The following is an 88,321-nucleotide window of genomic DNA, read 5'->3' on the forward strand; positions in this document are numbered from 1 at the left end:
TCACGCATACCGCCAATATGTTAAATCCGAAGCAAAAAATCAGTGCCTGATTCCCAGCGAGTATCTTACCCCTGGGTGCCAGGCACCAAATCCGTTTTCTATACCATTTTACTTAGTGTAACGGTTTGCGTAGCATGAGGCCACAAACGCATTTGGTTTTATTTTTGGCTCCACGCCGATTGCTTCCATTCGTGTGACCATTTCCTTCACAAAGTCACGTGTTTTATTCCTCTTCCCTGCCCCAATATCAATATGCCCCTCCATCGTAAATGAAGCACCATCGTATATATGTGGTAGGACAATATCAATAAGTTCATTTTTCTTTTCCTCGGTAAATAATGAAACAACTTCCTCTGATAAGGATAACTCATAGGAAATCCGCTCATGCAAATGTTCCATTCTTCTCGGAACAACCACTTTTCGAATACACGCCCACACACCTTTTCCTTCATTAAGTATCACAACACCTGTTATATAGGTGGTTTGTCTTGGATGGACTTGAGAATCTGTACCAATAATAAGCCTATATTTCCCAGTAGGCTCTGATCGCATGAACCCTAAAATATGTTCAAAGACCCGCTCGAATGACATTCGTTTTTCCTTTAGGTTTTTAAATAAGAAGTGATTGTTTGAATTGTTTTTCATAAATTCATATCACAACTTTCCAGTCTATTGTCGACCTGCTTTTATACATTTTATGAGCGGAAACTGAATTATGTGTTCTAAATGGTGAATTGGTACAAAATGTGGTTGTCCTCGATTAGAAAACACGCCATTTTTCCTAGTACTTTTTTACCTACTTTTAGCTCTGATTGAATTGTATAATATTACCATAAACTTAAATTGGAGCGTGTATGTTCAAAAAATGATAAAACAATCCATTGACCCATTTGATGCCATTCTTTCAGAAGCCATAACGAATCCAATGAAACGATTTCATTTTTACAAAGCTTTCATGGATTTAGAAGTAGTTGTGATTGGTACTGTTTCTTCAGATGAAGAATCTTCAGAACCTGTTCTCCATTTGACACATATCGAAATGAATAATGAGCTTGTACTACCTGTATACTCCTGCATTGAGAAGTTCAATAAATTGTATAAAGGAAAATATAAATATATAAAAATAACAACACGTCATCTCTTACAGTTAGTTGAACCTGATACACCGTGGGTACTAAATCCCGGATATGATATCAGTAAAAAAATCATCCAAGAAGAACTTGAGACCTTACGTGACGGAAGAATTCTTCATTATTTTTTCGAAGAGCTAGACCTCGAAGAAAAACAGGACTTTCTTACCGACCAGATGACAGAAATCCCAATACAAGTCCTTGAGGTTATTTCCAGTAAACTTAAAAACTTCCCTGCTATAAAAGAAGCTTATTTTACACATATCTATAATCCCTCTCTTTCAAGCAATCCAATCCCTCTGGTTGGACTTACCGTAGATCAAGAAGAGGAAAATTCGGAGGATCTTTTAGTACAGGTATTTCAAGTAGTTAATGAAAATTCTCTGCAGCGAATTGAAATTCTTATCCTTGTTGAAAATCTTCCACTAACAAATTCAATCATTAACGGAAATGGCCCCTTCTATATTCGAACAACGATAGATGATCTGAACTCGATGTTCCGATAAAATTCACGAAAGGAGGTAACGAAATGGCTCAAATAGATATAAAAGTGAATAGTGTTCGCTCTTCAAACAGTCGGTTAAAAGGAATCACTTCCGATTTGACAGATACACAGAGTCGAATCTCTAGTCTACGCCATACAATTGACAGTCAAATTACTAGTAGACAGGGGATTGGAGTAAATCTAAACAGTATGGCTTCTTCTATCCATGATATAGAAAAACGTCTCAACCAACTTCATAGTTTCGTAGATACTAGCTTAAGTTCGTATGAACAAGCGGATAAACAAGTAAACGCCAATTCACAAAAGTTAACCGAGCCTCCTAAGAAATCATTTTGGGAATCGGTTGGAGACTTCTTTGGAGTTGTGGGCAACTCTATAAAGGGATTTGGAACTGGACTATGGGATGTCGTGGTATCCACTGTCGAAGGAATTTGGAACATTATCACTCATCCGGTTGAAACGTTTAAAGGGCTCGTGAATGTCATCCAACACCCAATCGAAACGGCAAAAGGAATATGGGATGCCATCAAAACATCTTGGAACGAAGATGTGATCAATGGTGATGCTGAAAGTAGAGGAAATTGGTTCGGTCGTGCTTTTGGAGAGATTGCCCTCGCTGTTGTAGGTACAAAAGGTGTGGATAAAGCGGTAAAACTGGCGAAGGGTACAAAAGTTGTTGATGAAGTTGGTGGAGTTAGGGTTGTTGATGATGTAGGATCTAATAAAAAAGATACATTAGATAGTAATAAGGGTATAACTGAAAATAACGGTAAAAATGTAAGTAGAATAGAATACTTACGTAATAAATATGGACAGTTTACGCCAGATGAATTAAATTATAGAATTAACTTACGTGGTGAATCAATGAACGAATTGCAAAAGCTAAAAGATTCAGGTATAAGCAAAAAGAAGATGGGTCCTGCTTTTGCAGGTGTATATGATAAAACAACTGGTAAATATTATTTTTCAGTAAATGATTTTGATGGTGTATTGCCTGATTTTCATCCTATTATACAGTCTAGATATGATTCGATGCCAATTGAGGTTCGAGATTCATATGAGTTTACAAAAGGCGCAGGTTCACATGCAGAAGTAATCGCTTTAAATGATGCATTAAAAGCAAATCCAAATGCTAGTTTGGATAATTTTATTGTCAATGTTATCCGTACAGGTCAAAGTAGAGTAAAACCAGCTGGATTAATGTTTCCAAGATGTCCTCATTGCGCTTATCTAACAGATGGATTCGAATTTATAACGGAGGTTCCAAAAAATGAAAAATGAGATTTTAACGAAAGAACAGGTAATACAAATCGGTGTAGAGTTTGAAGAAAATTTAGGTTTTGGTGGACCGTATGATTTAGGAATTGTTGAGTATGATGAAGATGGCGAAGAAAAGCTATTTACAGGCTTAGCTTATGACTTATATGAAAATGGAAATTTAGAAAGTTATTTTTTTGTAGAAAATGGCGTAAAACAAGGTGCATCTGTTTCTTTTTACCCAAATGGGAATATAAAAAGAATAGGTAACATGGATAAAGGTGCTGCAGAAGGATTCCAGGTTGAGTATTTTGAGAATAAAATCAAAAAATATGAATCACAATGCATTGCTGGACGTGAGATGACTTTTATTAAGTATGATGAAAACGGGAATATAAAAGAACAAAAAATAGAACCAAGCGAATCCGATTTAGCATATGCTAAAAAATTCAAGTAGGAAAATAAATGGACAATAGACTCAAAGAAGAATTAAATACATTACAAAATAACCTTAGGACAAAAATCAATTTAAAAAATACATTTCAGGTAGATGAAATACATACAGTTGCTGGAGTAGATATTGCTTATTGGTCTGAGAATAATGTTGATTACGGAGTATGCTGTATTGTTATAGTAGATTATTCAACTAAAGAGATTATTGAACAAGTTGAATATAAGGGTAAAGTTGAATTCCCTTATCTCCCAGGCTATCTAGCTTTTCGTGAATTGCCGCTTATTCTAAAGGCTGTCAAGATGCTGAAAAATATTCCTGATATATACATGTTTGATGGAAACGGCTACTTGCATAAACGTCACATGGGAATTGCTACACAGGCATCTTTTGATTTAGGAAAGCCTACGATTGGTGTTGCTAAAACGTATTTTAAAATCGAAAATACTGATTTTGCTATGCCAGAAAATATAGCAGGATCCTATACGGATATTATTATTGATGGTGAAGTCTACGGACGTACTTTGAGAACAAGGGTAGATGTTAAACCGATTTTCGTCTCATGTGGAAACTGGATAGACTTAGATACCGCTACTAAAATAACCATGCATTTTATAGAAAAACATAGTCGATTACCTATTACCACCAGATATGCAGATTTAGCAACACATGAAGCAAGAAAAAGATATCAAAACTAGATAGTGATTTTTTTGAGGAACATCCCAACTCGAACATAAAGTATAGTCCATTCTAATAATACAATGGATTCCCAAACGTGGAATGCGGTATAACGAGGAGACAAAAATGGGCAAATATGCGCTTTATCAGAATAAAGTTTACCCTGTTAATTTTCAGGGGCAAGTCCTTTGTTTAACATCAAAATTTAAAGAAAATGGGTTTAATGAATTAATTGATATAGTAGGAAACCGACATGATGATATTTTTATTAAAGAAGTTTCCCTTGAAGATGTTTTACTAGTTTATGAGTTAAAGATGAACGCAATTTATAAAGGTAAGGAATTCGAAACATATGGGGTTGATTCCTCTACTTTAGAAAAAAATTACATTCTATTATTTAGCATGGATTACGAAGATGTTAATGACTTTGGCTTTAGAAAACACGAGCAATTTGTTTACCAAAAGGAAGTTGCACTTGGCGACATCGATGCCCTAGTTGAAATGAAAAAGCCAATCTTAAAGTGGGAAAACCAACCTGAATCACGGAGAACTATTCCAAACAACAAGATTAGAGACTATTTAAGTCAACTATAAAAATTGGTTTCTTCTAGCATGTAGGTTTACCTTAATTCGTGTCTTCCCGCATAAGTTTTCGGGTATGAAGGACTTTTCCTCTTCCTGTTTGGTTCGTTTGGTCCTTCATCCAACGCAATTCCGAAACACTACCAATGGAACCACGAGAACCGTCCCTCTGGTCCCCTGGTCCCTAGTCCCCCTGGTCACACTTCTATCTCCACTCCTATCGTTCCACTGGTTCCCCTGAACCACGAGAACCGTCCCCCTGGTCCGCGATGACTTCTTTTAGGTCGTCTTGGACGCTTTGTGGAGCGAGGGGGACTTTGGAGCGGTAGGCGGAGCGTACGATGACGTGGGCTGCGACAGGGGCTGTGAGGAATACGAAGAAGATTCCTAGAAATAAGCGAATGCTAAACGTTCCTTCCATTATGAAAAACAGAAAAGTTCCTACTAAGATAAAGAGAACCCCCATCGTCGAGCTTTTCGATGCTGCATGGGCACGTGAATACAAATCGGGTAAACGAATCAAGCCAACCGCACTAAAAAAACTAAAGACGGTTCCAACCAAAATCGATAATGCCGCAATAAGTTCAATAATCTCAATCGGATTGTTTACGTCGTTCAATGACAACACCTCTTTCAATAAATCTCGCAAAGGCAATTGTACCGATGAAGGATAGAATTCCTATCAATAAAATCACTTCAAAAAAACCGGTATTCTTTAAAAATACGGAGAAAATAGCCACACCCGAAATAATGTTTATACCTAATACGTCCAGTGCTTGTATCCGATCCGAGGACGACGGTCCCTTCACTAACCGATAAATCGTCACAAAAAAAGCAAATGTAAGAAACCCCATTGATATAAGCAAGATTGTTTTAATCATTAGCGTGTCACCCTCTTTATTGCCTCTTCAAATTTTGCTGTTGAACGTATCACAGCATCACTTGATTCAGGGATATCCATGGCATGGATATAAAACTTTTTCTCATCGTGTGAAACTTCAACGACGACCGAACCCGGTGTTAAAGTCAATAACATTGCGAGTAAGGTTATTTCCAAGTCCCCTTCCAAATCTGTTTCTAAGGTAAAAATGCCTGGTGTAATATTAATCTTTGGCCTCATAACCTGCTTCACCACCAAGACGCTTGAAGAAAATAACTCACGAATAAAGACGAGAAATAATTTTACAATTGCAAGTAAAGTTACCACATAAAATTGATGAGGAAAATACCTACGCAAGATAAAAAGCACGATTAAACCAAACAAATAGCCACTAAAAAAAGTAAGGATCGTCCAACTATCTTGGAGAAACATCCAAATAAAACCGATAAACAAGTTAATTAACACTTGGATGGGCATGATACCACCCCTTTCCTGTATATAAATGCCGCGTGTTTATACGAGACTCACCCGCTGCTTTGGAGAATCTATTCCACAAAGGCACTTCCTAAAACTGCTTCAATATAAATACTAGGATTCATGATGACTTCAACCGCTAAATCAACATAATCACTAATCCCTTGTGCCCCTACTCCAAGCGCAATCGTCAAACTTGTAAGAATGCCCATAGGCAATAACAAGCCTTTTAATGATTTTGTTTCACTTTCTTCCGGGACATCCGTATATCCCCAGAATCCATTCATAAAAATTTTCATAACCGAATACAGAACCATTAAACTTGTTAACAAGCCGACTCCACCAAGCCAGAAATAGCCTGAAGCAAATGTTCCTTCTGTGATAAATATTTTCCCTAAAAATCCGCTAAGGGGTGGTATTCCTCCAAGCGACAATGCTGCAATGAAAAACATCCATCCAAACTTTGGCTGTAGTCGCATCAATCCACTAAATTCTTTTAAATTGCTCGTTCCTGTAAAATAGACGATAGTTCCACCTAATAGAAAAATGAGTGCTTTCACAATCATATCGTGGATTAAATAATAGATAGAACCGGTGATTCCTTCTGCAGTTAACGAAGCAACCCCAGCTAAAATAAACCCAACACCCACGACCACATTGTAGGTAATGATTCTTTTAATATCCCAATAGGCTACTGCGCCAAATGCTCCAAGCAACATCGTAACAGCCGCCAAAATTCCGATTAATAGATGTGTGACTTCTGGCTCGTGATAAAAAACAAGCGTGAATACTCTCATAATCGAATAAATACCGACCTTCGTTAATAGCGCTGCAAAAATGGCCGCAATTGCTGTTGGTGGCGCACTGTACGAACCAGGTAGCCAAAAGAATAAGAACAGACCTGCTTTTAAACTAAATACTATTAAAAATAATATCGCTACTGTTGTCATCACACCATCCTGTCCAACCTCAGCAATTCGAACAGAAAGATGTGCAAGATTTAATGTACCAGTCATCGCATATAAATAGGCAACTGCTACTAAAAATAGAAATGATGAAATCAAGTTTACTAATATATATTTGATTGATTCACGAAGTTGGACTTTCGTTCCACCTAACGAAATTAAAACATATGAAGAAACGAGCATCACCTCAAAACAAACGAACAAGTTAAAAATATCCCCTGTTAGGAAGGAACCATTAACACCCGTAATTAAAAATAAAAAGAGCGGATAAAAATAAAATGACTCTCGTTCCTCACCAATTGAATGAAAAGCGTATATTAGACAGCACATCGCTACAATACTCGTTACCATGACCAAAATTACAGCTAACATGTCTGCTACCATACTTACACCAAATGGTGCTTCCCAACCACCTAACTGAAGAACCAGAATTCCATCTATTTTAATTCGGTGCATGAGCACCAAAGAAATGACAAAAACACTAGTTACTGCAACTAGACTTAAAGCCCTTTGCAGTTTCCTACTTTTTCGAAAAATAACCATAATCATCCCTATAATGATAGGAATGATGACCGGAAAAATAACTAAATTACCCATCGTTTTTACCTCTCAAGCTTCTAGTATCATCCGTGCCTAAGACCTTATACGCACGGTAACTTAGCACTAAAAATAATGCTGTTGTGGCAAAATTGATTACAATTGCTGTTAAAAGAAGTGCCTGTGGCAATGAATCAACATAGGATAAACCTTTGATTCCTAGTAAAGGAGGTCCTCCCTTTTCAAGGCCTCCCATCGTGATAATTAATAGGTTTACACTATGGCCGATGATCGACGTTCCTAAAATAATTCGTAATAGAGTTTTCGTTAAGATAAGATAAATCCCGATTGCAAATAAGATTCCTACTAAAATAGACATTAAAGTTTCCATTACCTGTCATCACCTATACTCATTATTATCGTGAGCGATGTTCCAATGACAGCCAAGGCGACACCAACATCAAATAAAACTGCTGATGCAATCTCTGTTTCTCCGAATACAGGAAGTTCAATATAACCAAATGTTTGTGTTAAAAATGGAGCATCAAAAAGCATGCTTCCCACTCCTGTACCAACTGCAATTAAAACACCAATCGCTGTTACCACCTTAAAATCAAGGGGCAAATTTTTTCGAACTGTTTCAATATCAAAGGTAAGGAACAGAAGAACTAAACCAGCCGAGAAAGTTAAGCCTCCAATAAAACCACCACCTGGATGATGGTGACCCGAAATAAACAAGTTAATGGCAAACGTGAAAATGATAAGAACAGCAACTTTTGTAATACTTCGTATAATGACATCATTTGGTTCCTTCATCTGATCCCTCCTTTGCTAAACGTAATTTAATTAACGAATAAACTCCAAGACCTGCAATACTTAAAACTAGAATTTCAAGCATCGTATCGATTCCACGGAAATCCACTAGAATTGCATTGACGATATTTTTTGCCCCCGCAAGTTCATAGGCATTTTCATAAAAGCTTGAAATAGAATCGAAAAGCCGATTTCCATTCACTGATAAAGCTACCAAGGTTACAACCGCCCCTGCCCCAATGGAAATAATCGCATTTGTTACCTTAAACGGAATCCGACTTATTTCCTTACGCAATTGTGGCAAATGGTAAAAACACAGAAGAAAAAGCGCTGTTGTTACTGTTTCTACAACTAATTGTGTCAACGCTAAATCAGGTGCACGAAATAGTACAAAGAAAAACGCCACTATAAAACCGAGTGCCCCCACCGCAACAATTGAAGTAATTCTAGATTTTGAAAATAGCACTGCAACTGCTGATACGACTGCAACAATCATAATTGCAATTTCGAAAGGTGTAGCCGGTGTGTCATTCGAGGAATCAAAAGAAATTCCATCAAATAGCCAAATGGATCCACCGACAACTACAATCATGAATCCAATGATATAAACCAGATAATCGCGGATAAAACCTGTCATGTAAAAATTTGTGATGGATTCAGAAATCTGTTCCATTTTATCTAAAATAAGATTGTATATATGATTGATTGTCAGTGATTGTGGATAAAAATGATACACTCGATACCACTTTCTTAAATTGAGATAAAGAATCGTTCCGAGAGCAACTACCCCGACTGTCATCCATAGTTCTGGGCTTAAAAAGCCATGCCATGCTTTTATTTTCAAATCCACAACATCTGCTTCTGACAACACAGGAAGTATGGAGGTCAACGCCGGCTTTAATAAATACTTTGAAAGCAAGTTCGGGAAAAAGAAACCAATTATCACAAGTGAACCTAAAATAATTGGCGAAATCAGCATGCCAAGTGGTGCCTCATGAATGACTCGATCATTGTCGAGCTTATATTTCCCTCTAAACGTTTTAAATACAAGAATCATACAATAGATAAATGTAAATACACTTGCAATCCATGCAACAATTGGAATTAGTATGCCAATTGTCCCCATGTGGAAAAAATCCATTTTTGCTGCATTATTAACCGCCGCAAAAAACATTTCCTTACTTAAAAATCCATTAAATGGAGGCAACCCAGCCATGGAAAAGCTACCTATTACTGTCAGCGTAAAAGAAATCGGCATAAGATGAATCAATCCACCAAGTCTTCGAATATCACGAGTACCTGTTTCATGGTCAATAATTCCAACTACCATAAAGAGACTTCCTTTAAAAGTTGAATGGTTAACTAAATGAAAAATAGCAGCAAAGATGGCAGTTCCATATATGGCTGTTTCATCCCCCAGGCCGAAATACATTGCAGCAGACCCAAGACCTAAAAGGCTCATAATTAACCCTAATTGACTGATGGTTGAGTACGCCAATAATGCTTTTAGATCCGTCTGCCGAACGGCATTAACTGATCCATAAAGCAATGTAAGTAAGCCGACTCCTGTAACGAGCCAAAACCATACCGATGAACCACCAAAGATCGGAGTTAATCGTCCTACTAGATAAATACCTGCCTTAACCATTGTCGCTGAGTGCAAGTATGCACTAATTGGTGTTGGTGCCTCCATCGCATCAGGTAACCAAATGCTAAATGGAAACTGAGCTGATTTGGTAAAAGCACCCAGTAAAATCAGTACCATTGCGGGTATGAATAAAGGACTTGAAGTAATTGCATCTACATTTAGTAGCATTTCACGAATACTATACGTTCCTGAGCTACTTGAAATAATAATGAGGCCTGCAAGCATAGCTAATCCGCCAAAAATAGTAATCAACATAGATTTTTGTGCACCATAACGTGATTTTTCACGTTCAAACCAATACGCAATTAACAGAAAAGAGGATACACTCGTCATTTCCCAAAACACGTAAAGAACGAAAACATTATCAGAGAACACTAAACCTAACATCGCTCCCATAAAAATAAGTAAATATACGTAAAAGTTATGAAGTTCTTCACGTTCCTTCGACAAGTAAAAAATCGAATATAATATGACCAATGCACCAATACCAGTAATTAACAAACCAAATGTCAAACCTAAACCATCAATATATGTTGAAAAATTAATATCATAGGAAGGTATCCAAGGAATGCTAATGAGGATGGAATCTCCATTTGCAATAGTTGGAATAAATGTTATAAGATAGGTAAATATCAGAAGTGGCACGAAAAAAACGAACCAGCCTGTATGAAGTCGTGGAGTGAATTTTTTATATAATATAGGAACAAACACGGCAAAAATAAATGGTAACATGATTAAAAAATGGAACCAATACAATGGAATCCCCTCCTTAAATCCGGATGTTTTTTACAATTTAGTTTTATAGATTGACTCATTTTGTAGCATGCGATATAGTCATACATAGTTTATAAATAAATAACTTTGCAAACATTATTGACAGCTATAGGTGGTGTGAAAAATGCCAGCCCCTTCTAATAAAGGGATTGTCTTTTAGTGGTTTTTCATTTTAAACGGAAACGGAAAAATAGGTAGACTTATGATTCACATCATTCTTTGAGGTGAGTAAAACATGAAAATGATAAAAGAAAGAATGGATGAGAGTATCCTCGTCTGTGTATATTATGGTCCAAATGGAGAGCGTCTTATCCAACGCGGTTGTAAGATTGCAAAAATGCTAGATTGTCCACTGTATATTTTGACCGTCGATCCAAAGCCTTTCGATGACCTCGACCCTGAAAAAGTTAACTATATAGCGAGATGGAAAGAATTAGCTGAACAACATAGTGCGGATGCATTTATTATAAAGGACAATGAAAAAAGACCAATTTCAAAAGTGATTGCCGATGTTGCTAGAGAGAAAAATGTAACTCAAATTATTCTTGGCCAAACTGCACAAAGCCGCTGGGAACAAATCGCAAAAGGTTCAATAATTAATTCATTATTAAAAGAAATTCCGTTCGTTGACCTTCATATTATCTCAGTTGCCCGATACCTTAAAAACACTGAAGGTCAATTTGAAAAAGGAGTCCGTGCATACCTTGTTAAGGAAGATGAACATTACCGTCTCATCTTTAAACATACAAAAGACGTTCTCTTTGAAGGAATCTTCTTTAAGGAATTTGGAACTGATTTTAATAATGGAATTTTTAAATTCATGAAAGACCAGAAGACATTACAGGTTCAAGTGAAAGAGGACATCGTGACCGATTTTACTAATGTAGATATGAACACAAATCTAGATGATGAAGACTTTTTATAATCCCTCTGCCTTTTAGGCAGAGTTTTTTTTAGCCCATACGATGTGGGTCACAAAGACGTAGCCACAGGACGCGTCGGTCTTAGTCTTTGATTCGCTAAATATTTTATAAGTTTACATCCACTTTCACTAATCGCTTTTCTTCTTTATTAATTCCTATATATTTCAATGTTTCAGATGGTGAATGGTGGTTATAAATATCCATTAAAATAGAAATCGCAATTCCTTTTAGATAGGCATGGTAACCAAATGTTTTTCGGAGCGTGTGCATTCCAATTTTCCCAGGAATACCAACCTCTTTAGCAGCATTGTGTATGATACGGTAAGCCTGCTGTCTGGAAATTGGCTGATTATCCTTTTTTGATTTGAATAAAAAATCACTGGCTTCATATTCTTGGGTACTTAGATACTCGCTTAGTTCCATCTTTATCATATTGTTTAAATAATAAGCTTTTCCCTCCCCGCTTGTTATGTCCTTCACATAAAGGAATTCTTTCATTCCAGAATCATCCAATACGTCTTCCACACGCAAGGAAAGTAAATCACTCACCTTAATTCCTGTATTAATGCCGAACACAAAAAGTAATAAATCTCTTTGAGACTGCTTTTTTAATATCGCTTTTATTGCATTTATTTTTTTACGTCCTTAATTGGATCGACAAACTCCATCGATATCCTCCCGCTAATGTTACATAACATAAAATTAACACACATTAAGTTACATGACAAGAAACTTGCTTACAAATTCATTGGAAAAAGTGTTCCCTATTTTTTTGAAATATTAATAAATTCATTGTTATATACACTATTTCAGCTTCAAAAAAAAGGATTATTTTGTTGGAAGCAGGGCAAATTATAAAAAATCTTCCTTAGTAATTATCACTATTTTCACAGTTGAAAGGAGTTTTATGAACAATGGGTAAGTTTGGATGGATTATTATTTTGGTCCTCCTTGTGATTGCCATTGGAGCTGGTGTGATTATTTCACAAAACATCGGCGAAGAAGAACAGGCTGAGCAAGGTGTTGAAAATCAAGAAGGAGCAACCGAAAAACAGAAATTTGACAAAGATAAGCATTTTTCAGTACAGCATAAGGATTATCCAGGAAAAATCGCTCCAAAATTTTCTGGGGATGATCTTGCAAAAGCTCCAACAGGAGATTGGATTACAAACGGTGGAAATATCTTTAACGGAAGATACTCGCCACTTGATAAAATCACTAAATCTAATGTAAAAGGTTTAAAGGCTGAATGGGTGACAAGTCTCGGCTCTGGATATGAGTTTAAATATTCAGGTGAGGCTACTCCAATCGTCTATGATGGGGTTATGTTTACCATTACTGGAGCAGATGACGTTCAAGCCATCGATGCTAAAACTGGTGAATTAATTTGGGAATATCGCCCCGAATTAGCCGCAAATTTAGATACCGTCTGCTGTGGTTGGACAAGTAGAGGTGTTGGTTTAGGAGATGGAAGGGTTTATGTTGGCCTGTTAGATGCTAGGTTAATTGCCTTGGATCAAAAAACAGGTGAAATCATTTGGGAAACGAAAGTAGAGGATTGGGAAAAAGGTTATAACATTACAAGTGCCCCTCTTTATTATAACGGAATGGTATATACTGGGGTCGCTGGTGGTGAGTATGGGATTCGTGGTTTTGTTGCTGCCTTTGATGCAGAAAAAGGGGAACAAGTTTGGAAAACCCATACCGTCCCGGGTCCTGATGAAAAGGGACATGATACTTGGCCTAAGGATACCGACGCTTGGAAAAGAGGCGGAGCAGCTGTATGGCAAACACCTGCTATTGACCCTGAACTAGGAATTCTCTATCTATCTACAGGTAATCCGTCTGCAGACCTAGATGGAAGTGCTCGTGAAGGTGACAACTTATTTTCCGATTCCGTCTTGGCATTGGATGCTAAAACTGGTGAATACAAATGGCACTTCCAGGAAGTACACCATGATATTTGGGACATGGATGCGCCAAACCCGGTCGTTCTATTTGATGTAGAAATGGATGGAAAGAAGAGAAAAGGCATTGCACAGGCTGGAAAAACAGGGTGGCTCTACATATTGGACCGAACAAATGGTGAGCCATTGATTGGTATTGAAGAAAAACCAGTTCCACAGGATGAAAGACAAAAGACAGCCAAAACGCAGCCTTTCCCAGTAGGAGATGCATTCATACCGCAAAAAGTCACTGAGGAAGATGTGAAAAAGGACTTCGCTGATGATTGGAAAGGTAAAATTGGGAATATCTTCACACCATTCTGGGATGAATTTGTCACATTAAAACCTGGTCCTCAAGGTGGAGCAAACTGGCCACCATCAGCATATAATCCAAATACTGAGCTATTTTACTTAATGGCAAATGATACGTACTTTTCATACTCACATCATGAAGGTGATGAAGCAAATAACTACAAAGAAGGCGAAGTATGGCTTGGAAGTGTATGGCAGCCAGTACCGAACTCTCCTGGTCGTGGTGTTGTAACAGCTATGGATATAAAAACAAATAAAATTGTATGGCAGAAACATTGGGATCAAATTGCCTATAGTGGACTTTTAACAACAAAAGGCGACCTTTTGTTTGCAGGGCATAACGATGGCCGTATTATTGCCTTTGATGCAACAAACGGAAATGAGTTATGGGAGTTTAAGATGGATGCGGGAGCAAATGCGCCACCTATCACATATGAAATTGACGGTAAACAATATATATCTATTTTTGCTGCCGGTAACTCACTTGCAGGAACTACTCATGGAGACAAAATTTATACCTTCTCTCTCGAAGGAGCTTATGCATCCGTGGAAGATATACCTGAAGATAAAATCAACAAATCACCAACAGCAAACGACCCCGCAGCTACAGACAAGAAACAAGATGCAGAAGAATCAGATAAGTCAACTGCACATCAGGGTGCAGACGTATACAAGAACAACTGTTTAGCTTGTCATGGTGACAACGGTGAAGGTGGACATAATGGTCCTAATCTTCAAACTAGTTCTTTCTTGAAAGACAGAGATAAATTAATTACCCAAATCAAAAATGGTAGTGCCGGAATGCCTCCATTTAAGGATACTTTAAATGATGATCAAATAAATGCATTAGTTGAATATCTAGAAAGTATTGCAAAATAAAAGCACATAAAAAAGGTAATCGCTCAAAAAGGGCGATTACCTTTTTGCTTTTTTGAACCTATGAAGGTACTTCTTTCGTTTCTTACGTTCCGCTTGGGTCTTCATTACACCGATTAAGACTCTTCCCTCCTTTCTTCCGTTCCGTTTGGGTCTTCATTCCTACTGATTCTCCCAGAACACTTGATATTTTTTGTTTTAGTATTTGTCCGCCTTTATGATCTACAAAAACAGCAAAGGTATACAAATATAACTTTCTATATGTGACTTTCAGTGAATTAAGTTATCACCAGAGGGTTACTTGCCTATACTCGACTATTTATCCAAGTCTTTAAACAGATTTATAGGTATGCTTACATCTTGTTAAGGATACATCTTGTGGTCTTCAATCATGTGAAATCTCTTTTCCACTAAAATACTATCTTACTTTAACGCTTTCGACAAAAAAATTATCAAAAAACATAAAATATTGTAGAAAAATAATCGAAAGATGTTATAATGTTCAATATCATCTAAAATTTTCAGAAAATAGGGGGCAATATCATGAAAGGTAGAAAACTTTCATGGATGGTACTCTTCTTAGTGTTTGCTTTAGTTCTAGCAGCATGTGGAGGTACTGAATCCAGTAAAGAAAGCGACTCATCATCTGATGGCGCTAAAGACGAAGGAAAAACATACACACTTAAAGCAGGGCATTCTCAAACAGAGGAACACCCTTATCATCTTGCATTACTTGATTTAGCTAAAAATGTGAAAGAACGTACGAATGGAAAAGTTACAATTGAAATCTTCCCATTAAACCAATTAGGAGCAGAGAGAGAATTAACTGAAGCTCTTACACTTGGAACTGCTGATATGTCAATTTCTTCCACAGCACCAATTGCAAACTTCTATCCTCAAATTGGCATTGTTGATTTACCATTCTTATTTGAATCAAGAGAACATGCATACAGTGTGCTTGATGGAAAAGTTGGACAAGATCTGTTAGCTGGTATGGAAGATGTTGGACTCGTTGGTCTTGCTTGGGCTGAAAATGGTTTCCGTCACATCACAAACAGCAAGCATCCTATAACAAAACCAGAGGACTTAAAAGGTTTAAAAATCCGTACTCAAGAAAACCAAATTCACCTTGATGCATTCAATGCACTTGGCGCTCAACCAACTCCAATGGCTTGGAACGAAGCATTAACTGCCCTTCAACAAGGTGTTGTTGATGCTCAAGAAAATCCTTTAATTATTGCTGATACGTATAAGCTTTATGATTCTAACCAAAAATACATGACATTAACAGGACATATATACTCACCTGCAGTTGTAATGTTTAGTAAATCTGTTTGGGATACACTTCCAGCTGAATACCAAGAGATTCTTAAAGAAGAAGCAAAAATTGCTGGTGACAAAGTGCGCGAGCTTAGCACAAAAGCTGATACTGATTCTTTACAGGTTGTAAAAGACGCTGGTATGGAAGTTATCGAAGATGTAGATGTACAGCCATTCCGTGATGCAATTCAATCTGTATATGAAAAATACGAAAAAGACTTTGGTAAGGAAAATATTGAAGCAATCTTAAACGGTAATTAATCTAAATAAAAAACTTGGTGAGTGCTTCCGCACAATCCAAGTTTTTAACTTTATTCAGTCGGGGTTCAAACCCCGACTGAATAAAGTTAAAAGCCTCCGGCGGATGCCACAGATTTTCAAAGGAAGCTTTTCGAGCAGGCTCGAAAAAATCTGGGCGCAAATACGCCAAGGCGTATTTGATTTGATAATAAGGGGAAATACAGGTGAAAAAGATAGTAGATGTAATAAATGGATTTTTTAAATGGATATTGATTGTCCTATTTTTTGTATTGGTCGTCGTTGTCTTTTTACAGGTCCTCTTTCGTTTCGTTCTGGAACAACCATTAGCATGGACTGAGGAGTTAGGACGATACTTACTCGTGTGGACTACCTTCCTAGGGGCCGGTTATGGCATGAGTGTAAAAGCACACCCTGGGGTTGAAATTCTTTATGACGCTTTTGGTCCTACCTTAAAAAAGATACTAAATGTAGTCATTGCAATTCTCGTTATATTTTTCTTTTGGCAGGTTATTGTTCACAGCTTCGACTTTATCGAACGTAGTATGATTCAAAAGTCTCCTGTTCTACAAATACCAATGGGATATATCTATACAGTCATTCCGATATCAAGCGTACTTTTTATCATCAATCTGCTTTATGTCGTAATTTCTGATTGGAATAAGGAGGCGAAGAACTAATGGCTTGGTTACTTTTTGGAATACTAATTGTTCTTTTCTTCATTAATGTACCAATCGCGGTTGCTCTTGGACTCTCTTCTATGATTGTGCTTATGATCCAAGATAATGTTCCGTTAATGGTTATTGTCCAAAAAATGTTTACATCAACAGATTCGTTTACATTGATGGCAGTTCCCTTCTTCATCTTAGCAGGTAAATTAATGGAAGTTGGGGGAATCTCCAAAAGACTAGTAGATTTCGCAATGACCATTGTTGGAAGAATGCATGGGGGCTTGGCAATTGTTTCTGTTGTTACATGCATGTTCTTTGCAGCCATTTCAGGATCTGGTGCAGCTACTACAGCAGCAGTTGGAGCCATCATGATTCCTGCTATGGTTCAAAAAGGGTATGATAAAAGCTTCTCTACTGCAATTCAAGCCGCCGGTGGAACAATCGGCGTTATGATTCCACCAAGTGTACCCATGATTTTATTTGGTGTTATTGCTGGAGCATCGATTAGTGATTTATTCATCGCTGGTATTCTACCTGGTATTTTAGTTGGCGTTTCACTAATTGTTGTTGCTTATTTTATTTCACGTAAACGCGGTTATGGGAAAGAAGAAAAAAGCTCCATTCGTGATGTTTTCACATCCTTTAACCGAGCTATTCTTGCGATTTTAATGCCTGTTATTATTCTTGGTGGAATCTATGGCGGGGTCTTTACGCCAACAGAGGCTTCTGTTGTTGCTGCTGTTTATGGTTTAGTTGTTGGTCTCTTTATCTATAAAGAAATTAAGTGGAAGGATTTACCTGAGGTTTTCATTTCTTCCGCTGTTACATCTGCAGTTATTATGTTTATTATTGCTTGTGCATCCATTTTTGGTTTTATTTTAACAAGGGAGCAAATTCCACTTCAAATCACAAATGCACTACTTGAATTTTCTTCAAATCCGATAATTGTATTAATCATTATAAACATAATTCTATTAATAATAGGTACATTCTTAGAAACATCGGCAGCGATTATCATTATGGCACCTATTTTACTTCCTGTTACAAATGCTGTGGGTATTGACCCTGTTCATTTTGGAGTTATCATGGTCGTCAACCTTGCAATCGGCTTTATCACACCACCAGTTGGGATTAACCTATTCGTTGCATCTAATATCGCAAACCTTAGATTAGAGAAAGTTGTTCGGGCCATTATTCCGTTCCTGATTATGTTAATCGTCGACATTATCATTATTAGTTTTGTACCAGAGATTAGCCTCTTCTTCTTAGATAAATAAATATGAAAAGTGCTTGTTCCGACAGACATGCGTCGATTAGAAACAAGCACTTTTTTTATGCTCTTCTTTTAAAAAGCTCGGCTGATAAGCCTTATAAGCTTATATATTTGAGATGAACTGGAAATATGTGACAATCGCTAGATTTCCTCCAGTTTTAGTGATGTTCCGCTGCCATTGCATCTTTTTTAGTTTTATGAACGGTACCAAACGGATGATTTGGCGGTGCATAGATGGAGTAAAGTTTTAGAGGAATATTTCCGGTATTTGTTACGTTATGCCATGTTCCTGCCGGAATAAAAATGGCAGAATCGTCATTCACTTGACGCACAAAGTTTAGATTGTCTTTTTTGTTCCCCATTTGAACAATTCCATGACCTTGTTCAATACGTAAGAATTGGTCTACATTCGGATGAATCTCTAACCCGATATCTTCTCCAACGTGTAAACTCATTAAGGTTACTTGCAAGTGATTTCCTGTCCATATCGCAGTACGATAGGTATTATTTTGTTTCGCTGCTTCGTTAATATTGACAACATATGGCCTTTTCCCATGATCCCTGAATTCAGTTTGTTTCCTAAACATCGGTGTTTGATAATAACCCCAATGGTTCCCATAATGCATAGGAAAATCCATATAATATGGATGCTGATAGTGATGGTGATGAAAGTGATACGGATTCACATAAGGTACATAATACATATTTTCATGATCCCTCCACAGATTGATAAATTATCCTATGCACAACCGGTTAGGAATGTAACCCATTTTTAGGAAGGCGATTTTCCGGATAAGCATCCAGCATAACCCTCCTACAATTGCATAATTTTGGCTATTAAGAAACATACTTCAAGTAAACAGAAGTACAAGGAGGCGAAAACTCCATGTTTAAACATGATAATCCATTGAATGCATCCGAAATTGGTACCCTTTGGCTTACCTACCAAGAAAAAACTCTTATTCTTCGAGTATTAGAGTACTTTCTTGAAAAATCAAACGATCAGGAAGCAAAAAATATTATGGGAATGCTGTGGCAGGAATTAGATTACTATGTAAAATTGATAGAAAAAATTTTCGACAGTGAAGGAATTGTAGTCCCAAATGGATTTAAAGAAGAAGATGTTAATCTAGATGCCCCTAGCCTTTTTGACAATGGATTTGATATTATGTTCCTACGAATTTTAAAAGAAGTAAGTATGGGGATGTACACTATCAATATGAATATGGCCTACAGAATTGACGTCATGACCATTTATGAAGGATTGACCGTTGTAACTCATAAGGTCTACAAATTAGCAACTCTATATTTACTTAAGAAAGGGATACTCACCCTTCCACCAAAGGCGACTTTGCCAAAATCTACAGAGTACGTAAAAAGCAAAAACTATTTGAAAGGATTTAACCTTTTCAGCGACAAGAGAGCTTTAAATCATATTGAATTAGGTTTTCTTCATCATGGTATCGAAACAAATAATGTTGGAATGCAATTGATGACAGGATTTGCGCAATGTGCACAGAACAAAGAAGTTAAACAATATTTCATTAAAGGAAAAGAACTTTCGAAAAAGCAAATTAAAATATTTGAGGAAATTCTTTTAGATAGTGATGTTCAGTTTTCTGCAACGTCTGGAAGTACGGTGACAACTTCAACAATTGCACCATTTTCTAATAAATTGATGATGTATTGTACATATCTATTAAATGGATTTAGTATGGTGGGAGGCAGCTTCGGCACCTTTTTTATGTTACGAAATGACATTACCGTGAAAACAGCATCACTGATGAAGGATGTCTACTTTTTTGGTGAAGATGGTGTTAAACTGATGATCAAAAATCAATGGTTTGAAGAACCTCCACAAATGGAGGACCGACCAAAAATTATAAATAAATAAGGTCAGAAGGACAGGTTCATCGTTCCAAATGGGTCAATGAACCTGTCCCCATGACCCACTCGGTTTACTTTTTCGTAAAAAGTGTAATGAGGAAAAAGGTGATAAAGCTAATAAGAAGGGTAACGCCGCCACCTATATAGAAGAGAAGCGTGACGCCTTCTGGTAATGGAAAAGGTTTCACCATGTTTAACCACATTCCGATTGTTAATCCGGTTGAGCCTATAATTGCGGTCCATACGTGAATCTGTGTCAAAACAGATTGTTCAATTTTGAAAACTTTGTAGAAAACGGCCCACGCAAACAGACTCAACCACCCCACTACTAAAATGTGCGCATGTACAGGACGAAACGCATACGAACCTGCACCAGCCATGTGTGCCCCAAGTACTGCACCGATTAGGCCAAATATACTTGCAAATCTTACTAATACCAAACTATTATTCATAAAACATTCTCCTCCTGATTGTGATTTATAGTACATGGTCTGTGACACTACTATTACGGTCCACGCTCTTTCCTTTTTAACCGGGCATGTTCCCAACAACACCAATGTACACCATGAATATGAACGGAGGATGAATAAGAAATTACAATCTATCGAATCGGCAATTCTACAATAAATTTTGTTCCTTTCTTGTCATTACTTGTAACGGTAATCTTACCGCCATGCAAATCAATAATCGTTTTGACAATTGATAAACCGAGCCCCGTACCTTCAACCAAGCGTGTACGTGACTGATCTGCCCTGTAAAAACGGTCAAAAATCCGATCTATTTCCGAGCTTTTCAGCCCAATCCCAGAATCCTCAAATGTCACAAAAACCGATTCCCCTTTTTTTTCAGCAGAAATTTCAATCGTACCATTAGGCTTGTTATATTTAATCGCATTTGATAGTAGATTATCCCATACCGTATTTACTAGAGACGGGTCAGCTATTATCTCGATATCTGGTAAATGATAACCAAGCATGATTCCTTTTTCCCCAATTAACCACTGATAATGTCGAATTAAATCTTTAATCTGCTGCCCTACATCAAAAGGCTGTTTCTTCACAATATCCTCATTTCGATCTAGTGAAGCCAGCAATAACAGTTGTTTCGTTAAGCTGGAGAGTCTTTCAATCTCACCATTTATAATTGAAACATACTGATTTTTTTCTTCAGTAGTAATGGATTTGTTCTCTAATAAGTTTGTGTAGCCTTTTATATTAGAAAGCGGTGACTGAATATCATGAGAAATATTTGAAATAAATTCCTTCCTAATATCCTCCGTCTGTTCTAGCCTCCTCGCCATCTGTAAAAAGCTCTTCGAAAGTTCGCCCAATTCATCATGTCGGTTTATATCCAATGCCACATTAAAATCACTATTCTCTAGGGATTTCGTCGCTTTTGTTAAATCTGAGATTGGTTTTACTAAATACCTCGTATTAATCAAAACCATGACAATACTAATTAAAATAGTTAAAGCTACAATCCAGCCGAACAACACATGCATCTCATTAAAAAGAAACTTAATATCCGGCCTCAATAAAAGGGCAAAGCCGTTCCCATTGTAGTTCAACGGAACCCCAATTGTATTTTTTAATTCATTTGCAAAAAAACCGGTGACAAAAGTTTCCTGCGGAAATTTGAGAATGCCGTGGTAAACTTCCCCATCTAGCACCTTTTTTTCGGTTGAAACAGGGAGAGTTTGGTCTCGAAAAGGTTCACCAAAGAACGTTTTGTTTCCTGCTTCATCAACCAAACAAAATTGATAACCAGTAGCAGCTAGGCTTTCCAAAAATTCGTTAAGTTCCATCTCAGGGTGTGTTTCCACAAAATGAACAATGTCCAAAGCAACCTGAGTGTTTTTTTGATCATTAATCGGCTTTAGTTTTTGTTGATAATAGCTGTTGGAAAGAATGAAAGCCAAGATAAAACTGATTAACATCATTCCAATTGTGATGACAACAAATTTTATATAAAGTGTTTTCATTCCTACTGTACCTCTAGCATGTAGCCAACGCCACGCACTGTTTTAATTTGAAAGTCATTCGTAAGTTTCGAAAACCGTTCCCGTAGTCTTTTGATATGCACATCGACAGTTCGCTCGTCCCCTTGAAAATCCATGCCCCAAATTTGTTCAATTAAGTGTTCTCTCGAAAACACTTGCTTAGGGTTGGAAATGAGATAATACAGAAGTTCAAATTCTTTTAATGGGATAAGGAAGGTCCTACTGCCTATCTGGACATCATAGCTTTTTTTGTTAATGATTACGTCGCCGAGTTGGAGAATCTCCTCATCTTCTTTGTTCTCGTATCTCCGTAATAAAGCTTTGATTCGAAAACTTAATTCCTTTGGTTCAAACGGCTTAACGAGATAATCATCTGTCCCTGATTCAAATCCTTGCTCCTTATCTTCAATCTGGCTTTTGGCGGTTAAAAGAATGATTGGGATATCGAAAAGTGCTCGAATCTCCTTCGTCAACGTATAACCGTCCATGTACGGCATCATTACATCCACAACTGCCAAATCACATGTTTCCTTTTTTAAAAGATCCAAAGCCGCCATTCCGTCCTTTGCCTCGAGAACATGGTAGCCTTGGTCCGATAAATGAATGCGAACAAGCTGTAAAATATTTGGATCATCATCCACAAGTAAAATCGTCGTCATAAAATTAACTCCTATAATTTTTGTTACATGGGGACAGGTTCAACGTCCCAGCTGGAAAGTGAACCTGTCCTGTCCTATGTTCCCGCACAAATTAAACAGCACTTTGAAGGATCTGTCCATCACTCATTTTGATAATCCGATCTGCAAATGTGAGCATTTCCTCATCATGTGTTACCAGTAAGGTCGTAATATTCATGGATTTTGTTATATTTCTAATGAGCATCATAACATCTGTCGACCTTTTAGAATCTAGACTTGCTGTCGGCTCATCCGCAAAAAGAACTTTTGGTTTATGGATGATAGCACGTGCGATTGCCACTCGCTGCTTTTCCCCACCCGATAATGAAGAAGGATAGGCTTTCCTACGATGCTCCATTTCCACTAATTTTAGTATGTCATCAACTTCTTCTTTTTGCTCATGTTTTGGTAAATTCGATTGTGATACTTCAAGCATGAGCATTAGTTGTTCTTCAACTGTTAAAAATGGTACAAGATGAGCAAATTGAAACACAAAGCCAAATTTCGTTGCTCGTATTTTTCGAATCTGTTCGGATTTCATATTCGAAATATTTTCACCTTCAAACACTACCTTTCCCTCTGATGCAGGTTGAAGACCCGCTGCTATTGTTAGGAGTGTGCTTTTACCTGAACCCGATGCACCAACTAATGCTGTAACCTCGCCTTCTAAAAGCGTCAAGTTTACTCCTTTTAGTATCTCCTCTTTTACTTCTCCATAGGTGAAGGCTTTTCGAACTGCATCAATTGTAAAAATGCTCATCTTACATCTCTCCTTGTTGAATTGCTTGTAATGGTTCGATTTTCTTAATTTGAATCCCAGAAAGAGTAGCTCCAATGAAACCGATGAGAAAAAAAACCGCCGACAATTGGACTGTTGTTTCAGTCGTTAAATGAAACGGCATACTAGTAGGTGCCAAAAGATTAAATGTTTGACTACATGCAATAGACATACCTAAAGCGATAACCGTGATGAAAGCCATCTGGGTCCACATCATGTTAAACAAGGAACTCGTTTTTACACCAATTGCTTTAAGAATACCGTAAAGACCCAATTTTTGAATGTTCATCATGTAGAAAAAGATTGCAAACAGCATGCCACTAATGATAACTAAAAACCAAATAATCATATTTAGGGACATTTGCTCTGCTTTATAGCTTGAAATTGTATTTAAGAATTCCTCCTTTGTAAAAGCATGTAGGTCACTGACCTTTTGCGGCGAGTCCTCTCCAGGTATGAAAAGTAACTGCATGTTATTTATTTGATAAATTTCTTTATAGTCTTCTGTGTTGATATAGGCAACTGGTGCATGGCTGTATTTACTATGTTCAGCAAACCCTATTACAGTGAATTCGCCATTGTGTTGATTATTTGTTAATGTATCACCGATATTTATTCCCGCATTCTGCATGGATTGATCAAGGATGACCTCTCCTTTATTAACTTTTTCAAAGTGGGATGAATCCGTTGATGTAACAAATGCAACGCTCTTTTGCTTGTCATGCATATCGTTTAGAAATCCCATCTGAATTGAAAATGCAACAGCATCTTTATACTTCTGTAAAATATCACTTTGGGTGTCTGGTTCAATTTTTGAAAGATTATACGTTTGGTCCGCATCTTCAGCCATGTAGAATCGACCATCTGGCAAGTTTTTAATTAAGGCAGCATTATCCTGCGACAACCCGTTTGCTAAGCCAGATATGATCAATGTTAAGAAACTAACAAGAAATACGATAGACCCTAGAATGAAAAACCTCATCTTGTTTTTCTTCATTTCCTTTAATGCCATCTTCATCTTTATTCCTCCATTCATGGGACACAGGGAACAGGTTCATCGTTCTAGGTGGGACAATGAACCTGTCCCTGTGTCCCTCATCGACATCCTTATTTTATAATCGGTATGTGAACAGAGGATGAACAGGGGGTTACAGTTTTTGGGGATGGGTTCATCTTTTGGTTATTGGTCATACCCTTTTTATTTCCGGATCTATTATTTAGTAGTAAAACATATCCACAGTGATTAATTTTTATATTTTCCTAGCCTATAAAAAAAGACACTCAAAAAGAGTGTCCCAGAGTGTAGACAAAGTCAGTGCTGACTTTGTCTACACGAATTATTAAGGATATCTAACTATTAATTCTATTCCCAGACTGTCTTGCGAACACTTGTCAGACAAGGCGCGCAGCTGAGCAAAGACGCGAATAGAAGTTGCCGAATGAGCGCAACAAGGGAGGCAAGCAACGCAGTATGCGAGCATTTGTCAACAGTCTGAGACACTCAAAAAGAGTGTCCATTACATAAAAACTGTTTATTTGAATAACGGGTTCTGTTTCCTGTCACAAAACTAAAAATGTATATTAAAATGACCATCAATTTGTAATAGAATTTGATGGTCTCCTTTTGTTGGTATTAAAGGAGTTAATACATTATTCGGGTTAAATCTGTTATATAAAATGCACACTAAAATGTTAGGTTACAGAGTTTTCTGTTATCTGCAAATCATACTACATTTTTCGTTGTTTTTTATTATCAATAATACTTTTGTGGGATGGTGTTTATGAATCAGTTGAATAGCTTATATTCACCGTAATTGCATCACAATGAGGCTCTCTGGGATTTTTGAGTTCTTGTCCTTAATTGAATGACCAGGGAAGGAAAATAAGAGGAGAATTTACCATTATATACAGAATGGAGCTAGTTTTGGGGTAAATAAGGGTAGATTTTCCGACTAAGCAAAGCAAAATCCCTCATTTTCGAATTTTTCGAGTAAGTAGGCGGAATCCCTCCGTCTATTAAGGCTTTTTTCAATGCTATTTGCTAATTAAGCGGAATTTTTCCGTCTAATTATCAGCCCGGGATAAAGAAAAGACGTATGCCAATTCATACGTCTTTTCTTGTTTCTTTTATTTAAAAACACCCGAAAAACAGAAACCTTTTACATTTGCAGGACTAATTCATTTACAAATCAATTAACATTTTCGACTACATTTTCCGTAAATGTGACAGGTATCCGAACCCGTTATTATTTGAAACCATTTTTTTAAAATATTGCTCGATTTCTTGGGCGGAGAGCGGTTTACTATATAGATAGCCCTGTCCATGGTTACAACCATCATTGACTAAGATATTCAACTGCTCTTTGTTTTCGACTCCCTCAGCAATGATTTCCAGGTTAAATGCTTCACCAAAAGTAATAATTGCTTTGACAATAGCACGACTTCCGCGGTCCGTTGTTATATCTTTAATAAAGGAGGCATCTATCTTAAGTATGTCTGCTGGAAGTCTCTTCAAATAACTTAATGAGCTATAACCTGTTCCAAAGTCATCAATTGATATAAAAATCCCTAACTCTCGTATTTTCTGTAGAACCGGTGCAATATTATCAATGTCTGCAAAGACGCTCTCTGTTATTTCGAGCTCCAACCATTTCGAATCCAATTGCGTATCTAGTAAGATTTGCTTAATTTTTTCTACTAAATTAGGCTGATTGAGTTGCTGGACTGAAAGATTGACAGCGACCCTAATTGGAGGAAAACCCTTCCTTTGCCATTCTTTATTTTGCTCGCAAGCACGGCGGAGAATCCATTCACCAAGTGGGATAATAAGTCCCGTTTCCTCCGCAACAGGAATAAACTTAGCTGGAGAAATCAAACCCAATTCTGGATGCCTCCACCTAATCAATGCTTCTATCCCTACTATCCTTCCCGAAAATAGATCAATTTTAGGCTGATAATGGATTGAGAATTCTTCTAATTGAATGGAATCTCGTAATGCATTTTCAAAATGAACTCTCTCCAATGACCTTCTCTCCATGTCTTCGTCAAAGAATAGATAGCCATTCCCGCCTCTTTCCTTTAACGAATTTAACGCAATTGCTGCACGTTTTAGAAGGTTGTCTGAATCCAAACCATGAGATGGAGACAAAGCAATCCCCATACTGCATGAAATCCTAAATGTACGTTCTCCTAAGATTACCGTTTTTTGAAGGCTCTCAATTATTTGATTGACGGTTCTTTCAATCTCAGATTTATCGGAAGCATTTTTCAATAAGATTGTAAATTCATCTCCACCAAATCGAGAAAGAACATCAGATTCATGAAGGCACTGATTAATTCGGTGGGGTATCTCCATTAAGATAAGATCACCAATCTCATGTCCGCACGATTCATTAATATTTTTTAATCTATCTATATCTAGAAAGATTACACCCATTTGTGAATCGCGTCTTTCAACATCTTGTAATTCTTTTGTTACATAATCCATAAATAATCTCCGATTTGGTAAATCCGTTAACGTGTCATAATAAGCTAACCGGTAGATCATTTTTTCAGATTTTACCCGCTCCTCCTCGATTTTCTTCTTAAGCGTTATATCATTCCGAATCGAAACATATTGGTAAGGTACCCCTTTTTCATTCAAAAATGGAACGATGGTTGTATCTACCCAATAGTAACTACCGTATTTTGCTCGATTTTTCACTTCTCCACGCCATACTTTTCCAGTTCCAATGGTCGCCCACATGTTTTTGAAAAAGTTTTGTTTATGATAACCTGAATTTATAATTTGATGATTTTTTCCGATTAGTTCATTCCGTGTAAACTTGGATTGTTTACAAAATTGATCGTTCACATAGGTGATTTTTCCTCTATTATCCGTTATGGCCACAATGGATGACTGGTCAAAGGCATACTTTACGTCAGAAAGTTTTTTCATGACTTCCTTCAATTTTTTATGATCTTCTGGGGCTAATTTCTTTAAGATAGTGTTATTTTCTAGATTCAGTTCCATGATAGTATTCACCCCTAATGAATGATTGTTCATCTAAATCTTGAACTTATTGACAATCCCCTGTAATTCTTCAGCCATGTTTGCTAACGAGCTTGCGGATGATGAAATTTCATCCATAGATGCCATTTGTTCCTCAGTTGAAGCTGAAACTTCTTGTGTCCCTGCTTTTGATTCTTCAGCGACTTCGGAAATTAAACGCATCGAGTGGACCATTTGTTCTGAACCTGCAGCCATTTGTTGAACGGCTGCTGACACCTCTTGGATTTGGCTCGTTACCTCTTTTATCGATTCCTCAATTTGATCAAAGTTTGTTCCAGCAGTATGAATGATTCCAATTCCTGAAATAACTTCCTCGGTAGCTGCCTCCATTGCTGCAACAGCTTTATTTGTTTCATTTTGAATATCAAGAATGAGTTCAGATATTTGGCTTGATGACCCTGCAGACTGCTCCGCTAATTTTCGAACCTCATCTGCTACTACTGCAAATCCACGTCCGTGTTCGCCTGCTCTTGCCGCTTCAATTGCAGCATTCAGGGCTAACAAATTGGTTTGACTTGCAATACTAGTTATCACCTCTATTATTTTTCCAATCTCTTCTGAACGATTTCCTAACCCTTTAATTAGCTCTGACAATTCACTAAATGTATGATTAATAGAATTCATTTGGCTTTCTGCAGTTCGAATGGATTCTCCGCCTTCAGAAGCTTTTTCAGCTGTATCCGTAACTGAAGCTGAAACCCTCTGTGCATTTCCGGCAATTTGTCCAACTCCAATAGACATTTCCTGTACTGTTTGGGAAGTTTCCTCTATACTTTGAACTTGTCTATCAACACCCGCTGCAACTTCGTGCATCGTTACCGCAATTTGTTTTGTTGCATCTGTGGTTTGTTCGGAGCTAGCGGTAAGCTGTTCAGCTGAAGCGGCGACATTATTAGTTGTATAACTAACCTGATTGATTAGCTCACGAAGATTGTTTGTCATTCTATTAAACGCAGTCGCCAAATCCCCGATTTCATCTTTATTTTTAATCTCAATTTGACGAACGGTTAGATCCCCTTCAGCCACTTCTTGAGCATTGTTAATTAACAGTGTAAGTGGTTTTGTCTTTCTTCTAATGATAAAAATAGTAATCAAACAAGCTATTAGCATCGGCAATAGCCCAAGAATAAAACTATCCTTTACCGCATCTACTGTTCTTTCCGTTACAATTTTAGCGTCGAAATCAATTGCGTTAATTGCGATGATTTCTTTGTTTGGATCATGGTCTTTAAAAATTGGCGCATAGCCGGTAATTCTTTTCATTCCTCCAAACTTATATATTTCAGAGTAATGTGGATGCTTTGTTTCCTGAATGGTTTTTAAAACATTTTTATCAATATAAAATTGATCCCCGGCTTTAAATCCTTGCTTTTGCATATTACTGTCTAGTGCCAAGATTTCCCCTTCAAGTGACAGTATGTATTGACCTTCAAAAATTGATTTATGATTTGTTGTCCAATCTAGAAGTTCATTTAACTCGGCAGGGTTTTTATCCCCATCAATAATCGCTTCAATGTCGATTGGATTTATTAAACCAGTCGTGATATTTGCACAACCTACAGCTTCAATGCCCGCTGCCTCATAGGTCTTTTCATAACTAACCCAATAATTTGAGACCGAGGTTATAAACATTGACACAAAGATTACCACGATGATGATAATTCCTAGCTGCGTAGTTAAAGTTCTCTTCACTATTCGTTCCCCCAAAAGTATTCAATGTATTTTTATACATTATATATCGGATACTACTTTGGTACTAGATGTAATGTGATAAAAGTCACAAAAGTGTTCGTTTTGGGACAGAGGGACAGGTACGTCGTCCCGTATTTTATAACTAGCAACCTTTAATTGTTTGGGCACCACATATAAAAACTCTCAAAATAGGAAAATCCCGTTATACTAATTTCATCAAGTACCATGAGGTGAAGCCATGTGGTATCTATCAAAACAAGCCAAGGTAAATTTTGCGAAATGTAATATTCTCCCGATTCACGAATCAGATGAGGAATGGGAATACGTAGTAAAAGAGGTTGGTACAAGGGAACCTTCCCCATGTACCACCACTATAATTCGTCTAACCCAACAACGTCTCCTGTTGTTGCATTTACTCCATACTGACAATCTATTTTCCCGCATAGTACATACTGATTTTGCTCAAAATCATATACGTAATAAGGTGAGAGCTCCAATTTCCCTTTCAGTCTTTCATACGCATCTTCCCTATCGATTACCTCGTCACCAGTTACTTCAAATTGATCAAACATTTCCAGCATCATCTGGTTGTCCATATAATTTACAGCCTGAAGACTATTTGGATCTATCATGACGTCCAATTTCCGCTGAAATACACGTTTATCTTGCTTATTCGCTCTCAAAATGGCATGAATATAACCCTGTTCACGATGAAGGGATTTCAACATCCAGATTCCAGAATCGTTTGGATACTCCTTTCGTAAAAAATCCCTAACCTCATTCACACATTTTTCTTGTTCTACCACAGTAATTGGCTGTGAATCCGGAGAAGGCTCTCCCGAAAATGCTTGTTCTGCCGTAATTTCCTGATGCCAATTTATCTCTTTTCTATCAAATGTTGCAGCAAGTGGCTCATCCCAGAACAAAGCTTGATCTATATTTATATATCCTTGTACATCCACAATGACTTCAAAAGGTATTAACTTTGAAAAGTCATTGCGAACATAAATCTCTTCCACAGTATAAGCCGGAACTAATTGTTGTTGGTCAAATAATGGAAATTCAACTAATTTCAATTGTTCCTTCGCGATGTCCTTAATCTTTGTGAATGTCAATGTATATGGTTCTATTTTGATTCTATTTTTTGAGGGAAAAATTCCATGGACTGAAAAAAAGTAAGCTTTCCATCTTGTTTAAAACGCACTTCAATCATTCCCGTTGGAGAGACGGGAACACCATCGATGCATTCAATAAAGTGCATTTCACCCTCTTCCTCCTTACGAAGTTGGAATTGCTGCTCATACATTAATCCCGTTTCCTGTTCAATCCATTTTATAATGTCATTTTTATCTTCAAAAATGACTCCATCTTTTGCAAACGTCTGACCCATTACAAAAATGACACTTTGTAACTTCATGCTATGAATATCTATTTCAATCACTGCTGTTCCAACTGGATTTTCATCATCAACTAATCCCGTTACATGATTTGGAATCCATTCCATTGATAATGTGTAAACAGTCTCATTAAAAATATTAACAGTACGATTGAAACTATATCTTTCAAGATAATAATCTTCTAAACCAAACTTTCCCCTTGTAAAATCAATTAATTCCTTCGTTTTTTCATCCATCCTACTCACTCCGCTTCTCTCTGCTTCCTGGTATCATCCATTAAAACTTTGAAATGATAAAATAAATGGTCATTACAAATATCGCCAAACCAAATAGGATTCCAGCAACTGCACCTATAAGGTTTGATTTCCAAGTATAGCCCTTCATATCTGATTCGGATGTTGAGCGGTCTACCTTTCTAAAATGAAGAAGCATACTAATATTTGTCAAAACAAAAATCATCAGGGTAATTATTAGCATAATTTTAGGCTCAAATTCAAAATAATTATCATCATAATCAAGACTTATATAAAATTGGAGAAACATGACAATACTCAATACAACACTCCAACCATTGCCTGCTCTTCGGGTCTTTGACCATTCATTTCCCATCTTTTGTTTTTCATAGATTGCTACTTTTTCAAGAAATGGGATAAATGAGTTTGTAGAGTCTCTCTTTATAAAACCATAAATGGCTTGAATAAGAATCATGACCGCAATTGCGATAAAAAAATAGGTAGTTCTAATCGGAAATATCGTAATTAGGGTGTAAAAGATGATGAAAACTGTCAGCATCGTCCCATTTGTTAAAAGAATCTGGTTAACCCGCATATTACGTATCTCATTTGGACCCATTTGCATTCCCTCTTCCCTGAACCTATGAGCACATAGTTTCATCCAAAATAAAAACCTCTCTAAACTCTACGAATCACACACTATGAAGTTTCAATAAATTCCCAATAAAATTACCGTATATAAAAACTGCACAACGTTTTGTGCAGTAAATGTTGAACGTATGCTTTAGTATATTTTTGAATAAATCACAAAGGAGATAAATACGGTGCAGATTAGCAGGGCTGTTAGGATATTGATAAGCTGGGCTGCGGAAACTACGAAGAATTCAAATTGTAGTCCTACATTGAAAACGACTAGATAAAGAATCATCGCAAAGAATGAAGCAAACATTCCCTTTTCACGTATGAGTTTCATACGTTCATCCTTTTGCTTGAACTGTGGATACAGATAAGCCAAACAAAAACTCATTACCGCCATCGCTAGTGTCATAAAAGCCATAGGAGCTGGTGCTGATTTTGCCATGATTCCAACAAACATTACATATCCCGTCATCACAGAAAACAAAATACCAAAAATAACAAATGGAACTCTTGAATTACCCAAGTTTTAGCCTCCTTATTTATAGTCTTCTTCCTCCAAAAAGAAAATGTTCTCCACGTTTGTCTCAAAAACTTCAGCGATTATTAATGCCAAAGGAAGAGAAGGGTTGTATTTGCCCTTTTCAATTGAAATAATCGTTTGTCTGGAAACTCCCAATTTTTCAGCTAGGCGATCTTGAGAGTAACCGTGATTCTTTCTAAACTCCGAAACTTTATTTATCAACCCATTCACCACCTCTTACTTTTTATCATATTGTAAAGCTTCCTTTACGTCAAGTTCCCTTTACATTTTTGCCAAAAAAATAGAGCTAGCTTTATTTGAAATAAAACTAACTCCCTCTTATCTCATCCCCACTATTTCGAAAGCACTCGTTGTACTTCTTTGTTCAAAACATCAATATTCACTGGCTTTCCTTGTGCGTCGTTCACATTATACTTTTCCTTCAATTCAAGAATTCTTGCCACGCTTTCGTCAATTCTCTTCTCGGAAATTTCTCCATTTTCGACTGCCTTTTTGATGGCATTACGGACATGAACCACTTTGTCATAATCATGTGCAACCATAATAATATCGCTACCCGCTTTTATAGATTGAACCGCGGCTTCACCAATATCATAATCATTGGTAATGGCCTTCATGAAAAAATCATCAGTAATTACCACACCATTAAAACTTAATTCATTCCGTAAAATGTCTGTGATAATTGTTTTCGACATGGATGATGGATAGGTCTTATCTAGGGCAGGAACTAAAATATGGCCGACCATCACCATATCTGCGCCTTCTTTGATTGCTTGTTGAAATGGAATCAATTCTAAACTCTCAAGTTCAGCTCGTGATTTAGTAACCTTAGGTAATTCTAAATGTGAATCGACCTGCGTATCCCCATGCCCTGGAAAATGCTTAACCGAGGAAATAATCGACTCTGCCTGCAATCCTTTCATTGTTTGAATTCCAAGACTACCAACAATCTCAGGGCTGTTGCTAAAAGAACGGTCCCCAATTACTGGGTTATCCGGGTTACTATTCACATCGAGTATCGGGGCAAAATTTACATTAAAACCAAATGCCTGTAGCTCTTTACCCAACACAGTGCCAATTTCATATGATAAAGTTGGATCATTGATTTTTCCTATTTCCAAATTGGTTGGAAAATTAATTAAACCTCCTGGCAACTTTGCAATTCGGCCACCTTCCTGGTCGACTCCAAAAAACAAAGGAATATTTCCTTCATTTATTTTTTTGATTTGATTCAAATAAGACACGGTCTGTGTTGGACTTACTAGATTATCACCATTAAAAATGATTCCACCAACATGGTATTTCGTAATTAATTGGTTCATCTTCGTATTCATTTTTGTTCCGGCAATTCCTGCAAAAATCATTTGACCAATTTTTTCATCTAAACGTAAGCTATCATTTTCCTCTGCGGATTTTTGAACTTCCGTCACGACTGAAATATGATGAACAGTTGGATTAGGCTCTTGCTCAGTTGGCTGTGGTAAAATCCACTTCAACTGGAAAGTAGAATTCACCTGATAGAGTAAGATAATTTGGTTAACATTTTCATCCTTATAATACTTGACCTCATCCGGTTCGCCGATTTCCTTTTTTATATCTTCTAAATGAATGACCGCTAAATCTGAATGGTATGAGCGAATATCGAAAGCAAGCTGATTCTTGATTCCAATTGTAGCTTCATGGTCAGGATACACCCCAAAATCCCCAATTGACGTTTTGTCAATTGATGATGGATCTCCCCATTGATCCTGAATTTCCATAAATGTTGTTTGTCCTGCTTTAAAAGGAACATGAGGGATTTTTCCTGTTTTTGCAAGAGAAAAAACATCCTTAACCTGCTTTAGTGAAACCTCTTCTGCCTTCGCTGATTCCTCCAGATCAATATCTGGTTTATTATTTTGTGATGGCTGAATTGACTCATGACTCGGTGCAGTTTGTTGACTTTGATGTTCTTGGTCTTTTGCAAAAAGCATATATAGAAGTCCACTCACTAAAGCAACGGAGAGTACACCAATTAACCCTGCTAGTAACCGTTTTTTATCCATAGGCTCCTCCCTGCTTTTTTTCTTGTATAAAATTAGTCTCTATTTTTCTCCAAAACGTTACAATGAAACAGAAGAACAGGTCCATTGTCCTACCCTTTTGCTTTTAGCCATAAATATTTTTTATCTGACTATTATTCATTAATTGCCCCAAAATGTCAGTAACAGCCATATTTAATTTATTAGCCGTAAATCAAAAAACGCCACAAGCCTAAGGGCTGCGACGTTTTTGATATTGACTGACTTTCGGGACAGATAACCTGTCCCCGTGTCCCGACAAAGCATCGGTATAGGGAACGTAGTTCTACCTAAAACTTCTTCAAGTAAACCTTCTCCATTAAATGATCCTGTCCCTTCTTTAATACAATTTTCGCCCGGTGGCGTGTTGGTAGAATGTTTTCTCGTAAATTTTTCGCATTAATTTCTTCCCAGATGTCGGTTGCTTTTTGGATTGCTTCTTCCTCCGACAAGGATGTATAACGATGAAAATATGAAATTGGATTCTGAAAAGCTGTCTGCTGTAACATTAAAAACCGTTCAATGTACCATTTTTTAATATTTCTTACATCAGCATCAATATAGATAGAGAAGTCAAAAAAATCACTTACGAAAACAGAATGGGATTTACTAACCTGCAAGACATTAATTCCTTCTACAATTAAGATATCCGGTTGTTCAATCACTTCTTTATCAGGCAACACATCATATGTTAAATGTGAGTATAATGGTGCTTCGACTTTTGGTTTGCCAGATTTCACCTTCATCAAAAAATTAATTAATTTTTGAGTATCATAGCTTTCGGGAAAACCTTTTCGCCCCATAAGTCCCTTGCTCTCTAAAATTGCATTTGGATATAAAAATCCGTCAGTCGTAACTAATCCCACTTTTTTATGATTATCCCATCGTGACAATAGAGTTTGAAGCACTCTCGCTGCCGTACTCTTACCTACTGCAACACTTCCGGCAATACCGATAATGTATGGAACTTTTTTAGCTTTATAATCTAAAAAAGAATTTGTTACTCCTTCTAGCTGTTGCGATGCTTCCACTTTTAAATTGATTAAACGAGTCAATGGTAGATAGATTTCTTCTACTTCTTGTAGTGAAATTTCTTCGTTTATACCTTTAATGCTTTCTAGTTCTTCTGCAGATAGCAATAAAGGAGTTTTATTGCGTAGAGTTGCCCATTTTTCCCTATTAAATTCTATATAGTTTGTTAACGGATTCATAAACATTACCTCAAATTTAGATTCACGATTATTTTATCAGATTGCTGCTTCCTTGAATACTTTTAAAAAGAATGAGTAGTCTTCGGTACTTGCAAAATTCTCTTCACTCTATTATTTACTATTTGAATGATTTTACCTAAAAGTAAAGCCGTTGCAATCGTCCCGAGTCCCACCGGTCCTCGCAACAAAAAACCAAGGACAGCCCCCGTGGTTTCAATACCCATTCTTACAACTTGAAAACTCCAGCCAAACCGATTGCATATTGCCACCATCATGCCGTCAATAGGAGTCTTAGGTAAATTCGCCTCCATATAAATACCAATTCCCATCCCTGTTATGACAAGTCCAACAATGAAACAAACCAACTGCAGTTCCCACGATGATGAAAAATTAGCATTCTTAAAAACAATATAAATCCAAAAATCCAGAAAAGCGCTTCGTATGAGGATTGGAATGACAGATTCAATGCGTAATCTTGTTTTTTCAATTGTCCAGGTGATGACTGTGAACGTAACCTGAGTCAAAATGGACCACGTACCAATCGTTAACCCTAAATGTTCATTAAGCCCGACAGCCACAGTATCCCATGGCCCTGCCCCAATAAATGATAGAATAATAAAAGCGATTCCAATGGCAGTAAAAGCTAATCCTCCTAAATACATTCCTATACGTTTCCCCATGATGCACCCCTATATTTAAAAACATTTCAAAATAATTATTTAATTATAACACTTCATTCGAAATTCGTACTATTTTTTTATTTCTTACAGTAGTGGTTTAAAATTTTTACTTTGTCTACCCGTTATACAATCGTTTCAAAATTCTAAAACAAATGATAAAATAGGACTGGGTCTTACTTCCCGCATTTTTACTGGTAAGTTATCACATAAAGGCAACGGTTACAAAAACAAGTTATAATTAAAGTAACCAACAAATAGAAAGGCGACCTCACCATGCTCAAGCAATTGAAAAAATGGAACACGATGCGGAATCAAATCTTATTTATTTTCTTACTGGTTATGATAATTGTTCTTTTAATTGTAGGACTTTTAACATTAAGGCAGGTTTCGACTCTATTAAAAGATAATGCTGAAAAGCAAATTCAACAGGTCGCAATTGAGGCAAACGGAAGAATTGAATCACTTTATGAACAAATCAATATGTCCTCAAAGCTGGTCATTACGGATGAAGGAGTTCAAGAGTCTCTTACGAAAATTTATGATGGAAAAGAAATCTCTTTTCAAGAACGCCAACAATTAATGGGACATGTTAACCGAATAATGGGTAACACCGATGGTATCTTTTCATTTCAGATTTTTTCTAAGGAGCAGCAACGTGTCATTCCACTTGATGACGACGTATTAAACAATCGAATTGATAAAAAGTGGATTGATATAGCAAATCAGGCAAAAGGTGGATTTGTCTGGATTGGAGATGATCCACAGGATAAAAACATTTTTCTTGCTATCCGAAGGGTTAGTTTACTCGAGCGAAAATATGTAAATGGAGGCTACCTTTTAATAAGCATAAACCGTGATCATTTCCAATTTGCAAAGTCTAACGACCAATATTCTATCCTTTTGGACGAAAACCGAAACCCGATTATTCAGAATTACAATGGAGACCTTACGGAAATCATTGCACATTCAGAAGGAACAATCCACCTTGATGAAGGTGATTTTATTGTTTCAAAGGAAACTTCCAATCTTACAGGTTGGACCGTTCTTATTTTAACCCCAGTAAGTGAACTTACTAAGGGAATCGCGGGTATTAGGACAAGCATCATTTTATCTGGTGTAGCTGGCGGAATCATCTTTATGATTTTTTCATTATTCTTGTCAACTGTTATTACAAGGCCGATTGTCCACTTAACAAAAACCATGCAGCGTGCTGGCCAAGGTGCTCTTACCCTGAACCCTGATGTTTCGTCAGTCAATGAAATCAACGAATTAAATAGTACGTACAATCAATTGGTGAAAGAAACAAATCATTTAATTAGAATGGTGTATCAAAAAGAGATTTTACGAAGTCAAAGTGAATTAAAAGCCCTTCAAGCACAAATCAATCCTCATTTTCTGTTCAATACCTTAGACGCACTACATTGGTCACTTGAAGAAAAAAATGAAGATGAGTTGTCTGAAGTTGTCATTGCGATGTCCGACTTATTTCGTTACACAATCACAAAAGAAACAGATGATGATTGGGTCTTTTTAAAAGATGAAATCAAACACATCGGTGACTATATGGAAATTATGAAAATGCGCTTTGGTGATCGATTACAATGGAATGTCTCCCTTCCAGAAAAATATGAAAAGGTTCGAATTCCAAAACTCATTATTCAACCCATTGTTGAAAATGCAATCTTGCACGGCGCTGGAAACAAGGTCGGCGATAGTCTTGTAACAGTTACAGTTGAGTCTGTTCACACAGATATGATTAAGATTTCTGTACAGGATAATGGCCCTGGTATCAATCAAGAGCGCATTGACCAGATTTCTGAATCAATGAAAAACGGTGGTGTCGCTTCAACAAGAGGGAAAGGCATTGCCATTTCTAATGTAAATAAACGCTTAAAACTCTATTACAACGAGAATTTGCATACCGAACTTTTAATTGAAAGTGAACCAGACAAAGGTACACGAATTTCGTTTGAAATACCGATTAATGGGGGAAATTAATATGTTTATCAAAAATATCGTGATTGTTGATGATGAACCAAGAACAAGGCAAGGCTTGCAAAGAACGTTGGAAAGCTGGAATAATGGAGAATTTACAATCCTCACTGCCGAAAGCGGTGAGGAAGTTCTGCAAATTGCGCAAAAGCAAAAGATTCATATTTTACTATCAGATATTCGCATGCCAGAGATGACTGGATTACAACTTTTAAAAACAATAAAGGAAAAAGGGACGTCCCCTGTCGTCATCGTCATATCAGCCTACTCAGAGTTTGAATATGCCCAAGAAGCACTTCGCCTTGGTGTTGTAAACTACCTTTTAAAGCCAATAAGTAAAAGTAAGTTAATTGAGGCGGTCGAGGAAGCGGTACAGGTGTTGGAAAAACAATTCAGAGTAGGAATGATTGAAAAAGTAGTCGACGAAAAAATTGTGGATGCGACAACAAAAATGGATTCAACCACAGATACCATTCGCGAGGCAATGACTTATATCGATCACCATTTAAGAGATGAAATCACTCAAAAAGATGTTGCTGCCCATGTTCATCTAAACCCAAGTTATTTTAGCGTATTATTCAAAGAAAAAGTTAATTTGAATTTTAGTGAGTATGTCACGAGACGTAGAATCCAACGTGCAAAAGAACTTCTTCTATCGACAAAACTGACTATCAACGAAATCGCCGATGAAGTTGGCTATAAAACTGCTAAATATTTCATCAAGATTTTTAAAGAATATGAGGATATGACGCCAACCACATACCGAAAAAACAACGATGAAAGGGCTTTCTAAAAATAGTAGTATTTTTCCCAATCATTGTTCCCTTTTTTAATAGTTCCGAAGAGTGTAGACTTTAAGAGTAAGGCAAAGAGGAAAACAAATTAAGGGGGTTTTGACCAATGAAAAAGAAAGCGTTTACCGCCGTGATGTCTATGGCATTAGTTGGTGGATTAATTTTAGGAGGTTGTTCATCTTCAGATGACACAGCTAAAGATTCCGGTGGATCTAGTGACAAAACAGTCGTAAAAATGATGCATTTATGGCCAGAAGGTAGCTCAAATGCACAGTTCACAATCGTGGATGACATCATTAAGGCTTACGAGGAAGAACACCCTGATGTAGACATTCAAACAGAAATCCTAGGAAACGAACAGTATAAAGAGAAGGTTAAGGTTTTATCTGCTTCAAATGAACTTCCAGACGTTGGAATCACATGGGCTGCTGGATATATGAAGCCTTTTGTAGAAGGTAATATGTTCGCACCCCTTGATGATATTGTTAAAAAAGACAATTTCGTAGCCGGTACACTTGATGCTTTCTCAGTTGATGAAAAGACATACGCTTTACCTTTAGAATTAAACATTACTCCAGTTTATTACAATAAAGAAATTTTTGAGAAATATAACTTAGAAGCACCAAAAACATATGATGAGTTTTTAAATGTCGTTGAGACACTCGTTGATAACGGGGTTACTCCAATTACGTTGGGCAACAAAGACCGTTGGACAGGCTCTATGTGGTATATGTACCTTACAGATAGAATCGGTGGGCCTGAAAGCTTAAATAATGCAATCAATCGTACAGGAAGTTTTGAAGATCCAGCATTAGTAAAAGCTGCTGAAGAAGTTAAAAACCTTGTAGATATGGGCGCATTTGTTAAAGGATTTAATGGTCTATCAAACGATGAAGCAAAAGGTTACTTTATGAACGAACAAGCAGCTATGTACTTAATGGCTACTTGGGAATTACCAAACTATACAACAAGCCCAGACGTGGAGCAGGAATTCAAAGACAAAATTGGTTACTTCAAGTTCCCTACCTATGAAGGCGGTAAAGGTGACATCGATAGCTATGTAGGTGGTCCTGGTGTTGCTTTATTCGTATCTGAACAATCAAAAGTGAAAGACGAAGCAAAAGAATTTGTTTCTTACTTAGTTGATGAATGGGGCAAGCGCTCAGTTGTTGATGCTGGTGTAATCCCTGCAACAGTTGTGGATACGTCTAATGGCGAGCTTGATCAAATGTACATTGACATTCTAAATGATTTAGGCAATGCAACAAACCTAACACTTTATGCGGATGTTCAAATGTCTGCAGGTGTAGCTGATGTTCACTTAAATCAAATTCAAGCATTATTTGGCGGTCAAACAACGCCTAAAGATTTCGCTAAAACACAAGAGGAAGCTCTTGCTGCTGAAAAATAATCATGGCTTAAATGACAGAGGGCATATTGCTTGTAAATATGTCCTCTTCTTTATAGGAGTACAAAAAGTCCGGTGAAATTGACATATATGTAGATGACCTTCGACTAACTACTGACATACCCTATGGCAACGTCGAAGTCACCACATCCTGTGGTAGCTCGTTGGCTTACTTTTCCGCACCTCACGTATTAATAGCATACGTTCCGGTGCTTAAAGCTTCGCCGTCTCGAACGTCTCGGTCCTTTTCATCCTTATTTTTTGAACTTGCATTTATAGAAAGGAAGGGGCAAAACCATTATGAAAAATGTGATGTCGAATAAGTTCGTTATCGCCCTTTATACACTCCCTGCTTTACTTCTCATTTTAGTCCTTATCTATATCCCAATCGTTTTATCTGGCTACTACGGCCTCATGGATTGGGACGGAATTGGTGAAATGAAGTTTATCGGATTAGACAACTACGTTACCTTGATTCAAGATAAATTATTCTGGTCCAGTACATGGCACTCATTTTTATTAGCCATTTTCTCAACCGCTAGCTTACTTCTATATTTGGGCATTTCGCTCGTTTTAGCTAGCAAAATCAAAGGTTCTGACCTTTTACGTAAGATATATTTAATCCCAATGCTTTTATCTTCTGTTGCAATCGCTCAGCTTTGGATGAAAATTTTTGACCCAACAAACGGTATGGCAAATAAATTACTTGAGTTCTTTGGAGTTGAAAATACACCTATTTGGCTAGCAGATCCAAAGGTCGCGCTTTATGCTATCTTTATTCCAATCATTTGGCAGTACGCAGGTTTTTATATTTTGATTTATTATGCAGCATTGAAAAATGTACCTGATGAAGTTATTGAAGCTGCAAAAATCGATGGTGCTAATCCATTACAAATCGCAACTAAAATAAAATTGCCACTGATTTCAGGCGTATTTAAAGTAACCATCATGCTTGCAGTTGTGGGATCATTGAAATATTTCGATTTAATCTATGTTATGACTGGCGGAGGACCAAATGGCGCAAGTGAAGTGATGGCCTCATACATGTACAAAGAAGCGTTCAAATTAAACAACTTTGGTTACGGTAGTGCTATTGGTTTTGGACTATTAGTAATCTGTCTTGTGATGACATGGTTAACTTCGCAATTAACGAAATCTAAAGATGATGTTCAATTTTAAGGGGGAGTGAAACAAAATGAGTGAGGTTCGTACACAACAAGTAACACCAAACCTTTCCACACATAAACCAAAGAAATCCTTCTTGAACAAAATTGGCTTTGGATTTCTTTATCTCTTTTTAGGCGCATTTGCAATCATTCAAATCTATCCATTGATTTGGTTGGTATTCTTTTCACTAAAAACAAACAAAGAAGTTTTCGGGATGTCTCCCTTTGCTTTACCACAAAGCCCACAATGGGAAAACTATACGAAGGCTTGGACCTCTGGAAATATCGGACTCTACTTCTTTAACAGTGTTTGGATTACGGTACTCTCTGTTGTCCTAACAATCATTTTAGCTAGTTTAGTAACATTTGCAGTAACACGGATGCACTGGAAACTTAGTGGACCAGTTCTTGGATTATTTTTAGTGGCTTATATGATTCCATTACATTCAACCTTAATTCCACTATTTAAAATGTACAACAGTGCAAACTTAATTGATAACCCATTATCCATTGTATTATCTTATACGGCTTTTAACTTGCCATTAACCATCATGATTTTACTAGGTTTCTATAAAACTTTCCCTCGGGAAATTGAGGAAGCAGCGGTTATGGATGGCTGTTCGGTCCACCGAATCTTCTTCCAGATCACTCTACCTATGACAGTACCAGTATTATCAACAACAGCTATCATTAACATGATTTACAACTGGAACGAATTCGTATTTGTAAATACATTCATCAGTTCCGACAAGTGGAAGACGTTAACTGTTGGAATCAACAACTTCGTTGGTCAGTATTTAACAGACTGGGGTGCTATCGGCGCAACACTTGTTATCAGTATCGTACCAATCTTGCTTGCATTCCTATTCTTAAGCGATAAGATTGTGGAAGGTATGGCAGCTGGATCAGTGAAAGGTTAATATTTTGAAAAAAGAGAGGTAGGAGAGATTCAAACGAGAATCTCTCCTACCTGTCTTTTTGTTATTGTGGATTAATCTATAAAGCTGTATGTTTAGGCTCCGGAGCTATAGAGGCAGGTTGGAGTACATGCGTTTTTTGTATAAACAATGAAACTTGAAAATGATGAGAAGCTTTTCTCTCGTAAACTACTTGCAGGCGAGACTTCATTTGCCCGATGAAGGACTTTTGCCTCCTAAACTACTTGCAGGCGAGACTTCATTTGCCCGATGAAGGACTTTCCCCTAGTAATCTGTTTCCATTCGAGGCTTCATCACCTCGATGAAGGACTCTTGCCTATTGAATCTACCTCGTTTAGTCCTTCAAGACCTTGATGAAGGACTTTCCGTGTGGGCTCTGGCTCCATTCGGGACTTCATCAGCCTCATGAAGGACTTTCCCTACCAAAACACAACTCTTTCATCACTCCATAACCTCAATGAGGACCCGAACTCAACCGTACGCGCTCATAATTGGGTCTCATCCTATCCTAACCGTTCTTTCTTCCTCTCCATCTTATTAAATGCACGGAAGCACGCGGCCATGATAATTGCGGCAGATAAGCTACCACCGAAGAAAAACCCCAAGCCCGGAATGTATCTCACCACAAAAAACACCGTCACAAGGCTCACAATCATGACAAGATTTTCAAGAGGATTAATCAGCATAAGCAACAATGAATTTTTTAAAATATGAACAATCTTAAGCTCATAATGGACGAACACCGGAATTACATATAACAGCGTCATCACGACTAAAAACATAAACAAATAAATAGGGATTTGAATCGCACTGAAATTCTTCACTACCACTAAATCGAGAACAATAAGGCCACCCACTACTACAATGATCAACCCAAGCCCGTTACTTCTCAAAAATTCAGCTTTATAGGTACTCCAAAAAGTACGAAAAACCGGAATATCGGTTACGCCCATCAACCATTTGCGAATGACAGCAAACATTGCCACTGTCGCAGGAAAGAATCCTAAGACAACGAGACCGACGATTGAGAATCCAAGCCAAAGTAAATTTATATATGCAAATTTTGAAATCCATAGTGTAGCAGCATAGGCACGATTTGCCGTCTTGCTCATCAAATCCCCTCCAACATCATTCCATACATAAATTATCTTAAAATAATTTTATCATAATTACTCGTTAAAAACCCTCAAAAGTTCACTTACAGATACAAACTGATAGCCTTGATTATTCAGCTTCTGAACTAACATTCGGACCGCTTTTACTGTTTGAGATCGATCTCCATATCCGTCATGGAATATCAAAATACTTCCCTCTTTCACACTTTCGAGTGATGCTCTAAAAATATGTTCGACACCTGGCTGCTCCCAATCACGTGCCTCAAAATTCAAAGCACCAATCATGGAATAGCCTTTCTTATCAAGAATCCTACAAACTTGATCATTATAGTCAAAATAAGGAGGTCGAAAGACGACTGGTTTTTGACCAATCAATTCCTCCACAAGTACCTCATTCCGATCAATCTCGCCCAAACATTCCTCATCACTTATCTTTGACAAATATGGATGGGAGTAAGTATGATTTCCGATTTCATGGCCTTCACTAGCAACCCTTTTTACCAGCTTAGGATATTTCTCCATCTCCTCGCCAACCATAAAAAAGGTTGCACGCCCGCCAACATCTTTAAATATCTCAAGGACTTGCGGTGTATAAAGCGGATGTGGGCCATCATCGAAAGTAAACGCGACCACCTTTTTTGAAATGGAGAGCCCCTGAATCATTTCCATTTTTCTCCCTCCAAAAAAAGAACGAGATCAAACTCGTTCTCTTAATATGCACCTCTTATAAAGTCTTTGACATTTTCTTGGTAAAAGCGCTGGATCTTTTCTCTTTCTTCAGCTGAAAATGGTTTTGTTTCCAATGCAGTTAAATTATCTCGAACCTGTTTGACATTTTTGAAACCAGGAATAATAGATGTAATTTCATTGTGATCTAAAATCCAACGTAAGGCAGCACTTGCCATTGAGTTGCGTCCCTCTGCAATCCACGTTAATTGGTCAGCAAGCTCCACACCCTTTTTAAAACCAAGACCGGCGAATGTTTCCCCAACATTGAATGCTTCTCCATTTTCGTTAAAACGACGGTGATCATCTTCTTCAAAAACATGATTAGCTGTAAATTTACCAGTCAGCAAACCGCTTGCAAGTGGTAATCTAACAAGTAAACCGACACCTTTTTTATAGGCTTCTGGAAGTAATGCTTCCAGTGGCTTTTGGCGGAACATATTAAAAATAATCTGCAGGCTTTTCACATTAGGATTTTCTAAGCAAATTAGCCCTTCCTCAACAGTTTCCACACTCACACCATAGTGGCGAATTTTCCCTTCACTTTGCAAGCGATCAAGTACTTCAAACACGCTACCATCCCTTAAAATCTCAGTTGCCGGGCAATGAATTTGGTACAAGTCAATTGCCTCTCGATTTAATCTACGAAGGCTGTCCTCGCAGTAACGACTTACTTGTTCATAACTGTAATTTTTCGGATCAAAAATATCTCCCTGTCGACAGAACTTTGTCGCGATATGTATGCTGTCTTCCTTGCCCTTTGTTGCTTTGGCCAACAGTTCTTCACTATGACCATCACCATATACATCGGCTGTATCAAAAAAGTTAACACCTTGGTCAATGGCATATTCCAAAGACTTTAGCGCCTCAGCATCATTTGTCTTTCCCCATGCACCTCCAATCGCCCACGTTCCGAAGCTAACTTCACTAATCTCTAACCCGGTGTTTCCTAGTTTACGATAGTTCACAGTTATCTCTCCTTTAAAGAAACCCCACGTTATTGTGGGGTTCATTATTTACTTTCTAAACTCTCTTAATTGCTCATTGAGGAGCTTTGTTTGTTGATAAACCTGTTGATACATTGAAAATAACTTCTGGTATGCATCCACGTTTTCAGAAATCGGTTCATATGTTTTTGATGTTTGCAAAAACCTGTCAGCGCATTCTTTTAATGACTCAAACCAGCCGCAACCATATGCTGCAAGCATTGCTGCTCCCATTCCTGGACCTTGTTCAGATGTTAATTTTTCAATTTTCGCGTTAAATATGTCGGCTTGCATTTGTAACCATGTTTCATTTTTGGCACCGCCGCCAATTGAGATGATTGTATCAATCGTTTTGCCACTGTTTCTAAATATCTCAATCGATTCGTTTAAAGAAAATGTGATGCCTTCAAGGACTGCACGTGCGAAATGCTTACGTTCATGGGCTGCATCAATACCGATGAAACTGCCACGAATATTTGAATCTGCATGTGGAGTCCGCTCCCCAACAATGTAAGGAGTGAATAATAGTCCATTGCTACCTGCAGGCACCCCATCGACACCTTCTAAAAATTGATCAAAAGCTTCTTCTTTTGCAAATGTATCCTTGAACCAACTTAAGCTATAGCCTGCCGCAAGAGTCACACCCATCGTATAATACGTGTTTTCCTCGCCGTGGTTAAAATAGTGAACCTTGCCTTCAAAATCAAGGTCATTACGTTCTTCATAAGACAACACTACACCAGAAGTTCCAATACTGCAAAGCGTTTTCCCTTCCGATAAAATTCCTGAACCAATTGCGCCACAAGCGTTATCTGCACCTCCTGCAAACACTTTCGTTGCCTCAGATAGGCCTGTCGCCTCGGCAAACTCAGGTGTAATCGTGCCAACAAATGCATGTGACTCTACTAATGGAGGACAGAAATCAGCTGAAAGACCAAAGCTCTTCAACACTTCCCCACTCCACTCGCGTTTTGCCACGTTCAGCATCAAAGTACCCGCCGCATCAGAATATTCCATATGCACTGCACCTGTAATACGATAGCGTAAGTAATCCTTAGGAAGCATGAACACGCTTGAACGTTCAAAAATCTCAGGTTCATTTTCTTTCACCCACAGAATTTTCGGCAGCGTAAGCCCTTCTAAAGCTGGATTTTTTGTTACCTCTAATAATCTTTCTCTGCCGAAAGTTTCATAGATTTCCTCACATTGCTTTGTTGTTCTTGTATCATTCCATAAAATGGCGTTTCTTAATACATGGTTTTCTTGGTCGAGTAAAACAAGTCCATGCATTTGGCCGGAAAAACTGATTCCTTCAATATCTTTAACATCACCGTCGAATTGGGCAATAAGTTCCTTAAGTCCAGCAGTTGTCTTTTCAACCCACTCTTCTGGATTTTGTTCACTATAACCCGATTTTTCGATAATGAGAGGATATGACTTCGATACTTCACTTGCAACTTCACCATTTTGATTTACAAGTAAAATCTTTACCGCACTTGTTCCGAGGTCCACACCTATAACATATTTCATCTATATCATCCTTTTCTATGAAAATGTGCTGGAGCATCACACTTCCAGCACATTTTAGGTTTCTATAAATTAAGCATTAAGAGTTTCTAATAGATATTGGTTAATCAATGCTTTTAAGCGTTCTGTTCTACCTGATGTATTTTTAATTTCAGTTAATCCAAGTGCATATGCTTCAAGCTCACGGAAGTTTGTTTTTCCTTCCACGATATCTAATCCGATACCTTTTGTAAAGCTGCTGTAGCGTTCTTCAACAAAGCTATCAAGTACTTTGTCTTCAATTAGCTTGTTTGCTACTTTTAAACCAACTGCAAATGCATCCATACCTGCAATATGTGCGTGGAAAAGATCATCTGTATCGAATGAACCTCTTCTTACCTTCGCATCAAAGTTCAAACCACCTTTACCAAGTCCCCCATTTTTCAAGATTTCATACATTGCTAATGTATTTGTGTATAGGTCTGTTGGGAATTCATCCGTATCCCAGCCAAGTAATGTATCTCCTTGGTTTGCGTCAACTGAACCAAGCATACCATTTATACGTGCCGTTCTTAGCTCATGTTCAAATGTATGACCAGCTAGTGTTGCATGGTTTGCTTCAATATTGAACTTGAAGTAGTCAGTAAGGTCATATTTTTGTAAGAATGCTAGACCGGTTGCAACATCGAAATCATATTGGTGTTTTGTTGGCTCTTTTGGTTTTGGTTCGATTAAGAACGGAACATTTAAACCAATCTCTTTCGCATAGTCAACCGCCATGTGGAAGAAACGTGCTAAGTTGTCCATTTCAAGTTTCATATCAGTATTTAGGAGTGTTTCGTAGCCTTCTCGACCACCCCAGAATACATAGTTTTCTGCACCAAGTTCTTTCGCTACCTCTAAGCCTTTTTTCACTTTCGCTGCAGAAAAAGCAAATACATCTGCATTAGGAGATGTTGCAGCACCATGTGTGTAGCGTGGATTTGTGAACATATTTGCTGTATTCCAAAGTAATTTTACTTTGCTTGTTTTCATGTAATCTTTGATCATCGCAACGATAACATCAAGATTTTCATTTGTTTCCTTTAATGTGCTTCCTTCTGGTGCAATATCAACATCGTGGAAAGCAAAGAATGGAACATCTAATTTTTCAAAAAGTTCAAATGATGCTTCCACACGAGCTTTCGCTAAGTCTAATCCTTTCAGGTGATCCCAAGGACGGATTGCAGTACCTACACCAAATGGATCAGAACCATTAGCTGTGAAAGTATGCCAATAAGCTACAGAATAACGAAGAATTTCTTCCATTGATTTACCATTAATTTTTTCTTCTGGATTGTAATATTTAAAAGCAAAAGGATTTGTTGATTTAGCACCTTCATATTTAATTTTGTTTACTGTCTCGAAATAAGCCATGGGGTTATTCCTCCTAATATTTTTGTAGTTTACTATAAAATCGTGTAAATGCTTTCAAAATATTTTAAAGCTTAAAAAGTGATAAGCTTTTCATACCCAGATTATAACACCGTTCACTATGTTTGTCTATACGATAAACTAAGTTTGTTCCATTTTTTTATAAACGTATATTTACCCATTCATTTTAAGCCTAAATCCCCTTACTAGCAACAAGTTTCATATTCATATATCGATTAGACTAAGTTTATGATAAAATAAACATACTACCATATAAGGAGTTTTTAACGTGGGAACGAAGACATGGAATCAACAAGTTGTGAAAAAAAACAATAAAGCACTCGTCTTTCAAATGATTATCGAAAAAGAGCCGATTTCACGGGCTGACATTGCTCAAATTTCAGGCTTAAATAAAACAACAGTTTCTACATTTGTAACAGAATTAATAGAGGAAGATTTAATTTTCGAATCAGGACCAGGTGTCTCAAGTGGCGGCCGTCGTCCAGTAATCCTTCATTTCAATAAAAATGCTGGTTTTGCGATTGGAATCGATATCGGTGTCAACTATGTTTTGTCTGTCCTTACCGATTTAAAAGGAAATATACTAATTGAGAAAAATCAACCCCTTACCCGTACCACCTATGCGACGGTTATGGGCATTGTACAAGATATGATTCAGTCATTAATGGATGAAATGCCCAAAAGCAGATATGGGATTGTTGGCATCGGAGTCGGTGTACCCGGAATTGTGAACAATGAGGGCACCATTCTTCTTGCACCGAACCTTGGCTGGAGCAATATCCAATTTAAAGAAGACCTTGAAAAACTATATGAAGTTCCTGTTATTATTGAAAACGAGGCAAATGCCGGAGCAGTAGGAGAACAGCAATTTGGTGCAGGTCAGGATAATGAAAATATCCTTTATATCAGTGCTGGGATTGGAATTGGTGTCGGAATCATTGTTAATAAAGAACTATATAAAGGAATAAATGGATTTTCCGGTGAAATGGGTCATATGATTATTGATATGAATGGGAAGCGTTGCAACTGTGGCAGTCGTGGCTGCTGGGAAGCATATGCATCAGAACAAGCCCTTCTAGAAATGGCTGACGAGAACATCGATTCATTAGAAACTCTTATACAATTAGCGGAAAACAACGACAAAAAGGCAAAAAGTCTATTTGAAGATATCGGCAATTATTTAGGGTTTGGCATGAACAACATTATCAATACGTTTAATCCAGATCAGGTCATTATCGGAAATCGATTAGCCCTTGCAAAAAAATGGCTCGAAGCACCAATCCGGAATACGATTGAAACTCATACACTCGCATTCCACCAAAACGACCTGCAACTCAACTTCTCAAAACTTGGAAAATACTCAACCTCCTTAGGTGTATCAGCCTTTGTCGTTGATAACTTTATCAAAGGTTAGGAAGAAGGGACAGGTCCACCGTCCCACCCCCCTGTTTTTTTACGATCAGGGGGTCATTTTATGAAAAAAATTCGATAGGCGCACCTATCGAATTCTTCTTTATTATTTTTCGTACGGATCAATCGTTTGGATTGTTCCATCTTCATTGTATTTTAGTTCAGTAAATTTCACGCTACGTTTATGGTTGATACCGTTTGATAAGGAGCAGTCATGATAGAATAAATACCATTTTTCATTAAATTGAACAATTGAATGGTGTGTTGTCCACCCAATAACTGGTGTAAGAATTGTACCCTTGAAAACGAATGGACCCTGTGGATTCTCGCTGACAGCGTATACAATTTTATGTGTTGTCCCTGTTGAATAAGAGAGATAATAAAGACCATTGTATTTATGTACCCATGGACCTTCAAAATATCTTCGGTCTTCATCCCCCGCTAAAATTGGGTTTCCATCTTCATCAATAATGGAAATTTCCTTAGGTTCACTTTTAAAAGTCAGCATATCATCACTTAATTCTGCGACAATTGGGCCTAAAGCTGGTTCTGTAGGAGCTGGACCTTCTGTTACCTCTTCTTTGTATGTTCCAGTCTGCCATTTTTCAAGTTGTCCACCCCATAGCCCGCCAAAATACATATACGCGCGATCATCCTCGTCCACTAAAACAGCTGGGTCGATACTGAAGCTTCCTGGAATATAGTTTTCCTCAGGTGTAAAAGGACCTGCAGGACTAGTGCCAGTGGCAACCCCAATTCGGAAAATACCATCCTTATCTCGTGCTGGGAAGTAAAAATAATATTTTCCGTTCTTATAAGCTGCATCTGGTGCCCACATTTGCTTACTTGCCCATGGAACATCCTTTACATGTAGCACTTCCCCATGGTCTACAACTGGTGCGTCTATATCCTCCATGGATAAAACATGATAATCTTCCATCTTATATTGGTCCCCATTATCATTTGACGGTTCATCATGTTCAAGGTCATGGGAAGGGTAAATATAAAGTTTCCCTTCAAAAACATGTGCTGATGGATCTGCTGTAAAAATATGTGTAACGATTGGTTCGTTAGGTTTCACGTTTTTCACCTTAATATCCTCCAATATTTTTAATGATACTTACACATCCATTATAATCATACTAGGGTGACTTTGTATACCGAAACAACTAACTTTCATAAAAATAAGTTTGTATATATAAAAAGACTCCCACACTGACGGGGAGTCCTTCTTATTCAAATCACAAGTATAGTTAAAGAGGTTATAGAAATGTTTTGCTTCGGTTATTTTCGTTTCCGTCTATCCCATTAGTTTTTTTATGTAACCCTTGGCTTTTAATCCACTTCAATTAAAACCGCTGCTCCTTGACCTCCACCGCCACACATCGATGCAATGCCTCTGCCCCCACCGCGGCGCTTAAGTTCATGTGCAAGAGTTAACACAAGACGGAATCCGCTAGCACCTAGTGGATGACCAAGGGCAATCGCCCCTCCGTTTACGTTCACAACATCAGAAGGAAGCCCTAACTCACGTTGGCTTGCGAGAACAACACTTGCAAAAGCTTCGTTAATTTCGAACAAATCAATATCTGACAGTCGTAAATTTGTCCGATCTAACAAGGATCGAATTGCATTTGCTGGCTGAAGATGTAATGATGGATCTGGCCCGGCCACATACGCCCAGTCGACTATGGTTGCAAGCGGCGACTTGCCTAATTTATCACATGTATCTAAATTAGAGAGTAGACCTGCACTTGCTCCATCAGACATTGGACTAGCATTTCCAGGAGTAATCGTTCCTCCCTCTTCAAATACTGGTTTAAGGTTTTCTAACTTTCCGATGGTCGTTTGTGGACGAATACATTCATCATCGGTTATAAGCTGTCCCGAAACACTAACTTCTGCAATTTCATCCCTAAATACTCCAGCACTTTGGGCCTTTGCTGCCCTTAATTGTGAGCTTAGAGCATATTCATCTTGTTCTGCTCGGTTAATAGATAGTTTACGATTTGTTTTTTCAGATAATCCACCCATTGATGTATCAGAAAGTGCACACCACAACCCATCATTTAACGTATCGTAAAACGATACTGTACCCATTTTTACTTCCCGTCTCAAGTTTGATACGTGAGGGGCATTCGTCATGGATTCAAATCCTCCGACAACGAATAAATCCCCTTCCCCTCTTTCGATACGGCGGGCAGCATCAGATACAGCTGCTAAACTAGCAATACAAACACTGTTAAGTGTTAGAACAGGTGTGTTTATATCAATTCCAGCGTTGACCGCAACTTGACGTGCTGGATTTTGACCTTGCCCAGCCTGGATAACTTGACCTAGTATAACACCATCAGCTTTGGCAGATTCGGGAATACGACGAACAAGCTCCGAAACTGCTGCTGTTCCTAGTTCTGTTGCTGTTTTTGTTTGAAAGCACCCCTTGAACCTTCCAATAGGAGTTCGTACTCCATCAATTAAAACAGTTTTTTTCAATGAAATCACCCATCCTTTTAGTAGATTAATTGAAACTAAATTACTGGGTTAGTGAATCACGGTAAGTTTCTCGTGCGAATAACGTTGCAATGATGCTTATGACACCTAGTGCGACTAAATATAAAATGATTGGTAAGCTTTGACCATCATATTTTGCAAGTAACCAAGTCGCAATTAAAGGGGAAAATCCACCTGCTAGGATAGCACCGACTTGGTACCCAATGGAAGCGCCGCTTAAACGAACCTTTGATCCAAAAAGCTCTGAGTAATACACAGCCTGAGGTCCGTAGACAGAATCATGTATAACATTCAATCCAAGCACGATACCTATTGTGATCCAAAGTACGGATCCTGTATCCATTAACAAGAAAAATGGAAAAATGAACAGTGTCGTAGCTATTGTTCCTCCTAAATAGACAGGTTTACGGCCAATCTTATCTGATAAATAGGACCATAGTGGCATGGTCACAAAACCAACTACTGAAGAAATCATAACTGCATTTAGACCAATGGATCGATCAACATTAACCGTACCTACGAGGTACGTTAGCACAAATACAGAATAGATATAGAACGTTGCGTTTTGAACTAATTTCATGCCAATTGTTAAGAATAATGGTTTTCTTTGGGTACGTAGAACGGTGAGAACAGGCTTTTCCTCTAGCTGCTTTTTTTCTGCCATCTCCTCAAAAACAGGTGATTCACTCACTCTTAACCGAATCCAAAGTCCAATGATTACAAGTATTGCACTGAGTAAAAATGGAATACGCCAGCCCCAAGCAAGGAAAGCATCATTTGGCATACTATTATTTACCATTGAGAATACGAAAGTGGATAAAAGGAGACCTGCAGGCACTCCCATTTGTGGAAAGCTACCGTATAACCCCCGTTTTCCTTTCGGTGCATGTTCAACGGCCATTACTACCGCCGATCCCCACTCACCTCCAACAGCAAATCCCTGTACAATGCGAAGAAGACTAATTAATAACGGGGCCATTAAACCAATCGTTTGGTACGATGGAATTAAACCCATTAAGAATGTCGCTAATCCCATTAATAATAGTGAAAGTGTAAGCATTTTTTTGCGGCCTATTTTATCACCAAAATGGCCAAATACCGCACTTCCTAATGGACGGGCAATAAACCCAGCAGCATATGACCCAAAAGCCGCTAGTGTCCCATAAAGAGGATCGAAAGTTGGAAAAAACAATGCTGGAAATACTAAAGCCGCAGCAGTACCGTATAAATAGAAATCATACCATTCAATTGTTGTACCAATAAAGCTTGCTAATCCGACCTTGCGATGTTCTTTTGAAAAACCTTTATTCTCTGTATTTATATCCTCTTGAATTACTGGTGCTGTAGACATCGGTTTCCCTCCCTTTTTACGATGGTGTACTATGTCTTAAGGCCATTTTTCATTCTATGCTTTCGAAAAATGGCAACCATTCCTCATTAATTTTTATATATTTGACTTTCAAAGGAAGCCCAATTTTGAATTCTTGATTAGGATCAACTAATAGATGAGTTAGCATCGTTGGGCCTTCTTCTAATTCAACAACTCCTAAAGCGTAAGGTGCAACTGCTGCCCATGCTGGGTGACCCGGTCTATGTACAATACTCCATGTCTTTAGCTTTCCTTTGCCTGAAGCAGGCGTCCATTCTAACTGATTACTCAAGCAATGCGGACAATGGGAACGAGGATAAAAAACCCATTCTCCACAATCTTTGCATTTCTGCAGAATAAATTCTTGACGGGCAACTGCATCCCAGAACGGCTTAGTGAAAGGTGTGACAGTGGGACCTGGTACTGTTAAATTTTCAAATTTCTCTATCATGACTCCACCCCCAAGATTAGAGCAGCAGCCTCACTCAATGTAGCTCCATTCCCTGTTATTAGAGCATGGCGTGCATTCGGAATTTGTCGCAATTGTGCTTCATGGCGCAATTGATGAACAGCTTCGATAATATGTGACATTCCTCCAGCAAGATCTGCCTGACCAAAACCTAATTGTCCCCCGTGCGTGTTAAGTGGCCAATCACCATCATGACCGAAAGAATGCTCCTTCATCCAGGAACCAAATCTTCCAGGTGCACAGAGACCAGCGTTTTCTAAAGTTTGTGCTACTACGCTCGTATAGCAATCATATATGGATAGTAAATCCATGTCTTGCACTGTTAAACCAGCTTGCTCCAATGCTCTTGGGATGGCATAACTTAGTGGTGCGTTTTCCAATGAAGGAGCTTGACTTACGGCCCTATGAGTGATTTTCTCACCCGCACCTAGTAAATAAACCGGCGGATGATCACCCTTAGAGGCATTTTTAACGGAAGTAACGATGACCGCTGCCCCACCTGCTACAGGCATAACAATTTCAAATAAATGCAGGGGATCTACAATTAGCGGAGAATTCAACACATCCTCGACCGAGGCTGGTTTTCCGTATGTAATGGCTTTTGGATTTAGCTGTGCATTTTTTCGGGCCCAGTAAGCAATGAGTGCAAAGTCTTCTTGGGTTGACCCGTACTCGGCCATGTGCCGACGTTTTAACAGCGCATAAGAGGTGTTCGCTCCAGAAGCACCAAATGGTACATCAAATTCGCGAATCGGATTACGGTTTGGTGAACGTAAGGTTTTACCTTTTTCATTGATATTTGCAAGTACACATACGACTGTTTCACACATTCCTGCTTCAATTGCAGCTACAGCTCTCCATATCATTCCCGCACCGGTTGCACCTCCAAGATCAACCACATTTGACATTGTCGGTTGAAGACCAAGGTATTCCGCAACAGTAGCTGGCACATGCTGCGGTGTTTCGCCTACTTGGGGTCCAATTAATAAACCATCGATCTCGTCTTTTTCAATTCCGGCATCTTGAATGGCTAACCTTACTGACTCGGCAATTAGTCCGAGAGTTGTTGCACCCTCGCTATAACGGACTGGTGTAAGCTCTCCAATCCCTATAATTGCACCTTTTGGAACTTGGCGTTTAACCATTATAAGAAACTCCTTTCACGCAAGCTGCTATATTCTTCTAAGCATTCAGGATTTGTAAGTGAACCCTTGTTCTTTATTGGCTGACCAATCGCACTTGAACGGGCCGCACCTTCTACCTTCTTGCCGTTAATTGTATAAGGAATTTCATTCACACTGTAAATACGTTTAGGCACATGTCGTGGAGAAGCTTTTTTCCTCACTTCTTTACGGATATTGTCCACTAATGTATGGTCAAGCTCTTCATCATGGGTTACAACACAAAGCACAATCTCTTCATCATTTTCTACTGGCAAACTGAAAACGATAGAGTCCTGTATCCCTGGAATTTGCTCAACAACACGATAGATTTCAGCAGTTCCAATACGAACACCACCAGGATTAAGGGTCGTATCTGCCCTCCCATAAATGACCATCGTTTGTTCTACTGTTTGTTCTGCAAAATCACCGTGAGTCCAAATGCCTGGTCGTTCTGCAAAATAGGCGGAATAGTAACGCTTATCGCCGTCCTCTCCCCAGAAAGTAATTGGCATACTCGGAAATGGTTTTGTACACACTAGCTCTCCTTTTTCATGAAGAACAGATACTCCTCGAGTATCAAGCACATCTACTGCCATTCCTAGTGCTTTACAAGTAATTTCACCCCTCCTTACTGGATGCACAGGTGACCCCATTACAAAGCAACCAATGATTTCGGTACCTCCAGAAATGGAAGCCAACATTATGTCCGACTTGATGTTCTCATATACCCAGTCATATTGTTCTGCCGACAATGGAGCGCCGCAAGAAAGGACACTCTTCAAACTGAACAGATTATGTTTCTGACCTACCTGGTAACCAGTCTTCGCCAAAGTATCTAAATACTTTGGGCTCGTTCCAAAGTGAGTTATTCCAATTTCTTCAGCAATCTCCCAAAGAATCCCTTTATTCGCTTTAGGAATCGGTGAGCCATCATAAAGAAGAATGGCAGCACCGCTTGCTAATCCTGAAACAAGCCAAGGATACATCATCCATGCAGTATTCGTATACCAGAACATCACATCTCCAGCTTTTACATCACAGTGTAGCTGGTGTTCCTTTACGTGTTGAATTAATGTACCTCCGACAGAATGAACAATAGCCTTTGGCAGTCCTGTAGTCCCCGACGTATACAGGATATAAAGAGGATGATTGAAGGGCACTCGAGTATACTCTAGATGAGTGGAGTCATTCTCACATAGCTCCTCCCAGCTCAACAATTTCGTTTCATGATTTATTGATATATTCATAGGTTTAGATAAGGTCACAATAGCGGAAACATCCTCAAGTACTTTACTTACCACTGAGATGTTTTCCCGAATATCAAAAGGTTTTCCATTATATTGGTAATCCAGTGTTGCAATCAATACCTTTGGACGTACTTGGCCGATTCGGTCAATAATTCCTTTTGAACCAAAGTCAGGGGAGCAAGATGTCCAAACAGCACCTAATGATGTAGTTGCTAATAACGCTACTAATGCTTCGATTCCGTTTGTTACGACTCCAGCAACACGGTCCCCAGCATTCACTCCTAAACTCCTCAATCCTTTTTGAGCACGTGCCACCATACTACGGAGCTCTCCCATTGAAATGGTGCGAGTTACGCCGTTTTCCCTTGCTTCAAAAACGGCAGTTTGCCATTCATCCCCACGTAAAATATTTTCAGCAAAATTCAATTTGGCATCGGGGAACCAGCGTGTACCAAGCATCCCCCCATCGTTTGGGGGGACCATGATCCTTTCGCCTTTTTCCCCAATAACACCAGTAAAGTCCCATACTGCTGACCAAAATTTTTCAGGCTGAGCGATCGACCAGCGATGAAGGCGTTCATAGGGCAGGAGCGGAAATCCGACCTCTTGTGAGAACTTCGTCAAATTAGACTCCGAGATCCAAGTTTCGCTCGGTTCCCATAGAATCTTGGATTCTAGTAAACTATGTTGAATTGTCATTACCTCTTCCTCCCTTAAACTAAGAGAAGGATTCTCGCTGCACCCATCCCTTAGTTATTAATAATTAACTCTGTCATCAGCTTTCTGTACTTACATATCTTTTTCTCGTATTCTCTACTATTTGCAGTAGTTCGTTTCCTGTTTCAGCTTAAATTTTCGTCCGCAATATGTTTAGATTTCGCAGGCGTAAGTAACAATTGCACCTCTGAGACGCTGTGCTTCCTTATACGTACATCTGTTTTGAACAACCTCTAGTCCTGCTTCTTTAGCAACCTCAACTGCTCTTGGAGAGATAACGCCTTCTTGTAGCCAGAAAACTTTTGGCTGGATTTTTGCTGCTTCTGCTGCTACACCAATGGCTGCTTCGGGACTACGGAATACTTGAACGATATCCACCTTAAACGGGATAGAAGTTAAATCAGGATAAGCCTGTTCACCAAGTACTTCTGTTTCCCTTGGATTAACCGGTATAATTTTATAACCGAGACGCTGCATTTTCCGTGCGAGCCTGTAACTCGGACGAGCTGGATTACCGCTAAGTCCAACGACAGCAATTGTTTTTGGACGCTGAACTTCTTTTCCATCCACTATTTCACGAATAAAAGTTGATTGTAGTGCCCAACGGATTACTCCTTCATCATTAACCGCTGTATCACCTTTTTGCTCACCTTTTGATGAAATGCCTGTCGCGGCATAAAAAGCCTGGTCTAAATCATTTACTAAATCTCGGTACGATTCAATTCCAACCGATAAACGGATTAATTCTTCACTTACCCCAGCTCTCACTAACTCCTCTGCACTCAATTGCTGATGGGTTGTTGACGCTGGATGAATAATAAGTGATTTGGCATCTCCGACATTTGCTACATGAGACCATAATGCGATATTATCAATTACCTTTTTACCAGTTTCTCTGCCACCTTTAATTCCAAAATTAACGATGGAACCAAAACCAGTTCGCAAATATTTCTTCGCAAGTTCGTAGGCTGGATGCTCTTCAAGTCCAGGGTAGGATACCCATTCAACTGAAGGATGATCTTTTAGGAAGTTTGCAACACGTAATGCATTTTCATTATGTTTTTCGATGCGTAGGTGTAGTGTTTCTAGACCTTGAATTAATAGGAATGCACTGTGTGGACTTAAAGATGAACCAAAGTCTCTTAAGAGCTGAACTCTAAGTTTTGTACTGAATGCTAAAGTTCCGAATTCATTCGCATAGATTATTCCGTTATAACTTGTATCAGGCTCAGTAAAACCTGGAAACTTCTCACTGTTCCAATTAAAACGGCCACCGTCAACTACTACTCCACCTATCGTTGTCCCATGTCCTCCAATCCACTTTGTTGCAGAGTGGATAACAATATCTGCTCCCCATTGGATTGGTTTACAAAGATATGGAGAAGCAAAAGTATTGTCAATAATAAGTGGTACTCCATTTTCGTGTGCAATCTCTGATACTGCTTCAATATCTAATACATGCAAGCTCGGATTTCCAATCGTTTCTGCATAAACAGCCTTCGTTTTTGGCGTAATCGCTTTTCTAAAGTTTTCAGGGTCAGTTGGATCAACGAAATGGACATTAATTCCGTACTTTGGAAGTGTCACAGCAAATAGATTGTAAGTACCACCATATAAATTTGCTGCTGCTACGATTTCATCTCCCGCTTGTGCAATGTTCATGATGGAAAGAGCAATTGCAGCCATACCTGAAGATGTTGCTACAGCCGCGACACCATCTTCCAATAGTGCAATCCGTTTCTCAAGTACATCAACGGTCGGGTTACCTATTCTAGAATAAATATTACCTGACTCATCAAGACTAAAAAGACTTTGAGCATGGTCCGTATTGTGAAATACGAATGAACTTGTTTGATAAATTGGCACTGCACGTGAACCAGTTGTTGGATCTGGGGATTGGCCTCCATGTAAAAGTAGTGTTTCATCATCGTAAGTTTCATATTGTTTTGTCATTGTTTTACCCTCCAAATTTTTATAAGATTCCTAGGATTAATTGTTACTTATATATGTAAAGAAAAACCCCCCTCATCATAAGAAGAGGGGGGCCTCATCTTATCTTTCAGGTGTACTGCACCTGCAGGATTTAGCACCTTTTCAAGCTTTCACTTGAAGGTTGCCGGACTTCTTCGGGCCTGTTCCCTCCGTCACTCTGGATAAGAAAAACTATATTTAAATATCGCATCAACGCGTTAATCCTTCAACTACATAAAGGATTATAAACCACACAATTTTCAAAGTCAATATATTTTTTAGAAAAATTGATATATTAATAAAATTATCTCTACTTTTAAAATAGCAATGGAGAGTTGGTACCTATGTCCCCATGAGAAGATCCCCTATTTTGAAATTCTTGGCTAAAACAAAAACCCCTTCTGTTAAAAGACAGAAGGGGTAGAATATACAGAGTTAGCATACATCCACCTTCTCATCTTTGGAATAGTATTACCTTCCTCTGAAATTGGCACCGGGCATTCACATGCTGGTTGCCGAGGCTTCGTTGGGTCAGTCCCTCCACCTCTCCTGATAAGAAGAATCACATTATTTAACTATATGAAAAATAATAAACATTTTAAATTATTTAGTCAATGGGCATTTTGACTTTTATTTTGACAATAACTTATCTTCACAAAAATAATTTCCAATGTAGAAAGTCTTGGAATTTTCCAAAAGAGAAGTGAAGTAGGCGACATGTTTATTTCCCGCATCACTTTTGTAAAAGAAAAAATAACCCCTCTTAGTGAAGGGTTATTTATAATCTAAATTAATATACGTCACGTAGATAACGTCCTTGTGTTTTCATATCTTTTAAATAAGCTTCGGCAGCTTCTCGGTCCATTCCGCCCTCTTTTTCAATAATGGTAAGGAGGGCATCGTTCACATCTTTAGCCATATGGTCTTTATCTCCACATACATAGAAATACGCACCGTTTTCAATCCACTCAAATAATTCTTTGCTGTGGTCTAGCATTTTATGCTGTACATATACTTTTTTATCTGAGTCACGTGAGAACGCAACATCTATCTTGGTTAGGACTCCGTCTTGTTGATATTTTTCCAACTCATCTCTATACAAGTAGTCAGTAGCTTCATGCTGGTCTCCAAAGAATAACCAAGAGCGACCTGTTGCTTTTTGGATAGCAAGCTCTTCAATAAATGAACGGAATGGTGCAATTCCTGTTCCAGGACCAACCATAATCACATCTTTATCAAGAGTTTCTGGTAAATGGAAGTGTTTATTTATTTGAACGAAGACTGGAAGTGTATCTCCTTCTTGAACTCGTTCCGCACATTGAACAGAGCAAACACCTTTACGTTCACGGCCGTGCGCTGTATAACGTACAGCACCAATTGTAAGATGAACCTCATCTGGGTGAGCTGCTAAGCTACTTGCAATGGAGTAAAGTCGTGGAATCATTTTTCGTAATAAAGAAACGATATCTTGGGCAGAACATTTCCACGGGCCAAAATCACGTATCATATCAAGTAGATCACGACCATCACAATATTCTTTGGCTGCTGCTGCATCTTCTATTAATTTTTGTAACTCTTCGTTTTCTGAGAATGCGGCTGCGCCTTGTAAAATTTTCCTTGAAAGTAATGTAACATCAAGGTACGTAAGCAATGCTTCTTTTAGTGGCATTGATTCACCTTGACGACCAACTGTTACAACCTCATCTGCATCCCATTTCATTTCCTCAAGAATGGCTGCGACTAACTCTGGATCATTGGAAGGAGCAATTCCAAGTGTATCACCAGGAATATAAGTAAAGCCGGAACCCTCTAAAGATAATTCAATATGTCTGGTTTCCTTGCTAGAACCTTCCCCATTTAAGTTAATGTTCTTAAGAACTTTTGCTTGAAATGGATTTGTTCTTGAAAATGTTGTGGGAACAGGCTTTTTCGGATTTTTTTCATTATCTATAGTTCGTTGCATTTTCTAAAAACCTCCAACAGTAATATATATAGTAAGAATAACACATGTGCGAGTTGCTTGGTGTGTATTTTGACACATTATCGGCACTAATTTAATAAAGTCATCCCCATAATATACACATTTTCTTCAAATTTCATTAATTATGCATGTGTATTGTTTTTTACTACCTTTTGAGTGAGCACATTTATTTGGAGTTCTTTTGAAAAACAAAGGATTACGATTTCTACAACAATCTTATATTATCATATGTTATAAAAGTCACATTTGGCATTTCAATTAGTAGGAAAAAATTAGTGTAGAATCATCTGTGCGGTAGCCTATTGCAAACCTATCATGGACTTTTCACCATCAAATTATAGCCTATTTGGGTCCCTAAAGAAAAAGGAACGAATTCCACTTGAATTCGTTCCTTACGTTTATTATTTGTAATTGTATATAGGATTTTATCTTCCATTTAAACATTAACTGTCTTACGCACTTTTTCTATTATTTTCTCCGATTTTTTCAATTTCTTCTAATGTATGACCTCGAGTTTCAGGAACACGTGTCCGGATAAATAAAACACCGAGTAAACATATAGCACCGAAGATAGCAAAAACAGCTTCTTGGGACATGGATGCCGTCATAATTGGGAACAGTAATCCAACTAAGAAGGAACCTATCCAGTTAAAGGATGATGCCAACCCTGACGCCCGTCCACGAATCATCAATGGGAATATTTCTCCCACAATAACCCAGGTTAAAGGAGCCCATGTAAATGAATAAAATGCAACATAGATACTTAAAAATACAACAATCATCATTGGACTTGCATTTGGAATGATTAGATTCAAAATTGCTGGCAAAATAAAGGATAGCCCCATCACCGTTCCACCTAACGTTAATAAGGTACGGCGATTAAATTTATCAGCAATCAGTAGGAATACTAAAGAACCTATAACTAAAATAATTCCCTGAATAATCGGCCACATCAATGCTGAACTAGCTGCATTACCTGTTGCTTTTTCAACGATTAAAGGAATGTAATAAAAAATTGCGTTAGCTCCTTGGAATTGTTGGAAAGCGGCAACACCTACTCCGGCAATGACTAAATATCGATATTTACTATTTAGTAGAGAACCCCAAGATACACTTTGACCCGCCATTTTTTCCGCTTTAATCGTATCTTGAATCTGTTTAACTTCAGTATCGATTTGATTTTTAGGACGAATGTAGCTTAAAACTTTACGTGCTTCATCAAGTCTATTATTCTTTATTAAAAATCGTGGTGATTCAGGTAACTTTAATACTCCAATAAATAAAATCAAAGCTGGTACCGCTGCCATTGTAAGCATCAAACGCCAAGCCATGGTTACAGACAGATCACTTAATAAATAATCGACAATGTACGATAGTAGCATCCCAGAAACAATCATTGTTTGATTTATACCTGACAAGCGTCCGCGCAAACGGGCAGGAGCCATTTCAGACATATAGGCAGGAACCAATGCAGAAGCCGCACCAACAGCCATCCCTAAGAAAACTCGAACAATAATCAAGAATATATTTCCATTATGTGGAGATATTCCTGATAAAATAGACCCTATTGCAAAAATGATAGCAGATAGTAGTATCATCTTCCGTCTTCCTAATTTATCCGAAAGCTGTCCAGCCATCGCGCCTCCGAAAATAGCACCAAACATGATTGAAGAGGTTATCCAACCAATAACTGCAGCGCTTTCAAGACCCCAATCTTGTTGCAGAAAAGGTAAAGCTCCCGTCATAACCCCGATATCATATCCAAACAAAATCCCACCAAAAGCCCCGAAAAAATAAATGAAACCGCTTGAGACTTTCTTTTCATTACCCATTATGTTCACCTCAAGATGTTAGAATTATTGTGTTTAATTATTGTCAAAAAAGTATTGTTAGCCTTTTCAAGATAGTTGAAAGTGTTTTCATATATTACTATATACTAGTATACTATGTTGTTTAATAGTTACTATAAAATTTCCTACTTTTACCTCCAAGGAGGCAGAACCTCCTTTGGAGAGTAAGCAGATTACTTAATCACTACGTATTCCAAATCTACAAGTTTTGCATAAGTTTCGATTTGATCAGTAGTTAGATTCAATGACACAACTGTATGGTGACCGCCACCATTTTCTATCCAAGCTTTAACCCCATCTTGGAAGTTCGGTTTAACCTCCCAAAGTACACGTGCTACCGGAAGATTAGGTGCTGGAACAGTTGGTTCAAAAGCAGAAACTTCGTTGATTAATAGTTTATAATGAGTACCGAAGTCAGCCATAGATACAACAACACCATCTCCTGCTTTTCCGTCAAATACTAAACGTGCAGGATCCTCACGATCACCAATACCTAATGGAGATACGATAATTTTAGGTTTGTTGCTTGCTAGGGTTGGGTCTACTTCGAGCATATGTGACTGAAGAATAGATTCTTGACCGGCTGCTAATTCATACGTGTAATCTTCCATAAATCCAGTTGATTGGTTATGGCTCATCACTTTTAGTAAACGATCCAGTGCTGCCGTCTTCCAATCTCCTTCACCAGCAAAACCATATCCTTGTGCCATCAAACGTTGAACTGCTAAACCAGGAAGCTGTTTCATACCATGCAAATCTTCAAAGTTTGATGTGAAGGCATTGTACCCACCCTCATCAAGGAAACGCTTAATCGCAATTTCATAGCTTGCTTGTACTTTTACACTAGCTTCCCATTCTTCTTTACTGTAAGTGCCATAATCAAATTCATAAAGCTCTTCATATTCTGCAAACAATGCATTAATTTCTTCATCCGTAACAGCATTCACATATTGAACTAAATCTCCAATACCAAAATAGTCAACTGTCCACCCTAATTGAATTTGCGCTTCAATCTTATCTCCATCCGTAACTGCAACATTCCGCATGTTATCACCGAAGCGTGCAACTTTAATATTGAAGCTTTCATTATAAGCAACCGCTACGTCCATCCAATCTGCAATTTGTTTTTGTACTTCAGGACGTTGCCAATAACCAACAACCACTTTATTTTGCTTTTTCAAACGAGCATTGATAAAGCCGTATTCTCGGTCACCATGAGCAGCTTGATTTAAATTCATAAAGTCCATATCGATGGTTGACCAAGGAATGCTTTCATTATATTGTGTAGCCAAATGTAATAATGGCTTTTGTAATAATTTCGTGCCGCGGATCCACATTTTTGCTGGGGAGAATGTATGCATCCACGTGATGACACCTGCAACTTCATCACGATAATTAACTTCTTTCATAAGAGTAGTGATTTTATCTGCACTTACCGCTAAGTCTTGTAAAACAAGTGGATAAGGTAACACACCACTTTCATTTAATGCATCAGTCATTTCTTGTGCATGCGCTTTAACTTCTGCTAATGCTTCTTCCCCATATAAATGTTGTGAACCAACGACAAACCAGAATTCTTTTTTCCCCATTGTTGACATCGTTTCATCCTCTTTTCTTAGATTCGTATTTTACTATTATTTTTGTCCGTAGTATGCATTTTTCCCATGTTTTCGCAAATAGTGTTTATCTAAGATACGTTGTGGAAGTTCAACAGCGAAATGATTTAGTTCCCTTGTAAACAAGTTCATTTTCGCAACTTCATCTAACACTACACTATTAATTACTGCAGATTTTACATCTTTCCCCCATGTAAATGGTCCGTGCCCATGTAGCAAAACACCTGGCACCGCTAAAACATCCAACCCACGCTCTTCAAATGTTTCAATAATAACCTGACCTGTTTCTGCTTCATAACCACGGTCTATCTCCTCTTGTGTTAAAAAACGTGCACAGGGAATCGAGCCATAAAAAGTATCTGCATGAGTGGTCCCCATAGCTGGGAGATCTAGGCCTGCTTGAGCCCAAATAGTCGCCCAGGTAGAATGTGTATGAACAATCCCACCAATTTCTGGATAATGCTTATACAATACCGCATGTGTTTTTGTATCTGATGAAGGGTTCAAATCTCCTTCTACAACATTCCCATCTAAATCGACAACTACCATATCACTAGCTGTCATTGTTTCATAATCAACACCACTTGGTTTGATAACAAATAGACCACTAGCATGATCGATTGCACTAGCATTTCCCCATGTGAATTTTACAAGGCCATGTTTCGGTAATTCCAAGTTTGCACGAAATACTTCTTCCTTTAATCGTTCTAACATATTAATTCCTCCCGCAACTCTTGTCCAAGAAGCAAATGATCTACTGCAGCCTGCTCTATCACTAACCCTTTTTTATACCGCTCGATAAACATTTCAAAACCTTTTACGTCATCACGATCAGGATAGATTTCTTGGCCTTCAACATCTTCAAAAACTTTATTGTCGAGGAAGTCTTCTAAACTTTCTTCTTTGGTTTTATTCATCATGTAAGAGGCAAGAATAGCCATTCCCCACGCACCGCCTTCTCCTGCGGTTGCCATAACAGAAACGGGAGCATTCATTGCAGCTGCAACAACTTTTTGTCCCACAACTGGAGTTTTAAACAAACCCCCATGAGCTAAAATACTATCAATCGCAACGTCCTCTTCTTTTGTCAAAATGTCCATTCCAATTTTCAAAGCCCCAAATGCCGTAAAAAGATGGGTTCGCATGAAGTTGGCCAAATTGAAACGACTCTCAGGTGAGCGAAGAAATAACGGACGCCCCTCTTCTAATCCAGTGATATTTTCACCAGAGAAGTAACCATAGCTTAGTAATCCTCCGCCATCTGGGTCCGCTTCCAAAGCTTTGTTCAACATCACACTAAAGATTTTATTCGTATCAACTTTTTGTCCCATTGCCTCATAAAACTCGCGGAACAATCCTAACCAGGCATTAAGATCACTTGAACAGTTATTCGCATGAACCATCGCTACCGGACTTCCATCTGGCGTAGTAACCAAGTCAATTTCCGGATATACTCGTGTGAGTTCTTTCTCTAATACAATCATGGCGAATACTGAAGTTCCGACTGAAACATTCCCAGTACGTTTTCTCACACTATTCGTCGCAACCATCCCTGTTCCAGCATCACCTTCAGGTGGACAAACCGGAATACCAGGTTGTAAATTTTGAGAACGGTCAAGAATTTTAGCACCAACATCAGTTAATTGCCCTGCTTGTTCACCTGAGATGAGGATTTTAGGTAAGATATCCTTTAGCTTCCAAGGATATTTTTTTCAGTAATAAGCTCATCAAATTGCTTAATCATTGCTTCATTGTAATCGTGGTTCGCTTCATCAATCGGGAACATTCCTGAAGCATCGCCAATCCCAATCGCCTTATTCCCTGTCAGTAGCCAATGAATGTAACCTGCTAACGTAGTTATATAATCAATTCTTGATAAGTGTTTCTCTTCATTTAAGATTGCTTGATATAAGTGAGCTATACTCCATCGTTCAGGAATATTGAATTGAAATCGGTTGGTTAATTCGTTGGCCGCAACACCTGTCGTTGAATTCCGCCATGTCCGAAACGGTACAAGTAGTTCACCCGTCTCATCAAAAGCCATATACCCGTGCATCATTGCAGAAAATCCAATAGAACCAATTTTTCGGATGGTAATTCCATAATTTCGCTCAACTTCCTGTTTCATTTCACTATAGGCTGTTTGTAAACCAGTGATAATATCGACTAAGTTGTACGTCCAAAAACCATTTTCAAGACGATTTTCCCACTCGTAACTTCCAGATGCAATTGTCTCAAAACGGTTATCAATTAAAACAGCTTTAATCCGAGTGGATCCAAACTCAATCCCAAGTGAAGTCTCACCATTGGTAATGGCTTGCTTAATGTCTACTCGATTCACCATCGTGTTACATCTCCTCTCTGGCAACGATTTCATTATCTATAAAGGATACGCTTCCTTTTTGCTAATAGCGTTTACAATCAAAGTATATTTTCTGTACGTACATTTGTCAACAAAAATATAATTTATACAAACATATTCATTTTTTGGGATTGATTTTTCAGGGATATTATTTATTTTTCAGTAAAACCGAAGCATATTCATTATAATTTTTGAGTGATTTTTCTAAAACAACTACAAAAACTGTCATTTTTCATAAAGTTATGATAAGATGTGTGCGTACAAATATTACAATGAGTGAAATTAGAATACGAACAAGTATGAAAGTAGTGAAATACATGAAACCAAAATATCAGGTCATCATTGAAGATATTAAAAGTAAAATTCTTTCAGGAGATTACAATATTGGAGAACAAATTCCTACAGAATTTATTCTGCAAGAAACATACAATGTGAGCCGTCATACGGTACGAAAGGCAATATTGGAATTATCTAAAGAGGGATACTTACGTAGTGAAAAGGGATCAGGCACTTATGTTAGTAACCAATTTAGATCACCTGGGGGAAACAATAAGAAGAAAACCATTGGTGTAATCACGACTTATATTTCTGATTATATTTTCCCCTCCATCATTCGTGGAATTGAAGGAAGATTGAATGAGGATAATTATTCGTTACTGTTAGCTAGTACAAATAATGATGTTGAGCAAGAAAAGAAAGCACTAGAGATGATGTTATCCTATGGCGTGGATGGATTAATTGTTGAACCTACAAAAAGCAATCTTTACAATCCTAATATTGCGTACTACCTTTCTTTCAAAGAACAGGATGTTCCATTTATTATGATCAATGCCTATTATGAAGAATTAGAAGTCCCATTCCTTTGTCTTGATGATGTTATGTCAAGTTATACAGCAACGAAGGAATTGATTTCAAAAGGTCACACACAAATTGGCCTCATTTCAAAAACAGATGATTTACAAGGTAAATATCGAATGAAGGGCTATATAAAAGCCCTCGGAGAAGAGAAACTTCGGTTTCAACCAGAGCAAGTGTTTTCATATGATACAGAGACAAAGCCAAACTTATCTTCAAATTTGAAGGAATTTCTAAATAAAGGTAGAGATATTTTGACAGCAATTGTTTGCTATAACGACGAGGTAGGATTGGAAGTAGCAAATGTATGCAGACAACTTGATATTTCTGTACCAGACAAATTATCAATTATTGGTCAAGACAATTCATACATTGCCAAAAACGCACATATCAAGCTCACAACTTTGACACACCCTCAAGAACAAATGGGACGTGATGCAGCCGATTGGATCATTAAGTCATTACAAGGTAAAAAGGATTTACCAAAAGAAACCTTTTATCAACCGGTATTAATTGAAGGAGAAACGGTTAAAAATTTAAACGTGTAACAATATTGCCATATGAAAACAAAATATAATGTTATCTTTATACAAAATCCCCCTAACTCTATTAGGGGGATTCAGACTGTTGACAAACGCTCGCATACTGCGTTGCTTGCCTCCCTCGTCCGCTCATGAAGGCAACTTCTATTCACGTCTTCGCTCAGCTGCGCGCCTTGTCTGACAAGCGTTCGCAAGACAGTCTGGGAATAGAATTAATAGTTAGATATCCTTAATAATTCGTGTAGACAAAGTCAGCACTGACTTTGTCTACACTCTGGGATTTTAAGATTCTATGAAAGTACCACTATCTAGTGCGAACCAGAAGAACCGTCCCTGTGGTCCCTTGTGGTTTCTATTTCACTGCTTTTTTATAATGTTGTTCCGCTTTGAAACTGAAGAGAAAGAATAGAATGACAACAAGTGGGAAGAAAAAGGCTCCTATTGCCCTGAAGAATGCAAATGGTGTTTCAAAGAGAAAAGCAAACCAAAAGTCCATTCCTGCTTTTTCCCATAGGCCCGGTGTAAAATACAATTCCTTAGGATTAAAAAGAACTGTAGCATCAATATAATCCAACGAGATTAGTCCTGTGAATATAGGTAAATAACAAATTGCAAGAGTCATATACATATTCGATAGTCTTTTATATCTAATTGCTTTTGAATCAGTATCCGAGAAGATATCCTCATCCGCACTTTCGCCCACTTTTTTAAAATATTGGGTACCAGAACTCTTCGTGCCCGCAATATGCTTCCATTCGCAATCCTCGAAAAGAGTTACATAATCGATAAAATCTGCTTTTGTTTTAAAGGTACGATAATCAATTTTTATGTTTAGAGTTTCGGGTTCTGCTCGACGAAATTTATAAAAAAATGACTTCCCAACAAATTCATAACCGTTCTCCGCCATCTGTTTCAACCAGCTTTCCTCTTTTTCAAAGTTCAAGAAAAACTTTAGTTTTCTCATATTCTCACCTCTTCATCACTTTTGAAAACTTCTTCGGTTATGCGAATGATATGCTTCATTCTTTCTAGGTCAAGATGCAACATCTCTTTCCCTTTTTCCGTAATGACATAAACTTTCCGTCTGCTATCCTCACTTGGTACCGGCTTGATAAACTCAAGCTTTAGTAAATTATCGATGGCTCCATATAATGTCCCCGCAGCCATTCTCACATGTCCATCGCTTAGTTCCTCAACTTTTTGGAGGATCAAATATCCATGTGCCGGCTCCATTAAAGCCAACAAGATGTAATAAACGGTTTCTGTTAGTGGAATATTTTTATTACGTTTCATAAGCAACTCCTTAATTCAGGTTTACTGTATAGTCAAACTGTATAGTTTTATTTTATACAGTCTAACTGTATATGTCAATGTGTTTACGAAAAATATGCGGGTGCCCAATAAAACAAGGAAGGGCGATACCCGTTGTTGAGTATCGCCCCGCTAAAAACAACCTAACCTTACTTCCCCTTTCTTACCGGAATCCAAATTTCGCTTTTCACAGCTGGTGAGGTTAAATCCTTTGTTTTGATGGATAGAATTTCAGGTCCTTCTGTTAGCTGATAGTTTGATGACGGGAACCATTCAGCATATATACGTCCCCATGTTCCCTGAAGTGTGCTAGGAAACGGTCCTTCTGATTCGAATACAGCCCATGTTGATGCAGGAACTTCCAGCTCAGAAAATTTATTCGGGTACTCGTTCGATGTCGCAACACCTATATAATGATTAAGCTCCCCTTTTTCCTCCATTCGTCCCTCAGAAAAGTTTGTAGATGCTTGTATAATTCCTTCTGGTTCTACATTCGATAAACTTTTAAGTTCACTTATCAGATCCATGTTCAAGGATTTCCACATTCTATTAATGTGTGGGTTCTCGTCTTGGAACACAATCGGGACTCTTTTCATGATCCCAACTATATTAAACCCCTCTTTTTCCTCAATTCGGTAATTCATTTCAGTCCCTCCCTTAATTGATAATTGGAAGGTCATTCGCGGATAAGCCTTTAAGTTGTTGCCATTCATCCTAGCTTCGGACGGATTAACACCATGTAATGTTTGAAAGGCCCTGGTAAAAGAATCAGCTGAACTATATCCGTATTTGATAGCAATGTCGATGATTCTTAGATTGCTGTTTGCCAACTCAAATCCAGCAAGAGTAAGACGTCTTCTCCGAATATACTCTGATAACGTAACCCCCGCGAGGAAAGAAAACATTCTTTTAAAATGGTACTCTGAACATAAAGCTAATTTTGCCACTTTATGAAAATTTATCTCGCCGGTAAGGTTTTCTTCAATATAGTCAATTGCTTCGTTCATATTCTTGATTGAATCCATCTTAATGACCTCCCCTTCTCAAAGAATAACAGGAATTGATTCTTTCCTTCCGACAGTTTGTGCACCATTTAGTCGGTATTAGTATCAGTAAAGTTAAGTTTCTCAAATCTAACTAAAATACCCGCCAGGTTTATGGACAAGGCGGGCATCGCGAAATTTTTCAAGGTGCAAAAGGAACAAAGTATCGAAACATGAATGCAGTAAACGCAAAAAGGGAAACGGTACAAATGCAGGCTAAATGTAACAGAATATATAAGATTTTTATTTTCCCTTTAACGAAAAATGAATAGATAAGACCAAATACAGGATTTACGATTAAAAAAGGTAAAAATACTGCAAAGGCAATTTTTCCAATTGTATGGATGATGATAGAATCAGTTACTGCAAAATTTAATAGAACGAAAAGTAAAGCAACTACAATAACGGTAGCAATTAGTGAAGTTAAGGTTACCTTATCCGGATTCCTGAAAAACTTTTTCATCCTTTCTCCCCCTCCCGAAATGGAAATGTTTACCTCCCCCTAATGTACCATGATTCACAAGCTTTTTTACATAAAGTTTGAGAATATACCATTCTGTATCCTTTCGGAATGAGATTATATAGATATAAAAATGGCTGCCAGAATAGTTTTGGCAACCCACTATTTTGACAGCCCTATAAATCAAACACTACTTTTCATTTAGAAAATCAACTACTATCTCATTGAACTTTTCACTATGCTCCCAAAACATCATGTGGCCTCCAAGAACCTCCACTTGGGTTTCAGGTGTTAATTCTTTTGTATACCTTACCGCAATATCAGACCAATGTTCCGCTACAATAGTTAAGGTCGGAACTGCTTTACTAGCCTTCTTTGCTTCCTCCCGATAATCTGAAAACATCCCTGAAGCAAACAAATTACCTGCGATATAGTATGGTGTTTTTAAAGATTGCTCTACTAGCCACGTCAATTCTTCCTTCTCAAGTTCTCTTTGTACCATGACTCCTGTTATATAGTTTATGATGAACTCCCTTTGTCCACCCGAATTTCGCAAATAACTATTGTAGATGCCAGCAATATCATCTAGCTTTCCTTCGACCCAATCATCATTGACTGACAAGGCTTTAGGTGGCATATCTACAAGCACCAGTGACTTAACATTTTCAAATCCATTTTGCTTCACATACTCCCAAACTGTATAACAACCAAACGACCAGCCTACAAGAGTTGCACTTTTTACATCCAATGCTTGGAGAACTGATGCCAAATCAGTTCCATGCGTCACATAATCATTTCCATGAATGGATACTGTCGACCTCCCGTGACTTCTTGGATCAATTACAATCACCCGGTTTGTTTTTGAAAAATAGTCAATCTGCTTTGAAAAAACCTCAGTAGTGAAGGTGAATCCCGGGACAAACACAATCGGCTCTCCATCCCCAACTTCTTGAACAAATATTTCGACTCCTGCATCAACTTCAATATATTTCCCATCAACAAAACTCATAATCACGCCCCCTAAATGTAGCTTTTTAACTACTATTTCATCTGTTAATCTATTAATTCCTTCTATATCTTCAACAAAAAAGCCTTCGGAGAGCGCGAAGGCTTTTTAAAGGTTCGTTTTCAAAGAAATTCTAGATTACTTTAATATAAGGTTTATCGTTTTTTACCAGATTACTTTGCTGCTAATGCAGGAGATTTGCTATATTGTTTACCAGGATGGTGGGATGGTAGTTGGCTACCTTTTCCGAATAGGCTGTCTCTTAATGTATCGCCTTCGTATTCTTTTCGAACAAGACCTCTTTCTTGTAAAATCGGCACAACGTGTTCTACGAAATCTATAAAAGTACCAGGAGTAATCGCATAGGCAATATTAAATCCGTCTACTCCCGTATCTTCCACCCAACTTTCTAAATCATCTGCTACCTGTTCTGGGCTTCCAACAGTGACAGGTCCCAAGCCACCAATTCCCGTATACTTTTTAATCTCCTCTATCGTCCATTTCTTATCGGAATCAATTTTGGTAAAGTTTTCAACCGTTGACTGAATCGCATCGTTCTTTACAAATTTAAGATTTTCATCCGGACCATATTCTGAAAAATCAATCCCTGTCCAGCCACCTAGGAGAGCTAATGCTCCTTCATAACTTACATGTTTTTGATATTCATTGTACTTTTCTAAAGCCTCTTCTTCGGTTCGACCAACAATTGGAGTAATACAAGAAAGTATTTTAATCTCCTCAGGTGCTCTACCAGCATTAGCTGCCTCTTCACGCAGTTTCTTTACTGAATGCCTTGCTGCGTTCTTCGTTGGTGCACCAATAAAAATTAATTCTGCATGTTTACCAGCGAAAGTTCGACCCTTTGTCGAAGTTCCTGCTTGATAGAGCACAGGCGTTCTTTGTGGGGACGGCTCACATAAATGTGCACCAGGTACCTTATAATACTTACCTTCATGGTTAATGTCGTGAACCTTACTTGGATCTGCGAAAATCCGATTCTGTTTGTCTAGTAATACAGCATCATCCTCCCAGCTTCCTTCCCATAATTTATAGCAAACTTCTAAGTATTCATTGGCGATGTCATAGCGCTCATCATGTTTAATTTGATCTTCCAAGCCCATATTAACAGCGGCGCTTTTTAAATAAGAGGTAACAATATTCCAACCTACACGCCCTTTTGTAATATGATCTAGCGTAGACATCCGGCGAGCAAATGTATAGGGATGCTCATGTGTGACAGATGCAGTCACCCCAAATCCTAAATGCTTTGTCACCGCTGACATTAATGGCACAACTAATGAGGGGTCATTAACTGGTGTTTGTGCACCTTGACGAATTGCAGCATCTCTAGAACCTTGATACACATCATAAGGACCCAATACATCTGCTAAAAATATCGCATCGAATCTACCCTTTTCTAAAAGCTTTGCTAGTTCAATCCAATACTCACTATCCTTATAACGGTGTGATTGATCCTCAGGATGTGCCCATAATCCTGGGGATTGATGTCCAACACAGTTCATATCAAACGCATTTAAATACATTCTTTTCTTAGTCATACTAGTTAGCTCCTTTTCCATTAATTTTTTAAAGCAAAACCTTTTTTCTTATTTACTGTTTCACTAAAGTAATAAAGCTCTTTTTTCAATCTAGCTAACACATTATCGTCTATGATTGGATTGGCTACTTGTGTTTTATCGATTTGGCATTCTTGAAAGTAAACTCCTTGTTGACTTTGCCCCTTCAATGCAGCCAATAAAGGCTTTAGGCTAAATTCAATCGCAAGTAAATGTGCTGGGCTTCCACCTGTCATGATTGGTAAAACTGCTTTCTGCGCTAACACATCTTGGGGAAGTAAATCCAGTAAAGCCTTTAGAACTCCAGTATAGGCTGCTTTATAGACTGGAGATCCTACAATCACACCTTCTGCCCCTTGAATTAATAGTGTTAGCTCTTTCAGTGAAGGACTATCAAACCTCAGATTAAAAATGTCATCAAAAGGAATATTTCTAACGGATACATAGCTGACTGACAACCCCTCATGTTTCAGCTTCTCCCCGGCATACTGTAGAACCAAATCCGTTCTAGAATTCTCTGAAGGGCTTCCAGATAAAATTACAACTTCACTCATTTTAATCATCCTTTCTTGTCTATTTTTCATTCATTTTAATGATTAAATTTTAGGTCGTTTGCTAAAATATCCCCCTTTCATTAGGACTAAAACCAATAAAAAAGGCATCTTTATCCAAAACGTCATGAATGGACGCTTTGAAAATAAAGATGCCTTTAGTCGTCTAATCGGCAAATTATTTTTTAGTTGTTTGGTGTTGGGGTGATGTCGTTTTTTGCAATGAAAAACGCTTCTTTTCCGTCGCATCAATTTGCGTGATTTCCCCATTGTGTACAGTAATCACAACAGATCCAAATTCCAAATTCTCCAAAGTCGATAAAATATGATTCACTTTCGATTCATCAAGCTTCGCCATGTGATCCCTCCTTGTGATGTGTATCATTTCATTGCCTCTGGTTGACCAGTATGGCATACTTTTTTTCAAAAATAAAAACCCTCTTCTGATAAGAAGAGGGCATACACGAATCGTTCAATACACTCTTCTTATCTTTCAAGCTAAAAGCTTGCTGGAATTGGCACAGTACAATATGTCTGTTGCCGAGGCTTCAAAGGGCCAGTCCCTCCACCTCTCTGGATAAGAATAAATTGGTAATTAATTTGTTGTATTTAAATTACACGGAATTTACCTTTCTGTCAATGACTTTCACAGAAAATTTTTAAAGAAAAGAAATTTTCGTTATTTTGTCATAGTGTTGTTTTTGGTCTTGGGTACTTTTTCACACAGCTTTAAGCCAGGATGCGAAAAAACTGTAATGTTTGTAGCACAAACTTAAAACAAAGCATATAGCATTTTTGCATAAGGTAAAAAAAGACCTATTTTCGAAGGAGGTTTTATAATGAGTTTTTTAGCAAAAATCAACTGTAAATTTAAAGGTCACATTTATGAGGAAACAGAACAGAAACCTGATGGTTGGGGATATATTGCGACTTTCTTTGTATGCAACCGATGTGGCGATGAGAAAGTAGTCACCAAGCGAGAAGATGAAGTGTAAAGCTAGTCAACAACAAACGCTTTCTGCTTCTTGCTCATTTTTGTAAATATTGCTCATTCGAAATATGAAGAGTATTTAAATAAACCCTATTTAGTTAGACCTTAAAAAGGCACTAAGTAGGTTACGGGTTCTATTTTCGGGTACAAAAAGTTAAATAACACATTAATTAGCAGTCGAATTCGTATATGAATTTGACTGCTTCTTTTTGTTGGTGTGATGGGATAATTAAGGTAATTATGAGTAAAATAGTACCCTAATTCGAACCTCCTTTAGTAAGGTGACAGAAGTTTGTGTTCCTTTACTATTCATATGCTAAAACGGTACCAAGTCTTTTACCGATTTTCTTAATTATAAAATAGTAACGAAGAAGGATTGTTTAATAAGCGAAACTTTATATTTTTTAATTCGTAGTAATAAATGTAAACGTTTAAAAAATGTCGAATATTATGGGGAAGTTTATGAAAAACAAGAAAGTGTTTCTAAGTATTTTTATAGTTTTTTTCTTTATCTTGACCGCTTGTTCGAATAATGTTGTTAGTAAACATATATCCTCAGTTCAAGATGCAAGTAATAAAGCTACTCAGCTTAAAAATGGGAATTTTTCTTATGTAAATGTTGTTGAAAACGAAAATGAAAAACAAACGCAAGTGACAGAAGGAACTTTTGTCGTTCAAGATGATTATGTTGACTGGCGTACAGAAATGGTGTTAGGAGAAGCCAATAATAAAACGCTCACGGAGGTTATTCAAAAAGATAAAACACAATACCAGCGTTTTGGTAAAATAAACGAGGATAATCAGTTTATCGGTAATGATAATGAGGTTTTAACAGAAGAACCCCAATGGCAATTTCTTAATGAAAACGCAACAGGATACCCTGATTACCTGCAATCATTTATGAATATAAAACTTAATGGGGATGATATTGAAAAGGTAGAGAAAAAAGAGGAAAATCATTTAACGATTTACGAAATTGCTTATAATGACTCCTACCTATCATCTGTAAAGCAGAATAATATTTCTGAGTCAAATGAACAGTTGGACAAAGCGAAACAAGAAGGTGCAGATCCTAATGTGATAAGTTCTTTAAAAAATTCTTTATCTTATAATGAAAATATAATCTACAAAAGTATAAAGCTAAGTTTAACAGTGGATGACACTGGAGTGTTGATAGAAAAAGAATTACAAAGTAACTTTGAACAGACCATTAACGGTTCATCGCAAAATATTCAAATGACGGAGAGTGTAGAACTCTTAGAATATAACAGTACAAATATGGAAATTGAACTATAATCCTTTTACCTTTCGTTATTTCCACTAATCAATTAACGGGTGCGATTCTTCAATAACGAAGGTCGCTTTTTTTATTGAACGAACGGGGCAGGTTAGTAAAAAATGAAACTTGTGTAAGGTTATTCGTAACTATTATTAGTCAGTTATGGTTCTGAAAAGAGGTGTGTAATTTATGTATAAACCCTTTTATTCTATCATTGTTTTTTATTTTATTATCTTAGCGGGATGCGAGGATTCTCCTAAGTTTAATGATGAAGATGTTGCTGCAATAGTAAGAGGAGAAAAGATAACAATTGGTGAATTACGCTTTTTATATCCTGATGAAGAAATACTTAATATGATTGACGGGACCATAAAAGCTAAATTAGTAATACAAGAAGCAAAAAAAATGAACATCGATGTATCCAAAGAAGTGAAAGAAACGATTGAGGCGTTAGGTGATTATCCACCTGACCATATTGATACTGAGGCAGCAAATTCAATTCGTGAGTTTGCAGAACCACAAGCTAAAAAGCTAGGATTGGCTCCAGAAGAGTATTATAAAAAATACATTGAGAAAACAACTGAAATAAGTGTGTATATAAATTCTTATATACAAGAAGTTTTAGGTGAACCAATGGATGATATTGAAAAATATAATCAACAGGCAAACAAGCAACTTAATGAATTAGTCGAAGAAAATGTAGATGAGATTAAGATACTAATCAATAACTAATGGAATTGCTTATTCAACTATTGGGGCAAGTTAGTGTGATAAATTTATCGGATAGGACAATAGGAATTATTGAGAAAAGACGCTCTCTTAAGTAAAGCTCCCGATTATGGTGGATCATTGATGAAATCTCACATAAATTAGCTTAATAGAAATAGGATACCACTCTTAAAATTGGTCATCATAACTTTATGATAAGTAGAACAAATTTAAGGGTGAATGTTAACGGTTCTCTAATAGAGGAATGGTTATGTAAGTATATTAGATAGAGGGAGATATAATGGATAAAAATATAACTATTAAAGAATTACAGAATTACATAAAGAAAAAGGACTATAAGCCAGAATTAAAAAACGCCTACTTTCAAAAGTTAATTGAAGAAGTAGGTGAACTCGCTGAAGTATTACGTAAGGATAGACGATTGGATCAACAAGGTACAATTAAAGGCACAATTGAAGAAGAATTATAGGATGTTCTGTACTATGTTGTTGGATTAGCAAATATTTATGATATAGATTTAGAAAAGTGTTTTCGTCTAAAAGAAGAACTCAATAAAGAAAAATATAAATAAGTTATTATTATATCGGGTGCGATGATCTTAGAAGGATTATCGCTTATTTTGTTGAAGTTATTATGCTAACAGTGAAGTTTCCTTTAAAAAGGACTAATATTATTTACATTGCATTAGTTATTATATAACCAAAAATTTGGGGGCAAAAATGAACCAATTTAGAGGGTTAATCTTAGAAGGCTATTCTAATGCTGGAAAAACTTCTGTATTAAAATCATAAAAAAACTTCAGGCTAACGATGATGATGCTGAACGTAGTGTTGTTATACTTACTGAACATTATTCCCAAGTTTTACATAGGGTTAATGGAGAATTAAGGACACTAAACCAAACAGAACATTTGCAGCTTCTAAAAGATAGAGTATTAATGCTAAAAAAATTAAGCAATTGGTCAAGGGAAATTGGACAATTGCAACGTTCCAAAGGCATATTTTTTATCTTAGAAAGGTTTCATTTGAATCATAGAGTAGCATTTTCCGATTCCTTACTGGGTGAAATAGAACAAATAGAAGCAGAGTTGTTCGCTATGGGTGCGAGATGTGCTTTGCTAACAATATCGCCAGAAAATGCGGGGAAAAGATTAAGAAGTAGAGATACAGAAAAATGGGCTGAGAAAACTGAAGAAGAAATTAAAATGGCTGGTGAAATGTTAATAAATACACAACAAGAACTTAGGCGACAGGCTAATGACTCAATCATTCCGACAATAGAAATAAATACTGATAAAACAGACTGGGATTCCTACGCAAAACAGATTTTACTTTTTTAACTAATGGGTCAGTTTTGTTTAAGAAGTAACAAATTATTAATTTTAGAGGAGATAAATATTAATTATGTGGGAAAATTTATTTGGCATCTTCATTGTGTTGTTAATACTGTTTTTTTGCTATTTAATAGTGTATTGGAGTTTTAAACATTTATATAAAACAACTATAAAGCCAAAAGTAATTAAAGATAAAGAGTTAAGAAGGGAAATAGAATCATTAAAACAACGTGTAGAGTTACTTGAAAGGAAATTGGATAATAAATAAATATATCAGGAAGTGTGAGAACAATTCTTCAACTAATGGGTCCTTTACTCCAACAAGGGTAAAGCTCTTTTCTTGTTCAACTATAGGGGCAGAATAGTTGAATATGAATGCCATGGTTGATGTTTAGATTATTATAGGTAATTATTAATTTTAGGGAGACTCAAGATTTGAATGAGAAACTAAAACAATTATTCGAAGCGGACCAACATGACCTTAGTACAATGCCCCACGATAGACTAGAACGAGATAGAGAAAGGCGAAATGAAGTTAAATTTATTCTTGATAGTGGTGGTGCTAAGGTTGCAATTGATTTTATACATGCTGCTATTATCTTTAAACATGGTAAAGCATTAGAAGATTGGTGGCTAGCATACAAATTAAGTGTAAAGGCAGTAGAATTAGGTTTTCAACCAAAATGGGTAGCGGCTGTTGCAATGGATAGGTGGCTATTACATCAAGGTAAACCTCTTAAATATGGTAATCAAGTAATCCCTTTTGGTGGAGTTTATCGAATCCCTCAATTAGACCAAAATACAACAGATGAAGAAAGATATAAATGGGATGTTCCATCGTTAATAGAATTATTTTCTTTTCAAAATCTTCGTGGATTTATGAGTTATGATATAGTCAGTACACTAGAAAACGAAAATTTAAAAGTAAAAGTTATAAAGTTAGAAAGACAGCCTGTACATAGCCCTTCCCTTGACGGTATTCCTTGCGATACAACAAGGGATAATCGCATAGTTTATGAAAACTCCTATGGTTGGAAATGGATAGAAAATAGCAATGGTTCTTTTAATTTAGGTTGGTTATTAATACCTGATGTTCCAGAATTAGCACACACGGTTGCAGAAGAAGGAACATTTACTATGGAAAAAGTTGTATTGAATGAGCAATCTTGTATTTTGGTTAAATATAACCAGAGCAAAACCCTTTATGTTAGAAGTAGGAAAGGAATATGGGCTATAACAGGATTGGATTATAACAATGTAATTGAAAAAGCATTAAGTCTATTAGCAAGTTCTTATTGAACTAGAGGGTGCGTTGATCTAAGAAGGATTAACCGCCTTTTTTTGTTGAATTCCTTATTAAACAAACTAAGCAGTTTAGTTGAATAAAAAAATATTTTGTAAAATTCCGAAACCTTTAACTGATTTATTCGTAAATGAAAGTAATTCAGCTGAAAAGAAGGAAGGGATCATAATGGTCAATCTCATATTATTAATTCTTATCGTTTTGATTGGGTTACTGGTCATTTACCATCAGGTTGAATTTAAAGCCTTTCCACCAGCTGGTAAATTTATTACTATAGATAATTGTAAATTGCATTATATAACAGCAGGGAAAGGACAACCAGTCGTGTTTCTTCATGGAGGGATGCTTTCTAGTAGGGATTTTAATGCTGTCATTCAATTAGCAGCTATGCAAGGATATCATGCAATAGCTTTTGACAGACCAGGATATGGATATAGTGAAAGACCCAAGGGCGTTAAAGTCACCCCGATTTATCAAGCACGTCTTATTTATAGAGCATTAAAAGAACTTGGGATTGATTAACCAATTATTTTAGTTGGTCATTCATGGAGTGGCACGATGACTCTTTCTTATGCTATACAATTCCCAAATGAGGTTGCGGGAATTGTCACGTTGGCAGGGGCTATGTACAAAGAAGGTTATCCAGCAGAAAATGGTGATTTCTTATCTAAGGCAGTCACAACGCCTATCCTAGGAAATATTATTTTGAATACCCTGCTAAAAACACCATTAGCAAAAGGAATGGCAAATTCCATGGTAAAAGCAACATTTGCACCCGAACAAGTTCCTGCTAAATATGTTGAGGAGCTATATTCACTAGGGTTTCGTCCAAGCCATTTTAAAGCAAATCGGGAGGATGTCCTAGCCTTCCCTGTTACTTCGAATGAACTAAGTGCAAAATATAAGACAATAAAGATTCCTACCGTTATTGTAGTTGGAGAAAAAGACCCATTCGGTACAATTGCACAAGCTGAGCGATTGAAGAACGATATTCCTCATGCTGTATATAAGCTTATCCCAAATATTGCACACATGATTCCTGAACTTCACCCTCAAACGGTTATAGAAAATATAAACGTGATATCTAGCATGAAAAAAACAATATAATTACTATATTGATTTATGCTTTATATACCAGAATCGGGCAGGATTGCTTAAGAAGCGGTATCTTGTCTTATTCAACTACCATGAAGGAACGTAATTAACTTTAATTTTCTGTGGTGAAGCTCTGCTTCATGGATGGCTAACGGGTAGCTTTAGTTCAACAATCTAATATATTGAAAAATACTCAGAGTCTATACGCTCTGAGCATTTTCTATGTCAATCATTTGCTAATTAGCTTGTTAATTCTAATGCTAATTTTACCGTGATTTCACTAACAATTTATATTTCGTACTTCAAAACAGAACCCGTTACTAAGGAGGTTATTTTTACTATTTTATAGATGTTGAAACACTCGCCCTAGCTCCCCCATTTCTTCATTAGACAATATTTTCGCTGCCAACGGAAACAACATAGTTTCTTCCTTTGCGAAGTGTTGTGTTAACGTCGCGTAGGCTTGGACCACGTAAACGGTAATCATTTGCGCGTCGTACTCATCAATGGTTTCTCCCACCTTAGCAACTTCTTCAAGAAAATCCTGTAAATGTCGTTCTGCCTTATGATGCTCGAATTCCATCGTTTCGATTGTGCGATCATTCTCCCCGAGATGATGGTCCATCATCGGGAATAGTGCTTCTTCCTCACGTTTGGAATGCGCCTTTAATTTCTCATCAAAAGCCAAAACTTCCTCATATAATTTCGAAAACAGTTTAATCACTTTAGGACCAGATTCAAATTCTATTTCTTCGGTAATTCCATAAAACTGGTCCATGTCTGCCCTTAACAACTTATGCTCATCTTTAAGTTGTTGTAGTGGCGCACGTAGTTCAAAATTTGGATTCTCAATCAACATATTCATTTCATCCTTTCATAACCCATATACTTGTTATGATTTCTTCCTCTAGCATACGCTAAATGCACAAATTATCTTGTGATTGGAATCACCCTAAAATGACTCTTATATTTTTGACCAGTCAAGGATTTCTGAAATACGGACATCGTTGTATGATAAACCACAACTAGGAGGATGATATGTATGAGTATCGAAGGAATCTGTTAGAGGTGATTTAACTTTTGAATCTGGATATTTTCCATCGAATCGGATTAACTTTGCAAGTCCTAAAATCAGCGCTATCTGCAGGGGTCGCTTGGTATGTTGCATCTTTCATTTCCCATAGTCAACATCCATTTTTCGCTGCACTTGGCGCTATTCTTACTGTGCAGGTAACGGTGGCTCATTCTATTCACAAGGCCACACAACGTGTTATTGGTATTATTGGCGGGGTCATTATTAGTATAATGATTGGCCATTGGTTAAATCCTAGCCCTGAATCCATTTTGCTCGTGGTATTGTTGGGAATGGCCTTTGCTACAGCTTTGCATTTGAAACCTGAGGCAATATCACAAGTTGGAGTAAGTTCCATTCTTGTACTTGCTTTTGGTAATACACAGGGCTATGCAATTGACCGTGTCATCGAAACCATGATCGGGTGTATCATTGCAATTTTTTTAAATGTCATATTTATTCCCCCGAATCCTATACCAGAAACGGAGAAGCAAGTTTTACATCTTAGCAAATATGCATGCACTGTACTTACAAACCTGGCAAAAGCTTACCGTGAGCAAGCACTTCGCGTCGATGATATTCCCTACGTCCAAGAACTTGTTGATGAAACACAAAAAAGCTATCAAGCCGTTTTATTATCACACCAAAGTTTGCGATATAGTCCACTCTTGTATAACCAACGAGCTCGAGTACTCACTTTGTCAAAAGTAATTGAGAGATTTGAGAGTATCACAATTCAGATTCGTGGCATTGCTAGAAGCCTTGTTGATATGAGCAGAGAACCACAACCAAACATCGAATTAATCGAGGCGATGATGTCTACATCAACCTGTGTTGGACTAATTGCGAGTCTGGAACTTTTACATTCAAACGACCTGATAGAAAAAATGGATGCATCCACCAAAGACGCAATAGCAAAGCAAAATATGTGCTTATCTAAACTTAAAGATATAGAATCACTAGAATTGCTTCGGAATTTAGGTAGCATACTTACGGATTTAAATCGAATCCTAGTTGAAATTGATGGTAGCGCCAAAATCGTCGCAAGTGAATTCCAATTACCAAAAAAATAAAGCCTGACATTAGTCGGGCTTTATTCTTATTTTCCAAGGAGAAATTGGACTTTTTTCGTATTTTTTTCATTTTGATTTTGATAAATTTGATAATTGTTTTTCCCGCTTTGTTTCGCTTGATACATTGCGATATCCGCGTATTTTATTAATTCCAACGCTTTGTCACTCGTTTCAGGATATAAAGCAATTCCTATACTTGGCGTCACAACCACATTCTTACCCATAATAAAATTCGTTGATTGGAAGTTTTTTATCATCTGATTAGCAACAAAGATACATTCGTTTAAATAAGCATCAGGTAATAACACCATAAATTCATCACCCGCTAATCTTGCCACCATATCTTTTGGAGCAACACTTTTTTGTAAGTATTCAGCTACTTGCTGAAGTAGAATATCTCCTCCATCATGTCCCAGCTGATCATTTACCTGTTTAAATCCATCCAAATCAATAAACATTAACCCGAAACTAGTTGTTGTAGTATCGGACGTCATTTCATGTAATTTATCCATAAATGCCCTACGGTTTGGTAAACCAGTTAAGGCATCACGAAACGCAATTTGTTTCATGTTTTCCAATTCTCTATTTAGAATGGTTATATCTCTTGCAATGATTTCTCTTGCTGGATGTCCCTCGAAATCCACCAAAGTCGATGTAAACTCGATGTCTAGTATCGTCCCATCAAACCTTTTAACCTTAACATGCTCCTTATGTTTACGATTGGGAAACAGACTTATTTGTTCCTTAAGATGTTGTATGTTTTGCTTAGAATCATCATGAACAAACTCTGTAATATTATGAAAAATGATTTCGTTTTGACTATTAGCACCAAATAACTGGACCCCTGAATCGTTAATATAGAGGATTTTGCCATCTCTATGCACAATAATGGCTTCAGGTGAAAGTTGAACCAAACGTTGATATTGATTTTCACGTTCATGAATTCGTCGAAGGATTTCCTTACCTGTCCATAGAGCCCAATAAATTAATATTATTTCTATAAATGGGCTCACAAGGTCTACAAAGAATTCAAAATATCCGTCTTCTTTAAAGTTAAATAACGATATTATTTTATTATCAAAGAAGTCCAATAACGACAATGATAAAATTAAGCTAGAAATAATAATGATCCTTTTTCCGTATAGCTCCAAATCTATCTCCTTTCGGCAAACCAGCCGTCTTAGCAATACATTTACCTTAGACCTGTGATTTTGCGTCCTCACCTTTCAGTAAGTTTGCCTTTTCGTGGTAAGTAAATGATACATTCTGTATTATGCAATGATTTGATAACCTTGTAAACCATCTAATTATTTCTAATTTACAAATAAAAAGTATCCACTATTCGAAAACAAAAAACTGTCTGCCAATAAAAGCAAACAGTCTTGTTTTGATATGTAGGTTTATTGATTTGCCTTTTTCACCCATTCCGCAACCGTAACAGTTCGTTTCGCTTGGTGTTTTACAGCAGCCTGAACGTCTTCAATCATTTTCCCATCCTGACCTACCGTAACACTTGTTCCATATGGATTTCCGCCTGCTCCAAAAATAACAGGATCTGTATAACCCGGAGTAGCAATAATCGCACCCCAATGCATCATGCTTGTGTATAAAGAAAGGAGCGTTGCTTCTTGTCCACCATGCGGATTTTGTGCAGAAGTCATCGCACTTACTACTTTATTGATTGTTTTACCTGTAGCCCAAAGTCCACCTTGTGTATCCAGAAATTGTTTCATTTGTGAAGGCATATTACCAAATCGGGTCGGCACACTGAATATAATTGCATCTGCCCACTCAATATCATCGGAAGTGACCACTGGAACGTCCTTTGTTGCTTCCACAGTTGCTTTCCAAACTTCATTTCCCTCAATAACAGACTCTGGAGCCAATTCTTGAACTTTTAACACTTTAACCTCAGCACCAGCTTCTTTTGCTCCTTCTTCAGCCCATTTTGACAACTGATAATTTGTACCACCCATACTGTAAAAAATAACTGCAAGCTTAACGTTTGACATGACTTTATCTCCTTTTTTAGTGAATTTCCAAATGCTCAAGTAAACTCATCACTCACACCACCTATTATTTCTTATCTTTCAAGGGATTATGCTTATTTGTGAGACAGAGGGACAGGTTCAATGTCCCAGGTTACAATAAAGAGCCTTATTGGTAAAAAGAATGGGACGCGGTGCCTGCCCGCGTCCCATTCTTCATATTTTAAATTCCATTTCTTCGTCTGCAATATAAAAGCCTTTTGCTTCGATTTCTTTTCTTAATACACTGTCTTCTTGTAATACAGGATTTGAATGATTAAGGTGCGTAAAATAAATTTTCGTTTCTCCGACTAAGTCTTGGAGTAACTCCATCGTCTCTGTCATTAGCGGATGGGGAACTTGCCGATAATCCCGTCCGATATTTTCTAGGTCCCGTGGAGAATGAAACGTGCCATCAAGAAAGCAAATATCTGCCTCCTTAGCTGCTTCACGAATATCGATATCCCATTCGTCCCAGCGATCAATATCCGGAATGAATAAAGCCTTTTTATTCGGACCTTTGATCCAAAAAGCAAACGTCTCAGAAAACTCGTTTCGATGTGGAACATTAACCGGAGTAACTGTTACTTCCGAAGAAACACTAACAGGTTGTCGATCATGGATTTCTTGAATAACAATGTTTTCAAGTGCAGTTAACTGACTCCATGGTGCATCACTTTCTAATACCTTTTTCATTTTTGTCCCTGCCATGACAGGTAGTCGACGGGAATTAATCGCTTCTTTCCCTAAAAACATCAAACCCGGATAATGACCGATATGCGCATGAGATAGAAAAATACTACTCATGAGCTTTGATTCCATTCCATATCTCATTTGCAATCGTGCCATTTGTTCCCGCAAATCCGGAGTCGCCTCAAGTAAATGCCATTTGTTCTCCTCCGGTAATATAATCGCTAATGATGCGGCAGTTCTTTTATATCTCGGATCCTTAATTGCCCTTTTACAGTTGTCACAAAAACAATTTGCTTGTGGCAAACCACCATCTTGAGCGGTACCAACCACACTTAATATGACTTCTCTCACTATACAACTTCCCTTTCCACATGTGCCTGCTCTTTTTCTTGGCTGTAATCCTTTCTAGCAATTGTCCATCCAGTGAAACCAAACAGTAGATTTACCAAAGGAACAAGATAGATAAAGAACGCATATGGAATAAACTCCCATGCACTTACCCCCAAAATGCTCGTTGCAAACACTGCAGGAACACTCCAGGGGATTAAATTTATTCCGACAGTCCCCATTGATTCCACTGTTCTTGAAAGATTTTTCGTATCAATATTCATATCTTTATACTTTTGAACAAAGGTCCTTGCGGGTAGTATAATTGCTAAAAACTGAGCACCACTTGCTAATGCCACTACAAATGTTGATAAAAGTGTTGAACCGATAAGTGCTCCAGTCGTTTTCACTTTCTTCATTATTTTGCCTGTTAATACTTCAAATGTTCCCGTTTCTTCTAAAATACCACCTAGCGCAGTAGCAATCATTAGCATACCAACGGTGCCGAGCATCGAAGCAAGTCCACCGCGATTTAATAATGAATCAATTTCAGCTACCCCCGTTTCGATAGTAAAACCACTTGTCATCGTTTGAACGATTGAGCTGACGGAAATTCCTTGTACCACTATAGCTATTACGGCACCTAGTAAACCAACACCTATTAGTGCAGGTAACGCAGGAACACGTTTTAGCATTAAAAAGATTGTGAAAATTGGAAGTAACAATAATAATGGATGAATGACAAATGCATCATCCAAACCTGACATAATAGTATCAATTGTTCCAGAACTTATACTTGTACTTGCAACTTCAAAACTACCGAAAACCCAAAATAATAGTAGGGATAATAAAAATGCAGGAATCGTATCCCAAAGCATGTGTTTAATGTGACTAAATAAATCCGTATCAACTAATGCAGCCGCAACATTGGTTGTATCTGATAATGGAGAAAGTTTATCTCCTAAATATGCACCTGATATAACTGCTCCTGCTACTAAAGCTGGTGAGAACCCTAACCCCTCACCAATTGCCATAAAAGCCAGGCCTACAGTTGCTATTGACGTAAAAGAAGTTCCTAGCGTAATAGAAACAATACCTGTTATCAGTGCGACTATCGGTACAAACCATGTAGGATCTAGAATCGAAATACCATAATATATCATGGTTGGAATAACACCACTTGCAATCCAAGACCCAATAATCATCCCAATAACCAACAAAATAAACACTGCTGGTAGTGCCCTTGTTACTCCGTTTACCATCATTTGTTGGACTTCATTCCAATTCCATCCGCAGCTTATTGCGACTATGGATGCTAAAATCACCCCAATTATTAGCGGAAAGTTCATCCCTGCTTTCCATATAAAAATCGAACAAGATGCTGCAATGATTAATCCTAATAATGGAATGATAGATTTCCAAATTGTAAGATTTGACTTCACCGTTTCCCCCACCAGTCATTTTAAAATCAACATGATAAATCTTATAGAAAATAAATGCTTTATCACTTTAAAGCTTTTATGCTTTTATCTGCGATAATCATAATTTATTTTGCCTAATTAGTCAAATGCATAAAAAAAACGAATTCCAAGTGTAGTAAAGGGTTCCGTTTTCGGGTGCATTCTTAATAAATAACACAAGAATTGACGTATGGATTGGCATACGTCTTTTTCTTTATTTATCAAGGTTGCTACGGAATTTCATCAACTTTGACATAGTAATTGACATCATTATTATGATGGACAATAAGTATTGTACAATTAATAAAGGTAGGCAAATCTTCTGTCATTTGCAGTGCCGTTTTGAGTAGCATTTTATTGATCTTTATAAGCTGGTCGATAAAAAACTGCTGATTCTTGCATCTAGGATCAAAAGGGTCTGCACTTATCAGTTGGGGAAAAGGTTAGGTTAAGCACCTGAGCCGATAAATAGACGGAAAAATTCCGTTTATTAAGTAACTTTTATTAAAAAAGGCGTATATAGACGGAGAGATTCCGCCTATTGACTTGAAAAACGTGAAAATGGAGGATTTTGCTTTCCGTAACCGGAAAACTTCCCCTTATATACCCCAAAACGGGTTCCATTCTGCATTTAATCGGAAAATCTCCGTTTATAATACTTTTGCTGGTTATTCTATTAGGGACAAGACATCTTATTTAATATAAATAAGGTATTTTTCCCTAATAAAGAAGAGGCTGGGACAAA

The 88,321-nt window shown here is 37.6% G+C and carries 78 protein-coding genes, 3 pseudogenes and 4 riboswitches; of the genes and pseudogenes, 26 read left to right on the top strand and 55 right to left on the bottom strand.

Annotated elements, in window-relative coordinates; genetic code table 11:
- Nucleotides 1-108: 108 nt before the first annotated feature.
- On the bottom strand, nt 109-645 hold the full coding sequence (locus BTHG_RS15080) for a ribonuclease H-like YkuK family protein (protein ID WP_026021838.1): 537 nt from the start codon (nt 643-645) through the stop codon (nt 109-111).
- Nucleotides 646-865: 220 nt separating this feature from the next.
- Here BTHG_RS15080 and BTHG_RS15085 point away from each other — a divergent pair, with 220 nt between their 5' ends.
- From BTHG_RS15085 to BTHG_RS15105, 5 genes are all read left to right on the top strand, one after another.
- Nucleotides 866-1,636, top strand: a complete 771-nt coding sequence (locus BTHG_RS15085; RefSeq protein ID WP_010677569.1) for an SseB family protein — start codon at nt 866-868, stop codon at nt 1,634-1,636.
- A gap of 23 nt (nt 1,637-1,659) precedes the next feature.
- On the top strand, nt 1,660-2,916 hold the full coding sequence (locus BTHG_RS27445; protein ID WP_010677570.1) for a YwqJ-related putative deaminase: 1,257 nt from the start codon (nt 1,660-1,662) through the stop codon (nt 2,914-2,916).
- On the top strand, nt 2,906-3,349 hold the full coding sequence (locus BTHG_RS15095) for a toxin-antitoxin system YwqK family antitoxin (protein WP_010677571.1): 444 nt from the start codon (nt 2,906-2,908) through the stop codon (nt 3,347-3,349). The genes BTHG_RS27445 and BTHG_RS15095 overlap by 11 nt, the downstream gene beginning before the upstream one ends.
- Before the next feature lie 8 nt (nt 3,350-3,357).
- Nucleotides 3,358-4,041, top strand: coding sequence for an endonuclease V (locus BTHG_RS15100; protein ID WP_010677572.1), 684 nt, complete (start codon nt 3,358-3,360; stop codon nt 4,039-4,041).
- A gap of 106 nt (nt 4,042-4,147) precedes the next feature.
- Entirely contained in the window at nt 4,148-4,615 is a 468-nt protein-coding gene (locus BTHG_RS15105) for a hypothetical protein (protein WP_010677573.1), read from the top strand.
- Between the two features lie 205 nt (nt 4,616-4,820).
- Here BTHG_RS15105 and mnhG read toward each other — a convergent pair whose 3' ends face one another.
- The 7 genes from mnhG to BTHG_RS15140 all read right to left on the bottom strand — a co-directional run bounded on the left by mnhG (nt 4,821) and on the right by BTHG_RS15140 (nt 10,676).
- Nucleotides 4,821-5,222, bottom strand: a complete 402-nt coding sequence (gene mnhG, locus BTHG_RS15110) for a monovalent cation/H(+) antiporter subunit G (protein WP_010677574.1) — start codon at nt 5,220-5,222, stop codon at nt 4,821-4,823.
- Nucleotides 5,197-5,484, bottom strand: a complete 288-nt coding sequence (locus BTHG_RS15115) for a Na(+)/H(+) antiporter subunit F1 (protein WP_010677575.1) — start codon at nt 5,482-5,484, stop codon at nt 5,197-5,199. The genes mnhG and BTHG_RS15115 overlap by 26 nt, the downstream gene beginning before the upstream one ends.
- The gene (locus BTHG_RS15120) at nt 5,484-5,960 is read right to left on the bottom strand and encodes a Na+/H+ antiporter subunit E (RefSeq protein WP_010677576.1); all 477 of its coding nucleotides are present in this window, start codon (nt 5,958-5,960) and stop codon (nt 5,484-5,486) included. Before BTHG_RS15120 ends, BTHG_RS15115 begins: the two co-directional genes overlap by 1 nt.
- 68 nt (nt 5,961-6,028) lie before the next feature.
- Nucleotides 6,029-7,519, bottom strand: coding sequence for a Na+/H+ antiporter subunit D (locus BTHG_RS15125; RefSeq protein ID WP_010677577.1), 1,491 nt, complete (start codon nt 7,517-7,519; stop codon nt 6,029-6,031).
- Nucleotides 7,512-7,850: a Na(+)/H(+) antiporter subunit C gene (locus BTHG_RS15130; RefSeq protein ID WP_010677578.1), complete on the bottom strand. Its 339-nt coding sequence runs from the start codon at nt 7,848-7,850 to the stop codon at nt 7,512-7,514. The genes BTHG_RS15125 and BTHG_RS15130 overlap by 8 nt, the downstream gene beginning before the upstream one ends.
- On the bottom strand, nt 7,850-8,275 hold the full coding sequence (locus BTHG_RS15135) for a Na(+)/H(+) antiporter subunit B (protein WP_010677579.1): 426 nt from the start codon (nt 8,273-8,275) through the stop codon (nt 7,850-7,852). Before BTHG_RS15135 ends, BTHG_RS15130 begins: the two co-directional genes overlap by 1 nt.
- Entirely contained in the window at nt 8,259-10,676 is a 2,418-nt protein-coding gene (locus BTHG_RS15140) for a Na+/H+ antiporter subunit A (RefSeq protein WP_010677580.1), read from the bottom strand. Before BTHG_RS15140 ends, BTHG_RS15135 begins: the two co-directional genes overlap by 17 nt.
- 253 nt (nt 10,677-10,929) lie before the next feature.
- On the opposite strand from BTHG_RS15140, the gene BTHG_RS15145 reads away from it, so the two are divergent.
- Complete coding sequence (locus BTHG_RS15145) at nt 10,930-11,619, top strand: universal stress protein (protein WP_010677581.1); 690 nt, start codon at nt 10,930-10,932, stop codon at nt 11,617-11,619.
- Between the two features lie 103 nt (nt 11,620-11,722).
- Here the strand turns inward: BTHG_RS15145 and BTHG_RS25090 are convergent.
- A pseudogene (locus tag BTHG_RS25090) lies at nt 11,723-12,285 on the bottom strand (tyrosine-type recombinase/integrase).
- Between the two features lie 246 nt (nt 12,286-12,531).
- Here BTHG_RS25090 and BTHG_RS15155 point away from each other — a divergent pair.
- The 4 genes from BTHG_RS15155 (at nt 12,532) to BTHG_RS15175 (ending at nt 18,277) form a co-directional block, all read left to right on the top strand.
- Entirely contained in the window at nt 12,532-14,754 is a 2,223-nt protein-coding gene (locus BTHG_RS15155; protein WP_010677583.1) for an outer membrane protein assembly factor BamB family protein, read from the top strand.
- 540 nt (nt 14,755-15,294) lie between these two features.
- Nucleotides 15,295-16,332 carry a TRAP transporter substrate-binding protein gene (locus tag BTHG_RS15165; protein ID WP_010677584.1) on the top strand — a complete coding sequence of 346 codons (1,038 nt, stop codon included), beginning with the start codon at nt 15,295-15,297 and terminating at the stop codon, nt 16,330-16,332.
- A 203-nt stretch (nt 16,333-16,535) separates the two neighbouring features.
- Nucleotides 16,536-17,009, top strand: a complete 474-nt coding sequence (locus tag BTHG_RS15170; RefSeq protein WP_010677585.1) for a TRAP transporter small permease — start codon at nt 16,536-16,538, stop codon at nt 17,007-17,009.
- Nucleotides 17,009-18,277 carry a TRAP transporter large permease gene (locus BTHG_RS15175; protein ID WP_010677586.1) on the top strand — a complete coding sequence of 423 codons (1,269 nt, stop codon included), beginning with the start codon at nt 17,009-17,011 and terminating at the stop codon, nt 18,275-18,277. The genes BTHG_RS15170 and BTHG_RS15175 overlap by 1 nt, the downstream gene beginning before the upstream one ends.
- A 154-nt stretch (nt 18,278-18,431) precedes the next feature.
- Here BTHG_RS15175 and BTHG_RS15180 read toward each other — a convergent pair whose 3' ends face one another.
- Nucleotides 18,432-18,977, bottom strand: coding sequence for a cupin domain-containing protein (locus tag BTHG_RS15180; protein WP_010677587.1), 546 nt, complete (start codon nt 18,975-18,977; stop codon nt 18,432-18,434).
- A 182-nt stretch (nt 18,978-19,159) separates the two neighbouring features.
- Between BTHG_RS15180 and BTHG_RS15185 the strand changes: the two genes are divergently transcribed.
- Nucleotides 19,160-20,167, top strand: a complete 1,008-nt coding sequence (locus BTHG_RS15185) for a DUF3231 family protein (RefSeq protein ID WP_010677588.1) — start codon at nt 19,160-19,162, stop codon at nt 20,165-20,167.
- A 64-nt stretch (nt 20,168-20,231) separates the two neighbouring features.
- Here BTHG_RS15185 and BTHG_RS15190 read toward each other — a convergent pair whose 3' ends face one another.
- The 15 genes from BTHG_RS15190 to BTHG_RS15255 all read right to left on the bottom strand — a co-directional run bounded on the left by BTHG_RS15190 (nt 20,232) and on the right by BTHG_RS15255 (nt 36,118).
- The gene (locus BTHG_RS15190) at nt 20,232-20,612 is read right to left on the bottom strand and encodes a hypothetical protein (protein WP_010677589.1); all 381 of its coding nucleotides are present in this window, start codon (nt 20,610-20,612) and stop codon (nt 20,232-20,234) included.
- Between the two features lie 149 nt (nt 20,613-20,761).
- Entirely contained in the window at nt 20,762-22,141 is a 1,380-nt protein-coding gene (locus BTHG_RS15195; RefSeq protein WP_010677590.1) for a sensor histidine kinase, read from the bottom strand.
- A gap of 2 nt (nt 22,142-22,143) precedes the next feature.
- Nucleotides 22,144-22,818 carry a response regulator transcription factor gene (locus BTHG_RS15200; protein WP_010677591.1) on the bottom strand — a complete coding sequence of 225 codons (675 nt, stop codon included), beginning with the start codon at nt 22,816-22,818 and terminating at the stop codon, nt 22,144-22,146.
- Nucleotides 22,819-22,909: 91 nt separating this feature from the next.
- Nucleotides 22,910-23,596, bottom strand: a complete 687-nt coding sequence (locus BTHG_RS15205) for an ABC transporter ATP-binding protein (RefSeq protein WP_010677592.1) — start codon at nt 23,594-23,596, stop codon at nt 22,910-22,912.
- Between the two features lies 1 nt (nt 23,597).
- Entirely contained in the window at nt 23,598-24,632 is a 1,035-nt protein-coding gene (locus tag BTHG_RS15210) for an ABC transporter permease (RefSeq protein ID WP_010677593.1), read from the bottom strand.
- A gap of 1,188 nt (nt 24,633-25,820) precedes the next feature.
- Nucleotides 25,821-27,626: a sensor domain-containing protein gene (locus BTHG_RS15215; protein WP_010677594.1), complete on the bottom strand. Its 1,806-nt coding sequence runs from the start codon at nt 27,624-27,626 to the stop codon at nt 25,821-25,823.
- Nucleotides 27,627-27,659: 33 nt separating this feature from the next.
- Nucleotides 27,660-29,357: a methyl-accepting chemotaxis protein gene (locus BTHG_RS15220; RefSeq protein ID WP_010677595.1), complete on the bottom strand. Its 1,698-nt coding sequence runs from the start codon at nt 29,355-29,357 to the stop codon at nt 27,660-27,662.
- Between the two features lie 371 nt (nt 29,358-29,728).
- Complete coding sequence (locus BTHG_RS27830; protein WP_332306432.1) at nt 29,729-30,433, bottom strand: hypothetical protein; 705 nt, start codon at nt 30,431-30,433, stop codon at nt 29,729-29,731.
- 50 nt (nt 30,434-30,483) lie between these two features.
- A complete protein-coding gene (locus BTHG_RS27835; RefSeq protein ID WP_332306433.1) occupies nt 30,484-30,990 on the bottom strand; it encodes a major tail protein in 507 nt (168 codons plus the stop codon).
- A gap of 40 nt (nt 30,991-31,030) precedes the next feature.
- Nucleotides 31,031-31,606 (bottom strand): hypothetical protein, encoded by a 576-nt coding sequence (locus BTHG_RS15230; RefSeq protein WP_010677596.1) that lies wholly within the window; start codon nt 31,604-31,606, stop codon nt 31,031-31,033.
- Nucleotides 31,607-31,771: 165 nt separating this feature from the next.
- Entirely contained in the window at nt 31,772-32,149 is a 378-nt protein-coding gene (locus tag BTHG_RS15235) for a hypothetical protein (protein ID WP_010677597.1), read from the bottom strand.
- Between the two features lie 12 nt (nt 32,150-32,161).
- Complete coding sequence (locus BTHG_RS15240; protein ID WP_010677598.1) at nt 32,162-32,368, bottom strand: helix-turn-helix transcriptional regulator; 207 nt, start codon at nt 32,366-32,368, stop codon at nt 32,162-32,164.
- A 131-nt stretch (nt 32,369-32,499) separates the two neighbouring features.
- Nucleotides 32,500-34,212 (bottom strand): beta-N-acetylhexosaminidase, encoded by a 1,713-nt coding sequence (gene nagZ, locus BTHG_RS15245; RefSeq protein WP_010677599.1) that lies wholly within the window; start codon nt 34,210-34,212, stop codon nt 32,500-32,502.
- A gap of 305 nt (nt 34,213-34,517) precedes the next feature.
- A complete protein-coding gene (coaA, locus tag BTHG_RS15250; protein WP_010677600.1) occupies nt 34,518-35,438 on the bottom strand; it encodes a type I pantothenate kinase in 921 nt (306 codons plus the stop codon).
- A 62-nt stretch (nt 35,439-35,500) separates the two neighbouring features.
- Nucleotides 35,501-36,118 (bottom strand): YczE/YyaS/YitT family protein, encoded by a 618-nt coding sequence (locus BTHG_RS15255; protein ID WP_010677601.1) that lies wholly within the window; start codon nt 36,116-36,118, stop codon nt 35,501-35,503.
- Between the two features lie 273 nt (nt 36,119-36,391).
- Between BTHG_RS15255 and BTHG_RS15260 the strand changes: the two genes are divergently transcribed.
- From BTHG_RS15260 to BTHG_RS15280, 5 genes are all read left to right on the top strand, one after another.
- Nucleotides 36,392-38,116, top strand: coding sequence for a sensor histidine kinase (locus BTHG_RS15260; protein ID WP_010677602.1), 1,725 nt, complete (start codon nt 36,392-36,394; stop codon nt 38,114-38,116).
- Between the two features lies 1 nt (nt 38,117).
- Nucleotides 38,118-38,903: a response regulator transcription factor gene (locus tag BTHG_RS15265; protein WP_010677603.1), complete on the top strand. Its 786-nt coding sequence runs from the start codon at nt 38,118-38,120 to the stop codon at nt 38,901-38,903.
- 107 nt (nt 38,904-39,010) lie between these two features.
- Nucleotides 39,011-40,315 (top strand): extracellular solute-binding protein, encoded by a 1,305-nt coding sequence (locus tag BTHG_RS15270; RefSeq protein ID WP_010677604.1) that lies wholly within the window; start codon nt 39,011-39,013, stop codon nt 40,313-40,315.
- Between the two features lie 297 nt (nt 40,316-40,612).
- The gene (locus BTHG_RS15275) at nt 40,613-41,491 is read left to right on the top strand and encodes a carbohydrate ABC transporter permease (protein WP_010677605.1); all 879 of its coding nucleotides are present in this window, start codon (nt 40,613-40,615) and stop codon (nt 41,489-41,491) included.
- Between the two features lie 16 nt (nt 41,492-41,507).
- Entirely contained in the window at nt 41,508-42,398 is an 891-nt protein-coding gene (locus BTHG_RS15280) for a carbohydrate ABC transporter permease (RefSeq protein WP_010677606.1), read from the top strand.
- A 521-nt stretch (nt 42,399-42,919) separates the two neighbouring features.
- Here the strand turns inward: BTHG_RS15280 and BTHG_RS15290 are convergent.
- The 5 genes from BTHG_RS15290 to xylA form a co-directional block, all read right to left on the bottom strand.
- A complete protein-coding gene (locus BTHG_RS15290; protein WP_010677607.1) occupies nt 42,920-43,528 on the bottom strand; it encodes a YesL family protein in 609 nt (202 codons plus the stop codon).
- Between the two features lie 57 nt (nt 43,529-43,585).
- Nucleotides 43,586-44,200, bottom strand: coding sequence for a polysaccharide deacetylase family protein (locus BTHG_RS15295; protein WP_010677608.1), 615 nt, complete (start codon nt 44,198-44,200; stop codon nt 43,586-43,588).
- Nucleotides 44,201-44,241: 41 nt separating this feature from the next.
- Nucleotides 44,242-45,225 carry an aldo/keto reductase gene (locus tag BTHG_RS15300; protein ID WP_010677609.1) on the bottom strand — a complete coding sequence of 328 codons (984 nt, stop codon included), beginning with the start codon at nt 45,223-45,225 and terminating at the stop codon, nt 44,242-44,244.
- Between the two features lie 48 nt (nt 45,226-45,273).
- Nucleotides 45,274-46,773 carry a xylulokinase gene (gene xylB, locus BTHG_RS15305; RefSeq protein WP_010677610.1) on the bottom strand — a complete coding sequence of 500 codons (1,500 nt, stop codon included), beginning with the start codon at nt 46,771-46,773 and terminating at the stop codon, nt 45,274-45,276.
- Nucleotides 46,774-46,842: 69 nt separating this feature from the next.
- Entirely contained in the window at nt 46,843-48,165 is a 1,323-nt protein-coding gene (xylA, locus tag BTHG_RS15310) for a xylose isomerase (RefSeq protein WP_010677611.1), read from the bottom strand.
- A 286-nt stretch (nt 48,166-48,451) separates the two neighbouring features.
- On the opposite strand from xylA, the gene BTHG_RS15315 reads away from it, so the two are divergent.
- Entirely contained in the window at nt 48,452-49,597 is a 1,146-nt protein-coding gene (locus tag BTHG_RS15315) for an ROK family transcriptional regulator (RefSeq protein WP_010677612.1), read from the top strand.
- Between the two features lie 102 nt (nt 49,598-49,699).
- Here BTHG_RS15315 and BTHG_RS15320 read toward each other — a convergent pair whose 3' ends face one another.
- The 12 genes and pseudogenes from BTHG_RS15320 to BTHG_RS25105 form a co-directional block, all read right to left on the bottom strand.
- Nucleotides 49,700-50,689 carry a glycoside hydrolase family 43 protein gene (locus tag BTHG_RS15320; RefSeq protein WP_087947078.1) on the bottom strand — a complete coding sequence of 330 codons (990 nt, stop codon included), beginning with the start codon at nt 50,687-50,689 and terminating at the stop codon, nt 49,700-49,702.
- Between the two features lie 239 nt (nt 50,690-50,928).
- On the bottom strand, nt 50,929-52,086 hold the full coding sequence (locus BTHG_RS15325; protein WP_010677614.1) for an acetyl-CoA C-acyltransferase: 1,158 nt from the start codon (nt 52,084-52,086) through the stop codon (nt 50,929-50,931).
- A 40-nt stretch (nt 52,087-52,126) separates the two neighbouring features.
- Nucleotides 52,127-53,455 (bottom strand): MFS transporter, encoded by a 1,329-nt coding sequence (locus BTHG_RS15330; RefSeq protein WP_010677615.1) that lies wholly within the window; start codon nt 53,453-53,455, stop codon nt 52,127-52,129.
- Nucleotides 53,456-53,504: 49 nt separating this feature from the next.
- Nucleotides 53,505-53,924: a Zn-ribbon domain-containing OB-fold protein gene (locus BTHG_RS15335; protein WP_010677616.1), complete on the bottom strand. Its 420-nt coding sequence runs from the start codon at nt 53,922-53,924 to the stop codon at nt 53,505-53,507.
- A complete protein-coding gene (locus tag BTHG_RS15340; RefSeq protein ID WP_010677617.1) occupies nt 53,921-55,087 on the bottom strand; it encodes a thiolase family protein in 1,167 nt (388 codons plus the stop codon). The genes BTHG_RS15335 and BTHG_RS15340 overlap by 4 nt, the downstream gene beginning before the upstream one ends.
- Nucleotides 55,087-57,051: an acetoacetate--CoA ligase gene (locus tag BTHG_RS15345; protein WP_010677618.1), complete on the bottom strand. Its 1,965-nt coding sequence runs from the start codon at nt 57,049-57,051 to the stop codon at nt 55,087-55,089. Before BTHG_RS15345 ends, BTHG_RS15340 begins: the two co-directional genes overlap by 1 nt.
- A 171-nt stretch (nt 57,052-57,222) precedes the next feature.
- Nucleotides 57,223-59,022, bottom strand: coding sequence for a PLP-dependent aspartate aminotransferase family protein (locus BTHG_RS15350; RefSeq protein WP_010677619.1), 1,800 nt, complete (start codon nt 59,020-59,022; stop codon nt 57,223-57,225).
- Between the two features lie 96 nt (nt 59,023-59,118).
- A riboswitch (SAM riboswitch) is annotated at nt 59,119-59,229 on the bottom strand.
- A 262-nt stretch (nt 59,230-59,491) separates the two neighbouring features.
- Nucleotides 59,492-59,599: riboswitch (SAM riboswitch) on the bottom strand.
- 231 nt (nt 59,600-59,830) lie between these two features.
- Nucleotides 59,831-61,003 (bottom strand): diflavin oxidoreductase, encoded by a 1,173-nt coding sequence (locus tag BTHG_RS25100; RefSeq protein ID WP_010677620.1) that lies wholly within the window; start codon nt 61,001-61,003, stop codon nt 59,831-59,833.
- A 470-nt stretch (nt 61,004-61,473) separates the two neighbouring features.
- Entirely contained in the window at nt 61,474-62,853 is a 1,380-nt protein-coding gene (locus BTHG_RS15360; RefSeq protein WP_010677621.1) for a sugar porter family MFS transporter, read from the bottom strand.
- A 191-nt stretch (nt 62,854-63,044) separates the two neighbouring features.
- The gene (gene araA, locus BTHG_RS15365) at nt 63,045-64,469 is read right to left on the bottom strand and encodes an L-arabinose isomerase (RefSeq protein ID WP_010677622.1); all 1,425 of its coding nucleotides are present in this window, start codon (nt 64,467-64,469) and stop codon (nt 63,045-63,047) included.
- A gap of 36 nt (nt 64,470-64,505) precedes the next feature.
- Nucleotides 64,506-65,201 carry an L-ribulose-5-phosphate 4-epimerase gene (locus tag BTHG_RS15370; RefSeq protein ID WP_010677623.1) on the bottom strand — a complete coding sequence of 232 codons (696 nt, stop codon included), beginning with the start codon at nt 65,199-65,201 and terminating at the stop codon, nt 64,506-64,508.
- Nucleotides 65,195-66,831: pseudogene (locus BTHG_RS25105) on the bottom strand (xylulokinase). Before BTHG_RS25105 ends, BTHG_RS15370 begins: the two are co-directional and overlap by 7 nt.
- Nucleotides 66,832-67,166: 335 nt before the next feature.
- Here BTHG_RS25105 and BTHG_RS15380 point away from each other — a divergent pair.
- Nucleotides 67,167-68,252 (top strand): GntR family transcriptional regulator, encoded by a 1,086-nt coding sequence (locus BTHG_RS15380; RefSeq protein WP_010677624.1) that lies wholly within the window; start codon nt 67,167-67,169, stop codon nt 68,250-68,252.
- A gap of 346 nt (nt 68,253-68,598) precedes the next feature.
- On the opposite strand, the gene BTHG_RS15385 is transcribed toward BTHG_RS15380, so the two are convergent.
- The 8 genes from BTHG_RS15385 to BTHG_RS15420 all read right to left on the bottom strand — a co-directional run bounded on the left by BTHG_RS15385 (nt 68,599) and on the right by BTHG_RS15420 (nt 74,552).
- A complete protein-coding gene (locus tag BTHG_RS15385) occupies nt 68,599-69,210 on the bottom strand; it encodes a DUF2812 domain-containing protein (protein ID WP_010677625.1) in 612 nt (203 codons plus the stop codon).
- Nucleotides 69,207-69,539: a PadR family transcriptional regulator gene (locus BTHG_RS15390; RefSeq protein WP_010677626.1), complete on the bottom strand. Its 333-nt coding sequence runs from the start codon at nt 69,537-69,539 to the stop codon at nt 69,207-69,209. The genes BTHG_RS15385 and BTHG_RS15390 overlap by 4 nt, the downstream gene beginning before the upstream one ends.
- A gap of 167 nt (nt 69,540-69,706) precedes the next feature.
- The gene (locus tag BTHG_RS15395; protein ID WP_010677627.1) at nt 69,707-70,582 is read right to left on the bottom strand and encodes an AraC family transcriptional regulator; all 876 of its coding nucleotides are present in this window, start codon (nt 70,580-70,582) and stop codon (nt 69,707-69,709) included.
- Nucleotides 70,583-70,742: 160 nt separating this feature from the next.
- Nucleotides 70,743-71,063 carry a hypothetical protein gene (locus BTHG_RS15400; protein WP_010677628.1) on the bottom strand — a complete coding sequence of 107 codons (321 nt, stop codon included), beginning with the start codon at nt 71,061-71,063 and terminating at the stop codon, nt 70,743-70,745.
- A gap of 187 nt (nt 71,064-71,250) precedes the next feature.
- Nucleotides 71,251-72,069, bottom strand: a complete 819-nt coding sequence (locus BTHG_RS15405) for an alpha/beta fold hydrolase (RefSeq protein WP_010677629.1) — start codon at nt 72,067-72,069, stop codon at nt 71,251-71,253.
- A gap of 170 nt (nt 72,070-72,239) precedes the next feature.
- On the bottom strand, nt 72,240-73,625 hold the full coding sequence (locus BTHG_RS15410; protein WP_010677630.1) for an LLM class flavin-dependent oxidoreductase: 1,386 nt from the start codon (nt 73,623-73,625) through the stop codon (nt 72,240-72,242).
- Between the two features lie 20 nt (nt 73,626-73,645).
- Complete coding sequence (ssuE, locus tag BTHG_RS15415; protein WP_010677631.1) at nt 73,646-74,197, bottom strand: NADPH-dependent FMN reductase; 552 nt, start codon at nt 74,195-74,197, stop codon at nt 73,646-73,648.
- Nucleotides 74,198-74,372: 175 nt separating this feature from the next.
- Nucleotides 74,373-74,552 carry a YezD family protein gene (locus BTHG_RS15420; RefSeq protein WP_010677632.1) on the bottom strand — a complete coding sequence of 60 codons (180 nt, stop codon included), beginning with the start codon at nt 74,550-74,552 and terminating at the stop codon, nt 74,373-74,375.
- Nucleotides 74,553-74,677: 125 nt separating this feature from the next.
- A riboswitch (SAM riboswitch) is annotated at nt 74,678-74,778 on the bottom strand.
- 255 nt (nt 74,779-75,033) lie between these two features.
- Here BTHG_RS15420 and BTHG_RS26850 point away from each other — a divergent pair.
- The 7 genes and pseudogenes from BTHG_RS26850 to BTHG_RS25125 all read left to right on the top strand — a co-directional run bounded on the left by BTHG_RS26850 (nt 75,034) and on the right by BTHG_RS25125 (nt 80,936).
- The gene (locus BTHG_RS26850) at nt 75,034-75,189 is read left to right on the top strand and encodes a hypothetical protein (protein WP_010677633.1); all 156 of its coding nucleotides are present in this window, start codon (nt 75,034-75,036) and stop codon (nt 75,187-75,189) included.
- Between the two features lie 458 nt (nt 75,190-75,647).
- On the top strand, nt 75,648-76,481 hold the full coding sequence (locus BTHG_RS15430) for a hypothetical protein (RefSeq protein WP_010677634.1): 834 nt from the start codon (nt 75,648-75,650) through the stop codon (nt 76,479-76,481).
- Nucleotides 76,482-76,653: 172 nt separating this feature from the next.
- The gene (locus tag BTHG_RS15435; protein ID WP_010677635.1) at nt 76,654-77,196 is read left to right on the top strand and encodes a SurA N-terminal domain-containing protein; all 543 of its coding nucleotides are present in this window, start codon (nt 76,654-76,656) and stop codon (nt 77,194-77,196) included.
- A gap of 277 nt (nt 77,197-77,473) precedes the next feature.
- Nucleotides 77,474-77,662, top strand: coding sequence for a nucleoside triphosphate pyrophosphohydrolase family protein (locus tag BTHG_RS27450; protein WP_010677636.1), 189 nt, complete (start codon nt 77,474-77,476; stop codon nt 77,660-77,662).
- A gap of 468 nt (nt 77,663-78,130) precedes the next feature.
- Entirely contained in the window at nt 78,131-78,532 is a 402-nt protein-coding gene (locus BTHG_RS27455; RefSeq protein WP_010677637.1) for a hypothetical protein, read from the top strand.
- A 429-nt stretch (nt 78,533-78,961) separates the two neighbouring features.
- Nucleotides 78,962-79,825, top strand: coding sequence for a hypothetical protein (locus tag BTHG_RS25910; RefSeq protein WP_010677639.1), 864 nt, complete (start codon nt 78,962-78,964; stop codon nt 79,823-79,825).
- 172 nt (nt 79,826-79,997) lie between these two features.
- A pseudogene (locus BTHG_RS25125) lies at nt 79,998-80,936 on the top strand (alpha/beta fold hydrolase).
- Between the two features lie 331 nt (nt 80,937-81,267).
- Here the strand turns inward: BTHG_RS25125 and BTHG_RS15465 are convergent.
- Nucleotides 81,268-81,783, bottom strand: a complete 516-nt coding sequence (locus BTHG_RS15465) for a hemerythrin domain-containing protein (protein ID WP_010677642.1) — start codon at nt 81,781-81,783, stop codon at nt 81,268-81,270.
- Between the two features lie 221 nt (nt 81,784-82,004).
- Between BTHG_RS15465 and BTHG_RS25915 the strand changes: the two genes are divergently transcribed.
- The gene (locus BTHG_RS25915; protein WP_010677643.1) at nt 82,005-83,069 is read left to right on the top strand and encodes an FUSC family protein; all 1,065 of its coding nucleotides are present in this window, start codon (nt 82,005-82,007) and stop codon (nt 83,067-83,069) included.
- A gap of 26 nt (nt 83,070-83,095) precedes the next feature.
- Here the strand turns inward: BTHG_RS25915 and BTHG_RS26855 are convergent, their stop codons facing one another.
- The 4 genes from BTHG_RS26855 to nhaC all read right to left on the bottom strand — a co-directional run bounded on the left by BTHG_RS26855 (nt 83,096) and on the right by nhaC (nt 87,558).
- Nucleotides 83,096-84,220, bottom strand: coding sequence for a sensor domain-containing diguanylate cyclase (locus tag BTHG_RS26855; protein WP_010677644.1), 1,125 nt, complete (start codon nt 84,218-84,220; stop codon nt 83,096-83,098).
- 11 nt (nt 84,221-84,231) lie between these two features.
- A riboswitch (cyclic di-GMP riboswitch) is annotated at nt 84,232-84,319 on the bottom strand.
- 150 nt (nt 84,320-84,469) lie between these two features.
- Nucleotides 84,470-85,081, bottom strand: coding sequence for an NAD(P)H:quinone oxidoreductase (wrbA, locus tag BTHG_RS15480; RefSeq protein WP_010677645.1), 612 nt, complete (start codon nt 85,079-85,081; stop codon nt 84,470-84,472).
- A gap of 192 nt (nt 85,082-85,273) precedes the next feature.
- Complete coding sequence (locus BTHG_RS15485) at nt 85,274-86,140, bottom strand: MBL fold metallo-hydrolase (protein ID WP_010677646.1); 867 nt, start codon at nt 86,138-86,140, stop codon at nt 85,274-85,276.
- Complete coding sequence (gene nhaC / locus BTHG_RS15490; protein ID WP_010677647.1) at nt 86,140-87,558, bottom strand: Na+/H+ antiporter NhaC; 1,419 nt, start codon at nt 87,556-87,558, stop codon at nt 86,140-86,142. Before nhaC ends, BTHG_RS15485 begins: the two co-directional genes overlap by 1 nt.
- Between the last annotated feature and the right edge of the window lie 763 nt (nt 87,559-88,321).

Origin of the sequence: Bacillus timonensis, assembly GCF_000285535.1 — a bacterium.
GTDB lineage: Bacteria > Bacillota > Bacilli > Bacillales > Bacillaceae_L > Ferdinandcohnia > Ferdinandcohnia timonensis.

Excerpts from the sequence above, each read along its gene's own strand:
- BTHG_RS15370 (WP_010677623.1), bottom strand. The coding sequence starts at position 65,201 with ATGTTAGAACGATTAAAGGAAGAAGTATTTCGTGCAAACTTGGAATTA.
- BTHG_RS27835 (WP_332306433.1), bottom strand. The coding sequence starts at position 30,990 with ATGGATGAAAAAACGAAGGAATTAATTGATTTTACAAGGGGAAAGTTT.
- BTHG_RS15435 (WP_010677635.1), top strand. The coding sequence starts at position 76,654 with ATGTATAAACCCTTTTATTCTATCATTGTTTTTTATTTTATTATCTTA.
- BTHG_RS15380 (WP_010677624.1), top strand. The coding sequence starts at position 67,167 with ATGAAACCAAAATATCAGGTCATCATTGAAGATATTAAAAGTAAAATT.
- BTHG_RS15210 (WP_010677593.1), bottom strand. The coding sequence starts at position 24,632 with ATGAAGATGGCATTAAAGGAAATGAAGAAAAACAAGATGAGGTTTTTC.
- BTHG_RS15180 (WP_010677587.1), bottom strand. The coding sequence starts at position 18,977 with ATGTATTATGTACCTTATGTGAATCCGTATCACTTTCATCACCATCAC.
- BTHG_RS15085 (WP_010677569.1), top strand. The coding sequence starts at position 866 with ATGATAAAACAATCCATTGACCCATTTGATGCCATTCTTTCAGAAGCC.
- BTHG_RS25100 (WP_010677620.1), bottom strand. The coding sequence starts at position 61,003 with ATGCAACGAACTATAGATAATGAAAAAAATCCGAAAAAGCCTGTTCCC.
- BTHG_RS15200 (WP_010677591.1), bottom strand. The coding sequence starts at position 22,818 with ATGACGACGATTTTACTTGTGGATGATGATCCAAATATTTTACAGCTT.
- nagZ (WP_010677599.1), bottom strand. The coding sequence starts at position 34,212 with ATGGATAAAAAACGGTTACTAGCAGGGTTAATTGGTGTACTCTCCGTT.
- BTHG_RS15335 (WP_010677616.1), bottom strand. The coding sequence starts at position 53,924 with ATGATAGAGAAATTTGAAAATTTAACAGTACCAGGTCCCACTGTCACA.
- BTHG_RS15405 (WP_010677629.1), bottom strand. The coding sequence starts at position 72,069 with ATGAGTTTTGTTGATGGGAAATATATTGAAGTTGATGCAGGAGTCGAA.
- BTHG_RS15080 (WP_026021838.1), bottom strand. The coding sequence starts at position 645 with ATGAAAAACAATTCAAACAATCACTTCTTATTTAAAAACCTAAAGGAA.
- BTHG_RS15105 (WP_010677573.1), top strand. The coding sequence starts at position 4,148 with ATGGGCAAATATGCGCTTTATCAGAATAAAGTTTACCCTGTTAATTTT.
- BTHG_RS15400 (WP_010677628.1), bottom strand. The coding sequence starts at position 71,063 with ATGAAAAAGTTTTTCAGGAATCCGGATAAGGTAACCTTAACTTCACTA.
- BTHG_RS15100 (WP_010677572.1), top strand. The coding sequence starts at position 3,358 with ATGGACAATAGACTCAAAGAAGAATTAAATACATTACAAAATAACCTT.
- xylB (WP_010677610.1), bottom strand. The coding sequence starts at position 46,773 with ATGAAATATGTTATAGGTGTGGACCTCGGAACAAGTGCGGTAAAGATT.
- ssuE (WP_010677631.1), bottom strand. The coding sequence starts at position 74,197 with ATGAGTGAAGTTGTAATTTTATCTGGAAGCCCTTCAGAGAATTCTAGA.
- BTHG_RS15340 (WP_010677617.1), bottom strand. The coding sequence starts at position 55,087 with ATGGTTAAACGCCAAGTTCCAAAAGGTGCAATTATAGGGATTGGAGAG.
- BTHG_RS15295 (WP_010677608.1), bottom strand. The coding sequence starts at position 44,200 with ATGGAAATGATTCAGGGGCTCTCCATTTCAAAAAAGGTGGTCGCGTTT.
- BTHG_RS15205 (WP_010677592.1), bottom strand. The coding sequence starts at position 23,596 with ATGAGCATTTTTACAATTGATGCAGTTCGAAAAGCCTTCACCTATGGA.
- BTHG_RS15330 (WP_010677615.1), bottom strand. The coding sequence starts at position 53,455 with ATGTCTACAGCACCAGTAATTCAAGAGGATATAAATACAGAGAATAAA.
- BTHG_RS15270 (WP_010677604.1), top strand. The coding sequence starts at position 39,011 with ATGAAAAAGAAAGCGTTTACCGCCGTGATGTCTATGGCATTAGTTGGT.
- BTHG_RS15130 (WP_010677578.1), bottom strand. The coding sequence starts at position 7,850 with ATGGAAACTTTAATGTCTATTTTAGTAGGAATCTTATTTGCAATCGGG.
- xylA (WP_010677611.1), bottom strand. The coding sequence starts at position 48,165 with ATGGCTTATTTCGAGACAGTAAACAAAATTAAATATGAAGGTGCTAAA.
- BTHG_RS15275 (WP_010677605.1), top strand. The coding sequence starts at position 40,613 with ATGAAAAATGTGATGTCGAATAAGTTCGTTATCGCCCTTTATACACTC.
- BTHG_RS15260 (WP_010677602.1), top strand. The coding sequence starts at position 36,392 with ATGCTCAAGCAATTGAAAAAATGGAACACGATGCGGAATCAAATCTTA.
- BTHG_RS15390 (WP_010677626.1), bottom strand. The coding sequence starts at position 69,539 with ATGAAACGTAATAAAAATATTCCACTAACAGAAACCGTTTATTACATC.
- BTHG_RS15155 (WP_010677583.1), top strand. The coding sequence starts at position 12,532 with ATGGGTAAGTTTGGATGGATTATTATTTTGGTCCTCCTTGTGATTGCC.
- BTHG_RS15185 (WP_010677588.1), top strand. The coding sequence starts at position 19,160 with ATGTTTAAACATGATAATCCATTGAATGCATCCGAAATTGGTACCCTT.
- BTHG_RS27455 (WP_010677637.1), top strand. The coding sequence starts at position 78,131 with ATGCTAAAAAAATTAAGCAATTGGTCAAGGGAAATTGGACAATTGCAA.
- BTHG_RS15465 (WP_010677642.1), bottom strand. The coding sequence starts at position 81,783 with ATGTTGATTGAGAATCCAAATTTTGAACTACGTGCGCCACTACAACAA.
- BTHG_RS15190 (WP_010677589.1), bottom strand. The coding sequence starts at position 20,612 with ATGAATAATAGTTTGGTATTAGTAAGATTTGCAAGTATATTTGGCCTA.
- BTHG_RS15115 (WP_010677575.1), bottom strand. The coding sequence starts at position 5,484 with ATGATTAAAACAATCTTGCTTATATCAATGGGGTTTCTTACATTTGCT.
- BTHG_RS15290 (WP_010677607.1), bottom strand. The coding sequence starts at position 43,528 with ATGAGCAAGACGGCAAATCGTGCCTATGCTGCTACACTATGGATTTCA.
- BTHG_RS15255 (WP_010677601.1), bottom strand. The coding sequence starts at position 36,118 with ATGGGGAAACGTATAGGAATGTATTTAGGAGGATTAGCTTTTACTGCC.
- BTHG_RS15420 (WP_010677632.1), bottom strand. The coding sequence starts at position 74,552 with ATGGCGAAGCTTGATGAATCGAAAGTGAATCATATTTTATCGACTTTG.
- BTHG_RS15145 (WP_010677581.1), top strand. The coding sequence starts at position 10,930 with ATGAAAATGATAAAAGAAAGAATGGATGAGAGTATCCTCGTCTGTGTA.
- BTHG_RS15095 (WP_010677571.1), top strand. The coding sequence starts at position 2,906 with ATGAAAAATGAGATTTTAACGAAAGAACAGGTAATACAAATCGGTGTA.
- BTHG_RS15385 (WP_010677625.1), bottom strand. The coding sequence starts at position 69,210 with ATGAGAAAACTAAAGTTTTTCTTGAACTTTGAAAAAGAGGAAAGCTGG.
- BTHG_RS15195 (WP_010677590.1), bottom strand. The coding sequence starts at position 22,141 with ATGAAAACACTTTATATAAAATTTGTTGTCATCACAATTGGAATGATG.
- BTHG_RS15280 (WP_010677606.1), top strand. The coding sequence starts at position 41,508 with ATGAGTGAGGTTCGTACACAACAAGTAACACCAAACCTTTCCACACAT.
- BTHG_RS15430 (WP_010677634.1), top strand. The coding sequence starts at position 75,648 with ATGAAAAACAAGAAAGTGTTTCTAAGTATTTTTATAGTTTTTTTCTTT.
- BTHG_RS15410 (WP_010677630.1), bottom strand. The coding sequence starts at position 73,625 with ATGACTAAGAAAAGAATGTATTTAAATGCGTTTGATATGAACTGTGTT.
- BTHG_RS27450 (WP_010677636.1), top strand. The coding sequence starts at position 77,474 with ATGGATAAAAATATAACTATTAAAGAATTACAGAATTACATAAAGAAA.
- BTHG_RS15165 (WP_010677584.1), top strand. The coding sequence starts at position 15,295 with ATGAAAGGTAGAAAACTTTCATGGATGGTACTCTTCTTAGTGTTTGCT.
- BTHG_RS15265 (WP_010677603.1), top strand. The coding sequence starts at position 38,118 with ATGTTTATCAAAAATATCGTGATTGTTGATGATGAACCAAGAACAAGG.
- BTHG_RS27445 (WP_010677570.1), top strand. The coding sequence starts at position 1,660 with ATGGCTCAAATAGATATAAAAGTGAATAGTGTTCGCTCTTCAAACAGT.
- BTHG_RS15120 (WP_010677576.1), bottom strand. The coding sequence starts at position 5,960 with ATGCCCATCCAAGTGTTAATTAACTTGTTTATCGGTTTTATTTGGATG.
- BTHG_RS15215 (WP_010677594.1), bottom strand. The coding sequence starts at position 27,626 with ATGGAACTGAATCTAGAAAATAACACTATCTTAAAGAAATTAGCCCCA.
- BTHG_RS15350 (WP_010677619.1), bottom strand. The coding sequence starts at position 59,022 with ATGACAAAACAATATGAAACTTACGATGATGAAACACTACTTTTACAT.
- araA (WP_010677622.1), bottom strand. The coding sequence starts at position 64,469 with ATGTCAACAATGGGGAAAAAAGAATTCTGGTTTGTCGTTGGTTCACAA.
- coaA (WP_010677600.1), bottom strand. The coding sequence starts at position 35,438 with ATGAATCCGTTAACAAACTATATAGAATTTAATAGGGAAAAATGGGCA.
- wrbA (WP_010677645.1), bottom strand. The coding sequence starts at position 85,081 with ATGTCAAACGTTAAGCTTGCAGTTATTTTTTACAGTATGGGTGGTACA.
- BTHG_RS15175 (WP_010677586.1), top strand. The coding sequence starts at position 17,009 with ATGGCTTGGTTACTTTTTGGAATACTAATTGTTCTTTTCTTCATTAAT.
- BTHG_RS15360 (WP_010677621.1), bottom strand. The coding sequence starts at position 62,853 with ATGGGTAATGAAAAGAAAGTCTCAAGCGGTTTCATTTATTTTTTCGGG.
- BTHG_RS15230 (WP_010677596.1), bottom strand. The coding sequence starts at position 31,606 with ATGGGTCCAAATGAGATACGTAATATGCGGGTTAACCAGATTCTTTTA.
- BTHG_RS15395 (WP_010677627.1), bottom strand. The coding sequence starts at position 70,582 with ATGGATTCAATCAAGAATATGAACGAAGCAATTGACTATATTGAAGAA.
- BTHG_RS15345 (WP_010677618.1), bottom strand. The coding sequence starts at position 57,051 with ATGACAATTCAACATAGTTTACTAGAATCCAAGATTCTATGGGAACCG.
- BTHG_RS15125 (WP_010677577.1), bottom strand. The coding sequence starts at position 7,519 with ATGGGTAATTTAGTTATTTTTCCGGTCATCATTCCTATCATTATAGGG.
- BTHG_RS15135 (WP_010677579.1), bottom strand. The coding sequence starts at position 8,275 with ATGAAGGAACCAAATGATGTCATTATACGAAGTATTACAAAAGTTGCT.
- BTHG_RS26850 (WP_010677633.1), top strand. The coding sequence starts at position 75,034 with ATGAGTTTTTTAGCAAAAATCAACTGTAAATTTAAAGGTCACATTTAT.